The 114,736-nt window shown below is 66.0% G+C and carries 98 protein-coding genes and 1 tRNA gene (1 of these 99 cut by a window edge); 54 read left to right on the top strand and 45 right to left on the bottom strand.

Features of this window, described 5'->3' with window-relative positions:
* Positions 1-1,487, top strand: the 3' portion of a protein-coding gene (locus AC3WUM_RS22570) for a M3 family metallopeptidase (RefSeq protein ID WP_492413214.1). 574 nt of this gene lie to the left of the window's left edge; 1,487 of the gene's 2,061 nt are visible here — the last part of the coding sequence; its start codon lies off the left edge, out of view; it ends in the stop codon at positions 1,485-1,487.
* 106 nt (positions 1,488-1,593) lie between these two features.
* On the opposite strand, the gene AC3WUM_RS22565 is transcribed toward AC3WUM_RS22570, so the two are convergent.
* The gene (locus tag AC3WUM_RS22565; protein WP_492413212.1) at positions 1,594-2,424 is read right to left on the bottom strand and encodes a serine hydrolase; all 831 of its coding nucleotides are present in this window, start codon (positions 2,422-2,424) and stop codon (positions 1,594-1,596) included.
* Between AC3WUM_RS22565 and AC3WUM_RS22560 the strand changes: the two genes are divergently transcribed.
* Together AC3WUM_RS22560 and AC3WUM_RS22555 are read left to right on the top strand one after the other, a co-directional pair.
* Positions 2,423-2,641, top strand: a complete 219-nt coding sequence (locus tag AC3WUM_RS22560) for a hypothetical protein (protein WP_492413211.1) — start codon at positions 2,423-2,425, stop codon at positions 2,639-2,641. The genes AC3WUM_RS22565 and AC3WUM_RS22560 overlap by 2 nt on opposite strands.
* Before the next feature lie 239 nt (positions 2,642-2,880).
* The gene (locus AC3WUM_RS22555) at positions 2,881-3,582 is read left to right on the top strand and encodes a uracil-DNA glycosylase family protein (RefSeq protein WP_492413209.1); all 702 of its coding nucleotides are present in this window, start codon (positions 2,881-2,883) and stop codon (positions 3,580-3,582) included.
* On the opposite strand, the gene AC3WUM_RS22550 is transcribed toward AC3WUM_RS22555, so the two are convergent.
* Complete coding sequence (locus AC3WUM_RS22550; RefSeq protein WP_492413208.1) at positions 3,566-4,810, bottom strand: DUF1501 domain-containing protein; 1,245 nt, start codon at positions 4,808-4,810, stop codon at positions 3,566-3,568. The genes AC3WUM_RS22555 and AC3WUM_RS22550 overlap by 17 nt on opposite strands.
* Before the next feature lie 11 nt (positions 4,811-4,821).
* Positions 4,822-6,390 (bottom strand): DUF1800 domain-containing protein, encoded by a 1,569-nt coding sequence (locus AC3WUM_RS22545; protein ID WP_492413206.1) that lies wholly within the window; start codon positions 6,388-6,390, stop codon positions 4,822-4,824.
* 163 nt (positions 6,391-6,553) lie between these two features.
* On the opposite strand from AC3WUM_RS22545, the gene AC3WUM_RS22540 reads away from it, so the two are divergent.
* Positions 6,554-7,144, top strand: a complete 591-nt coding sequence (locus AC3WUM_RS22540) for an LON peptidase substrate-binding domain-containing protein (RefSeq protein ID WP_492413204.1) — start codon at positions 6,554-6,556, stop codon at positions 7,142-7,144.
* 44 nt (positions 7,145-7,188) lie between these two features.
* Positions 7,189-8,349, top strand: a complete 1,161-nt coding sequence (locus AC3WUM_RS22535) for a glycerophosphodiester phosphodiesterase family protein (RefSeq protein WP_492413202.1) — start codon at positions 7,189-7,191, stop codon at positions 8,347-8,349.
* A gap of 13 nt (positions 8,350-8,362) precedes the next feature.
* Here the strand turns inward: AC3WUM_RS22535 and AC3WUM_RS22530 are convergent, their stop codons facing one another.
* From AC3WUM_RS22530 to AC3WUM_RS22505, 6 genes are all read right to left on the bottom strand, one after another.
* Complete coding sequence (locus tag AC3WUM_RS22530; protein ID WP_492413200.1) at positions 8,363-9,094, bottom strand: siderophore-interacting protein; 732 nt, start codon at positions 9,092-9,094, stop codon at positions 8,363-8,365.
* The gene (locus AC3WUM_RS22525; RefSeq protein WP_492413198.1) at positions 9,091-9,744 is read right to left on the bottom strand and encodes a PadR family transcriptional regulator; all 654 of its coding nucleotides are present in this window, start codon (positions 9,742-9,744) and stop codon (positions 9,091-9,093) included. The genes AC3WUM_RS22530 and AC3WUM_RS22525 overlap by 4 nt, the downstream gene beginning before the upstream one ends.
* Positions 9,745-9,896: 152 nt before the next feature.
* Positions 9,897-11,378 (bottom strand): efflux transporter outer membrane subunit, encoded by a 1,482-nt coding sequence (locus AC3WUM_RS22520; RefSeq protein ID WP_492413196.1) that lies wholly within the window; start codon positions 11,376-11,378, stop codon positions 9,897-9,899.
* A 13-nt stretch (positions 11,379-11,391) separates the two neighbouring features.
* Positions 11,392-14,589, bottom strand: a complete 3,198-nt coding sequence (locus AC3WUM_RS22515) for an efflux RND transporter permease subunit (protein ID WP_492413195.1) — start codon at positions 14,587-14,589, stop codon at positions 11,392-11,394.
* A gap of 10 nt (positions 14,590-14,599) precedes the next feature.
* A complete protein-coding gene (locus tag AC3WUM_RS22510; protein WP_492413193.1) occupies positions 14,600-17,695 on the bottom strand; it encodes an efflux RND transporter permease subunit in 3,096 nt (1,031 codons plus the stop codon).
* Between the two features lie 28 nt (positions 17,696-17,723).
* Complete coding sequence (locus tag AC3WUM_RS22505; RefSeq protein WP_492413191.1) at positions 17,724-19,058, bottom strand: efflux RND transporter periplasmic adaptor subunit; 1,335 nt, start codon at positions 19,056-19,058, stop codon at positions 17,724-17,726.
* 194 nt (positions 19,059-19,252) lie between these two features.
* Between AC3WUM_RS22505 and AC3WUM_RS22500 the strand changes: the two genes are divergently transcribed.
* Positions 19,253-19,340, top strand: a tRNA-Ser gene (locus AC3WUM_RS22500).
* A gap of 220 nt (positions 19,341-19,560) precedes the next feature.
* On the top strand, positions 19,561-19,782 hold the full coding sequence (locus tag AC3WUM_RS22495) for a hypothetical protein (RefSeq protein ID WP_492413189.1): 222 nt from the start codon (positions 19,561-19,563) through the stop codon (positions 19,780-19,782).
* A 40-nt stretch (positions 19,783-19,822) separates the two neighbouring features.
* On the opposite strand, the gene AC3WUM_RS22490 is transcribed toward AC3WUM_RS22495, so the two are convergent.
* Together AC3WUM_RS22490 and AC3WUM_RS22485 are read right to left on the bottom strand one after the other, a co-directional pair.
* Complete coding sequence (locus AC3WUM_RS22490) at positions 19,823-20,650, bottom strand: DUF4145 domain-containing protein (RefSeq protein ID WP_492413187.1); 828 nt, start codon at positions 20,648-20,650, stop codon at positions 19,823-19,825.
* 10 nt (positions 20,651-20,660) lie between these two features.
* Positions 20,661-20,873, bottom strand: coding sequence for a hypothetical protein (locus AC3WUM_RS22485; protein WP_492413185.1), 213 nt, complete (start codon positions 20,871-20,873; stop codon positions 20,661-20,663).
* Positions 20,874-21,234: 361 nt separating this feature from the next.
* Here AC3WUM_RS22485 and AC3WUM_RS22480 point away from each other — a divergent pair, with 361 nt between their 5' ends.
* The 6 genes from AC3WUM_RS22480 to AC3WUM_RS22455 all read left to right on the top strand — a co-directional run bounded on the left by AC3WUM_RS22480 (position 21,235) and on the right by AC3WUM_RS22455 (position 25,153).
* A complete protein-coding gene (locus AC3WUM_RS22480) occupies positions 21,235-22,062 on the top strand; it encodes a hypothetical protein (RefSeq protein WP_492413183.1) in 828 nt (275 codons plus the stop codon).
* Positions 22,046-22,480 (top strand): hypothetical protein, encoded by a 435-nt coding sequence (locus AC3WUM_RS22475; RefSeq protein ID WP_492413182.1) that lies wholly within the window; start codon positions 22,046-22,048, stop codon positions 22,478-22,480. The genes AC3WUM_RS22480 and AC3WUM_RS22475 overlap by 17 nt, the downstream gene beginning before the upstream one ends.
* A gap of 100 nt (positions 22,481-22,580) precedes the next feature.
* The gene (locus tag AC3WUM_RS22470; protein ID WP_492413181.1) at positions 22,581-22,895 is read left to right on the top strand and encodes a transposase; all 315 of its coding nucleotides are present in this window, start codon (positions 22,581-22,583) and stop codon (positions 22,893-22,895) included.
* On the top strand, positions 22,892-23,713 hold the full coding sequence (locus tag AC3WUM_RS22465) for an IS3 family transposase (protein ID WP_492413179.1): 822 nt from the start codon (positions 22,892-22,894) through the stop codon (positions 23,711-23,713). Before AC3WUM_RS22470 ends, AC3WUM_RS22465 begins: the two co-directional genes overlap by 4 nt.
* Before the next feature lie 50 nt (positions 23,714-23,763).
* A complete protein-coding gene (locus AC3WUM_RS22460) occupies positions 23,764-24,288 on the top strand; it encodes a hypothetical protein (protein ID WP_492413177.1) in 525 nt (174 codons plus the stop codon).
* A gap of 10 nt (positions 24,289-24,298) precedes the next feature.
* Positions 24,299-25,153 (top strand): SEC-C domain-containing protein, encoded by an 855-nt coding sequence (locus tag AC3WUM_RS22455; RefSeq protein ID WP_492413176.1) that lies wholly within the window; start codon positions 24,299-24,301, stop codon positions 25,151-25,153.
* A gap of 538 nt (positions 25,154-25,691) precedes the next feature.
* On the opposite strand, the gene AC3WUM_RS22450 is transcribed toward AC3WUM_RS22455, so the two are convergent.
* The 3 genes from AC3WUM_RS22450 to AC3WUM_RS22440 form a co-directional block, all read right to left on the bottom strand.
* Complete coding sequence (locus tag AC3WUM_RS22450) at positions 25,692-26,726, bottom strand: SDR family oxidoreductase (RefSeq protein WP_492413175.1); 1,035 nt, start codon at positions 26,724-26,726, stop codon at positions 25,692-25,694.
* A 19-nt stretch (positions 26,727-26,745) separates the two neighbouring features.
* A complete protein-coding gene (locus tag AC3WUM_RS22445; protein WP_492413174.1) occupies positions 26,746-27,732 on the bottom strand; it encodes an AraC family transcriptional regulator in 987 nt (328 codons plus the stop codon).
* A gap of 253 nt (positions 27,733-27,985) precedes the next feature.
* Positions 27,986-28,198 carry a hypothetical protein gene (locus tag AC3WUM_RS22440; protein ID WP_492413173.1) on the bottom strand — a complete coding sequence of 71 codons (213 nt, stop codon included), beginning with the start codon at positions 28,196-28,198 and terminating at the stop codon, positions 27,986-27,988.
* A 112-nt stretch (positions 28,199-28,310) separates the two neighbouring features.
* Here AC3WUM_RS22440 and AC3WUM_RS22435 point away from each other — a divergent pair, with 112 nt between their 5' ends.
* Positions 28,311-28,592 (top strand): hypothetical protein, encoded by a 282-nt coding sequence (locus AC3WUM_RS22435; RefSeq protein ID WP_492413171.1) that lies wholly within the window; start codon positions 28,311-28,313, stop codon positions 28,590-28,592.
* A gap of 84 nt (positions 28,593-28,676) precedes the next feature.
* On the opposite strand, the gene acs is transcribed toward AC3WUM_RS22435, so the two are convergent.
* Complete coding sequence (acs, locus tag AC3WUM_RS22430; RefSeq protein ID WP_492413169.1) at positions 28,677-30,653, bottom strand: acetate--CoA ligase; 1,977 nt, start codon at positions 30,651-30,653, stop codon at positions 28,677-28,679.
* A gap of 317 nt (positions 30,654-30,970) precedes the next feature.
* Positions 30,971-31,759 carry an acyl-CoA thioesterase gene (locus tag AC3WUM_RS22425; protein WP_492413167.1) on the bottom strand — a complete coding sequence of 263 codons (789 nt, stop codon included), beginning with the start codon at positions 31,757-31,759 and terminating at the stop codon, positions 30,971-30,973.
* A 222-nt stretch (positions 31,760-31,981) separates the two neighbouring features.
* On the opposite strand from AC3WUM_RS22425, the gene AC3WUM_RS22420 reads away from it, so the two are divergent.
* From AC3WUM_RS22420 to AC3WUM_RS22410, 3 genes are all read left to right on the top strand, one after another.
* A complete protein-coding gene (locus tag AC3WUM_RS22420) occupies positions 31,982-33,202 on the top strand; it encodes an acetylornithine/succinyldiaminopimelate transaminase (protein WP_492413166.1) in 1,221 nt (406 codons plus the stop codon).
* A 91-nt stretch (positions 33,203-33,293) separates the two neighbouring features.
* Positions 33,294-36,152: an EAL domain-containing protein gene (locus AC3WUM_RS22415; RefSeq protein ID WP_492413164.1), complete on the top strand. Its 2,859-nt coding sequence runs from the start codon at positions 33,294-33,296 to the stop codon at positions 36,150-36,152.
* Positions 36,153-36,275: 123 nt separating this feature from the next.
* Entirely contained in the window at positions 36,276-37,622 is a 1,347-nt protein-coding gene (locus tag AC3WUM_RS22410) for an SPOR domain-containing protein (protein WP_492413162.1), read from the top strand.
* Positions 37,623-37,655: 33 nt separating this feature from the next.
* Here the strand turns inward: AC3WUM_RS22410 and AC3WUM_RS22405 are convergent, their stop codons facing one another.
* Together AC3WUM_RS22405 and ygfZ are read right to left on the bottom strand one after the other, a co-directional pair.
* Complete coding sequence (locus tag AC3WUM_RS22405) at positions 37,656-38,591, bottom strand: AEC family transporter (RefSeq protein ID WP_492413227.1); 936 nt, start codon at positions 38,589-38,591, stop codon at positions 37,656-37,658.
* 97 nt (positions 38,592-38,688) lie between these two features.
* The gene (gene ygfZ, locus AC3WUM_RS22400) at positions 38,689-39,606 is read right to left on the bottom strand and encodes a CAF17-like 4Fe-4S cluster assembly/insertion protein YgfZ (RefSeq protein WP_492413160.1); all 918 of its coding nucleotides are present in this window, start codon (positions 39,604-39,606) and stop codon (positions 38,689-38,691) included.
* 211 nt (positions 39,607-39,817) lie between these two features.
* Between ygfZ and AC3WUM_RS22395 the strand changes: the two genes are divergently transcribed.
* The 8 genes from AC3WUM_RS22395 to AC3WUM_RS22360 all read left to right on the top strand — a co-directional run bounded on the left by AC3WUM_RS22395 (position 39,818) and on the right by AC3WUM_RS22360 (position 45,197).
* On the top strand, positions 39,818-40,054 hold the full coding sequence (locus AC3WUM_RS22395) for a DUF1674 domain-containing protein (protein ID WP_492413158.1): 237 nt from the start codon (positions 39,818-39,820) through the stop codon (positions 40,052-40,054).
* Positions 40,055-40,210: 156 nt separating this feature from the next.
* Positions 40,211-40,615 (top strand): succinate dehydrogenase, cytochrome b556 subunit, encoded by a 405-nt coding sequence (gene sdhC / locus AC3WUM_RS22390; protein ID WP_492413157.1) that lies wholly within the window; start codon positions 40,211-40,213, stop codon positions 40,613-40,615.
* Between the two features lie 13 nt (positions 40,616-40,628).
* Positions 40,629-41,006, top strand: a complete 378-nt coding sequence (gene sdhD / locus AC3WUM_RS22385) for a succinate dehydrogenase, hydrophobic membrane anchor protein (protein WP_492413155.1) — start codon at positions 40,629-40,631, stop codon at positions 41,004-41,006.
* Between the two features lie 34 nt (positions 41,007-41,040).
* A complete protein-coding gene (gene sdhA, locus AC3WUM_RS22380; RefSeq protein WP_492413154.1) occupies positions 41,041-42,861 on the top strand; it encodes a succinate dehydrogenase flavoprotein subunit in 1,821 nt (606 codons plus the stop codon).
* Between the two features lie 73 nt (positions 42,862-42,934).
* Positions 42,935-43,720: a succinate dehydrogenase iron-sulfur subunit gene (locus tag AC3WUM_RS22375; protein WP_007183531.1), complete on the top strand. Its 786-nt coding sequence runs from the start codon at positions 42,935-42,937 to the stop codon at positions 43,718-43,720.
* A 185-nt stretch (positions 43,721-43,905) separates the two neighbouring features.
* Positions 43,906-44,145, top strand: coding sequence for an FAD assembly factor SdhE (locus AC3WUM_RS22370; protein ID WP_492413152.1), 240 nt, complete (start codon positions 43,906-43,908; stop codon positions 44,143-44,145).
* A complete protein-coding gene (locus AC3WUM_RS22365; protein WP_492413150.1) occupies positions 44,114-44,590 on the top strand; it encodes a protein YgfX in 477 nt (158 codons plus the stop codon). The genes AC3WUM_RS22370 and AC3WUM_RS22365 overlap by 32 nt, the downstream gene beginning before the upstream one ends.
* Before the next feature lie 43 nt (positions 44,591-44,633).
* Positions 44,634-45,197 carry a lipocalin family protein gene (locus tag AC3WUM_RS22360; protein WP_492413148.1) on the top strand — a complete coding sequence of 188 codons (564 nt, stop codon included), beginning with the start codon at positions 44,634-44,636 and terminating at the stop codon, positions 45,195-45,197.
* A gap of 4 nt (positions 45,198-45,201) precedes the next feature.
* Here AC3WUM_RS22360 and AC3WUM_RS22355 read toward each other — a convergent pair whose 3' ends face one another.
* Positions 45,202-46,200, bottom strand: a complete 999-nt coding sequence (locus tag AC3WUM_RS22355; RefSeq protein WP_492413147.1) for an aldo/keto reductase — start codon at positions 46,198-46,200, stop codon at positions 45,202-45,204.
* A gap of 175 nt (positions 46,201-46,375) precedes the next feature.
* Between AC3WUM_RS22355 and AC3WUM_RS22350 the strand changes: the two genes are divergently transcribed.
* Positions 46,376-47,305, top strand: coding sequence for an AraC family transcriptional regulator (locus tag AC3WUM_RS22350; protein WP_492413146.1), 930 nt, complete (start codon positions 46,376-46,378; stop codon positions 47,303-47,305).
* 61 nt (positions 47,306-47,366) lie between these two features.
* Here AC3WUM_RS22350 and nadB read toward each other — a convergent pair whose 3' ends face one another.
* Complete coding sequence (gene nadB / locus AC3WUM_RS22345; RefSeq protein ID WP_492413145.1) at positions 47,367-48,965, bottom strand: L-aspartate oxidase; 1,599 nt, start codon at positions 48,963-48,965, stop codon at positions 47,367-47,369.
* Positions 48,966-49,241: 276 nt separating this feature from the next.
* On the opposite strand from nadB, the gene rpoE reads away from it, so the two are divergent.
* The 13 genes from rpoE (at position 49,242) to acpS (ending at position 60,254) form a co-directional block, all read left to right on the top strand.
* The gene (rpoE, locus tag AC3WUM_RS22340) at positions 49,242-49,814 is read left to right on the top strand and encodes an RNA polymerase sigma factor RpoE (RefSeq protein WP_492413143.1); all 573 of its coding nucleotides are present in this window, start codon (positions 49,242-49,244) and stop codon (positions 49,812-49,814) included.
* 131 nt (positions 49,815-49,945) lie between these two features.
* Positions 49,946-50,575 carry a sigma-E factor negative regulatory protein gene (locus AC3WUM_RS22335; protein ID WP_492413142.1) on the top strand — a complete coding sequence of 210 codons (630 nt, stop codon included), beginning with the start codon at positions 49,946-49,948 and terminating at the stop codon, positions 50,573-50,575.
* 175 nt (positions 50,576-50,750) lie between these two features.
* Entirely contained in the window at positions 50,751-52,244 is a 1,494-nt protein-coding gene (locus AC3WUM_RS22330) for a Do family serine endopeptidase (RefSeq protein WP_492413140.1), read from the top strand.
* On the top strand, positions 52,244-52,507 hold the full coding sequence (locus tag AC3WUM_RS22325; RefSeq protein WP_492413139.1) for a glutaredoxin family protein: 264 nt from the start codon (positions 52,244-52,246) through the stop codon (positions 52,505-52,507). Before AC3WUM_RS22330 ends, AC3WUM_RS22325 begins: the two co-directional genes overlap by 1 nt.
* Positions 52,508-52,619: 112 nt before the next feature.
* The gene (lepA, locus tag AC3WUM_RS22320; protein WP_492413137.1) at positions 52,620-54,434 is read left to right on the top strand and encodes a translation elongation factor 4; all 1,815 of its coding nucleotides are present in this window, start codon (positions 52,620-52,622) and stop codon (positions 54,432-54,434) included.
* A gap of 54 nt (positions 54,435-54,488) precedes the next feature.
* The gene (gene lepB, locus AC3WUM_RS22315; protein WP_492413135.1) at positions 54,489-55,337 is read left to right on the top strand and encodes a signal peptidase I; all 849 of its coding nucleotides are present in this window, start codon (positions 54,489-54,491) and stop codon (positions 55,335-55,337) included.
* 10 nt (positions 55,338-55,347) lie between these two features.
* Positions 55,348-55,737, top strand: coding sequence for a DUF4845 domain-containing protein (locus AC3WUM_RS22310; protein ID WP_492413133.1), 390 nt, complete (start codon positions 55,348-55,350; stop codon positions 55,735-55,737).
* A 9-nt stretch (positions 55,738-55,746) separates the two neighbouring features.
* Entirely contained in the window at positions 55,747-56,433 is a 687-nt protein-coding gene (gene rnc, locus AC3WUM_RS22305) for a ribonuclease III (protein ID WP_492413131.1), read from the top strand.
* An 11-nt stretch (positions 56,434-56,444) separates the two neighbouring features.
* A complete protein-coding gene (gene era, locus AC3WUM_RS22300) occupies positions 56,445-57,347 on the top strand; it encodes a GTPase Era (RefSeq protein ID WP_492413225.1) in 903 nt (300 codons plus the stop codon).
* 10 nt (positions 57,348-57,357) lie between these two features.
* On the top strand, positions 57,358-58,068 hold the full coding sequence (recO, locus tag AC3WUM_RS22295; RefSeq protein ID WP_492413129.1) for a DNA repair protein RecO: 711 nt from the start codon (positions 57,358-57,360) through the stop codon (positions 58,066-58,068).
* Between the two features lie 139 nt (positions 58,069-58,207).
* Complete coding sequence (locus tag AC3WUM_RS22290) at positions 58,208-58,948, top strand: hypothetical protein (RefSeq protein WP_492413128.1); 741 nt, start codon at positions 58,208-58,210, stop codon at positions 58,946-58,948.
* 99 nt (positions 58,949-59,047) lie between these two features.
* On the top strand, positions 59,048-59,782 hold the full coding sequence (locus tag AC3WUM_RS22285; protein WP_492413126.1) for a pyridoxine 5'-phosphate synthase: 735 nt from the start codon (positions 59,048-59,050) through the stop codon (positions 59,780-59,782).
* 7 nt (positions 59,783-59,789) lie between these two features.
* Positions 59,790-60,254: a holo-ACP synthase gene (acpS, locus tag AC3WUM_RS22280; RefSeq protein ID WP_492413124.1), complete on the top strand. Its 465-nt coding sequence runs from the start codon at positions 59,790-59,792 to the stop codon at positions 60,252-60,254.
* A 4-nt stretch (positions 60,255-60,258) separates the two neighbouring features.
* Here acpS and AC3WUM_RS22275 read toward each other — a convergent pair whose 3' ends face one another.
* Complete coding sequence (locus AC3WUM_RS22275) at positions 60,259-62,634, bottom strand: ATP-binding protein (protein ID WP_492413122.1); 2,376 nt, start codon at positions 62,632-62,634, stop codon at positions 60,259-60,261.
* A gap of 19 nt (positions 62,635-62,653) precedes the next feature.
* On the opposite strand from AC3WUM_RS22275, the gene cysM reads away from it, so the two are divergent.
* The 5 genes from cysM to AC3WUM_RS22250 all read left to right on the top strand — a co-directional run bounded on the left by cysM (position 62,654) and on the right by AC3WUM_RS22250 (position 69,967).
* Positions 62,654-63,544 carry a cysteine synthase CysM gene (gene cysM, locus AC3WUM_RS22270; protein WP_492413121.1) on the top strand — a complete coding sequence of 297 codons (891 nt, stop codon included), beginning with the start codon at positions 62,654-62,656 and terminating at the stop codon, positions 63,542-63,544.
* 14 nt (positions 63,545-63,558) lie between these two features.
* The gene (locus tag AC3WUM_RS22265) at positions 63,559-64,344 is read left to right on the top strand and encodes a 3'-5' exonuclease (protein WP_492413119.1); all 786 of its coding nucleotides are present in this window, start codon (positions 63,559-63,561) and stop codon (positions 64,342-64,344) included.
* A gap of 37 nt (positions 64,345-64,381) precedes the next feature.
* Positions 64,382-65,701, top strand: coding sequence for a 23S rRNA (uracil(1939)-C(5))-methyltransferase RlmD (rlmD, locus tag AC3WUM_RS22260; protein ID WP_492413117.1), 1,320 nt, complete (start codon positions 64,382-64,384; stop codon positions 65,699-65,701).
* Between the two features lie 108 nt (positions 65,702-65,809).
* Positions 65,810-67,750 carry a metallophosphoesterase gene (locus AC3WUM_RS22255; RefSeq protein WP_492413116.1) on the top strand — a complete coding sequence of 647 codons (1,941 nt, stop codon included), beginning with the start codon at positions 65,810-65,812 and terminating at the stop codon, positions 67,748-67,750.
* A gap of 267 nt (positions 67,751-68,017) precedes the next feature.
* Positions 68,018-69,967, top strand: coding sequence for a sigma-54-dependent Fis family transcriptional regulator (locus AC3WUM_RS22250; protein WP_492413115.1), 1,950 nt, complete (start codon positions 68,018-68,020; stop codon positions 69,965-69,967).
* 75 nt (positions 69,968-70,042) lie between these two features.
* Here AC3WUM_RS22250 and AC3WUM_RS22245 read toward each other — a convergent pair whose 3' ends face one another.
* Together AC3WUM_RS22245 and AC3WUM_RS22240 are read right to left on the bottom strand one after the other, a co-directional pair.
* Positions 70,043-70,822 carry an acetoin reductase gene (locus tag AC3WUM_RS22245; RefSeq protein WP_492413114.1) on the bottom strand — a complete coding sequence of 260 codons (780 nt, stop codon included), beginning with the start codon at positions 70,820-70,822 and terminating at the stop codon, positions 70,043-70,045.
* 28 nt (positions 70,823-70,850) lie between these two features.
* Entirely contained in the window at positions 70,851-72,644 is a 1,794-nt protein-coding gene (locus AC3WUM_RS22240) for an NAD(P)-binding domain-containing protein (RefSeq protein ID WP_492413112.1), read from the bottom strand.
* A gap of 278 nt (positions 72,645-72,922) precedes the next feature.
* Here AC3WUM_RS22240 and AC3WUM_RS22235 point away from each other — a divergent pair, with 278 nt between their 5' ends.
* The 5 genes from AC3WUM_RS22235 to AC3WUM_RS22215 all read left to right on the top strand — a co-directional run bounded on the left by AC3WUM_RS22235 (position 72,923) and on the right by AC3WUM_RS22215 (position 76,265).
* Entirely contained in the window at positions 72,923-73,408 is a 486-nt protein-coding gene (locus AC3WUM_RS22235; RefSeq protein WP_492413223.1) for a CYTH domain-containing protein, read from the top strand.
* Positions 73,398-73,871 carry a L,D-transpeptidase family protein gene (locus AC3WUM_RS22230; RefSeq protein ID WP_492413111.1) on the top strand — a complete coding sequence of 158 codons (474 nt, stop codon included), beginning with the start codon at positions 73,398-73,400 and terminating at the stop codon, positions 73,869-73,871. Before AC3WUM_RS22235 ends, AC3WUM_RS22230 begins: the two co-directional genes overlap by 11 nt.
* A 33-nt stretch (positions 73,872-73,904) precedes the next feature.
* Positions 73,905-74,882, top strand: coding sequence for a beta-N-acetylhexosaminidase (gene nagZ / locus AC3WUM_RS22225; protein WP_492413109.1), 978 nt, complete (start codon positions 73,905-73,907; stop codon positions 74,880-74,882).
* Positions 74,879-75,445 carry a hypoxanthine-guanine phosphoribosyltransferase gene (locus AC3WUM_RS22220; protein WP_492413107.1) on the top strand — a complete coding sequence of 189 codons (567 nt, stop codon included), beginning with the start codon at positions 74,879-74,881 and terminating at the stop codon, positions 75,443-75,445. Before nagZ ends, AC3WUM_RS22220 begins: the two co-directional genes overlap by 4 nt.
* A 61-nt stretch (positions 75,446-75,506) precedes the next feature.
* Complete coding sequence (locus tag AC3WUM_RS22215) at positions 75,507-76,265, top strand: S-methyl-5'-thioinosine phosphorylase (RefSeq protein ID WP_492413106.1); 759 nt, start codon at positions 75,507-75,509, stop codon at positions 76,263-76,265.
* Positions 76,266-76,319: 54 nt separating this feature from the next.
* Here the strand turns inward: AC3WUM_RS22215 and AC3WUM_RS22210 are convergent, their stop codons facing one another.
* The 5 genes from AC3WUM_RS22210 to AC3WUM_RS22190 are packed head-to-tail and all read right to left on the bottom strand — an operon-like array spanning position 76,320 to position 81,800.
* Complete coding sequence (locus AC3WUM_RS22210; protein WP_492413104.1) at positions 76,320-77,162, bottom strand: general secretion pathway protein GspB; 843 nt, start codon at positions 77,160-77,162, stop codon at positions 76,320-76,322.
* On the bottom strand, positions 77,159-79,000 hold the full coding sequence (locus AC3WUM_RS22205; protein WP_492413103.1) for an ExeA family protein: 1,842 nt from the start codon (positions 78,998-79,000) through the stop codon (positions 77,159-77,161). The genes AC3WUM_RS22210 and AC3WUM_RS22205 overlap by 4 nt, the downstream gene beginning before the upstream one ends.
* 25 nt (positions 79,001-79,025) lie before the next feature.
* Complete coding sequence (locus tag AC3WUM_RS22200; RefSeq protein WP_492413101.1) at positions 79,026-79,520, bottom strand: GNAT family N-acetyltransferase; 495 nt, start codon at positions 79,518-79,520, stop codon at positions 79,026-79,028.
* Positions 79,521-79,538: 18 nt separating this feature from the next.
* Positions 79,539-80,903, bottom strand: a complete 1,365-nt coding sequence (gene astB, locus AC3WUM_RS22195; protein WP_492413099.1) for an N-succinylarginine dihydrolase — start codon at positions 80,901-80,903, stop codon at positions 79,539-79,541.
* A gap of 51 nt (positions 80,904-80,954) precedes the next feature.
* Positions 80,955-81,800, bottom strand: a complete 846-nt coding sequence (locus tag AC3WUM_RS22190) for a DNA ligase (RefSeq protein WP_492413097.1) — start codon at positions 81,798-81,800, stop codon at positions 80,955-80,957.
* A 322-nt stretch (positions 81,801-82,122) separates the two neighbouring features.
* Between AC3WUM_RS22190 and AC3WUM_RS22185 the strand changes: the two genes are divergently transcribed.
* Entirely contained in the window at positions 82,123-83,856 is a 1,734-nt protein-coding gene (locus AC3WUM_RS22185; RefSeq protein ID WP_492413095.1) for a hypothetical protein, read from the top strand.
* Positions 83,857-84,068: 212 nt separating this feature from the next.
* On the opposite strand, the gene AC3WUM_RS22180 is transcribed toward AC3WUM_RS22185, so the two are convergent.
* Positions 84,069-87,011, bottom strand: coding sequence for a ribonucleoside-diphosphate reductase subunit alpha (locus AC3WUM_RS22180; RefSeq protein ID WP_492413094.1), 2,943 nt, complete (start codon positions 87,009-87,011; stop codon positions 84,069-84,071).
* A gap of 369 nt (positions 87,012-87,380) precedes the next feature.
* On the opposite strand from AC3WUM_RS22180, the gene AC3WUM_RS22175 reads away from it, so the two are divergent.
* Positions 87,381-88,808 carry a mannose-1-phosphate guanylyltransferase/mannose-6-phosphate isomerase gene (locus AC3WUM_RS22175; protein ID WP_492413092.1) on the top strand — a complete coding sequence of 476 codons (1,428 nt, stop codon included), beginning with the start codon at positions 87,381-87,383 and terminating at the stop codon, positions 88,806-88,808.
* A gap of 36 nt (positions 88,809-88,844) precedes the next feature.
* Here the strand turns inward: AC3WUM_RS22175 and AC3WUM_RS22170 are convergent, their stop codons facing one another.
* Positions 88,845-89,843 carry a 2-oxoadipate dioxygenase/decarboxylase family protein gene (locus AC3WUM_RS22170; protein WP_492413090.1) on the bottom strand — a complete coding sequence of 333 codons (999 nt, stop codon included), beginning with the start codon at positions 89,841-89,843 and terminating at the stop codon, positions 88,845-88,847.
* A 142-nt stretch (positions 89,844-89,985) separates the two neighbouring features.
* On the opposite strand from AC3WUM_RS22170, the gene AC3WUM_RS22165 reads away from it, so the two are divergent.
* Complete coding sequence (locus AC3WUM_RS22165) at positions 89,986-92,388, top strand: SUMF1/EgtB/PvdO family nonheme iron enzyme (RefSeq protein ID WP_492413088.1); 2,403 nt, start codon at positions 89,986-89,988, stop codon at positions 92,386-92,388.
* A complete protein-coding gene (locus AC3WUM_RS22160) occupies positions 92,385-93,341 on the top strand; it encodes a formylglycine-generating enzyme family protein (protein ID WP_492413086.1) in 957 nt (318 codons plus the stop codon). The genes AC3WUM_RS22165 and AC3WUM_RS22160 overlap by 4 nt, the downstream gene beginning before the upstream one ends.
* A 39-nt stretch (positions 93,342-93,380) precedes the next feature.
* Here the strand turns inward: AC3WUM_RS22160 and AC3WUM_RS22155 are convergent, their stop codons facing one another.
* The 11 genes from AC3WUM_RS22155 to AC3WUM_RS22105 all read right to left on the bottom strand — a co-directional run bounded on the left by AC3WUM_RS22155 (position 93,381) and on the right by AC3WUM_RS22105 (position 108,376).
* Entirely contained in the window at positions 93,381-95,858 is a 2,478-nt protein-coding gene (locus AC3WUM_RS22155; RefSeq protein ID WP_492413084.1) for a sensor domain-containing protein, read from the bottom strand.
* A 196-nt stretch (positions 95,859-96,054) separates the two neighbouring features.
* On the bottom strand, positions 96,055-97,233 hold the full coding sequence (locus tag AC3WUM_RS22150; protein WP_492413082.1) for an ABC transporter permease: 1,179 nt from the start codon (positions 97,231-97,233) through the stop codon (positions 96,055-96,057).
* Between the two features lie 4 nt (positions 97,234-97,237).
* On the bottom strand, positions 97,238-98,389 hold the full coding sequence (locus AC3WUM_RS22145) for an ABC transporter permease (RefSeq protein WP_492413080.1): 1,152 nt from the start codon (positions 98,387-98,389) through the stop codon (positions 97,238-97,240).
* A 31-nt stretch (positions 98,390-98,420) separates the two neighbouring features.
* Positions 98,421-99,107, bottom strand: a complete 687-nt coding sequence (locus AC3WUM_RS22140) for an ABC transporter ATP-binding protein (protein WP_492413079.1) — start codon at positions 99,105-99,107, stop codon at positions 98,421-98,423.
* A gap of 74 nt (positions 99,108-99,181) precedes the next feature.
* The gene (locus AC3WUM_RS22135) at positions 99,182-100,420 is read right to left on the bottom strand and encodes an efflux RND transporter periplasmic adaptor subunit (protein ID WP_492413078.1); all 1,239 of its coding nucleotides are present in this window, start codon (positions 100,418-100,420) and stop codon (positions 99,182-99,184) included.
* A gap of 127 nt (positions 100,421-100,547) precedes the next feature.
* Entirely contained in the window at positions 100,548-101,441 is an 894-nt protein-coding gene (locus tag AC3WUM_RS22130; protein WP_492413076.1) for a DUF4382 domain-containing protein, read from the bottom strand.
* 49 nt (positions 101,442-101,490) lie between these two features.
* A complete protein-coding gene (gene hisD / locus AC3WUM_RS22125; RefSeq protein ID WP_492413074.1) occupies positions 101,491-102,786 on the bottom strand; it encodes a histidinol dehydrogenase in 1,296 nt (431 codons plus the stop codon).
* Complete coding sequence (hisG, locus tag AC3WUM_RS22120; RefSeq protein WP_492413073.1) at positions 102,779-103,414, bottom strand: ATP phosphoribosyltransferase; 636 nt, start codon at positions 103,412-103,414, stop codon at positions 102,779-102,781. The genes hisD and hisG overlap by 8 nt, the downstream gene beginning before the upstream one ends.
* Before the next feature lie 442 nt (positions 103,415-103,856).
* Entirely contained in the window at positions 103,857-105,581 is a 1,725-nt protein-coding gene (locus AC3WUM_RS22115) for a M28 family metallopeptidase (protein WP_492413071.1), read from the bottom strand.
* Positions 105,582-105,654: 73 nt separating this feature from the next.
* Positions 105,655-106,302, bottom strand: a complete 648-nt coding sequence (fsa, locus tag AC3WUM_RS22110; protein WP_492413069.1) for a fructose-6-phosphate aldolase — start codon at positions 106,300-106,302, stop codon at positions 105,655-105,657.
* 43 nt (positions 106,303-106,345) lie between these two features.
* Complete coding sequence (locus AC3WUM_RS22105) at positions 106,346-108,376, bottom strand: S9 family peptidase (protein ID WP_492413067.1); 2,031 nt, start codon at positions 108,374-108,376, stop codon at positions 106,346-106,348.
* Positions 108,377-108,596: 220 nt separating this feature from the next.
* On the opposite strand from AC3WUM_RS22105, the gene AC3WUM_RS22100 reads away from it, so the two are divergent.
* The gene (locus AC3WUM_RS22100; protein WP_492413065.1) at positions 108,597-110,354 is read left to right on the top strand and encodes a peptide MFS transporter; all 1,758 of its coding nucleotides are present in this window, start codon (positions 108,597-108,599) and stop codon (positions 110,352-110,354) included.
* Here the strand turns inward: AC3WUM_RS22100 and AC3WUM_RS22095 are convergent.
* From AC3WUM_RS22095 to AC3WUM_RS22080, 4 genes are all read right to left on the bottom strand, one after another.
* Positions 110,326-111,777 carry a trypsin-like serine peptidase gene (locus AC3WUM_RS22095; protein WP_492413063.1) on the bottom strand — a complete coding sequence of 484 codons (1,452 nt, stop codon included), beginning with the start codon at positions 111,775-111,777 and terminating at the stop codon, positions 110,326-110,328. The two genes, AC3WUM_RS22100 and AC3WUM_RS22095, sit on opposite strands and share 29 nt — an antisense overlap.
* A 70-nt stretch (positions 111,778-111,847) precedes the next feature.
* On the bottom strand, positions 111,848-113,032 hold the full coding sequence (locus AC3WUM_RS22090) for a BaiN/RdsA family NAD(P)/FAD-dependent oxidoreductase (RefSeq protein WP_492413061.1): 1,185 nt from the start codon (positions 113,030-113,032) through the stop codon (positions 111,848-111,850).
* Positions 113,032-113,814, bottom strand: coding sequence for a metallophosphoesterase family protein (locus AC3WUM_RS22085; RefSeq protein ID WP_492413059.1), 783 nt, complete (start codon positions 113,812-113,814; stop codon positions 113,032-113,034). Before AC3WUM_RS22085 ends, AC3WUM_RS22090 begins: the two co-directional genes overlap by 1 nt.
* A complete protein-coding gene (locus tag AC3WUM_RS22080; RefSeq protein WP_007183471.1) occupies positions 113,814-114,467 on the bottom strand; it encodes an MBL fold metallo-hydrolase in 654 nt (217 codons plus the stop codon). Before AC3WUM_RS22080 ends, AC3WUM_RS22085 begins: the two co-directional genes overlap by 1 nt.
* Positions 114,468-114,736: the final 269 nt, after the last annotated feature.

The following is a 114,736-nucleotide window of genomic DNA, read 5'->3' as shown; positions in this document are numbered from 1 at the left end:
AACTCGCCGGCATGACCGACGCCGCCAGGCAGCAGGCGCGCGAGAAGGCCAAGGCCAAGGGCCAGGACGGCTGGCTGCTGACGCTCGATTTCCCGAGCTACGACGCGGTGATCACCTACACCACGAATCGCGAGCTGCGCCGCGAGATCTACACCGCCTACAGCACGCGCGCCTCCGACCAGGGGCCGCAGGCCGGTCAGTTCGACAACGGGCCGATCGCCGAAGAAATTCTCAAGCTGCGCCACGAGGAGGCGCTGCTGCTGGGCTTCAACAACTACGCCGAGCTTTCGCTGGCGACCAAGATGGCCGACTCGCCCGACGAGGTCGAAAGCTTCTTGCGCGATCTCGCGCGCCGCGCCAAGCCACGCGCCGCTGCCGAGCTCGACGAACTGCGCGCCTACGCCAGGCAGCTCGACGGCCTCGACGACCTGCAGCCCTGGGACATGGCCTTCTACGCCGAGAAGTTCAAGGAAAGCAGCCTGGGCCTGTCCGACGAGGAGCTGCGTCCGTATTTCGCGCTGCCGGCCGTGCTCGACGGCCTGTTCAAGCTGCTCGGCCGGCTCTACGGCCTGCGCTGCGAGCGGCTGCCCGATGCGCCGGTCTGGCACCAGGACGTGCAGGCGTATCAGCTGCTCGATGCCAATGGCCTGGTCGGCCGCTTCTATCTGGACCCGTTCGCGCGCGACGAGAAGCGCGGCGGCGCCTGGATGGACGAATGCCACAACCGCCACCGCACGAGCGCGGGCGTGCAGACGCCGGTCGCCTACCTGGTCTGCAACTTCCGGCCCGCGGTCGGCGATCAGCCGGCCCTGCTCACTCACGACGAGGTCGTGACCCTGTTCCACGAGTTCGGCCACGGCCTGCACCTGCTGCTCACGCAGGTCGACGAGGCTGCGGTGGCCGGCATCCACGGTGTCGAGTGGGACGCGGTCGAGCTGCCGAGCCAGTTCATGGAGAACTGGTGCTACGACGAGACCACGCTCAACGGCTTCGCGCGCCATTACCAGACCGGCGAGGCCATTCCGGCCGCGCTGCTCGACAAGCTCAAGGGCAGCCGCGTGTTCCAGAGTGGGCTGGCCACCGTGCGGCAGATCGAGTTCGCGCTGTTCGATCTGCGGCTGCACCGTGACTACGAGCCGGCCGCCGGTGGCCGTGTGCTCGAAACCCTCAAGCGCACGCGCGACGAGGTGGCGGTGATGCAGCCGCCGGCCTTCAACCGCATGCCGATGAGCTTCTCGCACATCTTCGCGGGCGGTTACGCGGCGGGTTACTACAGCTACAAGTGGGCCGAGGTGCTGTCGGCCGATGCGTTCGCGGCGTTCGAAGAGAGCGATTTCGCGGCTGAAACCGGCCAACGCTTCCGCGCCACGATCCTCGCCAACGGCGGCTCGCGCGAGGCGCGCGAACTGTTCCGCGAATTCCGCGGACGCGATCCGGAGATCGCCGCGCTGCTGCGGCACAACGGCCTGGAAGTCGAGGCGGCGTAGTCGCGCCGGCGGGCGCCGGGGCTCGTACGTACGGCACCGGCCAACGGAAGCCGGCTGTGGGCTTCCGTGGCCGGTGTGCTCGCGTGAACGAGCTTGGGGCGGGGGGCTAGAGCGCCGGGCTGGCGATCGCGACGTTGCGCTTCTTGGCGGTGTCGAACACGGCGCTGTCGAGGCCCACGATCAGCGACTTGAGCCAGTCGCCGCCGCGCGCGTCGTCCGACAGGCCCACCGCGATGTAGCGGCGGCCATCGTGCTCGACGATCGCGCTGTCGGCGTGGAAGTTGCGCCAGGTGCCGGACTTGCGGAACAGCTTGGCGCCCGGGTACAGGTCCTGCAGCCCGGCGACGAACTTATGGTGGATGGCCGGCTCGCCCATGATCGCCTTCATCTGCTTGCTCGCCTCGGGCGAGACGAGCTGGCCGGTTTCGAGCATGTAGTAGAAGCGCGCGACCTGGAACGTCGTCGCGCCGTGCGAGAGGTTGTGCAGCGGGTCGCGCCTGGTGGCGTTGCCGGTCGCGTAGGGCTTGCCGACCCACAGGCCGCCGTTGAGCTTGGAGTCGTAGAGCCGGTAGCGGCTCGACTGCAGCACCGTGGCCAGGTAGTCGGTGCCGACCTTCTGCAGCATGTCGGAGGCGGCGATGTTCGACGAATGGCGAATCATCTGCTGCAGCTCGGCGATGGTTTCCGCGTCCATCTTGAGCTTGCCGGCGGCGGCTTTTTCGAAAGCGCCGAGCAGGATCGCGATCTTCGGCAGGCTGGCGGCGTAGAACATCTGGTTGCCGTTGACCTGCGCCATCATCGGCGCGGCGGTGTTGGTGATGTCGACGAGCGACACGGCCAGGTGGCCGCTGCGCACCGCGTCCTTGAGCTTGAGCTGGGCCAGGCAGTTCTCGAGCGAAGCCTGCAGCGACTGGTCGACCTTCGGCGACAGCTCCATGAGCATCGAATCGAGCTCGGCCGACGGCGGTTTGATCATCGCGGGGACGATGGTCGCGCTGGCGCTGGCGCTGGCGCTGGCGCTGGCGCTGGCGCTCGCGGCGAAGCCGGTGGCTTCGGGGCTCGCGGCGGGCAGCGGGGCCGCGAACAGGACCGCGGCGATCGAAAACGGAAGTGCGGCGCGGCGACCCCAAAAGGTCGTCCGGCTCCAGGAGTGAGTGGCGATCACGGAGCGATGGGTTCCTAAACGAGCGATAACGAAAACCGCGCTTCCGGGTTCTGTAGCGCCCGGGGCACGCGCCATTGGCTGGCACCTTAACCCGTGTTGAATGCTGAATGCCAGCTTCACGGGACGAGCGGAAGCCGATGTCGAACTTTCTCGAGCCTTGTTCAGGTTTGCGTGTCTTGCCCTATGATTCGGCTCGAATTTTTACCATCCAAACAGTCAGGAGCGCGCATGGGCCCGAGCCCGCGGCAGAACCAGGTTTTCCGCGATCTGGCGGCCGACACGGCCGGCATCGACGTCGAGGTCTACGAGCGCTTCGGCAAGGACCCGCTGGAGCCCATCGTCGGCCTCGGGCCCGACGATGCGCGCGTGGGCTTTTTCGGCCGCGATCCGGGCCGCGACGAGGTGCAGCACGGCGAGCCCTTCATCGGCGCCGGCGGGCAGCTCGTGCGCAAGGCCCTGTACCGGCGTCTGCACGGCGGCGCGGCGCTGCCGAACTTCGAGGCGTCGCGCGAGATCGGGCGCGACTTCTTCTGGGCCAACACGGTTCCGTACAAGCCGGTCGGCAACAAGGCCTGGTCGACCAGGGTCAAGCAGCGCTTCCAGCCGCCGATGGCGCAGTTGCTGGTCGAGCAATGGCGCGGCGAGGCGCTCATCACGCTCGGCCGCGAGGCTTTCCTGTGGTTCGGCCTGCTGCAACCGCGCGAGACGCGGGATCGGCTCGATGCGTTCTGGCTGCGCGAGGACCGCTTCACGAGTTCGATCGCGATCACGCTCGCCGCGCCGTCGGGCAAGTCGCGCGAGCTGCAGCTGTATCCGCTGCCGCATCCGTCGCCGCTCAACGCGACTTGGTACGGGCGCTTCCCGGGGCTGCTCGACGCGCGGCTCGAGCAACTCCAGGTCGGCGCGAAGACGCTCAGGATGCGAGCGTGAAGTTGCGCCAGTTCGAACGCTGCGCGTAGCCGCCCGGAAAGATCTCGTCGAGCAGCGATTCGGAAATGCCCGAATGCTGCACGAGCAGCTCGCCGAGCACCGCGCGGAAGTCGGTGGTCGGTTCGAGGTCTTCGCCCTGGTATAGCGCGCTCGCGTGCAGGCCTGGCCACTGGCCGTAGACCTGCGCACCAGCGACGCGCTTGCCCATCACGATCATCGACGAGGCGGTGCCGTGGTCGGTGCCGCCGAAGTTCTCGCGCGCCTTGCGGCCGAACTCGGTCATCGTCACGAGCGTGACGTTCTGCATGAGCTCGCCGAGGTCGTCGTGGAAGGCGCGCAGTGCGCCGGCGAAACGCGGCAGCGAGGTCGCGTGGCGGCTCGCCTGGTTGACGTGCGTGTCCCAGTCGTCGTCCGAGCTCACGGTGACCACGCGTGGCGCGTAGCCGGCGCGGATCGCCTGCGCGGCGACCTTGAGTCCCTGGCCCAGCGTTGTCGTCGGGTAGACGACTTCGCTGACCGTCGGCGGTTCGTCGGCGAGCGTGCTCATCGCCTGCGCGAGGCGCAGCGTGGTGAAGCCCGGATCGCCCGCGATCGTCGACAGCGTTTCGAGCAGCGCGGTGGCGCTCGCGCCGGCGATCGAGCCGTGATTGAAATCGGCGAAGTCGCGCACCGCGACCGCATTGGCGAAACCCTGCAGGCTCGCGGGCACCGAGGTCTCGGCCGCGATCGCGGACCACAGCGCTTCGTTGTGGCCGGTGTCGCGCGCCATCACGCGGCCGAGCCAGCCGCCCGTCACGCCGCTGCGCGCGCCGGATTCGGCGAGCGATTGCGCATAGAAGTGCGAGCGGTCGCGGCTGTCGGTCGGAATCCAGCCCGTCGCGGTGACGAAGCCGAGATCGCCGGTCTGATAGAGATGCTGCAGATCGGCCAGCGCCGGATTCAGGCCGAAGTAGCCGTCGAGCGCGAGCGGATTGGAGACCGCCAGATTCGGGCGCAAATCGGCGTAGGCGGAATCGCCAGCCGGAACCAGCATGTTGATCCAGTCGGCCGCGAAACGCTGGAACACCACGACGAGCGTGCCGGGCTCGCCGGTGCCTTTGCCGGGCGGCGGCGTGACGCCGCCGCTGCCGCCGTCGGGATTCGATGCGCTGTCGGACGAAGAACCGCCGCAAGCGGCGCTGGTGGCGGCGGCGATGAGCGGAAGCAGCAGTCGGCGTGAGATCGGCATGGTGCGCTCGCTCAGCGGGTCAGGAACCACGGGGAAGACAGCAGCACGAACACCAGGCCCTTGATGCGAGGCTCGAGTGTTTCGGCCGGCATGACGGCATCCGGATCGGCGCCTTGCGCGACGAAGTTCAGCAAGGCCTCGGTCGCTGTGGCCGGCAACGGTGTGAACAGAAGGTTGGCGATCGCGTTGTCGACGGCCTTGCGCGGCGTCTGCGCATCGACCACGCCGACCGCGACCGAAGTGCCCGACAGCACCTGCAGCGGATTGGCGAGGATGCGGCCGAAGGCCAGGCCTTCGACGAGCCCGACCAGGAATTTCTGCAGGTACAGCATCGAATTGGTGTTGGCCCAGAAACTCGCGCGATCCGGATAGCCGTCGGGCGGCACCCAGGCGAAGGGCTCGTGACCGGCCTGCTTGAGTCCGGTGAACAGGCTGCCGTTCGGCGCCGCCACCGGCAGGCCGAACAGCGTGGTGTTGAGCACGTCGAAAGGGTTCGCGCCGCAGGCGCGCATCGCCCCGATCATCGCCTCGAGCGGGCGCTTGAACTTGGCGCCGTTGCTCGCGGCGAATTCACTCGAATTGAAGATCAGCCGCAGCATCGTCTTGATGTCGCCGCCGCTGCTCGTGAACGCCGCGGCGACGCGATCGACGAGCGCGACCGGCGGCTCGTCGGCGACGAAGCGCACGCAGAGCTTGTGCGCGATGTGCTGCGCAGTGCCCGGATGATCGAGGATCAGGTCGAGCGCGCGGTCGATTTCTTCTTCGCCGCCGCCGGCCGCGAAGCGCTGGCCGAGGAAGGTCTTTTCGCTCGCATCGTGCTGCGTGGCGTCGAACTGCACGCTGCCGTAGGCAACCGCCGCGAGCGGCAGATCGCGAATGAAGCCGAGTCCCGAGAGGATCAGCGCGAGCGCCTTCATGTCGGCTTCCGTATAGCCGCCGTTCTTGCCGAGCGTGTGGAGTTCCAGCAGCTCTCGCGCGTAGTTCTCGTTGATCGCGCCCTTGCGGTTCATCCAGTTGTCGAGGAAGAACAGCATCTCGGCCGAACGCACGCTCGCGCGTAGCAGCGTCTTGAAGTTGCCGAGCGCGTTGGCGCGGATCACATTGCGATCGAAATCGATCTTGAGCGGGATCGGGTTCTTGCGGATGTAGGTGTTGAAGTGGTCGTTCCAGAAATCGACCATCACTTCATGCAGCTGCGCTTTCGAGAACAGCGCGCGATACAGCATCGCGCTCTGCAGATTCAGAACGTGCAGATCGATCGTGAAGCCCGCCGCGGTGCTCGCGAAGATCGCCGGCCCGGTCGTGGCGATCAGCGGATAGAGCGCGGTGGCACCGAGCTCGGCGCTGAGGTCGCTGGCCTTGAGCTGCTCCTCGACATAGGCCGCGCGCCCGATGCTGCGGACGCGCGTGAGCTCGGCGCTCGTCGGACCGAAGCTGAGGCGTCGAAGCAGGTGCAGATCCGGGTCGGAGCCGGCGATTTCGGCGGTGCTGAGCGCCCTGGCGCTCTTGGCGAGATCGCCGATCAGCCCGGCCCACAAAACCGCCTGCCCGCCGGCGGCGAGAAAAGTTCGTCTTTGCACTGATGGCCCCCCAAATGAGCCTCGACACGATCTGCCCTGCGGCAGGTGAATCCTGTGGACGCACTGTGGCATAAGCTTCGAGACCCGCCCGCGCGACCTGATTTGCGGTTCACTATGGCCGAAGTCTGGTCGGGCGGCACTAGAAAAATCGCAGGAGTGCGCCGTGAAAGACACCGCCGAAATCCCGATCTTTCCGCTCGGCACGGTGCTCTATCCACAGGGCATGCTGCCGCTGCGCATCTTCGAAGCGCGCTACGTGGACATGACCAAGGCCTGCATCGGGGACGACGAGGTGTTCGGCGTGTGCCTGATTCACGAAGGCCGCGAAGTCGGCGCTCCAGCGACGCCCGAGGCCTGGGGTTGCACGGCGCGCATTCGGCATTGGGAGGTGCCGACGCCGGGCCTGTTCTCGCTGCTGACGCAGGGTGAACGCATCTTTTGCATCCGCGAGCGCTACACCACGCCGAGCGGCATGACGCGTGCGCTCGTGCAGTACGCCGCGCACCCGGATCCGCAGCCGGTTCCGGCGCGTTACCAGCCGCTCGCGCAACTGATCGAAGACGTATCGGGCCAGATCGATCCGCGCCTGCTGCCGACGCCGATGCAACTCGACGACGCGGCCTGGGTGGCCTGGAGACTCGCGGAGCTGTTGCCGCTGCCGGCCGAGGACCGGTTGCGCCTGCTGCAGTTGCGCGACGGGGCGGCGATGCTCGCGCTGATCGAGCGGCACATCGGTTCGGCGCATGCGCCGTAAAACCTGGCGGTAGCGTCACGCGGTTTTCATGGGCGGCCGCTAGCGTGGCGGCTTTCCCGACCGCCAAAACTCGCGTGCGCCAGCTGCTGCCGATGTTGCTGTGTCTGTGTTCGCTGCCCGTGCAGGCGCAGCAGATCGCCATCGCCCATCGCGGCGCCTCGGCGTATGCGCCGGAACACACGTTTCACGCCTACGACCTGGCGCTCAAGATGGACGCCGACATGCTCGAATGCGATGTCTTCCTGACGCGCGACGAAGTGCCGGTCTGCATTCACGACGAAACCGTCGACCGCACCACCGGCGGCAGTGCCAGCGGCGCGGTGTCGGGTTTCACGCTCGCCGAACTGCGCGCGATGGATTTCGGCAGCTGGTTCAACGCCGCCAATCCAGCGCAGGCGAAAGCGGAATACGTGGGCGCGCGCATCGTGCCGTTCGAAGAGCAGCTCGATTGCTATCTGCGCCATAACGGCCGCATGCGCTTCCACGTCGAGACCAAGGATTCGGCCGAAGGCCGCGCCGAGCAGGTGCTCGTCGAGCTGCTCCGGCGCAAGGGACTGATCGCGACGGGCGACGTCGCCAACGGCAACGTGCGCAGTTCGACGATCCTCATGCAGAGCTTCGATGCAGCGAGCCTGGAGCGCATCAAATCGCTCGCGCCGGGCTTGCCGACGGCGTTCCTGTTCGCCGCTCCGAACGCGACCACGCTGCCCTGGTTTTTGAGCGGCGATGGCCCCGATTACATCGATGCGTTCGCTCCGAACTCGGCCCTGCTGCTGCTCGATCCGCTCGCGATCCAGCGCTTCCACAACGCCGGCCACGACGTGCACGCCTGGACCGTCAACGACGCCCGGCAGATGGAGACGCTGCTCGCTCGGAGTGTCGACGGCATCTTCACCAACAACCCCGATCTGCTGCGCAGCGCGATTGAAGCGCGTGGCAGCGGCACCACGGCGGCCGAGCGCGGCAACCCGGCGGAATTCGCGGCTGGCTGCGCCGGCATCGCGGGTCGCGTGACTTCGAAGGACGGACCCGGCGATGTCTGGCGCCCGACCGCCAGCCGTGGCGTCGAGCGCGTCGACAGCGGCCCAGAGCCGGAACAGCCCGATGATTCCTCGTCGGGCGGTGGCGCGCTGTCGCCGGCCTGGCTGCTGTTGCTCGGTTCGGCCGGAGCATTTTTGATGCTCGCGCGCCGCAGGCGCGCCTGAGGTCGCGGCGTGCTCAGCGCTGCCAGTAGCCGACGGCCTTGATCGAATCTTCGGCGTGGCCGCGCCGTTCGACGAACAGTGCGCGTATCGCCTGCGCACGCTGGCTTTCGGTGGCGACCCAGACGTAGCAGTCGTCGGCCGGCAGCGGTGTGTTGCTCAGTGCGGCCTGCAGGCGTTCGCCGGGTTCGGCCGCGCCGCGCTGCACCCAGTGCACGTCGGCAGGGCGCGAGCGTTCGGGCAGCGTCTGCTGCTCGGCGGCGTCGGCGATCTCGACGACCACCGTCACCGGCAGATCACCTGGCAATTCCTCGAGCCGGCGCGCGATCGAGGGCAGGGCGGTTTCGTCGCCCGCGAGCAGATAGCCGGCGAAATCGTCGGGCGGAATCATCGAGCCGCGCGGGCCGCCGACGTCGATCGCCTGGCCGATTTCGACCTGCGTCGCCCAGCGCGCGGCCGGGCCATCGCCGTGCAGCACGAAATCGATGTCGAGTTCGCCGGTTCCCGCATCGAAGCGGCGCGGCGTGTAGTCGCGCATCGGCACCGGTTCGGCGCCGTCCGGCTGCGGGAAGAACAGCTTCACGTGATCGTCCGGCGCGGCGCTGATGAAGCCGACGAGGTCTTCGCCGACCAGCGTGATGCGGCGCATCTTCGGCGTGATGTCGACGATGCGGCGCACCTGCAACTGCCGGCGCTTAAGTTCGTGGCGCACGCGGCGGAAGACGTGGCGCTCGACGGGCGCGTTCATTGGCGTTCTCCGTCGGAAATCGACGCAGCCGCCTGATCGATCAGCGCGATCACGCGCTGGATCTCCTCGTCGCTCCAGTGGCGGTCATGGCCGAGCAGCACGTGCTTGAGCCGATGCACGGATTCGCGCACGGCTTCGGGCACCGCGAGCTTGGCCATCATGCGCGACGACAGCTTGAGACGCTGCATCACCGCCGCCACTTCGACGCGATGCTGATCGAGATGCGCACAGCCTTCGGCGGTGATGCCGTACTTCTTCTTGCCGCTGTCGTCCTGCGGCTCGATCGCGGCCTGGCCGGATTCTTCGAGGAAGTTCAGCGTCGGGTAAATCGCTCCCGGGCTCGGCGTGTAGAGGCCGCCGCAGAGCTCCTCGATGGCGCGGATCAGCTCGTAGCCGTGGCGCGGCTGCTGTTCGATCAGCGCCAGCAGCAGCAGCTTGAGATCGCCCTGGCCGAACATGCGGCCCGGACGCCCGCCGCCGCCGAAGCGGCCGCGGCCTTCGCGGCCCAAAGCGCCGGCGAAATCATCGTCGCCGCCGAAGAAACCGCCGCCACGATGGCGGCCGATGAAGTCGTGATGGGGATGTGGGTGGTGATGATGAGAATGCGGTTGGTGGCCGCGGCGAAAGAAGGACTCAAAAGGGTTTTGCATGTGAAGCTCCAGCGGGATGATCGTTCGTAGCGATCACAAGATGTAGTCTTACGATATATCGTAAATGTGGGCAGAGCAAGCCCGCGAGGGTCTCGAAAAGCAGAAAAGTATCGGTCTGCTCCACGGAGCCTCGGGCGAGGCTCCGGCCTGACTCAGCGCCGTTCCGGCTCCGCCGACCAGCCGCCGCCGAGCGCCTGGATCAGCGCCACGGCCGTGGTCTGGCGCTGCAACGCCGACTGCACGAGCGAGCGGCGCGAGGACAGCGCCGAGGCCTGGGCGGTGACGACTTCGCTGTAGGCGACCTGGCCCGCGCGGTACTGGTTGACCATGAGCTGCTCGTTGCGGTCGGCGACTTCGGAGGCCTGCTGGCGCAGGCCGTACTGGCGCTCGAGCACGCGGGTTCCGCTGAGCTGGTCCTCGACGTTCTGGAACGCGGTCAGCACGGTCTGGCGATAGGTGGCGACCGACTGGTCGTAGGCCGCCCGCACCTGGTCCATGCGCGCGCCGCGAGCGCCGAAATCGAACAGCGTCTGCGATATCGAGGCGCCGATCGACCACAGCAGCGTTGACGCGTCGAACAGATCGCTGACCTTCTGCGAGGAGCTGCCGTACGAGGCCGACAGCGACAGGCTCGGGAAGTAGGCCGAGCGCTGGATGCCGATCTGCTCGTTGGCCATCGCCACCTGGCGCTCGGCCGCGGCGATGTCCGGGCGGCGTTGCATGAGCGTCGACGGCAGGCTTAGCGGAACCTGCGGCACCACGCCGTTCCACTCGGCCGGCTGCAACCTGAAGCTCGCCGGCGTCTTGCCGAGCAGCACCGCGATGGCGTGCTCGAGCTGATCGCGCTGCAAGGCCATGCCGGCCAGGTCGGCTTGCGTGCCGTAGAGCTGCGTCTGCGCCGACAGCACGTCGGACAGCGCGGCGACGCCGACCGAATGGCGATTCTTTGCGATCTGCAGCGAGCGCTCATAGCCTTCGAGCGTGGCTTTCAGCAGCTCGATCTCGGCGTCGGTCTCGCGCAGCGACAGGTAGTTGGTGACGAGTTCGCCCTGCGCCGACAGCGTCGCGCTCGCGAGATCGGCCGCGCTGGCCTGGGCCGAAGCGTTCGCGTTGTTGAGCGTGCGGCGCAGCCGCCCCCAGACATCGGGTTCCCAGCTTGCACCGATGCTCGCGCGAAAGCTGTTGCGAATGGTGTCGCCGCCCGCGATCACCGAGGTTCCGCCGTTCTGGTCGGTGACGATGCGGCTGCTGCCCGAGCCGCCGCTGTCCGCGCGCGTGGCGTTGCCGGTCAGCGACAGTGTCGGGAACAGGCCGGCGCGCTGCTCGCGCACGACCGCGCGCGCCTGCTCGTAGGCCGCCTGCGCGGCCGCGATGTTCTGGTTCGACACCTTGAGCTGCGCGGCGAGATCGTCGAGTACCGGATCGTTGAACAGCTTCCACCAGCCGTCGCGATCGATCGCATCGTTGGGCTGGGCCGCGACCCAGCCTTCGGCTTCCTTGTAGTTCTCGGGCGTCTTGAATTCGGGGCGCACGTAATCGGGGCCGACGGCGCAGCCGGCCAGCGCCGCCGCGAGCGCGGCCGCGCCGCCATGCAGCGCGAACTTCGACGTCGACGATCCCCATCTCTTCAGCATTCTGGTGCCTCCATCAAACCGCATTCGTCGACTGCTCGCCGTGGCGCGCGAGCCGGCTTTCGTCCGGGCGCTTGCGGCGCAGTCGATCCATGTAAACGTAGACCACGGGCGTGGTCAGCAAGGTGAGCAGCTGGCTCGCCACGAGCCCGCCGATGATCGCCACGCCGAGCGGCTGGCGCAGCTCCGAGCCTTCGCCGATGCCGACCGCCAGCGGCAGCGCGCCGAGCGCGGCGGCCAGCGTGGTCATGATGATGGGTCTGAAGCGCAGCAGGCAGGCTTCGCGTACCGCCTCGATCGCGCTGATGCCACGCGAGCGCTCGGCCTCGAGCGCGAAATCGATGATCAGGATCGCGTTCTTCTTGACGATGCCGATCAGCAGGAACAGGCCGATCAGCGCGATCAGCGAGAACTCCATGTTCAGCAGCATCAGCGCGAGCACCGCGCCGACGCCGGCCGATGGCAGCGTCGACAGCACCGTGATCGGATGCACGTAGCTCTCGTAGAGCACGCCGAGCACGATGTAGATGACGACGATGGCCGCGAGGATCAGCATCGGCTGGCGGCGGTTGGATTCCTCGAACGCGCGCGCCGTGCCCTGGAAGCTGCCGGCGACGCGCGTCGGCATGCCGATGCTCGCTTCGGACTGCTTGACCGCGTTCTTGGCGTCGGACAGCGAAGCGCCTTCGCCGAGGTTGAACGAGATCGTCGTCGCCAGCGTGGCGTCCTGGTGGCGCACCGAAGTCGCGGCCGCGCGTTCGCTGACCGTCGAGATCGCCGCGAGCGGCACCATCGTCGCGGTCGTCGTGTTGAGCGCGCTGCCGGTGGAAGGGTCGCGCAGCGCCGGGTTGGTGACCGCCGCCGTCTGCGTGTTCGCGCTCGTGTCGGTGATCCTCGCGGGCACGTAGACGTCGTTGAGCGCCTCGGGCCCCTGGCGATAGCGCTGGGCGAGCGCGAGCACCACGCTGTACTGGTTGATGTCCTCGTAGATCGTCGCGGCCGAGCGCTGGCCGAAGGCGTTGTAGAGCGCGTTGTCGACCGCGCGCGGCGTGATGCCGAAGCGCGAGGCGGTGTCGCGGTCGATGGTCACGAAGGTCTCGACCGCATTCTCCTCGAGATCGGTGTTGACGTCTTCCATGCCCGGATAGACCTTGAGCGCGTCGGCGAGCTTGCCGGCCCAGAGCTTGAGTTCGGCGGCGTCGTCGCCCTTGAGCGTGTACTGGTAGCTCGCGTTGCTCGATCGCCCGCCCATGCGCAGATCCTGCACCGGATTCAGGAAGGTGTTGACGCCCGCGACCTGCGCGAGCTGCGGACGCAGGCGCGCGATCACCGCCTGGCCGGATTCGTGATTGCGCTCGGCCTGCGGCTTCAGGTCGATGAACATGAAGCCGCCGCCGGCCCGGCGGCCGCCTGTGAAACCCACCACCGTCGATACCGCCGGATCCTTGCGGATGATGTCGACGATCTGCCGGAGCTTGTCGCGCATGAGCGTGAACGAAATGCTCTGGTCGGCACGCAGCCCGCCCATGATCTGCCCGGAGTCCTGCTGCGGGAAAAAGCCCTTCGGCGCGATCATGAACAGGTAGACGTTGAGCGCGACCACCGCCGCGAGCAGCAGCATCACGAGCGCGCGCTGGTCGAGTGCCCAGTCGAGCGATTTCTCGTAGACGCGCAGGGTCTTGTCGAAGCCCGATTCGGCCCAGCGCGCGAGACGGCCCGGCGATTTCTGCTTGTCTTCGCTGCGCAGAAAGTGCGCGCAGAGCATCGGCGTGGTGGTCAGCGAAATGACCAGCGAGATCATCACCGCCACCGATAGCGTGATCGCGAATTCGCGGAACAGGCGGCCCGGCTGGCCGCCCATGAACAGCAGCGGGATGAACACCGCGACCAGCGACAGGCTGATCGACAGCACCGTGAAGCCCACTTCGCGCGCGCCGAGCAGTGCGGCCTGCACGCGGCTCATGCCGGCTTCGATGTGCCGGCTGGTGTTCTCGAGCACGACGATGGCGTCGTCGACGACGAAGCCGGTCGCCACCGTGAGCGCCATCAGCGACAGGTTGTTGAGCGAGAAATCGAGCAGCACCATGACGCCGAAGGTGCCCATCAGCGAAGCCACGGTCGCAACGGCCGGAATCACGGTCGCGCGGAAATTGCGCAGGAACACGCTGACGACGAGCACGACGAGGATCACCGAGATGATCATCGTGAGCTCGATCTCGTGCAGCGAGGCGCGGATGGAGTTGGTGCGGTCGGAGGCGACCTGCAGCGTGATCTCGTCCGGAATCTGCTCCTGCAGCTGCGGCAGCTGCGCGCGCACCGCATCGACCGCCGCGATCACGTTGGCGCCGGGCTTCTTCCTGAGCAGCACGATCACGGCTTCCTGGCCGTTGAACAGGCCGATGGTGCGCTCGTCGTTCGGCCCACTCGTCACCGTGGCGACGTCGGACAGGCGCACCGGGGCGCCGTTCTTCCAGGCCACGACCATGTTCTGGTACTCGGCGGCGTCGCGACCGAGCGTGTTCGTGTAGATCTGGAAATGCTGGCCGTCGCCTTCGATGGCGCCCTTGGGCCGGTTGGCGTTGGCCGATTCGATCGCCGCGCGCACGTCCTCGAGGCTCACGCCGAACTGGTTCAGCGCGAACGGCACGAGGTCGACGCGCACGGCCGGCAGCGAACTGCCGCCGATCTCGATTTCGCCGATGCCGGGCACCTGCGCGAGCTTCTGCTGCAGCACGTTGCTGACGACGTCGTAGATCTCGCCGGTGCTCTTGGTCCCGGACGTGAGCGCGAGCACCATGATCGGCGAATCCGACGGATTGGCCTTGGTGTACGAGGGGTTGCTGCGCAAGGTGGCGGGCAGATCCGCGCGCGTCGCGCTGATCGCGGCCTGCACTTCGCGCGCGGCGCTGTCGATGTTGCGGTCGAGATCGAACTGCAGCGTCACTTCGGTGCTGCCGGTGCCGCTGCGCGAGGTCAGCTCGTTGACGCCCGCGATGGTGCCGAGCCGGCGTTCGAGCGGCGTGGCGACGCTCGTCGCCATCGTCTCCGGGCTCGCGCCCGACAGCGAGGCCTGCACGTTGATGACCGGAAAATCCACCTGCGGCAGCGGCGCGACCGGCAGCACGAAGAAGCCGACGACGCCCGACAGCGCGACGCCGATCGTCAGCAGCACGGTGGCGATCGGCCGGCGGATGAAAGGCGCGGAGAGATTCATCGCGGCGCGATCAGTGCGAGGCGGCCGGCTCGGCCGCGCGACGACGGTCGCGGAAGCGCTGGCCGAGACGATCGAAGGCCAGGTAGATCACCGGCGTCGTGAACAGCGTGAGCGCCTGGCTGACGACCAGGCCACCGAAGATCGCGATGCCGAGCGGACGCCGCAGCTCCGAGCCTTCGCCCATGCCGAACATCAGCGGCACCGCGGCGAACAGCGCGGCGAGCGTGGTCATGATGATCGGACGGAAACGCAGCAGCGCGGCCTGGTGGATCGCATCACGCGGAGCCAGGCCCTGGTCGCGTTCGGCCTCGATCGCGAAGTCGATCATCATGATCGCGTTCTTCTTGACGATGCCGATCAGCAGAATGATGCCGATGATGCCGATCACGCCGAGATCGCTGCCGGTGATCATGAGCATCAGCAGCGCGCCGACACCGGCCGACGGCAGCGTCGACAGGATCGTCAGCGGATGCACGTAGCTCTCGTAGAGCACGCCGAGCACGATGTAGACGCAGACGATCGCCGCGAGGATCAGCCAGAGCTGGTTGCTGAGCGACTTTTCATACGCGCTCGAGGCGCCGAGGAAAGTCAGGCCGACGCTGCCGGGCATCTTGATGTCCTGCGCGGTCTTGCGGATCGCCGCCACCGCATCGCCGAGTGCGACGCCGTCGGCCGTGTCGAAGCCGATCGTGGTCGCCGGATACTGCGCGACGTGCGTGACCTGCAGCGGCGATTCGCGCTCGGAGACCTTGGCGAAGGCCGACAGCGGCACCGGGCCGCCCGGTGACTGCAGGTGCAGCAGGTTCAGCGATTCGGGCCGCGTGAGCAGGTCGGGCTTGGCCTCGAGAATCACGCGGTACTGGTTGGTCTCGGTGAAGATCGTCGAGATGATGCGCTGACCGAAGGCGCTGTAGAGCGCGTCGTCGACGGCCGACGCGGTGATCGACAGCCGCGCCGCGGTATCGCGGTCGATGTCGATGTAGGCCGCGCGGCCCTTGGCGCCCGCATCGGTGATCGCGGTGCGCAGCTCGGGCACGTTCTGCAGCGCCTGCGTGAGCTTTTGCGCCCATTCCGTCACCGTCGCGGTGTCCGAGCCTTCGAGCGACACGCGGTACTGCGTCGGCCCGGTTTCGGCGTCGATGGTCAGGTCCTGCGTCGGCTGCAGGAACAGCTGCATGCCCGCGACCTTGCTCACGCGTTCGCGCAGGCGATCCATGATCTCGTCCTGCGAGTCGCTGCGGTCGGCCTTCAGATTGATCAGCATGCGGCCGGTGTGCAGCATCGCGTTGTTGGCGCCGTCGACGCCGATGAACGAGGCGAGGTTGGCCACGGCCTCGTCTTCGAGGATCGCGCGCGCGGCGGCCTGCTGCAGCTGCGCCATGCGCGCGTACGACACCGATTCGTCGGCCTGCGTGCGCGCCTGCAGCTGGCCGGTGTCCTGGGTCGGGAACAGGCCCTTCGGAATCACGATGTAGAGCAGCGCGGTCAGTACGAGCGTGGCCAGCGCGACGAGCAGCGTGAGCCGCTGATGCGCGAGCACCCAGCTCAGCCAGCCGTCGTAGCGCTGCACGATGCGATCGAAGCCATGCTGCACCCTGGCGCCGATGCCCTTGGTTGGATGCAGGCTCGTCGGCTTTAGCCAGCGCGCCGCGAGCATCGGCACGAGCGTCAGCGAGACGATCGCCGAGATCAGGATCGTGATCGCGAGCGTGACCGCGAATTCGCGGAACAGGCGGCCGACGACGTCGCCCATGAACAGCAGCGGGATCAGCACCGCGACCAGCGAGATCGTCAGCGAGATGATCGTGAAGCCGATTTCGCTCGCGCCCTTGAGCGCGGCTTCGAACGGCTTGGCTCCGCGTTCGAGATGGCGCGCGATGTTCTCGATCACCACGATTGCATCGTCGACGACGAAGCCGGTCGCGATCGTCAGCGCCATCAGGCTCAGGTTGTTGAGGCTGTAGCCGAGCAGGTACATGAGACCGCAGGTGCCGATCAGCGAAATCGGCACCGACAGGCTCGCGATCAGCGTCGCCTGCGGGCTGTGCAAAAAGAAGAAGATCACGAGCACCACCATCACCACGGCGAGCACGAGCTCGATCTGCACGTGGTGCACCGAGGCGCGGATGCCGGTCGTGCGGTCGGCGAGGATGTTGAGCTCGACGCTGGCCGGCAGCGTGTCCTGCAGATCGCCGAGGCGCGCCTTGATCGCGTCGACCGTGTTGATCACGTTGGCGCCCGGCTGGCGCTGCACGTTGATGATGATGGCCGGCTGCAGGCCGGCCCAGGCGCCGAGCTTCACGTTCTCGGCCGCCTCGACCACGTCGGCGACCTCGTGCAGCCGCACGGGCGCGTTGTTGGTGTAGGCGACGACGAGGTTCTGATAGTCGTCGACGGTCAGCAGCTGGTCGTTGGCGTTGATCGTGTACGCGCGCGCTGGACCGTCGAAACTGCCCTTGGCGCTGTTGGCATTGGCCGCGTTGATCGCCGATTCGAGCGTGGCGAGCGTGATGCCGTACGAGGCCAGCGCCTGCGTATCGGCCTGGATGCGCACCGACGGCCGCTGGCCGCCCGACATCGTGACCAGCCCGACACCCGAGACCTGGCTGACCTTGAGCGCGAGCCGCGTGTCGGCGAGGTTGCGCACCTCGGTCAGCGGCAAGGTCTTGCTCGTCAGCGCGAGCGTGAGCACCGGCGCGTCGGCCGGATTGACCTTGGCGTAGACGGGCGGGGCGGGCAGATCGGCCGGCAGCAGGTTGTTGGCGCCGTTGATCGCGGCCTGCACTTCCTGCTCGGCCACGTCGAGCGCCTCGGTGAGCCCGAACTGCAGCGTGATGATCGAGGCGCCCGCCGTGCTGACCGAGCTCATTCGCTGCAGGCCGGCCACTTCGCCGAGCTCGCGCTCGAGCGGGGCGGTGACGGTCTGGCTCATGACTTCCGGGCTCGCGCCCGGATACAGCGTCTGCACCTGGATGGTCGGGTAGTCGACTTCGGGCAGCGCCGACAGCGGCAGCAGCTTGAAGGCGACGAGCCCGGCCAGCACGATGCCGAGCATGAGCAGGGCGGTGGCGACCGGCCGCTCGATGAAGGGACGCGAGGGATTCATGGCTGGGGCGACGATCCGGCCGCGGCGCTCACGGAGCGCCCGGCGGACCGCCGGCACCCGGGCCACCGGGGCCTGCTTCACCATTGTTGCGGCGACGGCGGCGCTCGCCGTTGGGCCCTTGGCCCTGGTTCGGGCGCTGGCCCGGCGTGAATTGCCGCGGCTTGTCGCCCGGCAGCGTCACCTGCGCGCCTTCCTTGAGGCGGTCGCCGCCCTCGGTGACGATGCGGTCGCCCGGCGACAGGCCTTCGAGCACTTGCACCTTGTCGGTGGTGACCTGGCCGCGCTTGATGTTGCGCTGGGTCACGGTCTGGTCGGCCTGGATCAGCCAGACGAAATCGCCGTCGCTGCCGTTGCGCACGGCCGCGGCCGGCACCACCACCGCATCCTTGATCGTGCGCAGCGTGAGCCGCAGGTTCACGAACTGGCTCGGAAACAGCGTGTTCTCGGCGTTCTGGAAGCGCGCCTTGGCGCGCACCGTGCCGGTATCGATGTTGGCGACGTTGTCGAGGGTCAGGAATTCGCCCTGCGCGAGCGTGTTGGTGCGCGTGCGGTCGAGCGCGGCCGCGGCGAGCTTCTCGCCGCGGCCGACGGGTTCGAAAATTTCGTTCGCGCGGTCCTGCGGCACCGTGAAGGCGACATCGGTCGGCGCGATTTGCGTCACCACCGCGATGCCGTTCGCATCGCCGGCGCCGATGTAGTTGCCGATGTCGATCACGCGCAGGCCCACGCGGCCCGCGACGGGCGACTTGACCTCGGAGAAATCGAGATCGAGCCGGGCGGAGCCGACCGCTGCGCGATCGGCCGCGACGGTGCCTTCGAGCTGCTTGACGGTGGCCGCCTGTGCATCGACCTCCTGCTCGGCGATCGAATCCTGTCCCAGCAGCGTGCGGAAGCGTTCGAGCTGCAGCCTGGCGTTCTGCAGCTGCGCCTCGTCGCGCTGCAGCGCGCCTTCGGCCTGGGCCAGCGCCATCTGGAACGGCCGGCGGTCGATCACCGCGAGCACCTGGCCCTTGGTGACGAGCTGGCCTTCGGTGAAGCGGATCTCGGTGATCACGCCCGACACCTGCGGACGCACGGTGACGGTCGCGATCGGAGTGACCGTGCCGAGCGCCTCGAGCACCACCGGAATGTCCTGCGTGCTGGTTTCGGCGACGCCCACGGTGGTCGAAAAACCGCCCCCCGGAAAGCCCATGCCGCCCATGCCGCGCGGACCGTTGCTGTTGCGCTGGCCCAGATACCAGGCCAGGCCGGCGAGCCCCGCGATCACCAGCAGTACCACCACCAGACTGACGAGTCTGACCTTGCCCGATGTGCGCGTGAACGCGCGCGCCGCATGCACCGTCGTCGCCGAATTTCTTAGCATTGATTTTTCTCAGGGGAAGCTCGCACAAGGCCGTCCGCCTTGGCGACGCGCATCGTAGGCCGCAACTGTGCAGGAAATTTGCACCCGTCACGGGCACAATAGCGTGCCGACGCGTTACGACAGCTTGCCCGTCGGTAAAGTTTTGCAAACGTGCGCTTCACGAATCCTTACGAAGGCATGCTGCGGTTCACCGCGGAGAGATGGCAGAGTGGTCTATTGCGGCGGTCTTGAAAACCGCTGAACCGCAAGGTTCCGGGGGTTCGAATCCCTCTCTCTCCGCCATTTAGTTAATAAATCCTTTTAATTTCAGGTGGTTGTTTTAGCGACATTTCATCGTCCCATACTCTATCCCATATTCGTGGCGGTGCTATCTGTGGCCTTCTGGCGGGCGGCCACCAGGCTCTCAATCTCGCGGCGCACGAAGTCATCCACCTCAGTTGAAACCCAGAGTGCGGTTCCACCGCGATGCACTGGGGCCGGCGCTTTGCCGCGCGCAATGGCCTTGTACCAGCCAGCCTTGCTGTGGGTGGTGCGCCTCAGAACTTCGGGCATCGGCGGCAAGCTCGATGAGCAAGCGCAAGCCATAGAGGGTCAGGGCAAACAGCTCGACCGACTATCCGGTGATGTTGCAGGGCTCAAGAAGACGCAGGACGAGGCAGGGCGGCGGCTTGATGCGTTGAGCATGCAACAGAAGGCGCTGCAGCAGCGGTTGGAGAAGCGGTAAGCGTTACGGCTCGCGCGTGGTAGCGACAGCTGCTATCGATCTAATTCTTGTCGGAGGTTTGCTCGTTGGCCGCTTTTTGCTTCGCTTTGTTGTTTCTCTTTTCGATGGCTTCGCGCTTCGATTGAGGCAAGCTTTCGTAGAGGCCGTTTACTTTCCTGGGAATCGTGATCATCTGTTCGCAGATTAGATTGATCAAGCCAAAAAGCTGCAGCGCGATATCGCGGTTGTCATCGAAGTTAATCTCGCCTGGATGAACGGCCTCGTTGCCAATGACGCGCACGACATCAAGGGCTTGCTGAACGATTGGACTCAGCCCTTTGCTCACGAGGCTGGCGATATCGCTCTCGATATGCTTGCCGCTTTCTCCTAGGGATTTGCACAGATGCTGAACCGAAAGTCTTAGGAGGGCTGCGGCTCCTTTCGGGGAGACGCCAACAATCTCTCGCGCTTCTTCAAAGAGCGAGAGAACTTCTTCGGGTAGATCGGGATTTGGGTCAATCTCAATTTTCGTATTTGGATAGGCGATCGAGTTTCCGACCCAAATGGTGGGCTTGCCGCAGTTGAAGCACACCGAGGCATTGCAGTTGTGAATGGCTGCATGTGTGGTGACTTCGATCCCTTCGAAGAAGGGGGCTTCAGTGAGCATCTTTCGGGCCCACGTAGTTAGCGACTTGCGCACCTCCTCCTGGAGGTCGCGGGCGGTCGAGTATTCGTTTAAATCCCTGGCGGTTGGTCTCGTCGGTATTGGTGTTTCGCCGGAAATTCTGCGGCTATAGACCTGATGCCAACTCTGTGAGGCGTAAGCCCGGCAGTGCGGGCAGGCAAAGGCAGTTTTAGAGATAGATGGATTTGTGTCTGCGCTACTCATTTCGATCTGCCTAAGTGCTCGCCTGGTTGGTATCGCTTGCCTTGCTGCGTGACTCTGGGGTTGAGCGTTTCCTTGCGGTATCCATGCCGCGCGGGCGCGCACAGCGACGACCGGCAAAATAGTCATGCCGCCATTCGTCGTGTCTCGCTCTGGTGGCGTCAAAGCCCTCCGCGCCAAATTGCTGCTCGATGCCACTGAGCATGTAGTGCGCCGTCTCGATCATTTGATTTGCCCACTCCCTGCGCTCCTCTGGGCTTAGCGGCTTCTTCGGCGCGTCTCGGGGATGGTTAACGCTGTATCAGCACGCGAAAGTCATCCGCTAGGCAGCGGATTCCCCATTCATTCATGTGGTTGAACGTGCGTTTAAGTGGCATGCGCTGAAACTAACAAAATTGTTAGATTTTCAGCAACGCCGCCGTCTATAGAGCGCGTGGATCATTTGTTCCACGCGCATGGAGCTTTCAAAATTTGCGACTTGTGACTAACTAAATTGTTATTGATTTGACGATTGAATCGCTTGAAGTTGACAATCGCGAGTCCTGCCTGGGCAAAGCCCGGGCCCTCTTTGAGTCAGCGAATTTCGAATGATTCAGCCAAAAACAAAGGGCGACGATCTGTTCGACGAAGTTGCTCGCTATCAGGCGGGCTTTGAGCGCTCTGATATCGCGCTCATGAAATTGAAACAGAAAGTAGACAATGTGCTTAGGACCATGCCTGCTGATGGCAACGCCATCCTTGCGGGTTTAATGGTCGCCATTATGCGCAAGAAGAGGGCCGAATTCGACGCATTCGTTGACAGGCTTGAGCGCAACCCAGCCATTGCTAGCGTCGAGTGCGCCCTAAATGTTGTGATCGGGCTACAGGCCTTTGGCGAGTTCGCGAAGGCCCGGGAGCGGCTGGCATCGATGCTGGCTGTGTTTCCTCATAATCCTGCTTTGCTAGAGGCAGCGACTCTCGACGCGGTGAGAATTGGCCGTGCACATCTCGCGTTTGATTTTCACGAGCGTTACGTTCGTGCAACTGGCTCTCCGTCCAAGTCCTTTGAGAACAGTGGGATTGAACCCGTTCGGGACTTCCTCGACGAGCACGGGCTATCAGACGACGATGCCGCATCGGTGATTGAGCCATTCTTTGAGGTGCTTTCTGGAGTCTCGGATCGGCCATTCGATGGCCGTGCCGCGTGGCACATCATCTCGGAAACAGTGGATGGCTCGCCATTGTTGAACATGAGAATAAGTCCAGTGCTTGCGGAGGATGCGGTTTCTGCTGTTATTGATAGATATGGCGATCTGCTGGCTGAGCGAGATGTTTCGTTTGATACCCTGGCGCTAATAAATGTTGAAATCAGCGGACTTGCCGTTGAGCAAGATTTCCTAAATTTCACGGGGAGCTCCGATGCCGTGCACGCCTGAAGATTTTTTGGGTGTGGCAAAGTTTGTTGGTGCGAGCGCTAACGGCGAAGTGGGTGCGCTCCAAGTAAATCTTCGGAGGGCTGCTGTTAGCCGTTCCTACTATTCGTGCTTTCACGCAGCGCAGGCGCTTATAGCTGCGCGCAATCTGTCTGATTTATCGGAAGGCGGCGTTCATGCAAGAGTCATTGCGGCAATAAAAAACCTCCAAGACTCTGATCCTAAATTCAAGGCGCTTGCCTATAAGATTTTTGCGAATCTACAGTCTTTAAAAGCCAAGCGTGTAACTGCCGATTACGAATTGCACGGAGTGATCGATGGCTTGATTTGCATGCAAAGTATCGATATGAGCCAGCGGACTCTGGATTTAATTTCGAAGTGCATGCCTGTTTCGGCAGCTGATGCCGCTTCAACTGCCTAATAGGTCGTTGGCGTTGAGTCTCAGGACTGCAAGTAATTAGCCCACGCCTGTAATGACCCACTAAAAACCTGCTCAGGCGACACTTTGAAAGGAGTAAGCCATGAGCGTTGTGATGGAAGGCGAAATCAAGCGGTGGACGGCCAAGCGCAAGGGTGCGCTGGTGCTGGAGATCATCCAGGGGAAGAAGACAGTGGCGGAGGCGTCTCGGCAGTTCGACCTGCCGCCGTCTGAGCTGGAAGACTGGGTTGACCAGGCCAAGGCCGGGATGGAAAACGCGCTGAGAGCCAAACCTGAAGACGTTCGCGAGCAGTACGAGCGCAAGCTCAAGGATCTGCAGGAAGCGTACGGCGAGGCGATGCTGGAGCTGCGTGCTCGAAAAAAATTGCAGTCCCTGCTGGGCGAGGACGAGAAGTGATCGAAGCGATCCGCCAGGGACTCAAAGCTGATGGCTTCGAGGTATCAATCAGTCAGCTGTGTCGCTGGTTCGGGTTCTCACGGCGAACGATCTACTACCGATCGCAAAAGGCGGCGCCGAAGGTGGAGGCGCGCTTCGCCGAGCCAGTCAAAGCCTTGATCGAGCAGGAGCCGTCCTTCGGCTACCGCACGGTGGCCGCGCTGCTGGGCTTCGACAAGAACACCGTGCAGCGGCTGTTTCAGATCCAGGGCTGGCAAGTGAAGAAACGGCCGGTCGGTCGTCGGCCGCGAGTTGAAGCTTTGCCGTCGAAGGCACAAGCGCCGAATCAGCGCTGGGCAACCGACTTGTGCCGCGTCTGGGCAGGCCGGGATAGCTGGGCGAGCCTGGCGGTGGTCATCGATTGCCACACGCGCGAGTTGCTGGGCTGGCATCTGTCCCGCACCGGTCGGGCCACGACCGCCAATGCAGCGCTGGAACAGGCTTTGATCGCCCGATTCGGTACGCTGGGGCATGTTCCGGTGCCGTTTCTGCTTCGATCCGACAACGGTTTGGTTTTCACGAGTCGGAACTACACGGCGCTGTTTCGCAGCTACGGTCTGCAGCAGGAATTCATCACGCCGCACTGCCCGCAGCAGAACGGCATGGTGGAGCGCGCGATCCGATCGCTGAAGGAGCAATGCGTGCACCGGCATCGCTTCGAAACCTTGCAGCATGCCAGCCGCGTGATCAGCGACTGGATTGCCTTCTACAACCACCGGCGCCCCCATCAAGCGCTGAAGATGAAAACACCCGCCGAGGCATTCGCCTTAGCGGCCTGACATGTGCAGATTTCGGTGGGTCATTACAATTCAGCCATAAGAGCGCAACAGTGAACGACATCGTATCGATTGCTGAAACCAACGAAGCCAGAAGCTTCTGGATGACTCAAGGAATTGGCCAGCGGCATTTGGCCGAGATTCAAAGCGCTGATGTGCTGATCGTTCCGTTTAAGCGTGGCGATGAAGAATCTCGGTACCTGTTTCATCAAGACACCAGCGATTTCTACGAGTTTCTGACCTCCGCGCTGGAGGGACGGGCCAAAGTAGAGATTTGCGTAGACGACGATGAATATATTGAGATCGCGCTTCACTCAAAGACCATTCGTCTTAGCAAAGTTGTGGTATCCCATCTCATTGCCCCTGTCGTTGTTGGGCTTTTGACTAGTTACGTATACGACAAGTTGAAAGCTGCGCCTGAGGATCAGATTGAAGCTTCAATCGTGGTCGAGGATCACGAGTGCAAGGCCTTTGAGTTCAACTACAAAGGCGACGCAAAGGACTTCAGCCTTCTGGCGGACAAAGTGGGCGAACTAGCCCGCAACTGCGAAGACAGCAAGAAGAAGCACAAAAAGTAGAGGCCCGCCGATGGAAACATCGAGTGATTTTCTGAAACTGCTCGAGAATCCTGTCTATCCGGAGCCGATAGGATCAACCGCCGATTTCAAGCAGCAGGTAGCTGAAGCCAAGAGGCTGGCAGCTGAGGCTGGCGATGAAGTTGAAGCGACATTGCTATGGCAGTGCGAGACTATCGCATTGGTTCAGAGTCAGTTCGTGGCCGCGTTTACCGACTTGAAGCAGGGAAAATACTACGAAGCGTGGTGTATATTTGAGCGCTGCGAGATTGATCTTTCCAACTTGCTGGAACACTACTCAATCGAGGAATCCGATCTGCATTGGATCGGATACATTCAAGAAATGACTGCGCGGTGGCAGAAGATATTTCCTTACAAGGTTTTCTTTAGTCCGGAAATTGTCAAGAACAAGATCGTTTGCAGTGTGTGTGGATCACGCGTAACGCCTCGGCAACGCTGCGTGCATCGCAAGGGACAAGTCTACGGCGGTAGCATGTGCTACCACATCGTTGAGGATGCTGAATTCCTGAGCATCTCTATCGTCGACAAACCTGTTCAGAAGTATTCTGTCGCGCTGCATGCCGAAGAGAACGGTCAGAAGCGGGAGCTTTACAGGTATTCCGAAGTCAAGTTCGTCGTGGACAGGCTTGAGTCCCCATTTCATGGGTGGGCCTCCTGCATGACGACGCGGCTGGCAGTTCGGGCAGAAGTGAGTCATTTGAGTAGCTCGGACACATGCCCTTGCGTGAGTGGAAAGAAGTTCGGGGAATGCTGCTGGGAGAAGGAAACGCTGACGGTTCCGCATCTGCATATCGATTTCGCAGTGCCTCCAAGGCCTGATCTACCCTTGTTCCAGTCGGGTTTCTGATCGCTGACGGGTTCGCATTCCCCGTTCTGGTCCGCGCGTTGGTGTGCGATGACGGGTTCGGGTGTCGTCGTGGGCTCTGCCGTTACGTTGTTCCCGCAACTCCTTCAGGCACGAGGTAAGGGCTTCGTTCTGGATGATCTGCTGGTGCGCGATGTCCTGCTTGATATCTTGTGTCTGGCTCCGTTGTTCCTGCCGTGCAAGAACAATCTGTCGCTGTAGCACCCTACGTTCTTCGAGCGTCCTTCTCGATGCGATCACGGACTTGGGCTTGATGCGTCTCCTGTAAGCCTTCCCATAGTCTTGTCGATGCTTGTCACGGCTCGCTGCCGTGCGGCGCAGGGCGCTCAATTTCTCGCTTCACGAACCGCTCATCTCGATCGAATATCGAAGCGGATTCCCCGTCAGTGTCGACCAGCCACGTGCAACCTGGATTCCGGAAACCATGCACGCTTATGACGTGCAGCCTGTCGGCCTGAAAGCTGTGCCGGCGTCGCCCATGAGCTGCTCTCTCGAACAGGGAGTGCCCGCCATTTCGACGTCACGTTTTGATCAGGCCTTTGGCCACCATGCTCGTTGCGGCTGCTCTGATCGCCTCGTGCGGATCACGAGGGGTCCAATCGAGGAGACGCCGCGCCTTGCTGTTGGACGTTCTCTTGGCGTAGCCCAGGTCCGGCAGGATGGCGCGGATCTGGGGGTTGAAAAGTCCCATGGCGCGCAGCACGAAACTGGGGATCGATCGGCCGGGCACCCGCTTTGCGGCTTCCCCGAGTTCCGCTTTTATGGTGGCGCCGATCTCCTTCATCGACAACGCCCGACCGTTCGAAAGCAGCAAGCGTTCGCCCGCAGTCGCTGGATGGGTGAGCGCCAGGACGTGTGCACTCGCGACGTCACGGACGTCGACGATCGGGATGAACAGATCGGGAAAGGCGGGCATTCCGCCGTCCAGCATGCGCTGGACAAGATGGTTGGAGCCGGACACGTCCTGGCCCATCACCGGCCCCATGACCGCCACCGGAAGCAGGGCGGTCAGTTCGAGCGCGCCACCTTCGGCGGCAATGAAGTCCCAGGCCGCGCGCTCGGCAATCGTCTTGCTCTTGCCGTATGCGTCGACGCCGGGACCATCGAGGATCGTCCAGTTGGCCTCGGTGAAGACGTGGTCGCTATGCGGATGCCCCCAGCTTACCGCGTGAAACGCCGACGTCAGGATGACGCGCTTCACCCCCGCGTCGCGCGCCGCACGCAGTACGCGCAAGGTTCCCTCACGCGCCGGGACGATCACGTCGTCCTCGTTCTTCACATGTCCAGGCTGCACGGGGGACGCGACATGCAGCACGAAATCGATACCGGCGGTCGCGGGCGCCCAGCCGTCGTCGTGCAAAAGATCGGCCGCGACGAAGCTCAGGCGGTCTTCATGCGCCAGACCGGCGTCCCTCAGCACACGTCGCGCGGCCGGCTCTTTGGCGAGCGACCGGATGGTGGTGCGGACCGCGTAGCCCTGCTGGAGCAGCTGGAGAATGCAATGCCCGGCGATGAAGCCGGACCCGCCGGTGACGAGAACCTGCTGCTGACTCATCGCGTTCATTCCTGGTCGATCATGCGTGAGGCTCGGCTTGACGCGCGCGCCAGCGCGATGGGCTCGTCTGCTCCCAACCGCGAAAGGCACGAGCGAACGAGTTGGGCTCGGTAAAACCGAGCAGCATTGCGATCGCCACCGGATCGAGTTCGGTCGTGGCGAGCAGCCGGCTCGCCGTCGTGCGCCGCACGCTTGCGAGTTGCTCCTGGAAGCTCGTACTGCATTCATCGAGACGGCGCTGGAGCGTGCGAGTGCTGAATCCAATCCGTCGTGCCACAGCCGCGAGGCTGGGCCGGCGACCTTCGCTGAGCTGCCGCGCGATCGCCACACGCAATTTGCCGACGAGTGCCGAATATCCATCGCCGCGGGCGATCCGGCGCTCCAGCCCATCGAGCACATGGGCAAACGCACCGCCATCCGCAGTGACGAAAGGCATGTCGAGCGCGGCCTTGCCGAACACCATCGCATCGTGCTCCGCGCCGAGTACGACGGGGCAATCGAAATGGCTGCGCAACAGCGCGTGATCGGCCGCAGTGCGGGTCAGCTCCACGCGAACAGGTGCGATCCGACCGCCGGAGCCCCGCCGCGCCAGTTCGTTCAATGAGGCGAGGGTCAAATCGACGAGCAAACGCGGCACGGCACCCGTCGCCTGAAGCCAGCGATAGCGTACGACCGCCTCATCGCCGGCGATCTCGACCTCGACGAATTCGGGGCAGGTCAGGCTTTTGTATCGCGAGAGCGCGACCAGCGCTCCGCGGAAGTCGGGCGCGTGCAGTGCGACGATCGAAGCGACGCCATAGCCCTGGGCGATGCCGTCGGCGCCAAAGCGCAGGCCTGCAGCGGGATCGCTGAACTCGCTCTCGGCAGCCGCCCAGAGAGCGAAAAAGTCGCTCGTGACCCAAGCGTTGGATGGCGCCAGGCCCGCGCGATCGCATAGTCGCTCGAACTGCGCGCCGAACTTCGCCAAGACGTTTGGCGAGAACGAAAATGTGTTGGGGATCGGCATGGGCAGACCATAGGCTGGCTGCGCAACACCTACAAATCCGATCACGCCAAACGATTACTCGTCCGCGATCCTTCTTCTGCGATCCGCGGCGTGAGATTCCGACGCAGCGGATGGCATGGCTTGATCGCTGTCGCGGGGTCACAAGCGTAGGGCCGGTGCTCGGCTTCATCGGGCATGCCCCGCCACTTCACTCGCCGCCAAGTGAATCCGAAGTAATGGCCGCAGCCATCACCTTGTATCGGAGACTTGAAGCCTACGCGCGCATCTTGAATTCCGGATCGTCGCCGCGAGCCGCGACCGTCGTGTCCGGCTTCTTGCTTTGGACCGACACCGGCTTGATGCGCTGGCTGCAACTGGTGGCGGAATCGTCGGCCAGGCAATCGATGAAAGCCTGGGCCGATTGCTCGTCGGCGAAGTGATAAATCTTGTTGCCGTCCTCGACGGCGATTCCCTTGCGTACGGCCATGTCGCTCTCCCTGGTATGTGATCCCGCGCCGGCATCATAAACCCTGCAGTTCAGGGTTCAGTTATGGCTTTTGGCGTAGACCGGGGCCTACACCTGCCGTGAGGAGACCACCATGAAAATCACCACGACGATGCTCGCGGCAGTGCTTGCGAGCATGAGCTCCGGCGCCTGGGCTCAAGCCGGCGCGCCCGCGGAAGATCCCACCACCGCACCGAGCCCCGAGATGCTCAAGCTCGACAAGGATGGCGACGGCGTCGTCAGCAGGAAGGAGGCGGACGCCAAGCTCGCGAAGAACTGGGACCGGTGGGATGCGAACCAGGACGGCGTCATCGATGCGGCCGAGTTCGCGGCCAAGGGCATGCCGTCGCAGCCGCACGATGGCATGAAGCACTGAACCCTCCGCTGACAGCGCAAAGAAAAAGCCTCGCGATCGCGAGGCTTTTTCTTTGCGGCTCCAGGCGTGGCGCGAAACCGAAGCTCAGTCGCCCTGCAGCTGTTGCAGGATCGCCGGATTCTCGAGCGTGGAGGTGTCCTGCGTGATCGTCTCGCCCTTGGCGATCGAGCGCAGCAGGCGGCGCATGATCTTGCCCGAGCGCGTCTTCGGCAGGTTGTCGGCGAAGCGGATGTCCTTGGGCTTGGCGATCGGGCCGATCTCCTTGCCGATCCAGTCGCGCAGGCTCGCGGCGGTCTTCTTGGCTTCGTCGCCGGTCGGACGCGCGCCCTTGAGCACGACGTAGGCGCAGATCGCCTCGCCGGTGGTGTCGTCCGGGCGTCCGACCACGGCCGCCTCGGCGACCAGCGGGTTGGCGACCAGCGCCGATTCGATCTCCATCGTGCCGAGGCGGTGACCCGAGACGTTCAGCACGTCGTCGATGCGGCCCATGATCGTGAAGTAGCCGGACTTCTCGTCGCGGATCGCGCCGTCGCCGGCCAGATACAGGCGGCCGCCGAGTTCGGCCGGGAAGTAGGCCTTGGCGAAGCGGTCCGGATCGTTCCAGATCGTGCGGATCATCGACGGCCACGGGCGCTTGACCACGAGCACGCCGCCCTGGCCGTTCGGCAGGTCGTGGCCGGTCTCGTCGACGATGGCGGCCATGATGCCGGGCAGCGGCAGCGTGCAGGAGCCTGGAACGAGCGGCGTCGCGCCGGGCAGCGGGGTGATCATCTGGCCGCCGGTTTCGGTCTGCCAGAAGGTGTCGACGATCGGGCAGCGCTCGTGTCCGACCTCGCGGTGGTACCACATCCAGGCTTCGGGGTTGATCGGCTCGCCGACCGAGCCGAGCAGTCGCAGCGACGACAGGTCGAAGCTCTTGGGATGCACCTTGGCGTCGGATTCGCTGGCCTTGATCAGCGAGCGGATCGCGGTCGGCGCGGTGTAGAAGATGGTCGCCTTGTGGCGCTGGATCATCTCCCAGAAGCGGCCGGCGTTCGGGTAGGTCGGCACGCCTTCGAACACGATCTGCGTTGCGCCGGCCGCGAGCGGGCCGTAGGCGATGTAGGTGTGGCCGGTGATCCAGCCGATGTCGGCCGTGCACCAGAACACGTCGCTGGGCTTCAGATCGAAAGTCCAGTGCATGGTCAGCTTGGCCCACAGCAGATAGCCCGCGGTGGCGTGCTGCACGCCCTTGGGCTTGCCCGTGGAGCCCGAGGTGTAGAGCACGAACAGCGGGTGCTCGGCCTCGACGGGCACGGCCTCGCACTGTTCGGGCTGGTTCTGCACGAGTTCGTGCAGCCAGCGGTCCTTCGCGTTCCAGGCGATCTCGCCGCCGGTGCGCTTGTAGACAAGCACGTGCTCCACGGCCTCGCAGCCGCCGAGGGCGAGCGCTTCGTCGGCGATGCTCTTGAGCGGCAACGACTTGCCGCCGCGCATCTGGCCGTCGGCGGTGATCAGCAGTTTGGCGCCGATGTCGACGAGGCGCTCCTGCAGCGACTTGGCCGAAAACCCGCCGAACACCACCGAATGCGTCACGCCGAGGCGCGCGCAGGCCTGCATCGCGACCACGCCTTCGATCGACATCGGCATGTAGATGACCGCGCGATCGCCCTTGACGAGGCCCAGCGATTTGAGGCCGTTGGCGAACTTGCAGACGCGCACGAGCAGGTCGGCGTAGCTGACGTGCGTCACTTCGCCGCCGTCGGCCTCGAAGATGATCGCGGTGCGATCGCCGCGGCCGGCTTCGACGTGGCGATCGAGGCAGTTGTACGAGGCGTTGAGCTTGCCGTCGTCGAACCAGCGGTAGAACGGCGCCTGGCTCTCGTCGAGCGTGCGCGTGAACGGCTGGCTCCAGGCCAGCTGCTCGCGGGCGAGGCGAGCCCAGAAGCCGGTGTAATCGGCCTCGGCTTCAGCGCACAGGGCCTGGTAGCCCTCCATGCCGCGAATATTGGCCTGGGCGACGAAATCGGCCGGAGGCGGAATCAAGCGGGTTTCGTTGAGGACCGAGGTGATTTGACTCATGCAGCTTCTCCACAGGGCTGGCGGGCGCGGCGCGGACTCTCTATCTGGAGTCGCTGATCGCGGGGTTCTCTGGCGGCACTGCCGGCGCTCCGGCGTAAACCGGGCGCCGCGAGGGAAAGCTTACTACCCGATGGCGGACATATCGGCTGAATACGACTAACGACTAAGGAGGTCTACGGAGCCATTCTTCTGTCTAAGGCGTAGCGAGCGAAGGTAGATCGCGTCAGGACGGAGCGCAGGAAGCGGAGCGTACGAGTAGTACGTGAGCATTCCGAGCACCGCCCTGACGCGATCTGCCGAGCGCAGTAGCCTAAGGTTTACCCGAAGACCACCATGCTCTGCCGGCTCAACATCGCCGGGCTGCCGTCCGGAGCCCAGATCATCGCGGTCTGGCTCGTGTAGCCGTCGGCGGCCGACAGCACTTCGGCGTCGAAGCGCCAGCCCTGCAGCGGCAGGTGGTCGTAGCGGTCGGCGAGCAGCTCGAGCATCCAGGTCATCGAGCTGCCTGGCGCGGGTTTCCTGAGCAGCGTGATCGCCAGCGGCGGAATCACGTCGGCGATCGCGGGCAGGTGCAGTTCGTTGACCGTGCCGCCGTGCTTGAAGCCCACTTCGATGATCGCCTTGGCCTCGCTCGCGCCCGAATACGGCAGGCCTCCGTGCAGCCAGCGCAGGTCGAAATGCTGCAGAAAATCCGGCGTCACGCCCTTGATCTGCGGCAGCGTGATGCTCTTGCCGGCCGGCACCGGGGGGTGCACCGGGCGAATGCGGACGGCCGATTCGCGCGTGGCCCCGAACACGCCGACGACCAGGCACAGCAGCTGCTCGCCGAGCTTGAGACGGCCTTCGATGTGCGTGGCGTTCTTGCCGGCGCGCAGGATGTTCGCGCTCGCGCGCAGGTCTTCGTTGGCCGGCACCGGGGCCAGGAAGGTCACCTGCACGGTGCGCAGCGGGGCGCCGTCCGGAATCAGCGCGCGCATGGCCTTGAGCACGATCGAGACCTGCAGACCGCCGTAGGCGCTGCGGCCCTGTAGCCAGTCTTCGGTCAGGCGCAAGCCCCAGCCGCCGTCCACGGGGTGAATGCTCTGCATCAGGCTTTCGAAATCCATTTGGAAATTCCGGTTCATGGGGATGAGCCGCACGCTAGTGCAGTGGCCGAGGCGGCGGATTGGCCCCTCGGACAGCGGTTGCTATGATCGCTCCCGCATTTGATGGCCCGCCGACGCGGGCCATTGTCGTTTGTGGCGGTTGCCGCCGGGTAGTACGTTCTATTGGCTTGTTTCCGGGCGCTGACGTGCGCCTAAAGTGTCGGACGAGATCAAGAGGTTGTCATGCAGGTAACGCGCAAGACCTTCGATGAGGTCATGGTTCCCAATTACGCACCGTCGGACATCATTCCGGTCCGCGGCCAGGGCTCCCGCTTGTGGGATCAGCAGGGGCGCGAGTTCCTCGACCTGGCCTGCGGCATCGCGGTAACCGGGCTGGGCCATTGCCATCCCAGGCTGGTCGATGCGCTGACCGAGCAGGCCAACAAGCTCTGGCATCTGTCCAACGTGATGACCAACGAGCCCGCGCTCAAGCTCGCGAGCCGGCTCGTCGAGCTCACCTTCGCGGACCGTGTGTTCTTCTGCAATTCGGGCGCCGAGGCCAACGAGGCGGCGTTCAAGCTCGCGCGCAAGCACGCTTCGTCCAAGTACGGCGCGCACAAGAACCAGATCATCAGCTTCTTCAACGCCTTCCACGGCCGCACGCTGTTCACCGTCAGCGTCGGCGGGCAGGCCAAGTACACGCAGGGCTTCGAGCCGCTGCCGGGCGGCATCACGCACCTGCCGTACAACGACGCCGAGGCCCTGCGCGCCGCGGTCGGCGAGCAGACCTGCGCGATCGTGCTCGAGCCGATGCAGGGCGAGGGCGGCCTGACGCCGGCGACACCCGAGTTCATCAAGACCGCTCGCGAGCTCTGCGACCGCTTCAACGCGCTGCTGATCTTCGACGAGGTGCAGACCGGCAACGGCCGCACCGGCACGCTCTACGCCTACGAACAGTTCGGCGTGGTGCCGGACGTGCTGACCACGGCCAAGGGCATCGGCGGCGGCTTCCCGCTCGGCGCGATGCTCGCCAAGGCCGAGGTCGCCGCGAGCCTCGCGTTCGGCACGCACGGCTCGACCTACGGCGGCAACGCGCTGGCCTGCGCGGTAGGGCTCGCCTCGATCGACGAAATCGCCTCGCCCGCGCTGCTCGCCAACGTCAGCGCGCGCAGCGAGCAACTGCGCGAGGGTGTTCTCGCGAGCGCCCGCAAGCACGGCCTGTTCAGCGGCGTGCGCGGCATGGGTCTGCTGCTCGGCGCGCCGCTGGTCGACGCCTGGAAGGGCCGCGCCAAGGACATCGTCAACGCCGGCATGCGCCACGGCGTGTGGACGCTGGTCGCCGGCCCGGACGTGCTGCGCCTGGCGCCGCCGCTCAACATCACCGAGGCCGATCTGGCCGAAGGCCTGCGTCGTCTCGATCTGGCGGTCGCCGAACTCGCGGCGGCTGGCCCCGGCGGAGACTGATGCGGCCGGCCACGCCCATCGCGATCTCACCCGGGCGCCCCGACGCGTCCGGGCTTTCGACGTCATGCGGCTTGGCCAATAGCGAGGCAGCGTGAGCGCCGACGTCACCCACGATGGGGCGTCGGTTTCCGCCGAGTTGTCCCAGCGGCTCGCCGAGGCCTTGCGCAGCGTCTCGTCGCTGCGCCTGTCCGAATACCGGACCTCGACCCTGCTGCGCCATCTGAAGGCCCGCATGCGCCGGCTCGAACTGGCCTCGCTCGAAAACTACGTCGAGCGCCTCGTCGCCGATCGCGAGGAATGCGTCGCCCTCGTGCACGACCTGCTCGAATCGACGACGGTGTTCTTCCGCGATCCCGAGGCCTACGCGGGCCTCGCGCGCACGCTGCCGCACCTGCTGCTCGCCGCGCCGGTGCCGCATATCTGGGTGCCGGCCTGCGCGGCCGGCGAGGACGTCTATTCGATCGCGATGCTGGTCTCCGAAGCCCAGCTCGGCAGCGAAATCCCGGCCGATTTCTTCGTGCTCGGCACCGATATCGATCTCGAACTGCTGCTCGAGGCCCAGCGCGGCGGCTTCGGCTCGATCTCGGCGGCGCTGGTGCCGGCGCATCTGCGCGAGGCCTACCTGGAGTTCGACGACGGCGAATGCCGCGTCTCGCGCTCGCTGATGTCGTTCTGCTCGTTCGCCCTGCACGACGTGCTGACTTCGCCGGCGATCCAGGCTTTCGATCTGGTCGACTGCCGCAACCTGCTCGGCTCGCTGCAGCTGCATGCGCAGCGCCGGGCGGTCGAGCAGTTCGCCGCCGCGCTGCGTCCGGGCGGCCTGCTGCTGGTCGGTCGCAACGACGTCATGAGCGCGCACAGCGATCTGTTCGAGCGCAGCACGCTCGCCAATGGCCTGTTCGTGCGCCGCGAGCTGCTGCCGTCGATGTCGCAGGCCGACACGCTGCCGTACACGAGCTATCGCGAAGCGCTCGAAGTGTCGGCCACGCTCGGCGCGGTGCTCGACGAGCACGGCGGCCTGCTCGAAGTGAATCCGACGCTGCTCACCTTTCTCGGCAGCCAGGTCGACTGGACGGGCCGCAACGCCGAATCGCTGCTCGCCGCCGGCGAATGGGCGCGGCTGCTGCGCGCGCTCGGGCAGTCGGCGCGCGCCGAAATGGACCTGCATCTGCTCATCGACGGCCGCGCCTCGCCGGCGCGCGTCTCGCTGAGCCGCTGGCAGACTGCTCAAGGCCCGCGGCTGATCGTCGAATGGAGGCTCGAGCCGGAGCCCGGCGACGAACGCCTGCCGGGCGATCACCTGCATCTGCTGCGCACCAGCCTGCGCATCATGGGCGAGGGCGTCATCGCCACCGACGCGCTCGGCTGCATCGAGCTGATCAACCCGGCCGCTGAACGCCTGACCGGCTGGTCGCAGGCCGAGGCGCTCGGGCTCGGGCACGACAGCGTGCTCAAGTTCGTCCAGGGCCTTGCGGCCGGGACCAGCCCGGTCTGGCGCTGCCTGCGCCGGGACGGCGAGTCGCTGATCCGCGAGGAGCGCCAGCTGCTCGGCCGCGATGGCCGCCGGCTGCGCGTGCGACTGACCTGCGCGCGGCTCGTCGAGGACGGCGCCGTGCTCGGCGCCTTGCTGCTGTTGCAGGACATCACCGAGCAGAGCCTGCTGGTCGCCGAGCTCGCCTATCGCAGTGCGCACGACAGCCTCACGGGCCTCTACAACCGCGGCGAGTTCGAGCGCCGGCTGTCGACCGCGCTGAGCCAGGCCAAGGACGGCGCAGTGACGCACTGGCTCGCGCTGATCGACATCGACCAGTTCAAGGTCATCAACGACACGCTCGGCCATTACGCGGGCGACGAGCTGCTGCGCCGGCTTGCGCCGGTGCTGCGTTCGCAATTGCGCTCGGACGATGCGGTCGCCCGGCTCGGCGGCGACGAGTTCGGCGTGCTGATCTGCGCGACCGAGGCGGCCGAGGCGCGGCGCATCGTCGATCTGCTGCTCGACGCGGTGCGCGGCTATCGCTTCGCCTGGGACGAGCGCAGCTACAGCGTCACCGTGAGCGTCGGCGTGGCCGAGATCAGCGCCCAGAGCGAGGACATGGCGCGCGTGTTCGCCAATGCCGATGCGGCCTGCTTCGCGGCCAAGGACGCCGGCCGCGATCGCTCGCGCTGGGTGTTGCACGGCGACGCCGACATCCGCCAGCGCCACGCCGAAATGACCATGGTCGGGCGCATCGGCAAGGCGCTCGACGAGCAGCAGTTCCTGCTCTATTACGAGGACGTGATCGCCGCGAGCGGCTCCGCCCAGGTGCATTACCGCGAGCTGCTCGTGCGCATGCTCGACGACGACGGCACGCTGGTGCAGCCGGCCGCCTTCATCGCCGCGGCCGAGCGCTACTACCTGATGACCGCGCTCGATCGCTGGATCGTCGACCACGCCTGCGCGGGCATCGCGCGGCTGCCGGCCGACGGGGTGATCTACGCGATCAACGTCTCGGGCATGTCGCTGTCGGACGATCAGTTCCTGGCCTTCGTGATCGGCTGCATCGAGCGCTACGGCGTGGCGCCCGAACGCATCTGCTTCGAGATCACCGAGACCGCCGCGATTTCGCACCTGTCCGAAGCGATGCGCTTCATCAACCGGCTCGCCGAACTCGGCTGCCGCTTCGCGCTCGACGATTTCGGCGTCGGCATGGCCTCGTTCTCATACCTGAAGACGCTGCCCGTGCAGTTCGTGAAGATCGACGGCAGCTTCGTGCGCGCCATGCACGGCAGCGCGGTCGATCGCAGCATGGTCGAGGCGATCAACCGGCTCGGCCACGACATGGGCCTGCGCACGATCGCCGAGCACGTCGAGGACGCGCAGACCTTGTGCGCGCTCGACGCGATCGGCGTGGACTGGGTGCAGGGCAAGGCGATCGCGCCGGGTCGGCCGTTCAACGAACTGCTGGCTTGATGCGGCTTGCACGTGAGGCGTGAAGTGTGCGGAGTCGAAGCACCGGGTCGCCGTTGCGCCTCATGCCTCACTCCCCGCGCCGTGCAACTACACTGTCGGCTGACCACCGCCCGCCGCCTGCGCATGAAATCAGCCGTTGCCTGCTGCCTCGCCGCCGTCACCGCCTTCGCGCTCATGCCTGCCACGGCTCACGCCCAGGGCCAGCTGCTGCGCATCCAGGAACTGCAAGGCAAGGCCGAGCTGCAGCGCGGCGGGCGTTCGCAGGCCGCCGCCGAAGGCGCTGTGCTGCAGGCCGACGACACCCTCGTGCTCGTCGGCACGCGCGCGCGCGCCGCGCTCAAGCTCGGCCGCCACGGCCTGGTCGAACTCGGGCCGGGCAGTTCGGTGCAGATCGAGCGCCTGCCGTTCGCCACCTACGCGACCGACCTGCGCACCGTGCTGCGCCTGCAGAACGGCTATCTGCGCGTGATCTGGAAGCAGCCGCCGCTCGACATCAACTGGCCGCTGTTCGTCTACGTCGACACCGATAGCGCGAACCTGATCACCGGCGAGTATTTCTTCGAGAAGTCCGCCGAGCGCCGGGCGCTGTGCTCGGCCGAAGGCGATCTGACGCTGACCGGCTCCGGGCATGCCGACGGCACCAAGGTCGAGGCCGACAACTGCTGGATCGTCGCCCGGGGTTCGGCCGGGCTGCGCAAGGCGGTCGACATGGACGACTGGATCGCGGTCCGCCAGGCTCGGGCGCTCGGGCGCCTGGCCGATGCGCCGAAGACGGCCGTGGCCGCCGCGCCGGCGCCCGCTCCGGCGACTGCGAGCCCGGCGACGCCGCAGGTCGCGGAGCCCGCCGAAAAGCCCGCTGAACCGTCGCAAACTCCTGCGGCTCCGGCCGAGGCCACGGGCCCGACTTCGGTCCCGAGTCCAGGCGCGAGTTCCAACGCGCTCGCCGCCGCGCAGCCGACGTATACGCCCAAGCCGGCCACCGAGCCACCGAAGCCGGCGACGAGCGCTCCTGCGCCCGCGCCGTTGCCGGCGTACAAGCCCGCTCCAGCTCCGAGCGCCCAGGCCGTGAATCCGGATCCGCGCCCGCTGCCGTCGTATCAGCCCTCGTCGGCCGCCACGACGCCGCGCAATGCCCCGGCGACGAATCCGCCTGCGGCCCCGCTGCCGGCCTACAGACCGGCGACGCCGGCGCCGGCCGCCGTAGCCGAAGCGCCCAGGCCGGCTGCATCGAATGGCGGCGGTCGCTGGGCGGTCAACATCGCCTCGTTGCCCGATCGCGCCAGCGCGCAGAAGGAGCTCGTCAGGCTCGGCAAATCCGGCTTCGCCGGCGCGATCGCCGAGGCCGAAGTCAAGGGCAAGACCTGGTATCGCATCCAGATCCAGGGCCTGCAGAACCGCGAAGAGGCCAACGACATCGCCGAGCAGCTCAAGTCGGCCGGCTATGCCGCGCCGTGGGTGATCAAGCCCTGACGGCGGCGGTGCTGCGGCGAGTCGCCTGAGCGCTCAGGTCGCCAGCGCCAGATAGGCCGAGACGGTGGCGAGCGAGACCACGGTGGAGACCAGGATCACGCGCGACGTCACCTGGGCTTCGCGCCGGTACAGCTCGGCGAGCATGAACGGCCCGGTGCCGGTCGGCAGCGCGGCGAGCAGCACGGCCAGGTGGGTGAGCGTCGCGTCGAGATCGAACACGTAGTGCGCGAGCAGCCAGGCCACCAGCGGCTGCAGCAGCAGCTTGAAGCCCACCAGCAGCGCCGCGCCATCCTGCCGCGCCGCGCCGCGCGGGCGTTCGCCGGCCAGGAACAGCCCGAGCGCGATCAGCGCGCACGGCGAGGCGGCGCCTCCTAGCAGCTTCAGGAAGCTGTCGATGGCGGTCGGCGGCTGCCATCCGGCGATCGGGAACAGCGCGGCGACCAGCGGCGCGACGAGCAGCGGATTGCGCGCCAGCGAGCCGCCGACCTTGAGCGCGAGCCGGCCGCGGCTTGGCTGGGCCTGCAGGCTGATCTCGATCAGCACGATGGCGATCGCGAACACGCCGCAGACGACGATGATCGAGGCGATCAGCGTCGGTGCCAGTCCCTCGCGGCCGAAGCAGACGAGCACGAGCGGAAAGCCCATGAAGCCGGTGTTCGAATAGGACGCGTTGAGCGCATCGATGGCCGCGTCGGCCAGGTGCCGTCCGCGTCGCCGGCGCAGCCACAGCGTGAGCGCGAACATCAGCAGGCAGCTGATGCCGAACACGGCGATGAAATCCGGCAGCCAGATTTCGGCCCAGCGCACGTGGGCGACGATGTCGAACAGCAGGGCCGGCAGCGCCAGATAGACGACGAAGCGGTTGAGTTCGGTGGTGGCCTGGGCCCCGAGCACGCCGAAGCGACTCGCGAGCCAGCCGGCGAGGATCAGCGCAAAGATCGGCGCAACGACCGTGAGAATCGAAAGGATGGACAACGGCGGATTCGCAGCGAGCGGGGCGCGCCAGTGTAGAGGGGCCGCTCGCGGCCCTGGCAAAGGTCCGACCAGTGCGGGGCTCGGCCCGTGCTCAGTCGATGAAGTAGGCCTGCGGCCGGCTCAGCGCGGTCTCGCCGACGTGCAGGCCATCGGCCTCGGCCTGCGCCAGTTGCAGCACCACGCTCGCAACGAAACCGCCCTCGGCACCCGGCGCCGACTGCACCACCTCGCCGACGGACTGCTCCTGCGCGCCGAGGTGGATCGAAGCGCCGGCCTCGGGCGCCACGCCGGTGCCGCTGCACAGGAACATGCGCCGCTTGAGCTGGCCGAGGTAGTGCAGGCGGGCGACGATTTCCTGGCCCGTGTAGCAGCCCTTGTCGAAGCTGATGCCGCCGAGCCGGTCGAGATTGGCCATCTGGGCGACGAAACGATCCTGCGTCTGCGCGCCGACCACCGGTTCGCCGGCGAGGATCTGGGCGCGCGTCCAGGCTTCGAAGCCGGCGGCCTGCGCCGCATCAAGGCGCGAAGCCAGCGCCTCGATCGCGGCGGCCGGGCCGTGAATGCTGTAGCGCGGCGTTTCGCCGAAACGGCGCAGCACGCGCAACTCGCCGGCGACTGTATATCCGAGCGCGTCGGCGGGCGAGGGCAGGCCGGCCGCTGCGAGCGCGGCCGGCGCGTCCGCGCCGATCAGGCCGAGACTCGCCTCATCCTCCGCGATCGTCAGCGTGACCTTGGAACGCAGCACGAACATGCGCAGGCGTCTGGCGACCGGCTCGACGATGCTGCGCGGCAGCTCGAGATCGATGCCGCCCTCGCGACGCATCAGCGTGAGCACCGCGAGCATGCGGCCCTTGGGACTGTTGTAGGTCGACAGCTGCGCTTCGTCGCGCGAAAGCTTTGATACGTCGTTGCTGAGCTGGCCTTGCAGGAAACTGTCGACATCGGTTCCACGGGCCTGCAACAGAGCCGTGTCCGCATCGAGCCGGATGAGCGCCAAGTGTTTGTTCATGAAGCGTGATTCGTTTCGTGATGAGTCTTGATCCGGAATCGCGATGAGGCTGCGAGTACGGTTTCATTGCGACAGGTGTGGCAACTTTGTCACACTATGGCGGTTAAGGTATCCCGTTTAATCCAGTTCAATCGAAGACCGATTCAAGCGAACCGCAATGCATCCCGTGTCGAGCAGCACCTTGTCTCCCGCTGGTGAAAATGAGGCAACGGTGCGTCGCTTCAAGCCCGCCAGCGAAGCTGCGGCGACGGAAACCATCGTTCGCTTCGCGGGAAAGACCAAGTCCAGGACGGCTGCGCCAGGGGAGGCCGGAACATCGGTCGTCGCTCCGGCAACGACCGCAGAATGCGCGCCGGGAACGGTGCGTGAGATCGGGGGGCGCAAAGACGGGCCCGAACCGACACGTTATGGCGACTGGGAGAAGAACGGTCGCTGCATCGATTTTTGAACCCATGCTTCACGGCCCTGCGCCATCGGGCCGGCTGTAGCCGTACGCGACAAGCAAAGCTGCAAAACGCTGCAAGAACCGCTGTCACAACACAAGCCAAGCGCAAGTCAAGAAAGCGGCTGGCACTTCACGTCCCAGACCTCAAAGGGAGTCGGAATGAGCACAAAAAAGGCGTCGGTCGTCAGCCGGCCGTTATCCCCCTTCATGATCGGCCCGTATTACAAGCCGCAGCTCACTTCGATGCTGTCGATCACGCATCGTCTGGCTGGCCTGATTCTCACGCTCGGCTCGCTGTTCATCACCGGCTGGCTCGTCGCGCTCGCCGCCGGCCCGGCCTGGTACGGCGCCTATGCGGGTCACATGCTCGCCTGGTATGGCCAGATCCTGCTGTTCGCCTGGAGCTGGTGCGCGCTCTACCACCTCTGCAACGGCATTCGTCACCTGGTCTGGGATACCGGTCGCGGGCTCGACATCAAGTCGGCCTACACGATGGGTTACTCGGTGATCTTCGTCTCGACCCTCCTGACGATCGCGGTCTGGATCGTCGCCTACGCCGTCTGATCGGGAGCCACCAATGAGCCTTCGTTCTCCGCTTTCCCGCGCTCGCGGCCTGGGTTCCGCCAAGTCCGGCGTGCATCACTTCTGGGTCCAGCGCCTGACCGCCATCGCGCTGATTCCGTTGACGCTGTGGTTCGTGTTCTCGGTCGCCAATCTCGCGGGCGGCGACTTCGACGCCGTGCGCTGGTGGGTGAGCTATCCGGCCGTCGCCGTCACGCTGGTGCTGTTCATTGCGGTGTCGTTCTATCACGCCGCATTGGGCGTGCAGGTCGTCATCGAAGACTACGTCGGCCACGAAGGCGCCAAGCTCGCCATGATCGTGCTCGCCAAGTTCGGCCTCGCCGTGCTCGGCGCGATCAGCATCTTCGCCGTCCTCAAGGTCGCGCTCTCGTAAGAGCCGCCACCCAGAAAAATAGTAGAGATCGAACATGGCGCATCAAGCCGACATCAAATTTCCCAAGGTCCGTCCCGGTTACGAAATCGTTCATCACGAGTACGACGTGGTCGTCGTCGGTGCCGGCGGCGCCGGCCTGCGCGCGACGCTCGGCCTGGCCGAGACCGGCCTCAAGACGGCCAACATCACCAAGGTGTTCCCGACGCGCTCGCACACGGTGGCCGCGCAGGGCGGCATCTCGGCCGCGCTCGGCAACATGGGCCAGGACGACTGGCGCTGGCACATGTACGACACCGTCAAGGGTTCCGACTGGCTCGGCGACCAGGACGCGATCCAGTACATGTGCCGTGAAGCCATTCCGGCGATCATCGAGCTCGAACACTACGGCCTGCCGTTCTCGCGCACGCCCGAAGGCAAGATCTACCAGCGTCCGTTCGGCGGCATGACGACGCACTGGGGCGAAGGCACCGCGCAGCGCACCTGCGCCGCAGCCGACCGCACCGGCCACGCGATGCTGCACACGCTCTATCAGCAGAGCCTCAAGTGCAAGGCGCAGTTCTACGTCGAATACTTCGCGCTCGACCTGATCATGGACAAGGGAGAGTGCAAGGGCGTCATCGCCATGGACATGGCGACCGGCATCCTGCACCGCTTCCGCGCCCACACCGTGATCCTCGCCACCGGTGGCTACGGCCGCGCCTACTTCTCGGCGACTTCGGCCCACACCTGCACGGGCGACGGCGGCGGCATGGCGCTGCGCGCGGGCGTTCCGCTGCAGGACATGGAGTTCGTGCAGTTCCACCCGACCGGCATCTACGGCTCGGGCTGCCTGATCACCGAAGGCGCGCGTGGTGAAGGTGGTTACCTGACCAACAGCAAGGGCGAGCGCTTCATGGAGCGCTATGCGCCGAACCGCAAGGATCTGGCTTCGCGCGACGTGGTGTCGCGCTCGATGACGATGGAAATCCGCGACGGCCGCGGCGTCGGCGCCGAAGGCGATCACATCCACCTGCATCTCGAGCACCTCGGCGGCGACGTGCTGCATGCGCGTCTGCCGGGCATCTCGGAGACCGCGAAGATCTTCGCGGGCGTCGACGTGACCAAGGAGCCGATCCCGGTCATTCCGACCGTGCACTACAACATGGGCGGCATTCCGACCAACTTCTACGGCGAAGTGGTCACCGTGCGCGACGGCAACCCGGACAGCGTGATCCCGGGCCTGATGGCCGTCGGCGAAGCAGCCTGCGTGTCGGTGCACGGCGCTAATCGTCTCGGCTCGAACTCGCTGCTCGATCTCGTGGTGTTCGGCCGCTCGGCCGCCATCCGCGCCGCGCAGGTGGTCAAGAAGGGCGCTCCGCACAGCACCATCTCGGACGAATCCGAAGATTTCTGCCTCGACCGTCTCGACAAGCTCCGCTACGCCAAGGGCAGCCGCAAGACCGCTGAAATCCGCCTCGAAATGCAGAAGACCATGCAGAAGCATGCAGCCGTCTTCCGCACGCAGGAATCGATGGAGGAAGGCCTGGTCAAGCTCAAGAAGACCATCGAAACCTTCAGGGACGTACAGGTTTCGGATCACTCGCTGATCTGGAACTCCGACCTGATCGAGACGCTCGAGCTCGAGAACCTCATGGGCCAGGCGCTCGTGACGCTGGAGTCGGCCGCGGCGCGCAAGGAATCGCGCGGCGCGCATGCGCACGAAGACTTCCCGGATCGCGACGACGTGAACTGGTTCAAGCACAGCCTGGCCTGGCGCACCGGCGAGACCACGGTGAAGCTCGGCGATCGCCCGGTTCACATGTACACGCTCGACGACGAGATGCAGGTCGTTGCCCCGCAGAAGCGCGTTTACTAAACGCGCCTTCTGCAAGCCAGCTCACATGCGCAACGCTTAAGTTGCCGATCGAACAGACGTAGGAGCAAGCCAGATGGCCCAGTTGACGCTTCCCAAGAATTCGACCATCGACAAGAAGGCCGGCAAACACTTCAAGGCACCGGCCGGTGCCAAGAAGGTTCGCAGCTTCAAGATCTATCGCTATGACCCGGATACCGGCGCCAACCCGCGCGTCGATACCTATGACATCGACATGGCCGCCTGTGGCCCGATGGTTCTCGACGCGCTGATCAAGATCAAGAACGAGATCGATCCGACGCTGACTTTCCGCCGCTCCTGCCGCGAAGGCATCTGCGGCAGCTGCGCGATGAACATCGACGGCACCAACACGCTGGCCTGCACCAAGGGCTGCGACGAGATCAGCGGCGACGTGAAGATCTATCCGCTGCCGCACATGCCGGTGGTCAAGGATCTGGTGCCCGATCTCACGCACTTCTACGCGCAGCTCGCGTCGGTCGAGCCCTGGCTCAAGACCGACAGCCCCGCGCCGACGCGCGAGCGCCTGCAGAGCGAAGAAGAGCGCGCCAAGCTCGACGGTCTCTACGAGTGCATCCTGTGCGCTTGCTGCTCGACCAGCTGCCCGAGCTACTGGTGGAACGGCGATCGCTACCTCGGGCCGGCGATCCTGCTGCAGGCTTACCGCTGGCTCGCCGATTCGCGCGACGAAGCCACTGGCGATCGTCTCGATGCGCTCGAAGATCCGTTCAAGCTCTATCGCTGCCACACGATCATGAACTGCACCAAGACCTGCCCGAAGGGTCTGAACCCGGCCAAGGCGATCGCCGAGACCAAGAAGATGCTCGTCGAGCGTCAGGGGTGAGGGATTTCCGGAGTGCCGTGAATGGCACTCCGGAAATTTCGAACGCCCGTCCATGGATGGCCGGGCCGGGGCCCGAGAAGAGAGCTGCGGTCGCGCCAGGGACGGCAAGCACGCCCGCAATTCAAGAAAGAGCCCGGCTTCGGCCGGGCTCTTTCGTTTCCGATGACGCTTACAATGCGCCCCCTATGAGCACCGCCAATCCCCGTGTCCGCTGGCTGCTGCGTCGAGGCATGAAGGAACTCGACGTCGTCGTTACGCGCTATTACGAGCAGCATTACCCGAATGTCTCCGAAGCCGAGCAGGCCACGTTCGTGCGCCTGCTCGAAACCGTCGAAGACCCCGATATCTGGTCCTGGGTGATGGATTATTCGCCCACGCCGGCCGAGTACGCCGATGTCATCGAACGACTTCGAGTCCACTCTTGATGTGACGTTGCGGCCTTCGCGGCGTGCGCTCGGCTGGATCTACCTGCTCCACTTCGTTCCGCTCGTGCTGCTCGCGGTTTCGATGCGCGCAGGCAACGCAATGGTGCTGCTCGCGGTAGCGTTCGCGCTGTCCTGGTGGTGGCTGCGCCGGCACCCGGTGTTCGGCTACGGACCTCGCGCGATCGTGCGCCTGGTCTGGCAGCCCGGCACGGGCTGGCAGATTCACGATGCGAGCGGCAAAACCCACCGCGCGGTGCTCGCCGGGAGCACGACGATCGGCCGCTCGCTCATCGTCATGAACTTCAAGCCCGAGGATGCGCCGATGCGCACGCGCGCCCTGTTTGGCGGCGAACTCGGCGAAGAGCCGCTGCGCAGGCTGCGCGCACGCTTGCTTTCAAGCCCATCGAAACCGGATAGCGAATCCGGTTCAGCTCAGGAGTCGTAATGCGCTTCTAGGCTGCGCCGATGATCTCCATTTGCGACCCGACATGCGCCCGTTCCTGCTCTGCTCGTTCATCCTGCTCGCAATCGCGGGTTGCAGTCTCATGAGCCCCAAGCGCGAGCCCATCGCGCTGGCACCGGCCATCGACCTGCCGCGCTTCATGGGCGACTGGTACGTGATTGCGACGATTCCGCTCTGGCCCGAGCGCAACGCCTACAACCCGATCGAAACCTACACGCTGCAGCCCGATGGCAGGATCGGCGTGCGCTATCGCATGCGCAAGGGCGGCTTCGACAAGCCGCTCAAGGTTTATCACCCGACCGGCTTCGTCGAGCCGGGCACCGGCAATGCGCTCTGGGGCATGCAGTTCGTCTGGCCGTTCAAGGGCGAGTACCGCATCGCCTACGTCGAGCCCGGCGCGAACGGTGACTATTCGGCGACGATCATCGCGCGCAGCAAGCGCGACTACGTCTGGCTCATGGCGCGCACGCCGACGATCGCCGAGGCCGACTATCAACGCTACGTGCAGCGCATCGCCGCGATGGGCTACGACGTCGCCAAGCTCCGGCGCGTGCCTCAGCAGTGGCCGGAGCCGGCGACGGCGCCGTAGTCGCTCAGAGATTGACCGCTGCCATGCCGGCATCCGGATAACGCCGGCCCGCGACCTCGTGGTTCGTGAGCAGCGTATCGAGCGTCTGCCGTTGCGCCTCACTGAGCTGCACCTGTACAGCGCCGAGGTTTTCGTCGAGCCGCTCGATGCGCCGCGTGCCCGGAATCGGCACGATGCCGGCCGGATGCTGCAGCAGCCAGGCCAGCGCCACCTGCGCGGGCGTGCAGCCGAGTTCGTGGGCAATGGCTTTCACGGGTTCGAGCAGGCGCAGGTTCTGCGCAAAATTCTCGCCGACGAAACGCGGTGAGGTCCGGCGATGGTCGCCGTCGCCGAGGGCAGCCGGGCTCTGGAACGCGCCGGTCAGAAAGCCGCGCCCGAGCGGGCTGTAGGCCACCAGGCCGATGCCGAGTTCGGCGCAGGCCGGCAGGATGTCGTCGTCGAGATCGCGCGACCACAGCGAATATTCGCTCTGCAGCGCGCTGATCGGATGCACGCTCGCGGCGCGGCGCAGGGTCTTGGCTCCGGCCTCCGACAAGCCGAGGTAACGCACTTTGCCGGCCTGCACGAGCTCGGCCATCGCCCCAACGGTTTCCTCGATCGGCACGTTCGGATCGACGCGATGCTGGTAGTAGAGGTCGATTTGCTCGACACCGAGCCGCGCCAAGCTCGCATCGCAGGCCGAGCGCACGTAGTCGGGCCGGCCGTTGACGCCGAGGCGCTCGCCGTTTGGGCCGCGCATGAAGCCGAACTTGGTCGCCAGCACGATTTCGCCGCGGCGTTCGCGCAGCGCCGAGGACAGCAGGCGTTCGTTCGCGCCGACGCCGTACATGTCGGCGGTGTCGAGGAAGTTCACGCCGCTGTCGATCGCGTGATGCAGCAGCTTGAGGTTGAGCGCCTCGTCGGCCGGCCCGTAGAACTCGGACATGCCCATGCAGCCGAGACCGAGGGCGGATACTTCGAGGCCCTGGCGGCCGAGCCTGCGGCGTGGAAGAACGGAAGTCATGATGAGCTCCTGGCGTTCGTTCGTGAGTGAGCCGCCAGCTTAGGAAGCGCGGCGCGGCGAACGGTAGACCGTTCCTGTGGTCTTCTTGCCTGATCCTGCCTGCGCCCTGGTACGCGGCAGCGGGCTCGCTATGATGAGTTGCGCTCGCAAGGGCCCGGTGCGAAACGGAGTTTTCATGCACACCAATATTTCGGAGCTGCACTCGCCTGCATCGCCGACCGACGCGCGGCACAAGGAACTCGCCGCGCGCCTGTCGCTGCTGGCCCGCGTCGACGGCCTCAACCAGACGCCGTTCGCTCCGCTGACGCTGAGCCGCGCGACGACGCCGACGCAGCGCATGCCGACGGTTTATCAGCCTGCGCTGTGCGTGGTCGTGCAGGGCAGCAAGCGGGCGACGCTCGGCGAAGAGGTGTTCAACTACGATCCGCTGAACTACCTCGTCGTCTCGGTGGCGCTGCCGATGATGAGCCAGATCGTGCAGGCCAGCCCCGAGCATCCGTACCTGTGCCTGCGGCTCGCGCTCGACGTCGAGCAGATCTCGACCTTGCTGCTCGAACGCGACAAGACCCAGACGCCGGTCGCCTCACGCGCGACGCGCGGGCTCTACGTGTCGCGGCTTGGTGATTCGCTACTCGACGCGGTGCTGCGGCTCGTGCGCCTGCTCGATACGCCGCAGGAACTGTCGGTGCTCGGCCCGCTCGCGGTGCGCGAGATTCACTATCGGCTGCTGATCGGCGAACTCGGGCACCGGCTCGTCGACCTCGTCGCGGGCGGCAACACGCAGCGCGTGTCGCGCGCGATCAACTGGATCTCGGAGCGCTACACGGAGCCGCTGCGCATCGAGCAGGTCGCCGAAGCCGTGCACATGAGTCCGTCGACCCTGCATCACCGCTTCAAGGCGCTGACGTCGATGTCGCCGCTGCAGTACCAGAAGCAGCTGCGCCTGCATGAGGCGCGCCGGCTCATGCTGACCGAGGACCTCGATTGCGCGGTCGCCGCGCACCGTGTCGGCTACGAAAGCCCTTCGCAGTTCAGCCGCGAATACCGGCGCCTGTTCGGCGCGCCGCCGAGGCTCGAGATCACGCGGCTGCGCAAGTCGGCCTGAGCGCTGTGCGGGGCGCTGGCGCAAAGCGCGTAAGCCACCATCGGTCGTGTGAACGCCGGCCTTACAGCTTGCGTCCCGGCAGGATCGTCGGGGCGACTTCCTCGTTCGTCTGCGGATAATCGAGCGTGTAATGCAGGCCGCGTGATTCCTGGCGCGCGAGCGCCGAGCGCACGATCAGGTCGGCGCAGGCGGCGAGGTTGCGCAGCTCGATCAGGTGATGGCTCACGCGGTAATTGCCGTAGAACTCCTGGATTTCCTTCTGCAGCAGCGCGATCCGGTGCTGGGCGCGCAACAGCCGCTTGGTGGTGCGCACGATGCCGACGTAGTCCCACATGAAGGTGCGCAGCTCGAGCCAGTTGTGCGAGACGACCACGTCTTCGTCGGAGTCCGATACGCGCGATTCGTCCCAGGGACGCACCGGCCCTGGCGCCGGCATGCTCGGCAGGCGCAGCGCGATGTCGTCGGCCACCGCTTCGCCGAACACCAGGCATTCGAGGATCGAGTTCGAGGCCAGTCGATTGGCTCCATGCAGGCCCGTGCACGCGGTTTCGCCGGCTGCGTAGAGGCCGCGCACATCAGTGCGGCCGGAGAGGTCGGTCATCACGCCGCCGCAGGTGAAATGCGCGGCCGGCACCACCGGAATCGGCTCGCGCGTGATGTCGATGCCGACGCTCATGCAATGCGCGTAGATGCTCGGGAAATGTTCCTTGATGAAGTCCGCGCTCTGGTGCGTGATGTCCAGATGCACGAACGACAGGCCGAGCCGCTTCATCTCGTGGTCGATCGCACGCGCGACGATGTCGCGCGGAGCAAGCTCCTCGCGCGCGTCGAAGCGCGGCATGAAGCGTTCGCCGGTGGTCGGCAGGCGCAGCACCGCGCCTTCGCCGCGCAGCGCTTCGGTGATCAGGAACGAGCGCGATCCCTTGCCCGAGCCCGGGCTGTAGAGAATCGTCGGATGGAACTGCATGAATTCCATGTTGGCGACGCGGCAGCCCGCACGCCAGGCCATCGCGATGCCGTCGCCCGAGGCGCCGTAGGGATTGCTCGAATACAGATAGACCTGGTTCGCGCCGCCGGTGGCGAGCACCACGCACTTGGCCGACACCGCTTCCACGCGCTTGCTGTTGCGGTCGTAGAGATAGGCGCCGATCACGCGCTCGCGCGGGGCATCGAGGATCAGGTCGAGCGTGACGAGACGCTCGCGCACGCTGATCAGCGGATTGGCGAGCACCACGCCGGCCAGCGTGGTCTCGACCGCGTGCCCGGTGGCGTCGGCCGCATGCACGACGCGGCGATGGCTGTGGCCGCCTTCGCGCGTCAGGTGCAGGCCTTCGGGATTGCCGGCGCCGGTATCGCGCGTGAAGGCCACGCCGAGTTCGTTGAGCCAGCGCACCACGCCAGGCCCGCGCTCGACGGTGAACTTCACCGCCTGGTCGTCACACAGATCGGCGCCCGCGATCAGGGTGTCGCGAACATGCGCGTCGAGCGAATCGTCCTCGTCGAACACCGCGGAGATGCCGCCCTGCGCCCACAGCGTGGCGCCCGATTCGAGCTGGGTCTTGGAGACGACGGTGGAGCGGATGCCCATCTGCGCGAGCTTCAGGGCGCAGGTCAGGCCGGCAGCACCGCTGCCGATGATCAGGACTTCGGATTCGTTCATGAGCCGGGTAGACTAATACGCTTGTCATGCCGCGCAGGGCGGGCGCGGTCGTCCGTGCACCGAAGTGTAGCGGCTTGTGCTGTCGAGGCGGCATCATAGGCTCAAACCCCGTTGCGCCGTCGTCGAGGCTGGCAGTTGAAAAGGGCGCTGGTCGCCTCAATAAGCCTGAGCAATGGCTGTTCATTGATACGGCGCACCTTGCGTGTTCCGCGACTCTAGAAGATCCATTTGCTTGTGCCGTATCAATAACCAAGGGCGAAGGCCACACGGCCGGCGATGAGCGAAGATCAAGTCGACGAACAACTCGTAACCCGCGCTCAGAACGGCGATCAACGCGCGTTCGAGCTGCTGGTCCGCAAGTACCAATACAAGATCATCCAGCTGGTCGGCCGCCTGGTCGGCGAGGCCGATGCGCCTGATGTCGCCCAGGAGACCTTCATCAAGGCCTACCGCGCGCTCAACGGCTTCCGCGGGCAGAGCGCGTTCTACACCTGGCTCTACCGCATCGGCATCAACACCGCCAAGAACTACATCGTCGCGCGGGGCCGCCGGCCGTCGACGCAGGACATCGATGTCGGCGACGCCGAGCAGTACGGCCACACCGAGCAGCTGTCGGACATGGAAACTCCGGAGTCGGTGCTGCTGTCCGAGGAGATCAAGCGCAAGGTCGGCGAAACCATCGCCAAGCTGCCGCCCGACCTGCGCCAGGCGATCACCTTGCGCGAGCTCGACGGGCTTTCGTACGAAGAGATCGCGGAGGTCATGAACTGCCCGATCGGAACGGTGCGCTCGCGCATCTTCCGGGCCCGCGAGGCGATCGACGCAGTAGTAAAGCCGCTGCTCGGCTGAGCGTCTGGGTGGCGTGGCGGCGAATTCAGAGCGGCGTCCGTACAATTTGTAACAAACCGGAACTTTCGCTGTGTATTGTGGTTTAGCCTGTACCAAGTCTGAACTCAGCGTATCCCGCTAAGGTGCGATCGATGTCCAACGAATCCCTCTCGGCTCTCTTCGACGGCGAATGTAGCGACGCCGAAATCGACCGCCTGCTCCGGCAGATGGATGCCAGCCCCGAGCTGGCGCAGCAATGGGGCCGCTGGCACCTGCAGCGTGACCTGGCCGAGGGCGCTTCGATCTCTTCGAAGACCTGCATCTGCGCCGGCGTGATGGCCGGGCTCGAAGAGCCGGTTTCGCGCGGCCGCGTGGTCGATCTGTCGGCCTGGCGTCGCCGCGTGGTCGAGTTGCCCTGGAAGCCAGCCGTCGGCTTCGCGGCCGCGGCCTCGATGGGCGCCGCAGCCGTCCTGTTCATGGGCCCGCAGCAGGGCATCGGCAGTGTCCAGCCGGCCGCGGACGGGCAGGAAGGCGAGGCCTACGGCGCCAATGTGCGCGTGAGCAACCCGGTGGTGGTGCGTCCGATGGGGCGTCTGCAATCGGTTTCGCTGACCGGCGACAACTACGGCACCACCTTCGCCGACGAGGAGTACGCCGCGCTGCTGCGCGACTACATCGCGAGCCGCAACGGCGCGCTGGCCGAGCAGACCGCCGACGCGGGATATCCGGCGGCTTACTCGACCCGTTACGTCCGCTTCGATGCGGCCAACGAGAAGCGCTGAGCCTCGAGTCCCGGGATTCCCCGTTTGACCAAAGCCGGGCGCTGCAGCGCCCGGCTTTTTGTTTTGCTTCACTTCATCCGGCACTCCCCTAGAATGTGCTGACATTTGATCCGGTTACGTCCGGATAATCGGGAGTTCTCACCTCATGATTGATGCCGCGCGTCTCCTACGGCGGATGCTGACCGCCGTTGTCGCGTCGACTTTGGTGTTCGCTGCCGCCTCGTGCTCGAAGCCTTCGACGACGGGCGGATACCCCGATTTCGCCGATCTGGTCGAGCGCGTGAGCCCGTCGGTCGTCAACATCAGCACCATCTCGGCCGTGCCGGCGCCGGGCGCGCTCGATGGCGGCGGCGGTGGCGAAGCACCCGAGAACGCGCCCGACTGGCTCAAGCGCTTCTTCGATCAGCACGGCCAGGATCAGGGCGATGCCGCGCCCGAGGACGACAGCAGCCAGGGCGAAGGCTCGGTCGACCCCGAAGAGGGCGCGCCGGGCGCTCCGCAGCCGCTCGGTTCGGGCTTCATCCTCTGGGACGACGGCTACATCCTGACCAATTACCACGTGATCCAGGACGCCAAGGAAGTGATCGTGCGCCTGCTCGACCGGCGCCAGTTCTCGGCGCAGGTGGTCGGCTCGGACGAGCGCAGCGACCTCGCCCTGCTCAAGATCGACGCCAAGGGCCTGCCGGCGGTCAAGACCGGCGCTTCGAACAAGCTGCGTCCGGGCCAATGGGTGCTCGCGATCGGCTCGCCGTTCGGCTTCGACTATTCGGTGACCGCGGGCATCGTCTCGGCCAAGGGCCGCAACCTGATCTCCGAACAGTACGTTCCGTTCCTGCAGTCCGACGTCGCGATCAACCCGGGTAACTCGGGCGGTCCGCTGTTCAACCTCGACGGCGAGGTGGTGGGTGTCAATTCGCAGATCTATTCGCAGTCGGGCGGCTACCAAGGCGTTTCGTTTTCGATCCCGATCGACGTCGCCGCCAAGGTCGCGCGCCAGCTCAAGGACAAGGGCCGCGTCACGCGCGGCTGGCTCGGCGTGGTGGTGCAGGAAGTCGATCGCAACCTCGCCCAGACCTTCGGCATGGAGCGTCCGGTCGGCGCGCTCGTGGCGCGCGTGATGGCCGGCAGCCCGGCCGAGCGTGCCGGACTCAAGGCCGGCGACGTGATCCTGACTTTCAACGGCGAGGAGCTGCCGATCTCGGCCGCCCTGCCGCCGATGGTCGGCAACGTCGACCCGGGCCAGGTCATTCCGCTCGAAGTCCAGCGCGACGGCCGCAAGATCACGATCAAGGTCGAGGTCGGCGAGCTCGAGAACCAGGACCGTGACGTCGAGGACAACGGCGACGCCTCGGTGCCCGAGGCACCAGCACCGGGCTCCGCCCAGTTCGGCCTGACCGTGAGCCCGCTGCCCGACGAGCTGCGCCGCCGCTGGCAGGTGGTCGGCAACGGCGTGCTCGTCGAATCGGTCGCTCCGGGGCCGGCCGCGCGCGCGGGTATCCGGCGCGGGGACATCGTCCAGTCGATCGCGGGGCAGGAAGTCAGCTCGCCGCAGCGGCTCGGCGAGATCGTCGCGCTGCTGACGCCCGGCGTGACCGTGCCGGTGCTCGTCAATCGCGGCGGCACGCCGTCGTTCCTGCCGCTCGAAGTGCCCGGAGCGGCGGAGCGCTGATGCGGCTGCGGCTGATCGGGCGGCCGGGCTGCCATCTCTGCGAGGAGCTGCTCGAAGCCCTGCTGACCGGGTTTCCGGACCAGGCCTGGACCATCGAGCAGGCCGACGTCGACAGCCGCGAAGACTGGCAGCGTCGCTACGGACTCAAGATTCCGGTGCTGCTCGACGACGATGGCAGCGTGATCTGCACCACCTTCTTCGACGCCGAGGCCGTCGGCGACTGGCTGGCCCAGCAACGCAGGCGCTCCGCGCCGCCGGCCTGAGCACCGTCGCGGCGCCATCGGGGCCCGCCCCGAAGCCGGCTATACTGCGCCACTTCTCCTTTCCCCGAGGCCAGCGCGGCAGCTGCGCAGCCGCGGGCTTCGTCAGCGGTTTATGAAACAAGCGAACATCCGCAACTTCTGCATCATCGCGCACATCGACCACGGCAAATCGACGCTGGCCGATCGCTTCATCCAGCTCTGCGGCGGCCTGGAGGAGCGCGAGATGCAGGCCCAGGTGCTCGACAACAACCCGATCGAGCGCGAGCGCGGCATCACCATCAAGGCGCAGGCGGTTTCGCTCGATTACAAGGCGAAGAACGGCGAGACCTATCAGCTCAACCTGATCGACACGCCCGGCCACGTCGACTTCAGCTACGAAGTCAGCCGCTCGCTGGCCTCCTGCGAAGGCGCGCTGCTGGTCGTCGATGCCAGCCAGGGCGTCGAGGCGCAGTCGGTGGCCAATTGCTACACCGCGCTCGAGCAGAACCTCGAAGTGCTGCCGGTGCTCAACAAGGTCGACCTCAACAACGCCGAACCCGAGCGCGTGGCCAAGGAGATCGAGGACGTCATCGGCATTCCGGCCAACGATGCACTGCGCATTTCGGCCAAGACCGGCCTCAACGTCGGCGACGTGCTCGAAGCCGTGGTCGCGACCTTGCCGCCTCCGAACGGCAATCCGGACGGCAAGCTGCAGGCGCTGATCGTCGACTCCTGGTTCGACAACTATCTGGGCGTGGTCTCGCTCGTTCGCGTCATCAACGGCCGCATCCGCAAGGGCCAGAAGATGCGCGTGATGTCGACCGGCAAGGATCACGAAATCACCATGCTGGGCGTGCATACGCCCAAGCGCGTGGTCAAGGATGCGCTCGAGACCGGCGAAGTCGGCTTCGTCATCGCCGGCATCAAGGACATCTTCGGCGCGCCGGTCGGTGACACGCTGACCGATCCGTCGAACCCCTGCACCGAGCAGCTGCCGGGCTTCAAGACCGTGCAGCCGCGCGTATTCGCGGGCATGTTCCCGATCGACGCCGACGATTTCGAAGACTTTCGCGAATCGCTCTCCAAGCTGCGCCTGAACGATTCCGCGCTGCAGTACGAGCCCGAGAATTCCACCGCGCTGGGCTTCGGTTTCCGCATCGGCTTTTTGGGCATGCTGCACATGGAAATCGTGCAGGAGCGCCTCGAGCGCGAGTACAACCTCAACCTGATCACCACCGCGCCATCGGTGATCTACGAGATCACCGACAAGCTCGGCGAGACGCGCAAGATCGACAACCCGGCCGAACTGCCCGAAGGCAGCGAGTTCGAGGACATTCGCGAGCCGATCATCAACTGTCGCGTGCTGATGCCGCCCGATTACGTTGGCCCGGTGATGCAGCTGTGCATGGAAAAGCGCGGCATCCAGCGCAACCTCAAGTACCTCGGCAACACCGTGCAGATGGAAGTCGAGATGCCGATGGCCGAAGTGGTGCTCGATTTCTTCGACCGCCTCAAGAGCGTCTCTCGCGGCTACGCGAGCTTCGAGTACGAGTTCCTGCGCTTCCAGGAAGCCCCGCTGGTCAAGCTCGACGTGCTCGTCAACGGCGACAAGGTCGATGCGCTGGCGTCGATCGTGCATCGCGATGCGGCGTATGCGCGCGGCCGCGACCTCTGCGAGCGCATGCAGGACCTGATTCCGCGGCAGATGTTCGACGTGGCGATCCAGGCCGCCATCGGCGCCAAGATCATCGCGCGCTCGACGGTCAAGGCGCTGCGCAAGAACGTGATCGCCAAGTGCTACGGCGGCGATATCAGCCGCAAGAAAAAGTTGCTCGAAAAGCAGAAAGAGGGCAAGAAGCGCATGAAGCAGGTCGGCTCGGTGGAAATTCCGCAGGAAGCCTTCCTGGCCGTGCTCGGCGTGGAACGCAAGGCCGAGCGCAAGGACTAGGCCGGCGGCGGCAGTCGAAAAACAGGATCAGGATCGAAGGAGCAGGGCGAGAAGATGTCGGACGTCCATTTTGATTTCGCGGTGTTGCTGACCATCCTCACGATCGTGACGGGTATCGGCTGGTTTATCGACACGCTGTGGCTCGCGCGCCGTCGCCGCGGGATCATCGGCGGCGAGGACAAGCCGGGCTTGATCATCGACTTCTGCCGCTCGTTCTTTCCGGTGATCTTCGTCGTGCTGATCCTGCGCTCGTTCATCGCCGAGCCGTTCCGCATTCCGTCCGAGTCGATGCTGCCGACGCTGATCAAGGGCGATTTCATCCTCGTCAACAAGTTCACCTACGGCCTGCGCGACCCGGTGTTCCATCACCGCTTCTTCGGCAGCAACGAGCCCAAGCGCGGCGACGTGGTGGTGTTCCGCTGGCCCGGCGATCCGAGCCAGGACTACATCAAGCGCATCGTCGGCGTGCCGGGCGACAAGCTCGCGTATCGCGACAAGACGCTTTACGTGAACGGCGAAGTCGCCAAGCTCGAGGCCGACGGCGTCTATGCCTCGGGCGGCGAGGCGAGCAGCACCGCGGTGCGCTATCGCATGGTCGAGCACCTCGGCGACGTGGCGCATCACATCCTGGTCGATCCGAACCGCATGTCCGACGGACTCTGCGGCCCGACCATCGTCGGCGGCCCGAACGTGAACCTGCGCCTGTGCTCGGGGGACGAAATCGTGCTGCCGCCCGGCGAATACTTCGGCATGGGCGACAACCGCGACGGCAGCTCCGACAGCCGTTTCTGGGGCACGATCCCGGAGAAGAACCTGGTCGGCCGCGCCTTCTTCATCTGGATGAGCTGGGACGCGCAGAGCAAGCGGCCGCTGTTCTCGCGCATCTTCTCGTCGATCAACTAGGGACTGGCGCATGCGCACTCCGAACACACAGCGAGGGCTCGGCGGCATCGGTCTGCTGTTCGTGTTCGGCCTGATCGCGCTCGTGACGCTGATCGTCATCAAGTGCCTGCCGCTGTACCTGAACCAGATGAAAGTGGCGCGCGTGCTGCATTCGGTCAGCGAGGATCCGGAGCTGTCGGCGTCGGACTCGATGGCGATTCGCGAGCACCTGCAGCGCCGCTGGATGATCGAGGACATCGACGGGCTCAAGCCCACCGACGTCAAGATCAAGCGCAACGACCAGGGTCGCCGCATGAGCTACGACTACGAGGCGCGCGCGCACCTGTTCTACAACATCTCCGTGGTCGTGGATTTCAGCGACGACCTGCCGCTGCGCAGCGGGACCGGCAGCGGCGACTGAGTCTTCGTCTTGGCGAGCAAGACCCACAAGCCGCTGCAGAAGGCGCTCGGCTACGAGTTCCAGGATCTGGCCCTGCTCGACCGGGCGATCACGCATCGCTCGCACGCGGCCGCCAACAACGAGCGGCTCGAGTTCCTCGGCGACGCGCTGATCAATTTCGTGATCGGCGAATACCTGTTCCGCATGCGTCCGACCGCCGAGGAGGGCGCGCTGTCGCGCCTGCGCGCGAGCTTGGTGCGCGAGCCTTCGCTGGCCGTGCTCGCGCGCGATCTGAAGCTCGGCGATGCGATCAAGCTCGGCGAAGGCGAGCTCAAGAGCGGCGGCTGGCGGCGCGATTCGGTGCTCGCCGATACCTTCGAGGCGGTGCTCGGGGCGATCTACCTCGACGGCGGTTTCGAGGTCGCCAAGGACGTCTGCCTGCGCTGCTTCGACAAGCTGCTGCAGCAGTTGCCCGATCCCGAAACGCTCAAGGATCCGAAGACGCGCTTGCAGGAATGGCTGCAGGCGCGCTCGCGTCCGCTGCCGATCTACGAAGTGCTCTCCGAGGCGGGCCCGCCGCACCGGCGCCAGTTCGTCGTCCGCGCCCGCCTGCTCGACATGGAGCACACGGCCGAAGCATTCTCCAACAGCCGGCGTAGCGCCGAGCAGAAGGCCGCGGAGCTGCTGCTGCAGCGCCTGCAGGTTCCGACCACCTAGTTGCACCATCGATTTTCGAGCAGAACAGCATGCAAAGCGGCATCGTCACCATCATCGGCCGGCCCAACGTGGGCAAGTCCTCGCTGCTCAACGCACTGATCGGCCGCAAGGTCAGCATCGTGTCGCATAAGCCGCAGACCACGCGCCACCGCATCCAGGGCGTGCTGCACGAGGAGCGCGGGCAGATCGTCTTCGTCGATACGCCGGGCCTGCACCGCGGCGAGAAGAAGGCGCTCAACAAGCTCATGAACCAGGCCGCGGCCGGGGCGATCCACGACGTCGATCTCGTGCTGTTCGTGGTCGAGGCCGGCAGCTTCCGCGACGAGGACCAGGCCGTGCTCGATCGGCTCAAGGACGTGACGGTTCCGGTCGGCCTGCTCGTCAACAAGGTCGATCGCGTCGACAACAAGGAAGACCTGTTTCCGCAGCTCGAAAAGCTCGGTGCGCTGCGCGATTTCGCCTTCGTGGTGCCGATCTCGGCGACGCGCGGCAGCAACCTCAAGCCGCTCGTGAAGGAGCTGTTCGACCGCCTGCCGGAAGGTCCGCCGCTGTATCCGGAAGACATGATCGTCGGCTACGACAACGCCTTCGAAGCCTCCGAGATCGTGCGCGAGAAGCTCGTGCGCACACTGCATCAGGAGCTGCCGTACGCGCTCACGGTGTCGATCGATCGCTACCAGATCGAAGGCAAGCTGCGCCGCATCGCGGCGACCATCTGGGTCGAGCGCGACGGGCAGAAGAAGATCGTGATCGGCGAGGAAGGCACCACGCTCAAGCGCGTCGGCACCGCCGCGCGCAAGGAACTCGAATACCTCACCGGCGACAAGGTGTTCCTGCAGCTCTGGTGCAAGGTCAAGGAAAACTGGAGCGACGATCCGAAGGCGCTGCGCCAGTTCGGCTACGAGTCCGAATAACGTCTGATCCATGGCGCGGGCTCGCATCGAACTCGCGCTGGCGCACGTGCTGCGGACGCAGCCGTTTCGCGACACCAGCCTGCTCGTCGAAGCCTTCAGTCAGGATTACGGTCGCATCGGGCTCGTCGCGCGCGGGGCGCGTGCGCCCAAGTCGCGCTTGCGTGCCTTGCTGCAACCGTTCCAACCCCTGCTGCTGTCGTGGACCGAGCAGGGCGACCTCGGCTCCCTGACGGGCGCGGAGGCTGCCGCGCCTCCGGTGACGCTCGCCGGCGAGGCGGTGTTCTGCGGCTGGTATCTCAACGAGCTGCTGCTCACGCTCGTGCAGCGGCACGACCCGCATGCGCAGCTCTACGCCGATTACGCCGAGGCGATCGCGCAGCTGCCACAGGCGATCGAGCCCGCGTTGCGACGCTTCGAGCTGCGCCTGCTCAACGAACTCGGCTACGGCCTCGATCTGCCCGGCGATCTCGACGCCACGCTGCATTACCGTTTCGACGCCGAAGAAGGCGCGATTCCGGTGCCGGCCGTCGCTCCGCAGGTCTTGCACGTGTACTCGGGCGCGAGCCTGATCGCGCTGCGCGACGAGCGCTTCGACGATGCGGCGGCCCTGCGCGACATGCGCCGCCTGCTGAATCGCCAGCTCAAGCCGCTGCTTGGCACCCGCGAGCTCGAAAGCGCGCGCCTGCTGCGGGCCCTGCGGGCACGCTCATCGGCACAGTAAGCCGCTGATTTCAAGGCAGTGATGCGGGTTTGAGGCCGTGTTATCTTCGCGCCGCTCGCGGAGCCGTGGGGACGGTTTCGCAGGTTCGGGCAGTGTCCATTGGCCCTTCCTCGGGCCGTACTCTTTGGGGGATTCATCAATGCGCAAGAGCTTTCTAGCGCTGGCCGCCGTGGCCAGTGCCGCCGCTTTCGTTTCGGGGCCTTCGCAGGCCGCCGCCGTTGCGGTCGGCGCCAAGGTCAGCACGCTCGGCCTCGGTGCCGAGGCCACGATCGGGATCAACGATTACCTGAACCTGCGCGTGCCGTTCAACACCTTCAGCTACGACTACGACGACAAGGACGGCGGCGACGTCGCCTACGAGGGCAAGCTCAAGCTCAACAGCTTCGGCGCCCAGCTCGACGTGCATCCGTTCAAGGGCAGCTTCTATCTGAGCGGCGGTCTGTTCGCCAACAGCAACAAGATCAACGCGCAGGCGCGCAGCACCGACGCGAGCGAGGCCTACGAAGTCGGAGACGAGGATTACTACACCGACCCGAACGATCCGCTCGCGCTCGACGGCCGCATCGATTTCAAGAAGACGGTTCCGTATCTGGGCCTGGGCTGGGGCAACGCGATCCAGGGCGATTCGAACTTCTACTTCCGCTTCGAGCTCGGCGCCTACTTCCAGGGCGCGCCGAAGATCGAGCTGACGCCGAGCGGCTCGGCGACCACCGGCCCGAACGGAACCGGCGACAGCTTCACCGTCGGCGACGGCAGTGCGGTGGACCAGCAGTTCCAGGCGGAGGTCGAGCAGGAGCGCGCCGACCTCGAAGATGACACCAAGGATTACAAGATCTACCCGGTGGTCGGTCTGGCGCTCGGCTGGCGCTTCAAGCTCTGAGCCGGCGCGCAGCGCCCGCGCTGCGGTGAGTGAATCGGGGCGGTCATGGCCTCGGATGCGAAGGCTCTACAATGCGCAGCCTTCGCAAACCGAGCCGCCATGACCGCCCTTCCTCTTCGCCTCGGCGTCAACGTCGATCACGTCGCCACCGTGCGCCAGGCGCGCGGCGTGAACTACCCTGATCCGGTCGAAGCCGCGCTGATCTGCGCGCAGGCCGGCGCCGATTCGATCACCGTGCACTTGCGCGAAGACCGCCGGCACATCCAGGACCACGACGTCAGCCGGCTGCTCGCGGTCTCGAAGATCCCGACCAATCTCGAAATGGCGGTCACCGACGAAATGGTCGGTATCGCCTGCACGCTCAAGCCGCGCTACGTCTGCCTGGTGCCCGAGAAACGCGAAGAGCGCACCACCGAAGGCGGGCTCGATGTCGCCGGCCAGCTGCCGCGCGTGCGTGAAGTCTGCGCGCGCCTCGCCGCCGCCGGCATCGAAGTGAGCCTATTCGTCGATCCCGACCTGCATCAGCTCGAAGCCTGCATCGCGAGCGGTGCTCCGCATCTCGAGATCCACACCGGGCGCTACGCCGAAGTCGAGGGCGATGCGTGCGCCGAAGAAGTTGCAGTGATCGCAGGCTTCGCCAGGGCCGCGCATGCGGCCGGCATCGAAGTGCACGCCGGCCACGGGCTCACGCTAGCCAACGTCGGGGCTATCGCGCGCATCGCCGAGATCGTCGAGCTCAACATCGGGCATGCGCTGGTCGGTCGTGCGCTGATGGTCGGCATGGCCGAAGCCACGCGCGAGATGATCGCGGCGATGCGCTCGGCGCGCGCCTGATCCGGCCATGATCCGACGCCGCGGCGGCGCGTATTCGGCGGGCTCCAGCGCCCCGCGTGTCGTCACGCCCGCAAACCGCGCCGCGCTCTACGGCGTCGGCGTCGACCTGCTGCAGATCTCGCGGCTCGCGCAGGTGCAGGCCCGGCATCCCGAGCGTTTCGCCCGGCGCCTGCTGCATCCGCTCGAAATGCAAAGGCTCGAATCGCTGCGCGAGGCTCAGCGCGATCCGGTGAATTTCCTCGCCAAGTGCTTCGCGGTGAAGGAAGCCTTCGTCAAGGCGCTGGGCACCGGATTTCGCGGCATCGCGCACGACGAAGTGGGCTGGGTGCGTGGCGCGCTCGGCAAGCCCGAGCTCGTGTTCTCGCCGAAAGTGGAGGCGGTGTTGCGCGCGCGCGGCATCGGCGCGCGGCACGTGTCGATCACCGACGAAATCGACTTCGTCTGCGTGGTGGTGACCTTGGAGCGTTGCTGAGGCTTCAGCCCGCCCGTCGCGCCTGCGCGCGCCGCGATTCCAGATCGACGACCACGGCGCTCTCGGCCGAATCCGCCGCCGAACTCTCGGCCGCGATGGTTCCGAGCGTGTCGTGCAGGGCCGTGCGCAGGCGCGCGAGCCCGCCGACGCCGACGCCCGCGAAGGCCGATGCGGCGAGCTGTTCTTCCATGTCGCGCGCCGCGGCCTTGAGTTCGTGCAGCTGGTAGAACGCGGCGGTGCCGTTGAGCGTGTGCGCGGCCGCGCGCGCCGCGATCGCATCGCCGCGGCTGAAGGCGTCTTCGAGCTCCTTGAACTGCAGCGGCAGCTCCTCGCGCAGCAGGCGCAGCAGCTCGGCGTCCTGCGCGAGGCGCGAGGCGCGCGCCGGGCTCGGCACTTCGTGCGCGAGCTCGGGCGTCAGCGCGCGCAGCAGCTGGTTTTCGTCGAAGGGTTTGATGAGCACCTGGTCGGCGCCCGCCGAACGCAGGCTGGCGCGCTCGTCCGGGCTCAGATGCGCCGAGGTCGCGACGAGCCGTGCGGGGCGCTTGCCGGGGATTTTCGCGGCGACTTCGTCGGCGCGGATCGCCCGGATCACCCCAAGCCCGTCGAGGCCCGGCATGCGGTAGTCGATCAGCGCGAAGTCGCAATCGTGTTCGCGCCAGCGCTGCAAGGCGGTGTCGCCGTCGTCGGCCTCGACGACCTGCGCGCCGAGCTCGTGGCCGAGCGCGACCAGATACCGCCGGTTGGCCGGATTATTGTCCGCGATCAGCAGCTTGCGGCCATCGAGCAGCGGCACCGAATGACCGCTGCGGACCAGTTCGCAAAGCTCGCGGTAGAGCTGCAGGCGGCTCACGGCCTTGGGCAGCGCGCGCGCGGCGCCGATGTCGATGGCCTGCTGCTGGTCGACCGGCGAGGCCGAGGACAGCAGCGCGAGCATCGGCGGCTGCGCTTCCATGCAGAGGGCGCCGAGCGCCTCGACGGCCGGGTCGGAGAGCTCGGCCGGCTTGAGTCCGACGATGACCACGTCGGGCCGGCTCTTCGGGGCGCTGTGGCGCAGGCGTGCGGCGAGCTGGGTGACGTCGTCGAACGGCAGCACCTCGATGCCCCAGAACTGCAGCGAATGGCTCAGCGCGAGCGAGGCCGTCGGATGCGTGTCGATGACCCAGATGCGGCGCCCGCGCAGATGTTCCCAGGCCGGCGATGCCTCGGTCAGCGAGCGCAGCTCGAGCAGCACGCTGAAGGTCGATCCGCGCCCGGGTTCGCTCTCGACCGAGACGCTGCCCGCCATCAGTTCGGCCAGGCGCTTGACGATGGTCAGGCCCAGGCCGCTGCCGGGTTGCACGCTGCGCCCGCCGGCCTGCTCGAACGGTTGGAAGATGCGCTCGCGCTGCGCCGCGCTGATGCCGACGCCGCTGTCGGTCACCGAGGCGCGCAGCCAGAAGCGGTGCCCCTGGCGGCGTTCCTTCATCACCCGCAGCACCACTTCGCCGCTCTCGGTGAACTTGATCGCGTTCGACAGCAGGTTGGTGAGGATCTGGCGCAGCCGCTGCGGATCGCCGTCGAGCTGCAGCGGAACGTCGTGATAGATGATGTGGACGAGCTCGAGGTTCTTCTCGTAGGCCAGCGGGGCGAGCAGGGCGACCACGTCCTCGACCGCGTCGGCGAGGTCGAAGCGCTCGACGTTGAGCGTGAGCCGGCCGGCCTCGATGCGGCTCCAGTCGAGCACGTCGTTGAGCATCGACAGCAGGCCGCGCGCCGAGCGGTCGAGCGTGGCGAGATAGTCGCCCTGCTCCTGGTCGAGCCGGGTTTTGCGCAGCAGGTCGGCGAAGCCGAGGATGCCCGTGAGCGGCGTGCGCAGCTCGTGCGTGAGCCCAGAGAACAGTTCGGATTGCTGGCGCAGCTCGCGCTGGGCCTCGGCCAGATGGCTCTGCGCCACGCGCAGGTCGGTGTTGGCGTGCTCGAGGTCGCGGCGCAGGCGGTTCACCGCGGCGCGCATGCGCTGCTCGAGCTGGTCGCGATAGCCGAGCATTTGCTGGCTGATCGCGTTCATCTGCGCCCCGAGGCGCGCAAACGCGGGCGGCAGGTCGGACGGCGCGCGCGCTTCGAGGCGGCCCGAGGCCAGGCCGCGCAGGGCCGTTTCGAGCCGGCTGATGATGTCGGCCCACAGGCGCATCTGGCGCAGGCCCATCGCGAGGCTCGCGAACGCGAGCACCAGCGCCGAGGTCCGGATCCACAGCGGAGTGGTCGTCGCCAGGCTGAAGAACAGCACCGCGATGAGGGCCGCGAGCATCGACGGGCTCAGCCAGAGCAGGGCGTAGAACAGCCGGCGGCCGCGCTCGCGCAGCGTCGGCGGTGCCTGAGTGCCCTGTCGCTCGATCGCCATCGGCTAAACTTCCCGCACCATGAATGCACCCTCCCTGGCCGATTTTATCGGCAACACGCCGCTTGCCCAGCTCAGACGCCTGCCGGGCGTCGGTTCCAACCGCCTGTTCGCCAAGCTAGAAGGCAACAATCCGGCCGGATCGGTCAAGGACAGGCCCGCGTATTCGATGATCCGGCGCGCCGAGGAACGCAGCGAGATCAAGCCCGGCGACACGCTCGTCGAGGCCACTTCGGGCAACACCGGCATCGCGCTCGCGATGGCCGCGGCGATGAAGGGCTACCGCATGGTGCTGATCATGCCCGCGCACATGAGCGCCGAGCGTCGCGCGATGATGAAGGCCTTCGGCGCCGAGATCATTCTCGTCACCAAGGAAGAGGGCATGGAAGGCGCTCGCGACCTCGCCATGAAGATGCAGCGCGAAGGCAAGGGCCGCGTGCTCGACCAGTTCTCCAACCCGGACAATCCGCGCGCGCATTACGAAGGCACCGGCCCCGAAATCTGGCGCGACACGCAGGGCACGATCACGCACTTCGTCGCGACGATGGGCACCACCGGCACCATCATGGGCACCGGGCGCTTCCTGAAGGAACAGAACCCGGACATCCAGATCGTCGGCGTGTATCCCAAGGGCGAATCGTCGATTCCAGGCATCCGCAAATGGCCCGAGCAATACCAGCCCGGCATCTTCAACCGCTCGCGCATCGATCGCATCATCGAAGCCTCGGCCGAAGACGCCGAAGCCACCATGCGCCTGCTCGCCAAACGCGAAGGCCTGTTCTGCGGCCCGTCGTCGGGCGGCTCGGTGTGGGCCGCGCTGCAGCTCTGCAAGGAACTCGAGAACGCGACGATCGCCTGCATCATTTGCGATCGCGGCGATCGGTATATCTCGACGGGCGTTTTTCCGGATTGAGGCGCGAACCGATCGTGGCTTTTCCGACCGAACCCGTACTGGTCTTCGACATCGAGACGATTCCCGATCTCGAGGGCGGGCGCCGTCTTCACGGACTCGACAACGCAAGCGACGATCAGGTCTGGACCGCGATGCAGGCGCTGCGCGTGGCCGCGCGCGGCAGCGATTTCCAGCCCGCGCATCTGCAGCGCATCGTCGCGATCTCCTGCGTGCTGCGTGCGGGCAACGATTTGAGAGTCTGGTCGCTCGGCGACGAGACCACCGGCGAAGCCGAACTGGTGCAACGCTTCTTCGACGGCATCGAGCGCTACCGGCCGACCATCGTGAGCTGGAACGGCGGCGGCTTCGACTTGCCGGTGCTGCACTATCGCGGGCTCATCCACGGTGTGCAGGCGCGCGCGTATTGGGACAACGGCATCTTCGATCGCGATGCCAAGTGGAACAACTATCTCAAGCGCTACGAGTTCAAGCACACCGATCTGATGGACGTGCTCGCGCTCTACAGCGGGCGCAACAATGCGCCGATGCACGAGATCGCGGTACTGCTCGGCTTTCCGGGCAAGCTCGGCATGGACGGCTCGCAGGTGTTCGGTGCGTACAAGCGCGGCGGCATTGCTGAGATTCGTGCGTACTGCGAAACCGACGTGCTGAATACCTGGCTGATCTATCTGCGCTTCCTGCGCATGCGCGGCATTCTCACGGCCGAAGAACTCGCCGACGAACTCGATCTGGCGCGCAACTTTTTGAGCGCATCGAGCGCATCGCACTGGATCGAATACGCGGCGAGCTGGGCTCGCTGACGCCTCCTTTTCACGCTGTCTTCTCAAGCTGCATTCAATGCCTTCCCGAAAAAGAAAACTGCCGCCCGCAGGAGAATTCCTTGCTGAAGTGACCGATCTGGCCGACGACGGCCGCGGCATCGCGCGCATCAACGGCAAGGTGACCTTCATCGCCGATGCACTGCCCGGTGAGCGCGTGCAGTTTCGCTACGTGCGTACCGGGCGTGACATCGATGAAGGGCAGACGCTGAGCGTCGAACAAGCCTCGCCCGATCGCGTGCAGCCCAAGTGCGAGCACTTCGGTTTGTGCGGCGGCTGCGCGCTGCAGCATCTGGCACCCGAGGCGCAGATTCGCTTCAAGCAGAAGCAGCTGTTCGAAGGTTTTGCGCGCATCGGAAAAGTGAAGGCCGATGAAGTGGCGCCGCCGATCACCGGCCCGGTCTGGGGTTATCGGCGTCGTGCTCGCCTCGGCGTGAAGTACGTCTTCAAGCGCGAGACCGTGCTAGTCGGTTTTCGTGAGCGCGAAAGCTCGTTTCTCGCTGCGCTCGAACGCTGCGTGGTGCTCGATCCGCGTGTCGGTGAAAAGCTGCGCGCCTTCGGTGAACTCATCGCATCCTTGAGCCTGCGGTCTCAGCTGCCGCAGATCGAAGTCGCGACCGCTGAACCCGTTGCACTCGTGCTGCGCGTGCTCGCGCCGCCGACCGAAGACGATCTGGCCAAGCTGCTAGCGTTCGCGAGTGAGCACGACGTCGACTTTTATCTGCAGCCTTCGGGCCCTGACTCGATCACGCCGCTAGGCGAAGTGCGCGAACTCAGCTACGCGCCGCTGGTCGAGCCCGATCGCCTGCGTTTTCGCCCGACCGATTTCATTCAGATCAACGCTGCGATCAGCAAACAAGCGGTCGCGCAGGCACTCGATTGGCTGCAGCTCAAGCCCGGCGAACGCGTGCTCGAACTGTTCAGCGGGCTCGGCAATTTTTCGATTCCGCTCGCGCGCACCGGCGCACACGTCGTCACCGTCGAAGGCGAAGCCTCGCTGGTGCAGCGGGCGCGCGACAACGTGCAGCGCTTGGGCCTCGACATCGAGGCGCACAAGGGCGATCTGTTCCAGCCGCAGAACGACGCGCCGTGGGCAAAAGCCGCTTACGACGCGGTGCTGATCGATCCGCCGCGTGCCGGTGCGCAGGAAATTCTGCCGCTGCTCGGCAAGATCGGGGCGAAGCGCATTCTCTACGTGTCCTGCCATCCGGGCACGCTCGCGCGCGATGCGGGGCTGCTCGTGCACGAGCATGGCTATCGGCTCGTGCGTGCCGGCGTGATGGACATGTTCCCGCACACCGCGCACGTTGAGAGCATGGCGCTGTTCGTGAAGGGCTGAGCGCGCTCGGTCTATCCATTCCGTTGCAATGTTTTTCTAATCGTAACGATAAAGAAACATCGATTACCCATCATCGCCCTTCACTCAAGGGAATGATGGAGTTGCAGCATGGGCAAGTTTGCTTTGACGTTGGTGGCCTCGATGATCGCGATGGGGCTCGGTGCCTGTTCGGGCGATGATGGTCGCGATGGCGCGCAGGGACCGGTGGGACCTGCCGGACCGGAAGGTCCGTCTGCTCCGGTTTCTGATCTGCCGACGCTGCTGTTCAAGGACGATCGCACCGTGCTCTCCGAGCCGATGCTGCAAAACCCCACGGCCGATTCGGTGAAAGTGGTCTGGTTCACCGAGTACCAAGGCGAGCAGCATCGCGTGCGCTACGGTGACAACTACGCCCAGAGCGCCGATGCGACGACGATGAAGATGTCGCGCATGTACGAGGACGCGAGCTCGGTGGTTTCGGGCCGCACCTATGCGGGCGTGCTCGAGCGCGATGTCTGGCGTCACGAGGCCACCATCAGCGGGCTCAGCGCGGGCCAGAAGCGGCCTTACGTCGCGGTCAGCGTGCACAACGGCGAAACGCGTCGCAGCGGCGAATACGAGTTGCAGCCGCTGCCCGCCGTGGGCCAGACCACGCGCTTTCTGCTGACCTCCGATCTGCAGCTCAAGAAGATGGCCGGCGCCAATTATCAGCAGGTGGCTGAGCGCTTCGGACCGATCGATGGCGTGCTGTTCGCGGGCGATCTGATCAACGTGCCGAACCGTGCTTCGGAGTGGTTCGATTCCGCGGGCGCCAACGCGCCGTCGTTCTTCGCTTCGCTGCAAGGTCAGCTCGGCAAGTGGCAGCCGACCGCGCAGTATCCGGGCGGCGAACTGCTGCAGAACGCCTGGCTGTTCCCGATCATCGGCAACCATGAAGTGATGGGCCGCAATCTGCCGGAGTCGGGCAACCTCAATGCGCGCTTCAACGATTCGCAGCCGCGCTGGTACGCCGAGATTGCGTACGAGAAGCAGAAGGCCGAAGTCAATCCGGGCAACGACGCGGCCGTGCGCGAGCAGTGGATCGCCGATCACTCGTACGAAACGGTGTCGTACGAAGAAATGTTCACGCTGCCGGAAGGCCCCGATGGCGAGCGCTATTACGCGCAGCGCATTGGCGATACCTTCCTGATCGCACTCGACGGCAATCGCATCTGGCGCAGCTGGAGCCCGAACATCAAGGGCAAGTTCACCGAGGCGCTCGCCGATCTCAACAAGCCGGAAAACTGGGGCTTTGGTGATCATCACTTCTGGCCGTTCGGCGCTGGCTCCACGCAGCATGACTGGCTCAAGACCGTGCTCGCGAGCGATGACTTCAAGAGCGCCAAGTACAAGGTGGTGATGGTGCATCAGTCGATCTTCGGCCTCGGTGACAACGCCACGCCGGTGATGGCGCAGAACGTCATGAGCCTCGATGTGGCCAACGAAGATGGCTCGCGCAGCATCGTCGGCCCGTTTACTTTTCCGATCGCGCCCGATGTGTGGAATGCGCAGATTCAGCCGCTGATCGATGGGGGCCGCATTCGCTACGTGAAGTACGACTATCCGCTCGAACAGGATTTGTGGAAGCGCGATGTCGAGCCGCTGCTGGTCGATGCGGGCGTGCAGCTGGTGCACGTGGGGCATTCGCATCTGTGGAATCGCGCCAAGGTTGGCAACCTGCACTACATCGAGACTTCGAACGTCGGCAACAGCTACGGCGCGGCCTGGGAAGGCTTCTACTCGCGCGCGCAGCCGAGCTGGGTCGAGAGCACTGCGGCGCACACGAGCTTCACCTGGGATCTGCTGAACTACCCGGCGCTCGGCGATCCGCAGGGCCGCGAGATCATCGGGCCGACGATCGCCAACCCGATGGCCGATCTGCTCGGCACCCAGCCGTATCCGTTCGTGTCGAGCAACGACGTTACTGCATTCAGCATTCTCGATACCTCGACCGGGGTGGTGTCGAGCTACGCCTTCGACACGCGTTATCCGGGACGTGAGGCCTACAAGTTCGACGAGTTCTCGCTGTAGCCGCCGGTAGCCGCGGCGACGAATCTGTAAGACCGCTGCTGCACCGTTGATTCAGCGAAGCGCCGGCCGAGAGGTCGGCGCTTTTTTTGTGCTGCGCGCCGGGTTCTCGAACGGCGATGAATCGGGCACCATGATCCGACACACTTCGTCAGAGATCGCGGCCATGAGCTGCGTCCGGCGTCATCGAGAGCCTGGAACCAGCGGCGCCGGCTGGGGTCAAGCTCAGGAAGCTTTCAGGGCTTCCGCATTGAAGTGCAGGAGCGAGACATGGACGAGACGCACAAGCACATTCGCGAGGTGCTCGAAGTTGTCGGCGGAGCGCCGAGCTTGCGTGATAGCGCGGTGCGAGCGAGCTGGCAGCGTTGCGTGGGCCAATACGGGCTCGATCCGTCGCGCATGCGCGACGCCTACGTGGTGCCAGACAATCGCCTGCGCGAGCATCGCGAACGGCTCGATGCGCTGATCCGCACGGCGCGCTTCGGGCTCGAAGGTTTGTATGGCCAGGTCAGCGGACAAGGTTACGTGGTGCTGCTGTCGGACGATCGCGGCGTGACGGTCGATCACATCGGTGATCGCAGCCAGGCGCAGGCGTTGCACGAGGCTGGGCTTACGCTCGGTTCGGACTGGTCGGAATCGCAGGCCGGCACCAATGCGGTTGGCGCCTGCCTGGCTTCGGGCGAGCCGGTGATCATTCATCAGGGCGATCACTTCGATGCGACGCATATTCCGCTGACCTGCACGGCCGCGCCGATCTACGACGCGCGTGGAGCGCTCGCTGCGGTGCTCGATGTTTCGGCGCTGCGTTCACCCGAATCCAAGCACAGCCAGGCGCTGGCGATGCAGCTCGTGCGATCGAGCACGCTGCGCATCGAGATGGCGCATCTGATGGCGAGTTTTCGCAGCAACTGGATCGTGCGCTTCAGCCGCTCGCAGGCCTTCGTCGATGTCGATCCCGAAGCGGCGATCGCGATCGACGACAGCGGTTGCGTGGTCGGCATGACGCACGCGGGCCGCAAGCTCATGGCGCATGCGCTCGGACTCGACTGGAGACGGGCGCCCTCGCTGCTCGGTCGGCGTTTCAACGAGGCTTTCGACGTCGAACTCGACGAACTGCCGAGCCTTACGCGCGCACTGCCGACGCAGGAGCGGCGCATCCAATTGCGCAATGGCGGGCTCATCTACGCGAACGCGGCGGCTCCGCAGCCGGTGCCGATGCGCAGCCGGCGCAACGGCGGTGAACCTGCAGAATCCCCAGCTCGAATCTCCGCGCCGCTGCAACAGCTCACCGGCGGTGATGCGGCAATGCAGCGGCTGCTGACGATGGCGACCAAGCTTGCCGACAAGCCGATTTCGATTCTGTTGCAAGGCGAAACCGGCAGTGGCAAGGAAGTGCTCGCGCGGGCCATTCACAACAGCGTCCACGACAGCGGCGGACGCGAGCGTCCCTTCGTCGCGGTCAATTGCGCTGCGCTGCCCGAGTCGCTGATCGAGAGCGAGCTGTTCGGTTACGCGCCCGGCGCCTTCACCGGCGCGCGTGCCAAGGGCAGGCGAGGGCTGATCGTCGAAGCCGATGGCGGCACGCTGTTTCTCGATGAAATCGGTGATATGCCGTTGGCGCTGCAGGCACGACTGCTGCGCGTGCTCGCCGAGCGCGAGGTGCAGCCGCTCGGTGGCTCGCGGCCGATATCGGTGAACGTGCGGGTGATCTCGGCCTCGCATCGCGATCTGTCCACGCTCGTGCGTGATGGGCAGTTCCGCGAAGACCTGTTCTTCCGCCTGTCCGCCGCAAGGCTCGCGATTCCGCCCTTGCGCGAGCGCTCGGACTTGGGATGGCTCATCGACGAGTTGCTGCGTCGCGGTACCAGCGACGGCCATGCCGCGAGCGTCCGACTGAGCGTTGCGGCGCGTGCAGTCATCGAGGCGCACGATTGGCCCGGTAACATCCGCGAACTCGTCAACGTGCTCGAACTCGCGCGCGTGCTGTGCAGCGATGGTGTCATCGAGATCGATGATCTGCCGGCGTTTTCATCGCCGACCATCGATATCGTTCCGGCGATGAAGTCCGAGCAATCTTCGGTGACGCAACTGCTCGCCGCGCTGCGCGAATATGGCTGGAACGTTTCGGCCGTTGCACGCAAGCTCGGTGTCGATCGCACCACGGTGCATCGGCGCATGCGCAAGCATGGCCTGGTGCCGCCGAATCGCCGGCATCACTGAGCGATCAGGCGCGCAAAAAAAGACGCCGCAGCCGAGTGCGAATCGGACTGCGGCGTTCAAGGCCACGAGAAGCTTTCAGCGATACACGAGTCCGCCGTCGATCATCGGCGCCTGTCCGGTCATGTAATCCGAGTCCGGGCCCGCGAGATACGAAACGAAGCTGGCGACGTCATCGGGTGTTTCGGCGCGTCCGAGTGCGATGCCGCCGACGAACTTCTCGTAAGTCGCACCGATCGCAGCGCCGGTGACTTCGGCCATGCGCTTGTCGATCTCGACCCACATGTCGGTGCCGACCACGCCCGGGCAATAGGCGTTGACGGTGATGCCATCGCTCGCGAGTTCCTTCGCCGCAGCCTGCGTGAGTGCGCGCACCGCGAACTTGGTCGCCGAATAAACACCGAGCAGCGCATAGCCTTCGTGGCCAGCGATCGAACAGGCGTTGATGATCTTGCCGCGACGCTTGCGCGACTTGAGTTGCGTGGCCGCGGCTTGAATGCCCCAGAGCACGCCTTGCACGTTGATGCGCAGGATGCGATCGACCTGCTCGGGCCTGACATCGAGCAGCGGTGCCACCTGCGCGATGCCGGCGTTGTTGACCATCACGTCGAAGCTGCCGAGCTTGTCTTCGGCATAAGCCACCGCATCGAACACCTGCTCGCGCTTGGCGACATCGGCGACGAACACCGTAGCGCGGCGTCCGAGCGCGGCTACTTCCTTGGCGACGGCATCGATCTGATCTTTCTTGATATCGACGAGTGCGATGTCGGCACCGTCGCGTGCGAGGCGCAATGCGATGCCACGACCGATGCCTTGTCCGGCGCCGGTGACGAGCGCGACTTTTCCTTGAATGCTCATGAGTTCTCCTGATGAGAGCGTGGATGATTCAGCTCAGGTGATGAACCGGCTGCAGGCCATAAACCGGCGTCTCGATGCCTTCCTTGCGCGCCTTGATCTGTAGCGAGAGATACAGCGAATAGTGCCGCGACTGATGCAGGTTGCCGCCGTGAAACCACAGCGCTTCCTGCTGCGTGGGCTTCCACATATTGCGAAGCTCGCCTTCCCACGGGCCGGGATCTTTGGTGGTGCTGCTGCCGAGGCCCCAGCACTTGCCGACCTTGTCGGCGACCTCTTGCGAAATGATCTTCGCGGCCCAGCCGTTCATCGAGCCGTAGCCAGTGGCGTAGATGATCAGATCGGCCGGCAGCTTGGTTCCATCGGACAGAATCACCGCGTCTTCGGTGATCTCCTGGATATCGACGCGAGATTTGAGCTTGATGTCGCCATTGGCGATGAGTTCGGAAGCGCCGACATCGATGTAATAACCCGAGCCGCGACGCAGATACTTGAGGAACAGGCCCGAGCCATCGTCGCCGAAATCGAGCATGAAGCCGGCCGATTCGAGACGCTGATAAAAGTCCTTGTCGCGCTCGGCCATCTCATCGAACGCAGGCTTCTGGAATTGCGGCAGGATCTTGTACGGAATCGATGCAAACGTCAGATCGGCCTTCGACGTGGTGACGCCGTTGCGCAGCGCTTCTTCCGAATACAGCGGCTTGAACACCAGATCCATCAGCGTTTCCGAGCGCGTGATGTGAGTGGACGAGCGCTGCACCATCGTCACGTCCGCATCGTGCGCCCACAGATCAGCGCTGATGTCGTGTGCCGAATTGTTCGCGCCGATCACCACGCACTTCTTGCCCGCGTAGGCTTCGCCGCCCGGATGGCGCGAGGAATGATGCTGCTGGCCCTTGAAGCGCTCGGCGCCCTTGAATTTCGGAATGTTCGGCATGCCCGACATGCCGGTGGCGAGCACCAGCTGCTTGGGCCGCAGCGTGATCGCCTCGTCGCCACGCTGCACGATCACTTCCCATTCCTGCCGGGTTTCGTCGTAGCGCGCCTGCGTGGCCTCGGTGCTGCCCCAGTAATTCACCTCCATGAGCTTTACGTACATCTCGAGCCAGTCGCCGACCTTGTCCTTGGGCGCGAACACCGGCCAGTGCTCGGGAAAATTCAGGTAGGGCAGATGGTCGTACCAGACCGGATCGTGCAGGCACAGCGAGCGATATCGATTACGCCAGGCATCGCCCGGACGCGGATTGCGATCGATCACCAGCGTCGGCACATCGAGCTGGCGCAGGCGCGCGGCGAGCGCGATGCCGCCTTGTCCGCCGCCGATGACGAGGCAGTACGGCTGCACGCTGTGGCCTAGCGAGGCTTCTTCCTCGCGACGCTTGTCGAGCCAGCTGCGCGGATGTTTTTCGATGCCGTGATGCGCACCGAGCGGTCGCGTGTCTCCGCGCTTTTCCTCATGGCCCTTGAGTTCGCGCATCGTCGTCAGCAGCGTCCAGGCGCGGCCATCGCGCAGGCGCAACTGGCCGTAGCCGCGTGCGAGCCGCGTTTCGAAGCTGAGCCAGCAGGAGATCACGCCGCCGTCTTCGCTGGCTTCACCGTCGAGCTTCCAGTTGGTCGGGGCCACGTCGTCGAGACGGGCGCGCAGCATGTCGCCGATCTGTGCGTGGCCTTCGCTGGTCTTGAGGTTCCAGGTGAAGGCGACCAGATCGCGCCAGAAGCCGTCCTCGGCGAACAGCTGCGTCACCGCATCGACATCGCGTGCCTGCAGCCTGGAATCGAAATCGGACAGCCAGCGCTGGGCTGTTTGGGTTGCATCAAGGCTCATCTGCTTCTCCTCATGGTTATGGATCGGGCGTTACCTGCGCCACGTCGCCGAACGACGCGGTGCGTGCTGGCGCGATCAATAGGGCGAAACCCGGGCCAGGCATGGGATTGCAGAAGATTCAAGGGCTTGCGTGTGGTGCCGCGGCGTGTCACGGGCGCATTCGAGGCGAAACTGTGGCGGGCTCCACCACAGGTGTGGCGCTGGCCTTGGCGCTCGCCTGGCCGCGACGACGGACTCAAGGGCTTACAATGAGCGCCGTTTCCAACCAAACCCTCCGCATGCCGCTCGAAATCGAACGCAAGTTCCTCGTCTCCGGCAGTGCCTGGCGTGAGCAGGCGCATGAGCGCATCGCGATGCGCCACGGCTATCTGACGGCGCTCGGTGCGCCTGCATCGGTGCGCGTTCGCGTCGAAGGCGATGTCGGCAAGCTCAACGTCAAGCAGGCCGTGGTCGGCAGCACGCGCGCCGAGTACGAGTACACGATTCCGGCCGACGAGGCCGACGAGATGATCCGCACGCTGTGCCGCGGGCTCATTCTCAAGACGCGCCACTATGTGAACCACCAAGGCCACTTGTGGGAAGTCGACGAGTTCGAAGGCGACAACGCCGGACTCGTGGTCGCCGAGATCGAGCTGAGCAGCGAGGACGAGGCTTTTGCGCTGCCGTCCTGGCTCGGCGAAGAAGTCACGCAGGAACAGCGCTATTACAACAACGCGCTCGCGAGTCACCCGTATTCACGCTGGTCCAAAGACGATGCAGCTTGAGGTCGATCTGCAGCGGCAGCGCATGCGCTTGATCGAAGGCGAACACACGCTGCGCGAGTTCATCGTATCGACGGCCGCCAATGGCGCTGGCGAAATCAACGGCTCGGGCTGCACACCGCGCGGGGCGCACATCGTGCGCGCCAAGATCGGCGGCGATCAGCCGCTTGCGGCGGTGTTTCGCGCACGTCGTCCGACCGGCGAAATCTGGACGCCCGAGCTGCACGCGCAACAGCCCGGCCGCGACTGGATCCTCACGCGCATCCTGTGGCTGTCGGGCACCGAGCCCGGACGCAATCGGCTCGGCCTCGTCGATACCTTTCGCCGCTACATCTACATCCACGGCACGCCGTATGCGACGCAGCTTGGACTTCCAGGCTCCAAGGGCTGCGTGCGCATGGACAATGCCGACATCATCGAGCTTTACGATCGCGTGCCGGTCGGCACCGTCGTTCACATCCATTAAAACAACTCGCGCCAGACTCAGGTTCTCACACCCATGCCCTCGAGCACCCCGTTGATCGGCCCGATCATGGCCGACATTCCCGGCCAGGAAGTCACCGCGGAAGATCGCGAACTGCTGAGTCATCCGCTGGTCGGCGGCGTGATTCTGTTCACGCGCAATTATCACGACCCCGCGCAGCTCGCGGCGCTGTGCAAGGACATTCTCGCGATCAAGAGCGCGCCGCGCCTGCTGCTCGCGGTGGATCACGAAGGCGGGCGCGTGCAGCGCTTTCGCGTCGGCTTCACGCGCGTTCCGGCGATGGCGACGCTCGGTCGGCTGTATCTCGAAGATGCGGCGCGTGCGCGCAGCGAAGCGCAGGGCTGGGGCGCGACCATCGGCCGCGAGCTCGCGAGCTACGGCATCGACCTGCCGTTCGCACCGGTGCTCGATGTCGATGCCGGCATGAGCCAAATCATCGGCGATCGCGCGTTTTCGGGTGACCCGGAGATCGTCATCGAACTCGCGCGCGCCGTTGCGGCAGGCCTGCGCAGCCAGGGCATCGCCTCGACCGGCAAGCATTTTCCGGGGCACGGCAACGTGGTCGCCGATTCGCATCTCGAACTGCCGATCGACCGGCGTCCGTTGCAGGATCTCGCGGCACTCGATCTGCTGCCGTTCAAGCAGCTCATCGAAGACGGTATCGAGTCGCTGATGATGGCGCACGTGCGCTACAGCGCCTTCGATAGCACGCCAGCGTCGCTGTCGCGCAAGTGGATCATGACGTTCCTGCGTCGCAAGCTCGGTTTTCGCGGCGCGGTGATCTGCGACGACCTGTCGATGAACGGCGCGGCCGTCGTCGGCGGGCTCGAGGATCGCGCGCGTCTGGCGCTCTCGGCGGGCTGCGACATGCTGCCGGTCTGCAACGATCGGCCGGGTTGCGCGGCCTTGCTCGACGCGCTCAAGGACATCAAGCCGCGACGGAGCAGCTCGCAACGGCTGCGCAAGCTCTATCGCAAGGAGATCGCCTCATGACGCAGGATCTGTCACGGCTCGCGCATGCGCGCGAAGTGCTCGCCGAAGCCGATTGCCTGCACAGCGCGGCGGCCGTGCAGGCCGCCTACGACAGGCTCGCGAAGGACATCACCGCGCGCTACGCCGAACTCAATCCGCTGATCCTCACGGTCATGAACGGCGGGCTGATTCCGACCGCCGAGATCGTCGGTCGCCTGAGCTTCGGTTTCGAACAGGATTACCTGCACGCGACGCGTTATCGCGGCGCGACGAGCGGCGGCGGCCTGACCTGGAAGCGCCAGCCCGATCCGGCGCTGATTAGTGGCCGTCACGTGCTCGTGATCGACGACATTCTCGACGAGGGCTATACGCTCGTCGCGATCCGTCGCGCACTGATGGAGTTCGCACCGACGAGCCTCGCGGTCGCCGTGCTCGCCGAAAAGCTGCACGATCGCCGCGCTGCGGGCGCGCATGCGGAATATATCGGCCTGTCGGTCGAGGACCGCTACGTGTTCGGCTGCGGCATGGACTACAAGGAATACTGGCGCCAGCTGCCCGCGATCTATGCCGTGAAGGGCCTGTGACATCGCGCGGTCATCGCGCTTTGAGACAACATCAGACAACGCATCGAGTGAAGAAGAGCGCATGAGCAACGCAGCACGTCCGAAGATCGCCGTCATCGGTGGCACCGGCATGAACAGCTGGCCGGGCCTGGTCATCGAAGAGCGCGTCGAGACGATGACGCCCTATGGCGCGGCCAGCGCGCCGCTGCTGTTCGGCAGCGTCTACGGCGTGCGCGCCTGCTTTCTCGCGCGCCATGGCGAAGGCCACAAGATTCCGCCGCACCTGATCAACTATCGCGCGAACCTCTGGGCGCTCAAGCAGGCCGGCATCGAAAGAGTTATCGCGATCGCCGCGGTCGGCGGCATCACCGAAGGCTATGCGCCCGCTCAGGTCGGCATTCCGCACGACGCGATCGACTACACCTACGGCCGCGATCACACCTATTCCGACGGCACCGATCGCTGGTCGCTGCACCACGTCGAAATGGCCGAGCCCTACAGCCAGTCGCTGCGTCGCGTGCTGCTCGATTCGGCGAATAGTGCCGGCGTGGCGATCACCGATGGTGGCGTCATGGCGATCACGCAGGGCCCGCGTCTCGAAACCCCGGCCGAGATCCGCAAGCTCAAGCAGGACGGCTGCGACCTCGTCGGCATGACGAGCTTCCCCGAAGCGCCGCTCGCACGCGAACTCGGGCTCGACTACGCCTGCCTCGCGGTCTCGGTGAACTGGGGCGCGGGCATCGGCAGCGGCGGCATCCACGACGAGATCGAGCAGTCGGTCGAGCAGGGCATGGCGAAGGTGCGCGCGGTGCTCGGCAAGGCGCTGCCGGCGCTGTCGTAGGGATGCGACTTTGGGCGCCGCCGCCAAGCGCGGCGCCTTTGAACTCGATGCGCGCTACTGCGCGATCGAATACAGCACGCGCTCGCCGTTGAAGTCGAGGATGAGACCCTGCTGGGCGATCTCGACGAGCCGGGGCCCCGCGGCGAGCGTGTCGCCTTCGCGGTAGCGGCGGCCGCCGACGAGCACGAAGCGCTTCTGCGGGTTCGAATCCCAGACGTGGACGTCGACCGACAGGGTCGGGAAGGCGGCCTGATAGGACTGCGGCATCGATTCGAGCGCGTTTGCGCTCATTGGCGCCGCCTCCGGCGCTGGCGACGACGAGGGCGGCGTGTCGTATGAGGACAGCCGGTTCGGGGCAGCGGTTTCCGGACTGGCCGGAGCGGACGGAATCGGCGTCTCGGGCGTGAAGTTCGCGGCGGCCGGCGGGTCCGGGCGGACGACGAAATCGGGGTGCGGCGTGGGCTCGGGTTCCGCGGCGGGCGGCTCCGGGGCGATGGCTGGCGGCGGGTTCGCTCCGGTGAGGTCGTCGAAGCTCGCGAGGTTGGCCGATTCGTCGATCGCCGGCGCCAGCGCTTCCGGCGACGCCGCAGGCTGCTCGGGCTCCGCGCCGACCGCGGCGGGCGAGGGCGCCGGGCCGCGCACGGTCGCGGTGATCTTGCCGGGCGGCAGCGCCGGCCGCTGCGGTGTGGCTTCGCGCTGCGGCTTGAAGATCATGTACAGGCCCAGGCAGACCAGCAGCACGAGCCCGGCGAGCACGAGCAGGCGCGGGGCGGCCTGGCGTGGTTCGCTGGTCCGCCGCGCCTCATCCGAGGCCAGCGCCACGTCCTGCAGGTTCGGCGCCTGGCCGAGGTTGCGGTCACGCTCGGCCTTGCGCAGGGCGTCGAGGATGAAGCTCATGGAGCGGTGCTCGTGGCGGGCGTCGCCAACATCGGCGTGTCGCTCGCATGGTCGCCGAGCGCGATCAGCGTGCGGATGCCGAGCACGCCGTCGGCCTCGAGCTCGTGCGCGCTCTGGAATTTCTTGAGCTGCTGGGCGAGGTCGGCGTCGAAACGGTCGGAGACCGGCGAGTTCGGCGCGCCACCGGCGAGTTCGGCCAGACGCGTGCGCAGCCAGACCACCGAGGGGCCGCGACTGCCCTGGGTCAGATAGGTGTCGGCCACTTCGCGGCGCCAGAGCAGCAGGAATTCGCCGGTCCAGAGCGCATCGATCTGGTCGAGTGGCACGCTGATCGTCCCGCGACCGGTCTCGATGCTCGCGAAATTGGCGGTGAGCCCGCGCAGCAGCACATGCTGCTGTTCGCCGCGGCCCGTGGTCAGCGACAGCAGGGCCGGGCGGTTCATCGTGCGCAGGTCGGCCCATTCGCCGGTGCCCTTGTAGCACTCGAGCTTGCGCTGCGAGAGCTCGCGGCAGACGTTGGCGCCCGAGGGCAGAACGATGTCGCGATCCCAGAGCCGGATCAGCCGGCTCATGACCACCGGCAGCGACTGCGACGATTGCAGCAGCGTGGTCAGGTCGGCTCCGGCCGGGGCGCTCGCGACGCCGAGCGCGTCCGGGGCCGGTGCTGCGTTGGTGGCCGCTGCAGTTTTCGCGGAGCCTTTTGCAGGATCGTTCGCCGAAGTTGCCGGCTTTTGTGCCGCTTCGGCACCGGACGGTTTGGCCTCCGTTTGGACGGATGCCGCGGCTGGCCCGGACGGTTCGGGGGGCGTCGCGCCTCCTTCGTCGGCCTGCGTGGCGGCCGCCGGATCGTGCGCCGCGGGCCGTGCCGAGCGTTCGGAGAAAAACGTCTGGTAGACCAGCGCGATCGAAATGATCACCGCGATGCAGGTCAGCACGGCCTCGATCCAGCGCAGGCGCGATTGCGGCAGCTGCAGCCAGCCGGGCTTGCCGAGCGACCAGCGCTCCGGTTGCGACGCGTTCGGCATCGCTCCGATCGATTCGCCGGCCGCCCGGCGCACGGTGTCGGGCTGCACCCGGCGCAGGCCCTGGCTGTAGGCCCCGAGCAGGGCGCGGTCGCAGAGGATGTTGACGAGCCTCGGCACCCCGCGCGTGGCCTTGTGGATCTCGTGGATCGCGGCGGTCGGGAACAGCTCCTCGGTGGTACCGGCGACGCGCAGCCGGTGGCGGATGTACTCGGCCGTTTCGGCTTCGGAGAGCGGCATCAGGTGGTAGCGCGCGGTGATGCGGCTCGCGAGCTGGCGCAAGTCCGGGCGCGACAGCAGGTCGACCAGCTCGGGCTGGCCGATCAGCATGATGCGCAGCAGCTTTTCCTTGTGCGTCTCGAGGTTGGTCAGCAGGCGCACCTGTTCGAGCACGTCGCGCGGCAGGTTCTGCGCCTCGTCGATGATCACCACGGTGCGCTTGCCGGCCGCGTGCGAGGCCAGCAGATGCACATTGAGCGCGTCGCCGAGCTGCTTGAGCGTCGGCGTGGCGCCAGCCTTGCTGTAATCGACGCCGAGCTCGTCGCAGATCGACTGCACGAACTCGATCTCGTTCTGGCTCGGGTTGTGGATCATCGCCACGTCGACGCCGTCGAGCTTCTGCTCGAGCAGCGTGCGCACGATGGTGGTCTTGCCGGTGCCGACTTCGCCGGTCAGCTGGACGAAGCCGCCGTACTGGCCGGTGCCGTACAGCAGGTGCCCGAGCGCCTCCTGATGCCGCGGCGACAGGTACAGATAGGCCGGGTCCGGGGTGATCGTGAACGGCATCTCCCGGAGATTGAAGAAGGAAAGGTACACGCAGCGCGGTCGCTAAGTCGGTGGGCTAGGGCGATGAGCTTTCGAGTATAGCCGGGCGCCGCATGTCGACATGGGCGATGCCGTCTTCAAGATACGGATCGCTGCAGCGCGAAAAACCGAGCGAGGCGTAGAAGGCTTCGAGATGCTGCTGCCCGGACAGGAACACGGTCTGGCCCGCGTAGCGCCGATCGCAATGGGCCAGCGCCTGTTGCATGAGCCGCCGGCCGAGGCCGGTGCCGCGCTCGGCGAGCGAAACCACGACGCGCCCGATCGCCGGCCCGGCTGGTGGCGGCGACAGGCTGTGCGGCCGGGCGACGCCGGGCGGCACCAGCCGCAGATAGGCCAGCAGCCGGCCGCCCGCGTCGGTCGAGCAGAGGTGTTCGCAGAGCGGGTCGATGCCGTCCATTTCCGAGAACACGCAGTTCTGCTCGACCACGAAGATGTCGCTGCGCAGCTTCAGGAAGGCGTAGAGCGTGTCGGGCGTCAGATCGCGCCAGTGGTGCCAGGTCCAATCGGTCATGGTCTGATCAGCGGCCGATCATCGTTGAAAGTCGTACACGCTGCCGATGCCGAGGATCTGCGTCAGCACGTCGAGCGCGGTGCGGGTTTCGTCGAGCAGCGCCGCATCGGCGAGGTCGGCGAGCACGAGGCGATCGCGGTAGTAGCGCATCACCCAGGCCGTGAGCGCGTCGTAGCGCTCGGGCGTGATCCAGCTCGAGGCGTTGACGGCCCCGCGCTCGGCGTCGCTCAGCACCACGCGCAGGCGCAGGCAGGCCGGGCCGCCGCCGTTGCGCATCGATTGGCGCAGGTCGAACACCCGCACCTGCGTGAGCGGGTTGCCGGCGTCCTCGACGATGCGCTGAATCTGCTGCCAGACGCGCGGGTTCTCCTGGCATTCGGATGAGACGATCAGCTGCATGCCCCCGTCGGGCGGACAGACGAGCTGGCTGTTGAACAGATAAGAGTTCACCGCGTCTTCGACGCTGACCGCGCTGCGCGGCACTTCGATGAAGACCGGCTTTCTGGACGGTTCGCGCGCGCTGGGCCAGTTCTGCGTGATCCACTGCCTGAGCGTGGCGGCGTCGGCGAACGCGTCTTCGTGATGCAGCAGCACTTCGCGGTTGCCGACCGCTATGACGTCGTTGTGGAACACGCCCTGATCGATCACGGTCGGATTCTGCAGCTGATGCCGCGTGCGCCCGGCTTGCAGTCCGTGCAGGCGGGCGAGCGCCTCGCAGGCGGCGCGTGTCTGTCGCGCCGGGAATTTTTGCGGGGCCGGCTCGTCGGCATTGCCCTTGCCGTAGACGAACAGTTCGAGCCCGGGCTCGCCGTAGTCCGCGCAGAGCCGCGTGTGGTTCGCCGCGCCTTCGTCGCCGAGCGCGGGTGTCGCGGGCAGGGGTTCGTGATGTTCGAAATGGTGCGCGTCCGGGAACGTGGCGCGCAGCACGCGGCCGCTGGTTTCGGGCTCGAACGAACGATGCAGGTTGCTGCACAGGTTCGCGGGCGTGAAGTGCACGCGTCCGTCGGCCGTATCGGCGCTCGGGGACACCGTGCCGGCGTTGGCCGTCCACATGCTCGAGGCTGAGCTGACCGCCGCGAGCAGGCCCGGCGCTTCGCGCGCCACCTTGGCGAGGATGTCGCGGTCGCGGCCCGAATAGCCGAGCCGTCGCAGGGCCGGCAGGTTCGGGCGCTCCTGCGGAGGCAGCACGCCCTGGGCGAGCCCGAGCTGCTGCAGGGCGCGCATCTTGGCGAGCCCTTGCAGCGCCGCTTCGCGCGGATTCGACGGTAGCTCGGCGTTCTTGGCCGCCGCGAGATTGCCATGCGCGAGGCCCGCGTAGTTGTGCGTGGGACCGACGAGGCCGTCGAAGTTCGCTTCGACGGCGGGGACTTGGGGAGTGCTCATGCGTCGCAGCCTATCATCGCGTCGAGCGCATCGAATCCGGGTTTTTCCGGGCTAGGGCAGGTCGGTCCGAACGCGCAGAAAGCGCGCGAAGCGCGGCAAGCCGTCGCGGGTCAGGCCGGTGTAGGCGTAGGTGATCGTGCTGCCGATCGCGGGCGGCTGTTTGCGATCGAGATCGCGCAGGCCGCTGCCGACGCGGAACTCGCGGCCGGCGGCGTCGCGCACGATCAGCGAGCCGACCTGGTTCTCGTACTTGCCCTTGCCGGGCACGTAGCCGATCACCACGGCCTCGGCATCGTCGTAGGGCTTGTACTTGAGCAGGTCGGCGCTGCGCCCGGCCTGATACGCCGAGGCGCCGCGCTTGAGCATGAGCCCTTCGCCGCCTTCCATGATCACGGAGTCGAACAGCTTGCGCAGCGCATGCATCGAGTCGATGCGGCGCTGCTCGACGACCTGTACCCACGGCTGCCCAAGCGCAGTCACCACCGTCGCGAGCTTCGAATTGCGGGCATCGAAATCACCGGCTTGCGCGGGCAGATCGAACACCAGATAACGCACGCGCTTCCATTCGGAGTCGACCGGCTGCTGTCGCCGAACCGTGCCCGAGACGAGTTCGAACTGTCCGCGCGCGATCCACAGTTCGCCGTCGAGCACGGTTTCGGGCCAGCCGGCCGTGAACCACGTCGGCGCCGCGATGACGTGGCCGTTGCGCGTGAGCAGGCGCTGGCCGTCCCACCAGGCGCGCACGCCATCGAACTTCTCGCTGACGCGCCAGGCGCGCAGATCGATCGCATCGCCCTCGTGATAGACCTCGGCGAGCATGACGGGTGGAGGCTCGTCGGCACTAGCCGCGGCCGGCATCAGTGCGAGGAGTCCGACGACGAGTAGCAGGGCGCGCATGAGGGAATCGATGAGGGAAAGCCTGAGCATGGGCGAGAATCACCCGGATGTCTGAGACCTGCTGCCCAGCCCGCTGCGAGCTTGTCGTGATTTTTGCTTCGACGAGCTTGTTTGCCCATCGATTACCGCATTAAATGGCCGATAGCCGACCAGGGGGCCGCAGGCTGCGGAGCAGGATCGGCCACGTTTGACGGGTGTTTTGCGTCTATTGGCATTCACGGGGAATTTCATGCGCGGAATCAGTAAGGCTGCCCTCATCGGGCTGGCTTCGATGTGGCTTGCAGCTTGTGGCGGCGGAGGGGGTGGCAGTAGCGAACCCGCCTTGCACCTGAGTCAGAAATCGATCGCGGTTTCTGCGACGACCGATGACTCGGCGCCGACCGCTGAGATCGGCATCGAGCTCGACAATATCGATGAAGAAACACCGGTCTATATCAGCTATGGCTACGACGGCGGCGCGATTTCGGCGCTCGATCTGTATGCCACCGACGTCGACTCCGGCGTGATGTTGCTGTACCTGTTGCCGCCGTCGGGCTTGACTCCCGGGACCTATCGGGATCGGGTGCAAGTGCAGTTCTGCAGTGACGAGGAATGCAGCAAACCGTTCAAAGGCAGCCCTGCCACCGTCAACGTCACCTATACCGTGACGCAAGGCACCCGACCCTCAGCGAGCATTTCGGTGCCGGCTTCGGCCTCGTCTTCGTCGGAGGTCGGCACGGGCCCATCGACATTGCGAGTTCCGATCACGATCGCCAACTCGCCGTCGGGCGGCCTGAGCTTCACGGCTTCGATCACGTCCGGCACGTCGACCATCAGCAACGCCTACATTTCCGCCGTCAACGCCAATACAGCCGAGCTGGCGATCGATTTCAATTACGGCCTGGCCGAAGGCATCTATCAGGGAACCGTCAGCATCACCGCCTGCTACACCTACGACTGCTCGCGCTACGCACAGGGCAGCCCGGCCACGGTCACCATCAACTACACCGTCACTCCCGATCTTCCGGCCCAGCCCGATCGCCCAGTGCTGCCGACGTCCAGCGTGCAGTCTCTTGGGCACGATGTGATCGATGCCGAATACAGCGCTGCCCTGGATGCGGTGGTGATGGTGTCGAGCTACCCGCGTAACCAGCTCTTTCTCTATAGCCTGGCCTCCGGTACCGAGCAGGCGCTGCCGCTCGACAAGGTGCCGACCTCCGTTTCGGTCGCTCCCAATGGTCTCACTGCGGCGGTCGGTCACGATGCGCTGATCACGCATGTCGACCTGACCAGGATCACCACACCGATTGCGGCCAAGAAGCTGCTCAATGTCAGCACCGGCGTGCTCGACATCGTGCTCGACGGCAAGGGCTGGGTGCATGCCTTCCCGCTGCAGGATCAGTGGGAGTCGATCTACTCCGTCGAGGTCGCCACGAACAAGGAAACGCCGAGCGCCTACGCGACGATCTACGCCGGCACGCGCGCCAAGCTGCATCCGTCTGGAAATGCAATCTATGGTGCGAACAATGGTCTCTCGCCCGATGACATCGAGCGCTACGACATTTCGACCGGCCCGGTGACGAGTTCCTACGACTCCCCTTACCACGGCACCTATCCGATGTGCGGCGACCTCTGGATGTCGGAGGATGGCGTGCATATCTATACGGCTTGCGGACGTACATTCCGCTCGTCGAACGTGCAGTCTCAAGACATGGTTTACAACGGCAGCCTGACGCTCTCCAGCGGCGATTATTACGGCTATCGAATCCGCTCGCTGAGCCAGACCGCCGAGAAGAAGGAGATTGCACTGGTCGAGTACGACATGTCCTGCGAGAGGGGCTTCGGCAGCTCCAGCATCTCGGACTGCCGCAACTACTACAACCTGTACGAAAGCCAGTTCTTCAATCGCACCGCCAGCTATTCGATCGCGCCGATGACCATCGCCGGCCGCAGCTACGCGCAGTTCGGGCAGTTCGTGTTCCACAGCAGCGATGGCAGCAAGCGCGTGCTCATCAGCAGACTCGTCTCGATGCCGGACCCCGCGTCGGAGTTCTACCTGAGCATCGTCGCGCCCTGAGCAATGTGAAAACCACGCCCGCGATCAGCTCTCGAAGATTGCGGGCGGGGTGGATCTTCGCGAGTCGCCAGAATCAAGGTCGTCAGCCGCATCGAGAAAGGCTGGGCGGCTGGATGCACTTGCAGGAATAGGGATCGGATAAAGACCGGTTTCCCAAACGAAGAACCCGGCTGGCGCCGGGTTCTTCGTTTGCAGCAGTGAAGATCGAAGGCCTACTGACAAGCCTCGCAATCCGGATCGAGGATCGAGCAGACCTTGGCGCTGCCGACATCGGTGGCGGCGTAGCTATCGACCGGAGCCGGCGCTGCGACGGCCGCCGCTGTCGCCGCGGTGCTGCTGCCCGAGGTGTTGCCGACCTTGTTGAGGCGCGTGTCGGTGATCGTCGTCTTCTCGGTGTGCGTCGCGCCCATCGTGCGCAGGTAGTAGGTGGTCTTGAGGCCCGACAGCCAGGCGTGCTTGTAGAGCTCGTCGAGCTTCTTGCCGCTCGGCTGCGCCATGTAGAGGTTCAGCGACTGCGCCTGGTCGATCCACTTCTGGCGGCGGCTGCCCGCATCGACGAGACGCTTCGGGTCGATTTCGAAGGCGCACTTGTAGAGGGCCTTGAGGTCTTCCGGAACGCGGTCGATCTTCTGCACGCTGCCGTCGTAGTACTTGAGGTCGTGGGCCATGACTTCGTCCCAGAGCTCGAGCTTCTTGAGATCGTTGACGAGGTACTCGTTGACCACCGTGAACTCGCCCGACAGGTTCGATTTCACGTAGAGGTTCTGGTACGTCGGTTCGATCGACTGCGACACGCCGGTGATGTTGGCGATGGTCGCGGTCGGGGCGATCGCCATCGTGTTGCTGTTGCGGATGCCGGTGGTCTTGATCTGCGTACGCAGGCTGTCCCAGTCGAAAGCGCCCGAGGCCTTGGTGTCCTGCTGCAAGTACTGATCGCCACGCGCTTCGGCGAGCAGGCGGATCGAGTCGATCGGCAGGATGCCCTGGTCCCACAGCGAGCCCTTGAAGCTGCTGTAGGCGCCACGCTCGACCGCCAGATCGGCCGAAGCCTTCAGCGCGTAGTAGCTGATCGCTTCCATCGAATAGTCGGCGAACGAGATCGCGCGGTCCGACTCGTAGGGCAGGCGCAGCTTGTAGAGCGCGTCGTTGAAGCCCATCACGCCGAGGCCGACCGGACGGTGGCGCAGGTTGGAGTTACGCGCGGTCGGCACCGAGTAGTAGTTGTACTCGATGACGTTGTCGAGCATGCGCATCGCGGTCGTGATGGTCTTCTCGAGCTTGGCCTTGTCGAGCTTGCCTTCGGCGGTGATGTGCGCGGGCAGGTTCACCGAACCGAGGTTGCAGACCGCGATTTCCTGGTTGGCCTTGGTGTTGAGCGTGATCTCGGTGCACAGGTTGGAGCTGTGCACGACGCCCACGTGCTGCTGCGGCGAGCGCAGGTTGCACGGGTCCTTGAACGTGATCCACGGATGGCCGGTCTCGAACAGCATCGACAGCATCTTGCGCCAGAGGCCGAGCGCCTGGATGCGCTTGAAGTTCTTGATGCGGCCTTCGTCGGCGAGCTTTTCGTACTCGAGATACTTCTTCTCGAAGGCCTCGCCGACGAGTTCGTGCAGGTCCGGCGTCTCGTCGGGCGAGAACAGCGTCCACGGCGCGTCTTCCATCACGCGCTTCATGAACAGGTCCGGCACCCAGTTGGCCGTGTTCATGTCGTGCGTGCGGCGGCGGTCGTCGCCGGTGTTCTTGCGCAGCTCGAGAAACTCCTCGATGTCGCGGTGCCAGGTCTCGAGATAGGCACACAGCGCGCCCTTGCGCTTGCCGCCCTGGTTCACGGCGACGCAGGTGTCGTTCGCGACTTTCAGGAACGGCACGACGCCGTTGGACTTGCCGTTGGTGCCCTTGATCCAGCCGCCCATGCCGCGCACCGGCGTCCAGTCGTTGCCGAGGCCACCCGCGAACTTGCTGAGCATCGCGTTATCGTGGATCGCGCCGAAGATGCCGTGCAGGTCGTCCGGCACTTGCGTGAGGTAGCACGACGACAGCTGCGGACGCGGCGTGCCGCTGTTGAACAGCGTCGGCGTCGAGCTCATGAAGTCGAACGAGGACAGCAGCGTGTAGAACTCGATCGCGCGCGTTTCGCGGTCGATTTCGTTCATCGCCAGGCCCATCGCCACGCGCATGAAGAAGGCCTGCGGCAGCTCGAAGCGGGTCTTGTTGCTGTGGATGAAGTAGCGGTCGTAGAGCGTCTGCAGGCCCAGGTAGTCGAACTTGGCGTCGCGATCGGCCAGCAGCGCCTTGCCGAGCGCGTCGAGGTCGAACAGCGCGAGCTTGGGATCGAGCAGTTCGAGTTCGATGGCGCGGTGGATGTACTCGCGGAAGTAGTCCGGGTAGATCGCCTTCATTTCCTCGAAGGTCGGACGCGTCTCGGACATGCGCAGGAACTTGAGCGCCTCGTGGCGCAGGCCGTCCATGAGCAGGCGCGCGGAAACGTAGGTGTAGTTCGGCTCCTTCTCGATGCGCGCGCGCGCGGCGAGCGTCACGGCCTGGGAGAGTTCGGCCTCCGGAATGCCGTCGTAGAGATCACGCAGGGCCGAGGACACCACTTCTTCGACGCTGATGCCGGTCAGGCCTTCGGCCGCTTCGGTGACCACGCGCTGGATGCGCGCGACGTCGAGCGCATGCAGGCTGCCGTCGTCGAACTTGACGTTGATTACCGGGCCGGCGGGCAGGTTGGGCTCGCTCTTGGCGGCTTCGGCGGCGCGCTCGCGGGCGCGCTCGGCGCGGTAGATCACATAGGCGCGGGCGACCTTGTGTTCGCCGGCGCGCATCAGGGCCAGTTCGACCTGGTCCTGGATGTCTTCGATATGGACGGTGCCGCCGCCCGACAGGTGGCGCGTCAGCGCGGCGACGACCTGGGCGGTCAGCGTCTGCACGGTCTCGCGCACGCGGGCGCTCGCCGCGGCCTGGCCGCCTTCGACGGCGAGGAAGGCCTTGGTCAGCGCGATGGCGATCTTGGACTGATCGAAGCCCGTGACCTTGCCGTTGCGGCGAATAACCTTGACGCCGCCCGGAGCAACCGCGGTGAGCTCGGCAGTGGAGGCAGGGCCCGCAGGAATGCGGCGCGATTCAGTGTTTTCAGTGACTTGTGTTTGCATGGCGCCCCTAAGGATTGAGTCGGTTCCGTCCGAGACGGTGGCGAACCGTCGAGAAACAATATCTAGTGGTTCGCCAGTGCGTCAACCCCAATATCCTGTGCCAGAAACGGTGAATAGCCTGTGCAAAAAGTGTGAACTGATCGCTGCAGAGGCCGTCGTTATTGGGTTTTTCGCCGACTCGGAAGCCGGCTTGCGGTGTGTCTGGGGAAATTCACACAATGTCAGCTGACGAACGGCAAAATGATTGGGCTAGTTTTGCTAAATCAGCGTGTACAGCCGGCAGTCAGCTTTCACCGCCAATTTGTATGGAAATCCGGATTGCGAGTCCGGCGAGTGTCCCGTCCTGCTAGCCCGAGAGACTTTAAACGCATGATCGTCCCTGTCCTGATGGCCGGCGGCTCCGGCACCCGCCTGTGGCCGCTGTCGCGCGAGCAGTACCCCAAGCAGTTTCTGAAGCTCCTGAACGAGCGCAGCCTGCTGCAGAACACCGCCCTGCGCGTCTCCCAGCTCGAGGATTCCGCCCCGCCGCTGGTCATCGGCGGTGATGCGCACCGCTTCGTCATCGCCGAGCAGATGCGCGAGATCGGCTTCGACCAGGCCACCGTCATGCTCGAGCCCGAGGGCCGCAATACCGCCCCGGCCGCCGCGGTCGCCGCGCACTACGCGAGCACGCATTTCGGCCCGCAGGCGCTGGTCTTCCTGCTCGCCGCCGACCAGGCCGTCGAGAACACCCCGGCCTTCGTCGCAGCCGTCGAAGCCGCCGCCAAGGTCGCCGCCACCGGCAAGATCGTCACCTTCGGCATCCAGCCCACGCATCCGGAAACCGGCTTCGGCTACATCAAGGCCGGCTCGGCCGCCGAGCACGGCGCCTTCGAAGTCGCGGCGTTCGTCGAGAAGCCGGTGCTCGAAAAGGCCCAGGCCTTCCTCGACGAAGGCGGCTACTACTGGAACGGCGGCATGTTCCTGTTCCGCGCCGATGTCTTCCTCGACGAATTGAAGCGCCTGGAACCCGAGATGTACGCGGCCAGCCTGCAGAGCTGGAACAACGCCGTGAAGGACATCGACTTCGTGCGCCTGGAACCGACCGCGTTCAAGAAGTGCCGCAACGAGTCGATCGACTACGCGGTGATGGAGAAGACCGCCAACATCGCCCTGGTGCCGCTCGATGCGGGCTGGGACGACGTCGGCTCCTGGACCTTCCTCGGCAAGCTGCCGGCCACCGACGCATCCGGCAACCGCGTGCGCGGCGACGTGATCGTCGAAGATTCCCAGGACAACCTCGTGCATGCGAGCACGCGCCTGGTGAGCCTGGTCGGCATGAAGGACACGGTGGTCGTCGAGACCGAAGACGCCGTGCTGGTGGCCCCGCGCGAGCGCGTGCAGGAGGTCAAGAAGATCGTGCAGCGGCTCAAGAAGGCCAAGCGCACCGAGGCCGAGACGAGCCCGCGCGTCTACCGGCCCTGGGGCAGCTACGAGACGGTGGCGCTGGGGGATCGATTCCAGGTCAAGCGCATCGTCGTCAAGCCGGGCCAGAAGCTGAGCCTGCAGATGCACCATCACCGCGCCGAGCACTGGATCGTGGTCTCGGGCACCGCGCGCGTGTACTGCGGCGAGAAGAACTTCCTGCTGACCGAAGACCAGTCCACCTACATCCCGCTCGGCCACACGCACCGGCTCGAGAACCCCGGCAAGGTGCCGCTCGAACTCATCGAGGTGCAGTCGGGGGCTTATCTGGGGGAGGACGACATCGTGCGCTTCGACGACGTCTATGGGCGCACACCAGCGGCGAAGGCCTGAGAAGCCGGGAGACGCTGGAAGCGCGGTGTTTCGGCTTCAGCAGGTCTGCGGATCGTCTCCCGCCTCTCGTCTCCCGTTCCCCGGCAGCTTCGTCGACGCTGCAGCAAAAATCTGCTCGGCGTTCGCGGCGAGGAAGTTGCGGAAGATCAGCGGGCTGCCGTCCTGCGCCCAGAGCTTGCCGCCCCAGGCGTTCACGGCCTGGTTGCGTTCGATGATCTCGACGAACTGCTTTTCGGTGCGCGCGCTGCCGAGCGAGCCGTCGGCTTCGAGCACCGGCGTCTCCATCGTCGCGGCGAGCGTCGCGGTCTGGCGCAGCAAGGTTCCGGGCGCCCCCTGGATCGCCGGCAGCATGCGAAAGCCGCGCCGGGTCATCGCCTCGGCCATCGCCTCGATGCTCGCGTAGGCCGCGGCGTAGACGTCGATCGTCACGTGGTTGAAGTCCGGGCCCAGCGCGAGCGCGCTCGCGGCTTCGCCCGAGACGGCGGCGACCGCTTCGAGCGTCGAGCGCTTCATCGGCGGACCGTTGCGGTGCATGAGTCGGTGGACGAAGTGCTCGACGAAGGCGTCGGCCTCGCGCTCGCTCAATCCGCCTTCGGCCTCGGCGCGCTCGATCAGGCCGAGGAACTCGCGATGATCGACGGCCCGGGCCTGCTCGGCGCAATCGGCCTGCACAAGCGCGGCGACTTCGGGCGGAAACGCGGCGAGGTCGACCTGCGAGACGAAGATCTTGAACTGCCGGCTGTCTTCACCGATGGCTTGCAGGTCGAAGCTCACGAGCTTCTTGGCCGGGAAGCGGTAGTCGAGCTCCTTGCGCAGCCCGAGCACGCCGGCGGCACGCGCGAACAGGGCGGTCACGGCCGGATCGGCCGTGCGGATCGCGCCGTGGTCATTGAGGAAAGTGCCGCCGTTGTCGGCGACGAGCTTCTGCAGGGCGACGAAATCGGGCACCTGGCTCGCGAACTTGGCGGTGGCGGCGGCGACGAAGCGTTCGCGCAGCTGCGCGGGCGTGAGTCTGGACGGCATCGGCTTGGACATGATCGGCCGGCTCGGATGGCGAATGGACGGCCAGACTAGGTGCTCCAAGCCAATGAAAAAAGAGTAGTTGTCCGCATGCCGGGGCGAGCGGACCGCGCTTACAATCGACCGATCATCCTTCGCGCGCGCCCGATCGTCTGGAATGAGCTTCCAAAAGCATTGTCCCGGTTGCTTCGCCGATAAGGGCGGCGTCGCGGTCTGTCCTGTCTGCCAGTACGACGAATCGGCTCCACGTTCGCCGCTGTTCCTGCCGCACGGCATCATCATCGGCGGCCAGTTCCGTGTCGGCCGCGTGCTCGGACAGCCGGGCGGTTTCGGCATCACCTACCTGGGCTGGGACATTCACCTGCAGCAGCGCGTGGCGATCAAGGAGTTTCTGCCGCGCGACATCGTCACTCGCCATCCGGGCGCGCTCGACGTCTCCACGCACACGCAGGAGACGCGCTCGGCGTTCGAGTTCGGCAAGGAACAGTTCCTGCGCGAGGCGCGCATCGTCGCCCGGCTCGACCATCCGAACGTGGTGCGCGTGCGCAGCTTCTTCAACGCCAACGACACCGCCTACCTCGTGATGGATTACTACGAGGGCCTGTCGCTCGGCGATTACCTGTCACGCGTGCGCAGCGTGATCGAGCCGGCGCTCGCGGTGCCGCTGATCCGCCCGGTGCTCGATGCCCTGCAGTACGTGCACGAGCACGGCGTCGTTCATCGCGACCTGAAGCCGCACAACATCTATCTGGCCACCGTCGGCAAGCCCATCGTGCTCGACTTCGGCGCCGCCCGGCAGGCCGCGGGCGAGCGCGTGCAGAGCATGTCGGTGGTGCTCACCGACGGCTACGCTCCGCTGGAGCAGTACCAGCGCCGGGCCACGCAAGGCCCCTGGACCGATGTCTACGGTGCCGCCGCCACGCTTTACCGCATGCTCGCCGGCGTGGCTCCGCCGACCGCCCTCGATCGCCTGACCGACGATCCACTCGAGCGCGGGGGCTGGGACAAGGTGCCCGAATCGCTGCGCGGGGCGCTCAGGAAGGCGCTGGCGCTGAAGCCCGAGCATCGTTTCCAGAGTGCGGGCGAATTCATCGCCGCGCTGTCGGACTACAGCCCGTTCCAGCTGGCCGCCGAGCCGCCGGTCGCCGCATCTCCAGCGGCGCCGGAGCCCGCGACCACGCGCCCGGTTCCGCCTCCGCCGACCACCGGGCCGGCCGCGCCGCCGCCCGAATCCGCAGTGGCCGCGACCAGCGTTCCGCCGCTGGTCGTTCCGACCCGGCCGGTGCCGCCGCCGACCGCCGAGAGACCTGCGGCGCCCGTCCCGGCCGCCGCCGCGCCCGCAGAGTCCGTCGCGCCAGCCGTCAAGCCGGTCGCTGCGCCGACCGCCGCGCCAACCGTCGCGGCGCCAGCGCCGGCTTCACCGATCCCGCCGATTCCGGCCGTGGTCCCCGAGGAGCCGGTCACGCGTAGCGAAAAGCCCGCGCTGACGCGCCGCCAGCCGCCGCTGCTGCCGCCCAAGGCTCCCGGCGAAGTGCCGCCGCAGGAGACGCAGAAGCCGCTTGCGCCCGCTCCGCGCGATGGCCTGGCGCTCGAGGGCAAGCGCTACAACGCGCTCGTGCTCGGGCTGCCGATCCTGCTGTTCGCGGCATTGCTGGCGGTGCTCGTCAGCAACTGGAACTGGGACCGCACGCCCAAGCGCAAGCCCTTGTCGCTGCGATCCAGCGACACGCCGCTGGTGACGGGCACGCCGACCGCTGCGAGCCCGATCACCGCATTGCCGGCGGTGCCGGCCGATGCCCCGTCCGCGCTGCCTCCGCTGCTGCCGGACATGATGCCGATCGATGGCGGCGAGTTCCGCATCGGCGAGGACGCCCAGGGCTCGGCCGCCGCGCCCGCGCACACGGTGAAGGTCGCCGCCTATTCGATCTCGACCACCGAGGTTACGGTCGAGCAGTTCGCCCAGTTCGTCAGCCAGACCGGCTACAGCAACCCGCGCTGGAAGAATTACCCCTGCGAAAGCGCGGGCAGCCGCTCGCCGAGCTGGGAGGAACCCGGTTTCCCGAACGGCAACTCGCGGCCGGTGGTCTGCGTGAGCTGGGTCGATGCCAATGCCTACGCCGAATGGCTCGGCCGTCAGACCCGCCTCTCGTTCCGCCTGCCGACCGAGGCCGAATGGGAATACGCGGCGCGCGGACGCAGCAGCGGCCGGTTCTGGTGGGGCGATCGCTATGACGATGGCAAGGCCACCTGCACGGGTTGCCCGGTGGTGCGCGTCGGTCCGCAGCCGGTCAGAAGCTGGCCGCCCAACGCCTTCGGGCTCTACGACACCGCCGGCAACGTGCGCGAGTGGACCTGCTCGAGCGGCGAGCCTTATGGCCGTGGGGCCGAAACGCGCTGCGTCGCCGTCGACGCGGGCGGCACCCGGGCGGTGCGCGGGGGCTCCTGGCTGCAGGGCGTCGATGCGCTGCGCTCGGCCCAGCGCGATGCGCTCGAAGGCGATCGCCGCGACGTACAGACCGGATTCCGCCTCGTGCAGGACGCACGCGGTCCAGCGCCTTGAGACGTCCTTCGGAACCGTCGTCGGCGCCGGAGCAAGCGGCCGACGAGCCGCGCATCCGGCCGCTCGACCTCGATGCGAACCCCGAGCCGCCACCGAGCGAGGCGATGCGCTGGGTGCTGTTCGCGGTGGCGGTGGTTTCGGTGGTCGCGGCTGTCTGGCTGACCTCGCTGCCGACGCCCGCGGGCGGGGATCGGCCCTGGGCGTCGCTGGGCTCGAGCCAGACGACGAACCTGCCGACGACCCTCGCGGTGCCGGCCGGCGTGCTGCCGTTCGCCGACGCCAAGGACGGCGGCTACGCGGTCGAGGACTTCGCGATCGGCCGCACCGAAGTGACCGTCGAGCAGTTCCGCCTGTTCGTGCAGCGCTCGGGGTATCAGAACAAGAGCTGGGCCGCGTTCCCGTGCCTGGGCACCGCCGTCGGCCTGTCCTGGCAGCAGCCCGGCTACGGGCAATCCGACACGTTTCCGGTGGTCTGCGTGTCCGCCGTCGATGCGACCGCCTATGCCGACTGGCTCAGTGCCGAGACCGGACGCTCGTTCCGTCTGCCCACCGAAATCGAATGGGAATACGCGGCGCGCGCCGGTGCGCAGACGCGCTTCTGGTGGGGCGATGCCTACGACGAGCGGATGGCCGACTGCAACGGCTGCGCCCCGAACTCACGCGCCCGGCCGACCTTCGTCGGCTCCTGGCCGGCCAACGCCTGGGGGCTGCACGATGTCTCCGGCAACGTGCGCGAATGGACCTGCTCGGTGTTCCTGGTGCCGATGCGCTCCGAATCGCAGCGCTGCGAGCGGACACTCGACGAAACCGTGAACCTGACCGTGCGCGGTGGCTCCTGGCAGGAGTCGGTCGACGCCCTCGCGCTGCGCGACCGCCGGCCCTACGGCGCATTCCAGCGCAACGTGTGGACGGGGTTCCGGGTGGTGGAGACGGCGCTGGCCTCTTCGAAATGAGCCGCGACGGAATCTCTGTGCAGGCTTAGCGAGCGACCGTCACCAGCTCCAGGGCAGCGGTTCCGCCTTCTGGAACAGCCAGCCCTGGAAGCGTGAGACGCCGAGCTCCTTGAGCGCCGCGAGTTCCTCGCGCGTTTCGACGCCTTCGGCGATCAGGGTGACGCCGAGGTGGCCGCCGAGTTCGCAGAGGTTGCGCACGATGAGCTGGTTGGTCGGGTCGCGGTCGAGTGCGCGGATGTAGGCGCGGTCGATCTTCACGGCCGAGAACGGAATCGCCTTGAGGTACGAGAACGAGGCGAAGCCGCTGCCGAAGTCGTCGAGCGCGAACACGCAGCCGAGCTCGCGCAGGCGCGAGACGAAGGCGCCGACCAGGTTCAGGTCGCCGACCGCCGCGGTTTCGGTGACTTCGAGCGTGAGGCGGCTCGCGGCTTCCGGATGGTCGCGGAAGAAGCTCGTCACGGTATCGCGGAACTCGGCGTCGGCCAGGCTGCGGCCGCTGATGTTGACGGCCAGATGCACCTGCTCGGGTATCTGGCCCGACAGCATGAGCCGGCTCGCCACGCCGAACACGAAGCCGTCGATGCGCGTCGACCAGCCGAGGCGCTCGGCCGCGTCGATGATGCGCTCCGGCGTGTTGATCCGGCCGCCCGCGTCGACCCAGCGCAGCAGCATTTCGTAGCCGAGCAGCTCGCCGTCGACACCGACGATCTTCTGGCCGTACGGAATCAGTCGGCCTTCCTTGAGCGACTGCAGGATCTCGCTGCGCCACTCGAACAGGCTGCGACGCTCCTCGATCTGCGCACGAATGTCCTCGAAGCGCTGGATGCCGCCGCCGCCGCGGCCCTTGGCGATCGAGGCCGCGAGGTCCGCGTTGTTGACCACCGACATACAGCTCGCGTCGCTCGCGCTCATGCAGGCGATGCCGATGCTGCCGCTGATGCCCGAGTAATCGCTCAGGCGGACCTGCGAGGTCGTCAGCTCCACCTCGATGCGCTTGGCGACCTCGAAGGCGCGCTCGGCATCGCAATTGATCAGCAGCACCGCGAACTCGTCGCCGCCCCAGCGCGCCGGCACGTCGCGCTTGAACACGGCCTGGCGGATCACGCTCGCGACCCAGACCAGCACGTCGTCACCGGCCTGGTGCCCGTGCCGGTCGTTGACGGCCTTGAAGCCATCGAGATCGATGAACAGCACCGCGCTCGGCGTGCCGTGCTCGACCAGTGCCGCGTGCGATTTCTCGAGGGCGGACTGGAATTGCCGGCGATTGCACAGGCCCGTGAGCATGTCGTGGCTGGCCTGGTAGGCCAGCTCCTGGGCCAGCGTGTTCGATTCGGTGGTGTCGTGAAATACGAACACCGCCTCGCGCACGTGGCCGAGCGCATCCTTGATCGGCGCGGCCGAGCATTCCGCCGCGATCTCGCGGCCGCGCAGGAAGCGCAGCAGCGTTCCGCTCGGAAACTGCAGCGTCTGGCCGCCATCGAAGACCTCGGCGAGCACGTCGTCGCGCAAGGCGGTGCCTTCGGGCGATTCACCGACGATGCGGACGTACTCCGCGAACGGGCGGTGACGCAGCTCGTCGAGATCGAGCCCGACCATCTGGCAGGCGGCCGGATTGGCGTAGGTGATGCGGCGGCTTTCGTCGATGCGGACGACGCCGTCGGCGATCGACGACAGCGTGATCTGCGCGAGCTCGCGCTGCTTGGTCAGCATCTGCAGCTGCAGGCGCTCTTCGGTGCGATCGCTGATCGCGGCGATGAAGTGCAGTGGCGCACCGTCGCTGTCGCGCATCAGCGTCAGATCGAGCTGGGCGTAGATGACGCTGCGGTCCTTGGCAATGAAGCGGCGTTCCGAGCGGAAGCGCTCGCGCGTGCTCGCGAGGCCCGCCTCGAGCAGCTCGGCATCGTCGAGGTCGTGCCGGTGCGTGATCGCGCGGAAGTTGAGCTCCATGAGCTCGGTCTGCGAGTAGCCGAGCAGATCGCAGAGCGCGTCGTTGACCATGAGCAGGCGGCTGTCGAGCCCCACGATCGCGAGTCCGACCGGCACGGTGCTAAAGATCGCCTGGTCCTGTGCCGCGGCGAGCATCGCCGACAGCTGGGCCTGCTTGACGTCGTCGATGCTTTGCAGCGTGCCGACCACGCGTGTCGGCTCGCCGTTCTCATCGCACGAGATCACCGCGAGCGATGAACGCACCCAGCGATAGCGGCCGTCGGCGTGCAGGACGCGGTGTTCGAACTGCACGTTGGGCGTGCGCCGCAGCAGATGCGCCTGGAACCGTTGCGCCAGGGCCTCGCGCTCGTCGGCGTGGATCAGGTTCGTCCAGTACTCCATCGGATACTCGGCGGCCTCGCTGCCGGTGCCGATGATCTGCACGAGTTCGGACGAGCAATACAGCATGCGGCGCTGGAAATCGCAGTCCCAGACGCCGACGGGCGCGCTCTCGACGGCGTGGCGCCAGCGGTCGCTCCGCAGCGGATCACGGTCTCCCTCGCTCGCGTAAACCGTGGGAGATTCGGTCATGGGTGAAGCAACGGTCATCGGCAGATCAGATCGTGGGGCGGCTTGAGCGAGGCGTCTTGCGCACGCGTGACGAAAATTCCGGGGTGAACGATGCGCTTTCTGACGGCCCTGTCACAGTCGTAAAGACATACGGGGGGAGCCGGGTTTTCGATGCGCCCGGTTTGAAAAAAAGACCGTTGCCCGGCAGCGGCCCGCCTCAGGCGCCGCGCAGCGCCGTCGCGATCGGCTGGCGCGCGGCGCGCACGGCTGGAAACAGCCCGCCGACCAGGCCGATCACGCAGGCCCAGACGATGCCGTTGACCAGCAGCGCCGGTGTCACGGTGAGATTGAAAACCACTTGCGTGAAATTCGCGCCGAGCGTGTTGACGGTGCTGCCGTTGAAGAACACCCAGGCCAGTGCCGCGCCCACGCTGCCGCCGATCAGCGCGAGCACGAGTGATTCGACGAATACCGAAATCACCACGGGCAGCGCGCCGAAGCCGATCGCACGCAAGGTCGCGATCTCGACCTGGCGTGCGGAGACCGCGGTGTACATGGTGTTGAGCGTGCCGAAGATCGCCCCGAGCGCCATGATGCCGCCGACCCAGATGGCGATGAAATCGAGCAGCTTGCTCAAGTCCTTGGACTGTTCGGCGTAGTACTCGGGCTCGCGCTTGACGCTGACGCTGAGCGTCGGATCGGTGGTGAGCTTGTCCTTGAACGCGTCGAAGGCCGCGGGCGATTCGAGCATCACCGTGACCGACTGGAACAGGTTGCGGCGAAACGCCGACAGCACGGTTTCGATTTCGCCGAACAGCTCGGATTCGTGCGCATCGCCGCCGCTTTCGAAAACGCCGACGACGGTCCACTCGGTGTCGCGAATCTTGATGCGCGAGCCGAGATCGAGCCCGGTGAACTGCTTGGTCGCCGAGCGGCCGACGATGAGCTCGCGCACGGCCGTCTCGAACATGCGGCCTTCGACGATGTGCACTTCGGGCCGCAGCTGCGCGGCCTGCGGGCTGATGCCGCGCAAGGTCACGTTCGCATCCGAGCCGGTCGACCGCAGCGGCAGGTTGACGACCGCGACCATGTCGGCCGAGACGATCGGCTTGCCGCTCTCGTCGCGCTTGATGCCAGGCGCGTCGGCGATGGTCTGGGTGTTCTCGCGCGAGAGCGTGCTGCCGAGTTCGCTGTTGGAGCCGCCGCGCAGCACGATCGCGCGATCGGCGCGGCCGGTGTTCGACAGCGTCTTCTGGAAGCCTACCGACATCGCCATCACCGACACGAGCACCGCCACGGTGACCGTGATGCCGATGACGATGACGAGCGAGATGCCGCTGCGCTGCGGCAGGTTGCGCAGGTTCATGCCGGTGACCGCGGAGATCTGTTTGAGCATGTCCTTATCTCCCCGCCAACGCGTCGACGATATTGAGGCTGCGCGCACGCAGCGCCGGCGGCAGGCCGGTGACGAGCGCGAGCAGCACCGCCGCGACGAAGCCGCCGACGATCACGTCGGTGGGCAGCTTGACGATGCCGAGCATGTCCTTGAACGCCGGGAACATCAGTGTCGCCAGGCCCAGGCCGATCGCGGCCGACAGCACGCAGAGCAGCACCGATTCGGACAGCACCAGCACGAGCACGCGCGTGTCGGAGAAGCCCAGCGTCTTGAGCACCGCGAGCTCCGGAATGCGCTCGCGCACCGATTGCATCATCGTGCTGCCGGTCGCGAACAGCAGCGCCACGAACACCGCGACCAGGATGCGCGTGACGATGTAGTTGATGTCGGCGATCTGCTTCATGAAGCCCATCTGGAATTCCTTCTCGGACTGGGCCTTGGTTTCGTCGAGCGAATTGGCGAACAGCTTGTCGATCGCCGCGCCGACCTGCGCGGCCTGGCTCGGATCGCTGATGCGCACGGTGAACCAGCCGATCGTGCCGCGGCCGAAGGCGCGCGCCTCGTCGAAATACTCGTGCTGGAACAGCAGCTGGTTCTCCTGCATCGCGTCGCCGCTGTCGTGCGTGAAGATGCCGACGAGATCGAAGGTCCAGTCGCTCTGGCCGTCGGCCTTGCGCGTCCAGATCTCGGAATGCAGCGGAATGCGATCGCCGATCTTCCAGCCGTACTTGTCGGCCGCGGCCTTGCCGACCACCGCGCCCGAACGCGTGTTGCGGAAGGCCTCGAGCTGCTCGGGCGGCAGCTTCAGCTCGGGGAACATGTCGAAGTGGCGCGTCGGGTCGACCGGATACGAGAAGATCGGATTCTTCGGGTCCTGGTACCAGCCGCCGAACCAGCTCGCATAGCTCACGCCGCTGACGCCCGGCACCGCTTCGATCTGCTGCGTGTACGAGAACGGCAGCGATTCGGTCAGCGCGATCTTGCTGATGACGACCAGGCGATTGACGTTGGCGAGCTCGATGGTGCGGTTGAACGCCGAGTTCACGCCCTGCAGCATGCCGAACAGCAGAAACGCCATCACGATCGCGAGCAGCGTGAAGATCGTGCGCGCCTTCTTGCGCCAAAGCGTCGACCACAGCAACGGAAAATATTTCATCGTTCGCTCCCGAGGCTCGTACCGGGCGAGGTCAAGCCGCGACCGCGCCGACCAGCTGGCCCTTGTCGAGATGCAGCTGATGGCTCGCGTACTCGGCGGCCTTCGGATCGTGCGTGACCATGACGATGGTCTTGCCGTGCTCCCGGTTGAGCATCTGCAGCAGGTTGAGAATCTCGTCGGCCGTCGCGCGATCGAGATCGCCGGTGGGTTCGTCGCAGACCAGCAGGGTCGGATCGGCGACGAGCGCGCGTGCGATGGCGACGCGCTGGGCCTGGCCGCCCGACAGCTCGCTGGGCTTGTGCTTTCCGCGCTCGGCGAGGCCGACGACGGACAAGGCCACCTCCGCGTTCCTGCGCCGCTGGCTCGCCGACAGCGAGGTCAGCAGCAGCGGCAGCTCGACGTTGCGCTGCGCGCTCAGCATCGGCATGAGGTTGTAGAACTGGAACACGAAGCCGATGTGCCGCGCGCGCCACTTGGCGAGCCGCGCACCCGACAGGCCGTCGATGCGCTCGCCGGCCACCGCGACGCTGCCCGTGCTCGGCTGGTCTAGGCCGCCGATCAGGTTCAGCAGCGTGGTCTTGCCGGAGCCCGAAGGCCCCATGAGCGCGACGAAATCGCCCTGCTCGATCGAGAGGTTGATGTCGTGCAGCACCTCCACCGTCTGCTTGCCGCGCGTGTAGCGCTTGGTCACGTTCTGCAGGCTCACGATTGCGTTCATGGTGCTGTCCCCGTTGCTCTGTTACGGCGGCTGGCTGTGCCGCGCGGATTCGATGCGATCCTGCGATGAAGCGTCTACGGCTCGACGACGACGGCGAGTCCGTCGGCGAATCGGCTGTTGTCTCCGATCGCCACGCGATCGCCGGCCGCAAGGCCGCTCAGCACGATCTGATTGTCTCCCGACTTGGCGCCGAGCTTCACCGCGCGGCGCTCGAGCCTGTCGTCGCGGATCACGAAGACCACGCCTTGCGCGCCCTGCGCCTGCACGGCGCGCGACGGAATCTGCACGCCGGGCTTCTGCTGCTCCGCGCCGGCCTTCGGCGCTTCGTTCAGGAACGACACGCGTACGCCCATGTCGGGCAGGATGCGTGCATCGCGCTGCAGAAAGCCCACGCGCACTTTCACCGTGGCCTTGGCGCGATCCGCGGTCGGAATGATCGCGATGACCTTGCTCGGGATTTCCCAATCCGGATACGCATTGAGCTTGGCGCTCGCCGGCTGGTCCGGATGCACGCGGTTGATGAAGCTTTCGTTGACGTCGACTTCGATCTCGAGCGAATCCATGTCGACGATGGTGCCGATGCCGGTGCGCGTGAAGCCGCCGCCGGCCGACAGCGGCGAAACGATTTCGCCGGTCTGCGCGGCCTTTACCGTCACCACGCCCGAGAACGGGGCGCGCACCACGGTGTCGTCGAGGCTCTTCTGCGCGACGTCGAGGCCTTCGCGCGCGACATCGACGTTGCGCGCCGCGGTTTCGAGCTGCGCCTTGAGATCGTCGAGCGTGGTCTGCGCGTTGTCGATCTCGGCCTGGCTCACGTAGTTCTGCGCGCGCAGCTGCTGCTTGCGTTTGAGATCGCGCTCGGCATTGGCGAGCTGCACCTTCACCTGCGAATGACTGGCCTTGGCGAAACCGAGCTGTGCCTGCGCCTGATTGAATTGGGCGCGGATGTTGGTGTCGTCGAGCCGGCCGACGATCTCGCCTTCGCGCACCGACTGGCCTTCCTCGATGAGCACCTCGGTGACCTTGCCGGTGATCTTGGCCGACACCGTCGCTGCTCGGCGCGCCACCACATAGCCGCTCGCGTCGAGCAGCGAAGCCGGGCCGCTCGCGGTAGCTCCCGCGTTCTGCGCGACCGCGGCCTGAACCCGCAGGCCGGAAGGTTTCGAGAACCACCAGATCGCGGCACCGATCAGCAGCAGAAGCAGCAATCCGATCGCGATCCACTTGCCCGGGCCGCCGCCGCCGTCGCCGCGATCGCGTTCGGGCTCGCGGTCGATCTTGAGCTGGTTCAGCAGTGCGGATTTGTCGTTCATGAGCCCAGCGCATCCCCAGCGCGAAACCGCTAGCTTTGGCAGCTTGACGCCAACCGTCAAGCGAAAAACGCGGCTGGCCTCGAGTCCGCCCGGGCCTGCGCGGAGCCGCGTGATCGGCTGCCGCGGATCAGTTGAAGTTTTCGGTCTCGCTGTCGCCGGAACCGAGGCTCACGTTGCGGGTGCCATTAACAAAGCTCAGCGAACTGTTGCCGCTGCTGTCGTCGCGGAACGGGTCTTCGCGATCGCCGAAGCAGGTCAGCGCCACCGTGTAGTCGCCGGGCGGCAGCGTGCCGAGCGTGTAGCGCCAGTTGCCCGACGAGCCGGTGACCGGAGCGCTCGCGACCGGGTCCGGATCGGCGCCGTCGAAATCGTCGGGAGTCACGTCGCGGCCATCGAAGGCATAGACGGCAATGCCGCTGTTGTTGCGGTTGCAGTTGTCGACGATGGAATTGCGCACCGTGCCGCTGACGCTGGCCGCGCGCGAATCGCGTGCGGCGCGCAGCGTGGGGCGCAGCCGCAGCCGGCTGGTCGAGCTGCTGTTGTTCTCGAGCGAGAACCGCAGGTCCATGCGCAGCTGCAGCAGGTAGCTCCTGCCGTTGTCACTGACCCTGAAATCGAGCGGGGAGAAAGTGTCGGCGCCTTCGATAGTCAACGGAATCTGGCCGTTGGTGTTGGTGACGGCGCAGTTGCCGCCGTTGCAGTTCTGCACGTCGCGGAAGTCGATGCGAATGCCGTCGTACCTGCCTTCGTCGAGCGATTCGTTGCTGATCAGCGTGTAGTCCGAGCCGTTGTAGCGCAGCAGGTCCACGCGCTGCTGCTGATCGAGCCGGATGCGCTCCTCGCTGCCGTCGTCGCGGCGCAGGGTGACGCCGTCGATCACCACGAACAGGTTCTGCAGGTTCTGCGCAGGCGCATCGGCCGACAGCGTCATGTCGACGCGACCGTCATCGCAGCCGCCGAGCAGGGCGCCGAGCGCGAACAGCGAGCAGAGTCGGATCAGGCGGCGAGGGGTGTTCGTCATGGCGTTGCGCTCTGGTTCGTGTGTGCGTCGTGCGGAACTGCGTTGGGCCTCAGCCGCGATCGCGCGCCGAAGCCGCGTGCGCCTGCAGCCCTTCGGCATCGGCGATGCGCCCGGCGATCGCCGCGAGCGGCCTGGCGCCCTCGGGCGTGCAGTCGATCAGGCTGCTGCGCTTCTGGAATTCGTAGACACCGAGCGGGTTCGAAAAGCGCGCCGCGCGCGAAGTCGGCAGCACGTGGTTCGGGCCCGCACAGTAGTCGCCGAAGGCTTCGGGCGCGTGACGGCCCAGGAACACCGCGCCGGCATGGCGGATCAGCTCGAGCAGTTCGCGCGGCTGTTCCACCGACAGCTCCAGATGCTCGGGCGCGATGCGGTTCGATACCTCGGCTGCCTGCGCGAGATCGCGCACGAGGATCAGCGCGCCGCGCGCCTGCAGCGAGGCGCGCACGATCTTTTCGCGCGGCAGCTCGGCAATGCGCTCGTCCATCGCAGCCGCGACGGCGTCGAGATACGCGGCGTCCGGGCTGATCAGGATCGACTGCGCGTCCTCGTCGTGCTCGGCCTGACTGAACAGATCCATCGCGATCCAGCGCGGGTCGGTGAGCCCGTCGCCGATCACCACGATCTCCGACGGTCCGGCGATCGAATCGATGCCGACGCGGCCGAACACGGCGCGCTTGGCCGCGGCGACGTAGGCATTGCCCGGGCCGACGATCTTGTCGACGGCCGGAACCGTCGCGGTGCCGTAGGCCAGCGCGGCAACGGCCTGCGCGCCGCCGATCGAGAACACGCGATCGGCGCCGGCCAGGTGCGCGGCCCCGAGCACGGCGTCGTTGAGCTCGCCGTCCGGGCACGGCACGGCCATGATCACCTCGGGGACGCCGGCGACCTTGGCCGGAATCACGTTCATGAGCACCGACGACGGATACGCCGCCTTGCCGCCTGGCACGTAGACGCCGACGCGGTCCATCGGCGTGACCTTCTGGCCCAGGCGGTTGCCGTATTCGTCGGTGAACTCCCAGCCTTCGAGCTTCTGCTGGCGCGCGTAGGCACGGATGCGCGCCGCCGCGGTTTCGAGCGCGGCGCGCAGATCGTCGGGCAGGCGCTTCCAGGCGCTCGCGAGCGCGGAAGCCGGAATTTCGAGATCGGCTGCGACGCTGACCTCACGGCGATCGAAGCGGTTGGTGTACTCGAGTAGGGCTGCGTCACCGCGCTGGCGGATGCCCGCGACGATGCCGTCGACGGCCTGCGTGACCGAAGCGCTCTGCTCGGGCGCGCGGTCGAGCAGCTCGCCGAGGCGGGCGTCGAAATCCGCGCTGCTCGCGTCGAGGCGCAGCATCTCAGGCATTGGTGGTCGCTCCGTTGCTCGCGAAGGCATCGAGCAACTCGCGCAGGGCCGCATGCTTCATCTTCATCGAGGCCTTGTTGACGACCAGGCGCGAGGACACGTCGCAGATCTTCTCGATCTCGACCAGGCCGTTCGCGCGCAGCGTATTGCCGGTGGCGACGAGATCGACGATCTGGTCGGCCAGGCCGACCAGCGGGGCGAGTTCCATCGATCCGTAAAGCTTGATGATCTCCACCTGCTGGCCCTTGGCCGCGTAGTGGCGGCGCGCGATCTCGGGGTACTTGGTGGCGATGCGCAGCCGGCGGTTGCGCGGCGGCGTGTGGCCCTTGACCACCGCGACCGACAGCCGGCATTTGGCGATGTCGATGTCGAGCGGTTCGTAGAGCCCGGTGCCGCCGTGCTCCATGAGAATGTCCTTGCCGACGATGCCGATGTCGGCCGCACCGTATTCGACGTAGGGCGGCACGTCGGTCGGGCGGATGATCAGCAGCGAGACATCCGGATTCTGCGAAGGCACGCGCAGCAGGCGATCGATGTCGCCGGCCGGGGCCAGGCCGATGCGCTCCAGTAGCGGAAGGCTTTCTTCGAGGATGCGGCCCTTGGAGAGGGCGAGGGTGAGACCGGTCATGAGGGGGCTGCGCGTCGGCCGGGTGGCCAAAAGGGTGTGGATTTTAGCGTTTGTGGGGGGAAGGGTGCTGGGGGGCTCGTTGGGGCTTTGCGCTGATGCAGCTATGCGCTGAGGTTTTTGGCCAATGGCCTACGCCTCGCCGCAGACTCTTTAGAGTTGAGCTGCCTTGCTGTTCCTCTCTCCCGCTTGCGGGAGAGAGTCCCGCCGGAGGCGGGGAGAGAGGGTTCCTCCGAAAAGTGGGCGCATTTTCCAAGCTTTCCCTCTCCCGGTCCTTAGGACCACCCTCTCCCACCAGTGGGAGAGGGGACCAGCAGCGCAGCGCGCGAGGGCACCCGCGCCGCGGTGGTCCCGTGTGTACTTTCTAGCTCGACCGGCTAGGTCAAGAACGCTCAGCGCGTAGCTGCGCTAGCGCGAAGCCAGCGCAAAGCTCCGACGGCAACCATTACCGCCCCGCAGCCCGCAAACTCTCCTCTCGCTTCGCCTTGAACTCCGACCCCGGCTTCCAGGTCGGCCAGATCGCGTCGTTCGCGACCTTGTCGCCGAGGTCGAACAAGGCCTGGGTGTCGGCGACGGTGCCGGATAGATCCCAGTCGCTGTGAATCTCGTCCGAGGGCTTGTGGTAGTCGGTCGCCGTGTAGGCCTGGCGCTTCTGCTCGCCGTAGCCGGGCTTGCCGATCACGTCGGTGCCGTCGTCGGCGTAGAGCGAGGGCACGCCCTGCTTGGCGAAGTTGAACTGGTCCGAGCGGAAGTACGAGCCCTTCTCGGGATGCTCGTCGGCGACGGTGACGCGGCCATAGCGTTCGAGCACTTTGGCGAGGTCGTCCTCGAGCGTGTTCTGGCCCATGCCGATCACCTGCAGCTCGCGTGTGCGGCCCCAGACGTTCATCGCGTCGATGTTGATCGTGGCGACCGTGCGCTGCAGCGGATAGAGCGGGTTCTCGGCGTAGAACTGCGAGCCGAGCAGGCCTTGTTCTTCGGCGGTCACGGCCAGAAACAGCAGCGAGCGACGTGGTTTGACCGGCAGCGACTGGAAGGCCTGCGCGATCTCGAGCACGGCCGCGGTGCCGCTCGCGTTGTCGACCGCACCGTTGTAGATCTGGTCGCCCTGCAGGGCCGTGTCCTTGCCGAGGTGATCCCAGTGCGCGGTGTAGATCACATATTCGTCGGCGAGTTCGGGATCGGAGCCGGTGATCCTGGCGATGACGTTCTGCGACTGCACCTGGCGGATCTTGTTCTTGATCGCGAAGCTGGCCTTGGCCGGCAGCGCCACCGGCGCGAATTCGCGCTTGAGCGACTGGCGCTTGAGCTCGTCGAAATCCTGTCCCGCGGCGGTGAACAGCTCGCGCGCCTTGTCGGCCGTGATCCACGACTGCACCGGCACGCGGCTCATGTTCTGGTCGGGATTGGCGAGCGAGAACTGTTCGCCGCCCCAGGAGCTTTCGACCACCGCCCACGGATACGCGGCGGGTTCGGTTTCGTGGACGATGATCGCGCCCGCGGCGCCGAGCTTCGAGGCGATCTCGAACTTGTAGGTCCAGCGGCCGTAGTAGGTCATCGCGCGGCCCTTGAACATCGCTTCGTCGAGATGTTCGGGATCGTCGGCCCTTGCGATCGGCGGATCGTTGATGAGCATGACGAGCGTCTTGCCCTTGACGTCGAGGCCCTTGTAATCGTCCCAGTCGTATTCGGGTGCCTGGATGCCGTAGCCGACGAACACGAGCTCGGAGTCGTCGACCTTCACCTCGGGCACGAAGCGCGTGGTGGCGGCGACGAAGTCGCGATTCGGCTGCATCTCGATGGTCTTGCCGCCGACGCTGAGCTTGAACGTGGCCTTGCCCTGGATGCCGACGAGCGGCACTTTCTGCACGTAGCTGCCGTCCGGATTGCCGGGCGCCAGGCCCATCTTCTCGAACTGCCTGCTCAGGTATTCGACGGTCCTGGTTTCGCCCGCCGTGCCCGGCAGGCGGCCTTCGAAGGCATCCGAGGACAGCGTGCGGATATGGCCGAGCAGGCCGGCGGTGTCGATCTGCGCGCGTGCCTGGTCGATCGAGTTGAGCGCCTCCGCGCCGGCCGACGGCGGTGGCGTGGGCGCAGCCTCGTGCTTGCCGCAGGCGGCCGCAGCGAGCGAAGTGACGAGCAGCAACAGCGAGGCGCGGAGCTGGGGCATGGGCATTCGAGTGTGAAGCCGCCTCGTGCGCCGTTCATGCGGCGCGCGAGGCGAGGGTGAACGACGGCGTCGGTCAGGCCGACGGCACCTTCTTCCAGTCGGCGAGGAACTTGGCCAGGCCGATGTCGGTGAGCGGGTGATCGTAGAGCTGCTGGAACACCTTGTATGGCAGCGTGCCGACGTGGGCGCCGGCCTTGGCGGCTTCGAGCACGTGGATCGGATGGCGCAGGCTGGCGGCGAGCACTTCGGTCGTGAAGTCGTAGTTCTGGTAGATCAGGCAGATGTCGCGGATCAGCGTCATGCCGTCCTGGCCGACGTCGTCGAGACGGCCCACGAACGGCGAGATGTAGGCCGCGCCGGCCTTGGCCGCGAGCAGGGCCTGCAGCGCCGAGAAGCACAGCGTGACGTTGACCTTGGCACCTTCGCTCGCGAGCGCCTTGGTGGCCTTGAGGCCTTCGCGCGTGAGCGGGGCCTTGACCACGATGTTCTTGTGAATCTTCACGAACTCCAGGCCTTCCTTGATCATGCCCGGCGCATCGGTGCTGATGGTCTCGACGCTGATCGGGCCGTCGACGATCTCGACGATCTCGCGCACCACGTCGTTGAGCTTGCGGCCGGTCTTGGCGATCAGCGAAGGGTTGGTGGTGACGCCGTCGACGAGGCCTGAGGCCGCGGCTTCGCGCAGTTCGCCGACGTCGGCGGTATCGAGGAAGAATTTCATCGCTGGAGTCCGTTCTGGTTTCGGGGGAGGAGTCTTTCGAAAATCACTTGAGATGCTTGCCGAGCCAGGCCTGCACGGTGTCGTACCACTGCACGCTGTTGTTCGGCTTGACGACCCAGTGATTCTCGTCGGGGAAATACAGCAGCTGGCTGTCGATGCCGCGACGCTGCAGTGCGGTGAATGCGCCAAGGCCCTGCTCGACCGGAATGCGGTAATCGAGCTGGCCCTGCACGACGAGCATCGGCGCCTTCCACTTCTCGACGAAGCGCGCCGGATTGAAGTGCTCGACGTTCTGCGGCTTCTCCCACGGCGTGCCGCCGTTCTCCCATTCGGAGAACCAGAGCTCTTCGGTGGAGTAGGCCATCATGCGGGTATCGAACACGCCGTCGTGGTTGACGAGGCACTTGAACGGCTCGTTCCAGTTGCCGGCGATCCAGTTGACCATGTAGCCGCCGTAGCTCGCGCCGAGCGCGCAGGACTTGTCTGCGTCGAGCCAGTCGTAGCTCTTGAGCGCGTGCGCATAGCCCTTCTTGAGATCCTCGAGCGGCTTGCCGCCCCAGTCGCCCGAGATGCTGTCGGTGAAGGCTTGGCCGTAGCCCGTCGAGCCGTGGAAGTCGATGAACACCACGCCGAAGCCCATGCCGGCGAAGACTTCCGGGTTCCAGCGGTAATGGAACAGGTTGCCCATGCTGCCCTGCGGGCCGCCGTGGATGATGAAGGCCACCGGATACTTCTTGCCGGGCTGGTAGCCCGCGGGCTTCATCGCATAGCCGTAGACGGTCTCGCCGTTCCAGCCTTCGAAGCTGAACTGCTCGTACGGCGCCATCTCGATGCCCGCGAGGCGCGTCGCGTTGTGGCGCGTGAGCTGGGTGGTGCCGCCGGTCCAGCCGATGCGGTAGAGATCGTCGGGTTTGTCGAGCGTGTTGTAGGTGTAGACGATGCCGTCGGGCGACAGGTCGAAGCCGCCCACGCTGCCGGCTTCGGTGAGCTTCTTGATCAGGCCGTTGCCGAGGTTGATCGCGAACAGCGGGTGCTGGCCGGTGTCGTCGGCGGTCGCGTAGAGCGTGCTGCCGTTGTCCGACAGCGCGATCTTCGAGGGCGAGCGATCCCACTTGGGCGCGAGTTCGCGGGTTTTGCCGCTGCGCAGGTCGCGCACCATGATGTGGAAGCGGTCGGCTTCGAAACCCGGACGCTTCATCGCCAGATACACCAGCGTGCGGCCATTGGGCGTGACCAGCGGCTGGGTGTCCCAGGCCGGATTGTCGGCGGTCAGGTTCTTCGGCTTGCCGGAGCCATCGATGTTGGCCTGGAACAGGTCGAAATTGGTGCTCCAGGCTTCGGTCTTGCCGGCGATGCGGGCCGAGAAGATCACCGTCTTGCCGTCCGGCGTGATCGTGTAGTCGGCGGCGTCGCCGAAGGGCTTGGACGGCACGTCGCCGTCGATCTTGGCGATCTGCTTGGCCTTGGTGCCGTCGCCGGCCAGATCGAGCGAGAACAGCTGCGAGCGCGCGCCGGTGGCCCAGGTGTCCCAGTGGCGCACGAACAGCTTGTCGTAGACCACGCCGCTGGCCTTGGGCTTGTCCTCGCCGCGCTTCTTGCTGCACTCGAGCGTGTCGCAGTCCGGGAAGACGTCCATCGACACCACCAGCTTGCCGCCCTTGGGCGCGACCGCGTAGCTGCCGACGTCGAGCGGCAGCTTGGTGACCTGCCTGGCCTCGGCGCCGACCGCGGACTGCTGCCAGACCTGCTGGCTGCCCGAGCGCGTCGACAAAAAGTAGAGCGTCTTGCCGTCGGCCGACCAGCGCGGGGTGTCGGAATTGCCGGCGCCGTCGCTGAACTTGCGCTGGGTCTTGGCCGACAGGTCGAGCAGCCAGATCGAGCGCACGCCCTTGTTGGCTTCGAGATCGGTGGCGCGCAGCACGTAGGCCACGAGCTTGCCGTCCGGCGAGACCTGCGGGTCGGAGACGCGCTCGAAGGCGACGACGTCGCGGATGTTGAGCGGCTTCTTGTCGCCCTGCGCCCAGGCGGGCGAGACGGCGAGGGCGAGCAGAGCCGAGATGATCAGGCGGGTCATGGTGGGTTCCAGGGCCTGGGAATCCCCGCAGGACCGCGCGCGTGCTCGCGCGGTCTTGGCGGGAAATCCCCGATGGGTCGGTCCGAAGCTCGTTCGGAAGCGGTCGTTTTCCAAAGACGGGATGGTAAGGAGTTTGCCAGGGCTTGGCACGCTTCGACGGTGTAGATTGCGCACACCCGGCCAGCGCCGGGGCCTGACAAACACGGGACAAATCAAGCTCATGCCCAGCACCCACGCTACGCCGGGGCCTGCCGGCCGTACGGCGGCAGACCCGGCCCACGGCCCGGCGAACCAGGATTTCCTCGGCCACCCGAAAGGGCTCTACGTCTGCTTCTTCACCGAGATGTGGGAGCGCTTTTCGTTCTACGGCATGAAGGCCCTGCTGCTGCTCTACGTGCTCAAGTACCACCTGTTCGGCGACGACGCCGGCTACGACCTGCTCGGGGCCTACGGCGGGCTGGTCTACGCGGTGCCGGTGATCGGCGGCCTCGTGGCGGACCGCTGGCTCGGCATGCGCAAGGCGGTGGTGTTCGGCGGCAGCCTGCTCGTGCTGGGCCACCTCGGCATGGCCTACGAGGGCCACGCGGCCAAGGTCGTCGACGGTGTGACCGTGCGCGACGACTTCGCGCTGCAGGTGTTCTACCTGTCGCTCGCGCTGATCATCATGGGCGTGGGCTTTCTGAAGCCGAACATCTCGACCATCGTCGGCCGGCTCTACCCCGAGAACGATCCGCGCCGCGACTCCGGCTTCACGCTGTTCGCGGCCGGCATTAACGTCGGCGCGATGTTCGCGAGCCTGATCTGCGCGTATCTGGGCGAAACCTTCGGCTGGAAGTACGGCTTCGGCGCTGCCGGTGTCGGCATGCTCGCGGGCCTGGCGATGTTCCTGTGGGGCCAGAAGTATCTGCTTGGGCATGCAGAACCGGCCAACCCGGCGCTGCTGCGCGAAAAGGTGGGACCGATCACGCGCGAAGCCGCGATCTACCTCGGCGGCATCGCCGGCGTGCTGGTGGTCTGGCAGCTGATCCAGCGCACCGCAACCGTGCACGGGGCCATGCACATCATCGCGGCCGGCTTCGCGGCCTGGTTCGTCTGGTTCCTGGTCCGCCACTGCGACCGCGTGCAGCGCCTGCAGATGCTCACGCTGGTGGCGCTGATCGTCGGCGTGCTGCTGTTCTACTCGCTCTACGAGCAGACCTACGGCGCCTGGATCACCTACACGGATCGGCTGTCGACGAAGAATTTCTTCGGCCAGCCCGGCGAGCACGGCGGCCTGCCGTGGGCGTTCTGGTCACTCGTGCTGTCGCCTCCGCTCATGATCATGGCGCTCAAGGCCAGTGACCGCGGACACAAGCCGCTCGCGGTCGCGATGGTCGTCGCGCTCTGCGCGGGCATCGTCGTCGCGATCGCGCACGACGTGGTGCTGGTGCCGCAGACGGCCGGCTCGCTGACCTTCCTCGGCGCGTTCTTCCTCGTCGTGCTCGCCCCGCTGTTCTCGTGGCTGTGGCCGTTTCTCGATCGCCACAAGCTCAACCCGAGCAAGCCCGCGAAGATGGCCTTCGCCCTGATCGCCTCGGGCCTGTCGTTCTGGCCGCTGCTGATGGGCGCCAACGCGGCCGCGGGCGGCGAACTCGCGAGCGTCTGGTGGCTGGTGCTGGCCTACCTGATCCTCGAGATCGGCGAAATCTGCCTGCTGCCGATCGGCATGTCGGCCGTTACCCAGCTATCGGTCGGGCGCGTGGTCGGGCTCATGATGGGCGCATTCTGGCTCGCGACCGCGTACTCCGAAGTGCTCGCCGCCCAGTTCAGCAAGCTCGCCTCGCTGAAGGTTCCCGAAGGCGAGGCGCTGAACTTCGCCGAGGCTTCGGTCCGCTACGGCGAACTGTTCGGCCAGATGATCGGAGTCGGCCTGGCGACCGGCCTCGTCGCGCTGCTGCTCGTGCCGCTGCTCAAGCGCGGCATGCACGGCGTGAAGTGAGGCGGCGCAGCCCGCCGAGCGCCGCGAGCGCGGCGAGCAGGCCGCCACCGAGGCTGCCGCCGCCGCTGCCGTCCTCCTCGTCGTCGGGGCCGGTGACCTCCCTGGAGTCGAGCCCGGCCAGGCTGGTGATGCCGCTGTTGTCCGGATCGAGCCAGGCCTTGAGCTGGCCGCTGCTCGCGCTGTTGGCCTGGTAAGCCGCGTTGAGGCGGGCGAAGTAATCGCTACCGCCCGTATTGGCGCACGAGGCATTGCCGCCCGACAGCACGCCGACGAGCCGATGGTCCTGGTTCCAGAGCCCGCCACCCGACGAGCCCTGCTCGGTGGTTCCGCGCGCCCAGTTGACCTGCCAGGCGCGCACGCGCCGCGTGCAGGCCTCGCCGTCGATGCAGACGGTTTGCGCGCTCGCCGACGAGGTATAGGTGCTGATGCGCTTCTCGTCGCCGGCCGGATGGTGGACGGCGACGCCCGAGCGCGGCGTCGCGCTGCCGGCGTCCCAGCCTGCGTAATAGACGTTGTACGCGGCAGGCGGCGTCGAGCTCAGGCGCACGAGCGTGAAGTCGCTGCCGACGTCGCCGGCCAGCAGGCTCGCACCGCTGATGGACTGGCTCAGGCTGCCGTTCGGCACTGCCCGGTTGCAGGTGCTGGTCTGGTAGTTCCAGTAAGTGACCACCGAAGAAGCCGGATAGGCCTGCCCGATCTCGCAATGGTTCGCGGTCAGCAGCAGCGGGCTGCGATCCCGCCGCGCATTGTTGACGAGCTGGCCCGAGCAGACGTACTCGTTGCCGATGCTCAGCAGGGCCACCGAGCGGATTTCGTTTCGCCAGTTGTCGCCGTCGCTGCAGATGACATCGACGTTGCAGGAGCCCGATTTGGCCGGTGCGTCGACGGCGGCCTTGCTGATGTCGAGATAGGCGTGGCTGAGCTTGCCGAGCTGCAGCCCCACGGCGGACTTCTGCGCCTCTGGAACACGCAGCTCGATCACCGCCTCGTCGCCCGGAACCAGCGCGGTCCAGAGCTTGCCCTCGGGCGTCTGGTCGCGCCGCGAGTACGGGCCCTGCACGAGTTCGCCCCTGGCGTCGTAGAGCCACAGCTCGGCGCCGGCCGGCAAGGAGAAGCGCGAGAACTCCAGCGCGATGGCGAGCGCTCCGGCCGAACTCACGCGCGCGCGCCAGCGGGCGCGGTCGTCGGGCGCGCGGTCCCACAGCCCGCCGTCGAGCGCGACCGGAAGATCGGCGAGCACCGCGAAGCGCAGCGGCCGGCTCTTGTCCGAGACCTGCGCGAGCGCCTTGGCGACGGTGGAGGCTGCGACCGCGTGGCGCGGCACGGCGTTGAGGCTGGACAGGTCGGGCTGCATCGCGGCCTGTACGTGCAGCGAGCAGGTCAGGGCGAAGCCGAATGCGAGCAGGCGGAGCTTGAGTTTCATGAGCTTGCGCTTGGACGGTGGGGAGCCTGGCGGCGATCCTACGCTGTCGGCCGCGATCGCGTTTCGGGCGTCACAAAGCCTGCGCGGCGGCCTTGCCCGATGCCCAGGCCCACTGGAAGTTGTAGCCGCCGAGCCAGCCGGTCACGTCGACGACCTCGCCGATGAAGTACAGGCCCGGCTGCAGCTTCGATTCCATCGTCGACGACGACAGCTCGTCGGTATCGACGCCGCCGAGCGTGACTTCGGCCGTGCGGTAGCCCTCGGTGCCGTTCGGCGTGATCGGCCAGTTCGACAGCTGCGCCGCAATCTGCGCCAGGTCCGAATCGCGCAGCTGTCGCAGCGGCTTGCCATCGAACGCAGGGAACAGCGTTTCGACGAGCTTCTGTGCGAGCCGCTTCGGCAGATGCGTGCCGAGCGCCGTGCGCAGCTCGATGTTCGGACGATCGCGCCGCTCGGCCTGCAGCAGCGCGAGCGCGTCTTCGCCGGGCAGCAGATCAATTCGCAGCGGCTTGCCGGGCTCCCAGTACGAGGAGATTTGCAGCAGTGCCGGGCCCGACAGCCCACGATGCGTGAACAGCATCTGGTTGCTGAAGCTCGCGTTGCCGCAGCTCGCCTCGATGGGCAGCGATAGCCCCGACAGTTCCTGGTGCGCCTCGAGCGGCTTGCCCGACAGCGTCAGCGGCACCAGTCCGGCGCGCGTCGGCTTGATCCGGTGGCCGAACTGGCGCGCGAGATCGAAGCCGAAGCCGCTCGCGCCCATCGACGGAATCGACAGCCCGCCGGTGGCGACGACGAGCTTGGCGCAATGCACGGGGCCGAGCCCGGTATTGAGCGCAAAGCCGCCGTCGCGATGCTGCACGCGCAGCACCGGCGTCTCGGTTTCGATGCGCACGTTCGCGGCTTCGCATTCGGCCAGCAGCATGCGCACGATGAGCTTGGACGAGTCGTCGCAGAACAACTGCCCGAGCTCCTTCTCGTGCCAGGCGATGCCGTGCTTGTCGACGAGCGCGATGAAGGCTTCCGGCCTGTAGCGCGCGAGCGCCGATTTGCAGAAGTGCGGGTTCGCCGACAGATAGCGATCGGGCCGCACGTCGAGATTGGTGAAATTGCAGCGCCCGCCGCCCGACATGAGAATCTTCTTGCCGACCTTGTTCGCATGTTCGAGCACCAGCACGCTCAAGCCGCGCGCACCGGCATTCGCGGCGCAGAACAGGCCGGCGGCGCCACCGCCGATGACGACGACATCGAAGTCCATCAGGCCGCCTTCGGCAGATCGGCCAGCCCGGTGCGCAGCCAGCCGGCCCAGTCCACTCGCCCGTTGCGTTCGGCCTGCTGCGCGGCGGATTCGAAGTCGTACTCGACGCTGAGCAGCTCGGCGGTCCAGCGGCCCGTTTCGTCACGTTCGATCAGCGCGTAGCGTGTGGTCGGCGAGCCGGTCTGCATGCGGTGCGGAACCGGCAGCAGATCGTCGTAGGCAGGCAGGCCGACGCTGCCCGGGTTCACGATGAGCTGGCCGCTGGCGAGCTTCAGGTTGCGCGGCGTATGCGTGTGCCCGCAGACGATCACGGCCTCGCTGCGCGAGGACAGCAGCTGCTGCAACTCGAGCTCTGAACGCAGCTGCGCATCGCCGCTGCTCACGTCTTCGAGCAGATAGATCAGGTCGCTGTCGGGCGTGCCGTGGCAGGCGTAGACCTCATCGAGGCTCAGCGTCTTCGGCAGGCCGCGCAGCCACGCGAGCCCGCCTGCGCCGAGCGCCTCGACGTTGTCGCGCAGCGTCGGACGCGTGGGCAGCAGGCTGGGATCGTGATCGTGGATGTCGCGATCCTGGTTGCCTTGAATCGTCAGCGTCGGCAGGGCCAGCGTCTGCAAGCGCTGCCAGGTTTCGCGTGGCCATAGCGGGCCGTAGCAGATGTCACCGAGGTTGAAGAGGCGATCGACCTTGCGCCGGTCGATGTCAGTGAGCACCGCTTCGAGCGCCGGCAGGTTGCCATGAACGTCCGAGATCAGCGCGATGCGCATCGCAGCGGGCGACCGCATCAGCGGGCGACGCGATCGCTCACGTACGGATTGCTCTGGCGCTCACGGCCGAAGGTCGACAGCGGGCCGTGGCCCGGCACGAAGGTGATGTCGTCTCCGAGCGGGAACAGCTTGCTGCGGATCGAGCGGATCAGATCGTCGTGGTTGCCGCGCGGAAAGTCGGTGCGCCCGATCGAGCCTTCGAACAGCACATCGCCGACGAAAGCCGCCTTCGACGGCGCGTGATAGAACACTACGTGTCCCGGCGTGTGGCCCGGGCAGTGGAGCACGTCGAGCGTCATCGTGCCGATGGTCACGGTGTCGCCGTCGGAGAGCCAGCGGTCCGGCGTGAAGCTGCGCAGCGGCGGAAAACCATAGCGACGGCCCGCCTCGGGCATGCCTTCGATCCAGAATTCGTCGTCGCGGTGCGGCCCTTCGATCGGCAGCGACAACTGCTCGGCCAGATCGGCCACCGCACCCGCATGATCGAGATGCCCATGCGTCACGAGCAGCTTTTCGAGCGTCACCCCGTGATGCTTCACGCGCTCGAGCAGCTGCGCGATGTCACCGCCCGCATCGACGAGCGCCCCGCGCATCGTCGTCGGATCCCAGACCAGCGAGCAGTTCTGCTGGAAGGCAGTGACGGGAATGATTTCGCACTTCAACGCGGACATGGCGGCTGCTATGTGGCAAATGTGCGGAAAGCATAGCGCAGCTCGGCACAGCGCTCGGGGCCGGGCCCGTGTCGCCCCTGTCCCGCGTGCCAACCCAGCCCGCGGCGCTATCAGCTCTCCGGTCTCACAATCAGCCGACGGTCTCGACACCCTCAGTTCGATGGCACCAAGCTGCTTACCCCTCTCCCGCTCGCGGGAGAGCAACTGTGTTTCAGGTCAAGATGCCTGAGGCTGGTTGGAGTTCGAAAGCTTTGCCGTCTCGGGCCATG

It is taken from the genome of Hydrocarboniphaga sp. FW305-C-57 (assembly GCF_058783045.1).
The sequence above is the reverse complement of the archived record's forward strand: the minus strand, read 5'-3'. Positions and strand labels throughout refer to the sequence as shown.

Coding starts and splice junctions, on each gene's coding strand:
- AC3WUM_RS22510 (WP_492413193.1), bottom strand. CDS start 17,695: ATGAATCCCTCGCGTCCCTTCATCGAGCGGCCGGTCGCCACCGCCCTG.
- acpS (WP_492413124.1), top strand. CDS start 59,790: ATGATCCGACGCCGCGGCGGCGCGTATTCGGCGGGCTCCAGCGCCCCG.
- AC3WUM_RS22145 (WP_492413080.1), bottom strand. CDS start 98,389: ATGAAATATTTTCCGTTGCTGTGGTCGACGCTTTGGCGCAAGAAGGCG.
- AC3WUM_RS22560 (WP_492413211.1), top strand. CDS start 2,423: ATGAGCATCGAATCGAGCTCGGCCGACGGCGGTTTGATCATCGCGGGG.
- AC3WUM_RS22445 (WP_492413174.1), bottom strand. CDS start 27,732: ATGCCGATCCCCAACACATTTTCGTTCTCGCCAAACGTCTTGGCGAAG.
- AC3WUM_RS22550 (WP_492413208.1), bottom strand. CDS start 4,810: ATGCCGATCTCACGCCGACTGCTGCTTCCGCTCATCGCCGCCGCCACC.
- AC3WUM_RS22505 (WP_492413191.1), bottom strand. CDS start 19,058: ATGCTAAGAAATTCGGCGACGACGGTGCATGCGGCGCGCGCGTTCACG.
- AC3WUM_RS22210 (WP_492413104.1), bottom strand. CDS start 77,162: ATGAGCTTCATCCTCGACGCCCTGCGCAAGGCCGAGCGTGACCGCAAC.
- cysM (WP_492413121.1), top strand. CDS start 62,654: ATGAATGCACCCTCCCTGGCCGATTTTATCGGCAACACGCCGCTTGCC.
- AC3WUM_RS22455 (WP_492413176.1), top strand. CDS start 24,299: ATGGAAACATCGAGTGATTTTCTGAAACTGCTCGAGAATCCTGTCTAT.
- ygfZ (WP_492413160.1), bottom strand. CDS start 39,606: ATGAACAAACACTTGGCGCTCATCCGGCTCGATGCGGACACGGCTCTG.
- AC3WUM_RS22440 (WP_492413173.1), bottom strand. CDS start 28,198: ATGGCCGTACGCAAGGGAATCGCCGTCGAGGACGGCAACAAGATTTAT.
- AC3WUM_RS22355 (WP_492413147.1), bottom strand. CDS start 46,200: ATGACTTCCGTTCTTCCACGCCGCAGGCTCGGCCGCCAGGGCCTCGAA.
- AC3WUM_RS22410 (WP_492413162.1), top strand. CDS start 36,276: ATGAAATCAGCCGTTGCCTGCTGCCTCGCCGCCGTCACCGCCTTCGCG.
- fsa (WP_492413069.1), bottom strand. CDS start 106,302: ATGAAATTCTTCCTCGATACCGCCGACGTCGGCGAACTGCGCGAAGCC.
- AC3WUM_RS22255 (WP_492413116.1), top strand. CDS start 65,810: ATGGGCAAGTTTGCTTTGACGTTGGTGGCCTCGATGATCGCGATGGGG.
- AC3WUM_RS22565 (WP_492413212.1), bottom strand. CDS start 2,424: ATGGAGCTGTCGCCGAAGGTCGACCAGTCGCTGCAGGCTTCGCTCGAG.
- AC3WUM_RS22470 (WP_492413181.1), top strand. CDS start 22,581: ATGAGCGTTGTGATGGAAGGCGAAATCAAGCGGTGGACGGCCAAGCGC.
- AC3WUM_RS22330 (WP_492413140.1), top strand. CDS start 50,751: ATGCTGACCGCCGTTGTCGCGTCGACTTTGGTGTTCGCTGCCGCCTCG.
- AC3WUM_RS22140 (WP_492413079.1), bottom strand. CDS start 99,107: ATGAACGCAATCGTGAGCCTGCAGAACGTGACCAAGCGCTACACGCGC.
- AC3WUM_RS22165 (WP_492413088.1), top strand. CDS start 89,986: ATGAGCTTCCAAAAGCATTGTCCCGGTTGCTTCGCCGATAAGGGCGGC.
- acs (WP_492413169.1), bottom strand. CDS start 30,653: ATGAGTCAAATCACCTCGGTCCTCAACGAAACCCGCTTGATTCCGCCT.
- AC3WUM_RS22525 (WP_492413198.1), bottom strand. CDS start 9,744: ATGCAAAACCCTTTTGAGTCCTTCTTTCGCCGCGGCCACCAACCGCAT.
- AC3WUM_RS22240 (WP_492413112.1), bottom strand. CDS start 72,644: ATGAGCCTTGATGCAACCCAAACAGCCCAGCGCTGGCTGTCCGATTTC.
- AC3WUM_RS22115 (WP_492413071.1), bottom strand. CDS start 105,581: ATGCCCCAGCTCCGCGCCTCGCTGTTGCTGCTCGTCACTTCGCTCGCT.
- AC3WUM_RS22105 (WP_492413067.1), bottom strand. CDS start 108,376: ATGACCCGCCTGATCATCTCGGCTCTGCTCGCCCTCGCCGTCTCGCCC.
- AC3WUM_RS22095 (WP_492413063.1), bottom strand. CDS start 111,777: ATGAAACTCAAGCTCCGCCTGCTCGCATTCGGCTTCGCCCTGACCTGC.
- AC3WUM_RS22150 (WP_492413082.1), bottom strand. CDS start 97,233: ATGCTCAAACAGATCTCCGCGGTCACCGGCATGAACCTGCGCAACCTG.
- AC3WUM_RS22365 (WP_492413150.1), top strand. CDS start 44,114: ATGTCATCGAACGACTTCGAGTCCACTCTTGATGTGACGTTGCGGCCT.
- AC3WUM_RS22230 (WP_492413111.1), top strand. CDS start 73,398: ATGCAGCTTGAGGTCGATCTGCAGCGGCAGCGCATGCGCTTGATCGAA.
- AC3WUM_RS22370 (WP_492413152.1), top strand. CDS start 43,906: ATGAGCACCGCCAATCCCCGTGTCCGCTGGCTGCTGCGTCGAGGCATG.
- AC3WUM_RS22350 (WP_492413146.1), top strand. CDS start 46,376: ATGCACACCAATATTTCGGAGCTGCACTCGCCTGCATCGCCGACCGAC.
- AC3WUM_RS22200 (WP_492413101.1), bottom strand. CDS start 79,520: ATGACCGATTGGACCTGGCACCACTGGCGCGATCTGACGCCCGACACG.
- rlmD (WP_492413117.1), top strand. CDS start 64,382: ATGCCTTCCCGAAAAAGAAAACTGCCGCCCGCAGGAGAATTCCTTGCT.
- AC3WUM_RS22285 (WP_492413126.1), top strand. CDS start 59,048: ATGACCGCCCTTCCTCTTCGCCTCGGCGTCAACGTCGATCACGTCGCC.
- AC3WUM_RS22180 (WP_492413094.1), bottom strand. CDS start 87,011: ATGCAAACACAAGTCACTGAAAACACTGAATCGCGCCGCATTCCTGCG.
- AC3WUM_RS22135 (WP_492413078.1), bottom strand. CDS start 100,420: ATGAACGACAAATCCGCACTGCTGAACCAGCTCAAGATCGACCGCGAG.
- AC3WUM_RS22515 (WP_492413195.1), bottom strand. CDS start 14,589: ATGAATCTCTCCGCGCCTTTCATCCGCCGGCCGATCGCCACCGTGCTG.
- recO (WP_492413129.1), top strand. CDS start 57,358: ATGGCGCGGGCTCGCATCGAACTCGCGCTGGCGCACGTGCTGCGGACG.
- AC3WUM_RS22435 (WP_492413171.1), top strand. CDS start 28,311: ATGAAAATCACCACGACGATGCTCGCGGCAGTGCTTGCGAGCATGAGC.
- AC3WUM_RS22275 (WP_492413122.1), bottom strand. CDS start 62,634: ATGGCGATCGAGCGACAGGGCACTCAGGCACCGCCGACGCTGCGCGAG.
- sdhD (WP_492413155.1), top strand. CDS start 40,629: ATGAGCCTTCGTTCTCCGCTTTCCCGCGCTCGCGGCCTGGGTTCCGCC.
- AC3WUM_RS22420 (WP_492413166.1), top strand. CDS start 31,982: ATGCAGGTAACGCGCAAGACCTTCGATGAGGTCATGGTTCCCAATTAC.
- AC3WUM_RS22090 (WP_492413061.1), bottom strand. CDS start 113,032: ATGGACTTCGATGTCGTCGTCATCGGCGGTGGCGCCGCCGGCCTGTTC.
- AC3WUM_RS22310 (WP_492413133.1), top strand. CDS start 55,348: ATGCGCACTCCGAACACACAGCGAGGGCTCGGCGGCATCGGTCTGCTG.
- AC3WUM_RS22335 (WP_492413142.1), top strand. CDS start 49,946: ATGTCCAACGAATCCCTCTCGGCTCTCTTCGACGGCGAATGTAGCGAC.
- AC3WUM_RS22245 (WP_492413114.1), bottom strand. CDS start 70,822: ATGAGCATTCAAGGAAAAGTCGCGCTCGTCACCGGCGCCGGACAAGGC.
- AC3WUM_RS22175 (WP_492413092.1), top strand. CDS start 87,381: ATGATCGTCCCTGTCCTGATGGCCGGCGGCTCCGGCACCCGCCTGTGG.
- AC3WUM_RS22100 (WP_492413065.1), top strand. CDS start 108,597: ATGCCCAGCACCCACGCTACGCCGGGGCCTGCCGGCCGTACGGCGGCA.
- hisD (WP_492413074.1), bottom strand. CDS start 102,786: ATGCCTGAGATGCTGCGCCTCGACGCGAGCAGCGCGGATTTCGACGCC.
- rpoE (WP_492413143.1), top strand. CDS start 49,242: ATGAGCGAAGATCAAGTCGACGAACAACTCGTAACCCGCGCTCAGAAC.
- AC3WUM_RS22425 (WP_492413167.1), bottom strand. CDS start 31,759: ATGGATTTCGAAAGCCTGATGCAGAGCATTCACCCCGTGGACGGCGGC.
- AC3WUM_RS22520 (WP_492413196.1), bottom strand. CDS start 11,378: ATGCTGAAGAGATGGGGATCGTCGACGTCGAAGTTCGCGCTGCATGGC.
- sdhA (WP_492413154.1), top strand. CDS start 41,041: ATGGCGCATCAAGCCGACATCAAATTTCCCAAGGTCCGTCCCGGTTAC.
- AC3WUM_RS22450 (WP_492413175.1), bottom strand. CDS start 26,726: ATGAGTCAGCAGCAGGTTCTCGTCACCGGCGGGTCCGGCTTCATCGCC.
- AC3WUM_RS22080 (WP_007183471.1), bottom strand. CDS start 114,467: ATGTCCGCGTTGAAGTGCGAAATCATTCCCGTCACTGCCTTCCAGCAG.
- AC3WUM_RS22170 (WP_492413090.1), bottom strand. CDS start 89,843: ATGTCCAAGCCGATGCCGTCCAGACTCACGCCCGCGCAGCTGCGCGAA.
- lepA (WP_492413137.1), top strand. CDS start 52,620: ATGAAACAAGCGAACATCCGCAACTTCTGCATCATCGCGCACATCGAC.
- AC3WUM_RS22360 (WP_492413148.1), top strand. CDS start 44,634: ATGCGCCCGTTCCTGCTCTGCTCGTTCATCCTGCTCGCAATCGCGGGT.
- nagZ (WP_492413109.1), top strand. CDS start 73,905: ATGCCCTCGAGCACCCCGTTGATCGGCCCGATCATGGCCGACATTCCC.
- hisG (WP_492413073.1), bottom strand. CDS start 103,414: ATGACCGGTCTCACCCTCGCCCTCTCCAAGGGCCGCATCCTCGAAGAA.
- AC3WUM_RS22215 (WP_492413106.1), top strand. CDS start 75,507: ATGAGCAACGCAGCACGTCCGAAGATCGCCGTCATCGGTGGCACCGGC.
- astB (WP_492413099.1), bottom strand. CDS start 80,903: ATGAGCACTCCCCAAGTCCCCGCCGTCGAAGCGAACTTCGACGGCCTC.
- AC3WUM_RS22530 (WP_492413200.1), bottom strand. CDS start 9,094: ATGAACGCGCCCGTCGAGCGCCACGTCTTCCGCCGCGTGCGCCACGAA.
- AC3WUM_RS22325 (WP_492413139.1), top strand. CDS start 52,244: ATGCGGCTGCGGCTGATCGGGCGGCCGGGCTGCCATCTCTGCGAGGAG.
- AC3WUM_RS22475 (WP_492413182.1), top strand. CDS start 22,046: ATGCCGTGCACGCCTGAAGATTTTTTGGGTGTGGCAAAGTTTGTTGGT.
- AC3WUM_RS22250 (WP_492413115.1), top strand. CDS start 68,018: ATGGACGAGACGCACAAGCACATTCGCGAGGTGCTCGAAGTTGTCGGC.
- AC3WUM_RS22235 (WP_492413223.1), top strand. CDS start 72,923: ATGCCGCTCGAAATCGAACGCAAGTTCCTCGTCTCCGGCAGTGCCTGG.
- AC3WUM_RS22480 (WP_492413183.1), top strand. CDS start 21,235: ATGATTCAGCCAAAAACAAAGGGCGACGATCTGTTCGACGAAGTTGCT.
- sdhC (WP_492413157.1), top strand. CDS start 40,211: ATGAGCACAAAAAAGGCGTCGGTCGTCAGCCGGCCGTTATCCCCCTTC.
- AC3WUM_RS22490 (WP_492413187.1), bottom strand. CDS start 20,650: ATGAGTAGCGCAGACACAAATCCATCTATCTCTAAAACTGCCTTTGCC.
- AC3WUM_RS22190 (WP_492413097.1), bottom strand. CDS start 81,800: ATGCGCGCCCTGCTACTCGTCGTCGGACTCCTCGCACTGATGCCGGCC.
- lepB (WP_492413135.1), top strand. CDS start 54,489: ATGTCGGACGTCCATTTTGATTTCGCGGTGTTGCTGACCATCCTCACG.
- AC3WUM_RS22155 (WP_492413084.1), bottom strand. CDS start 95,858: ATGACCGAATCTCCCACGGTTTACGCGAGCGAGGGAGACCGTGATCCG.
- AC3WUM_RS22130 (WP_492413076.1), bottom strand. CDS start 101,441: ATGACGAACACCCCTCGCCGCCTGATCCGACTCTGCTCGCTGTTCGCG.
- AC3WUM_RS22375 (WP_007183531.1), top strand. CDS start 42,935: ATGGCCCAGTTGACGCTTCCCAAGAATTCGACCATCGACAAGAAGGCC.
- AC3WUM_RS22220 (WP_492413107.1), top strand. CDS start 74,879: ATGACGCAGGATCTGTCACGGCTCGCGCATGCGCGCGAAGTGCTCGCC.
- AC3WUM_RS22085 (WP_492413059.1), bottom strand. CDS start 113,814: ATGCGGTCGCCCGCTGCGATGCGCATCGCGCTGATCTCGGACGTTCAT.
- AC3WUM_RS22555 (WP_492413209.1), top strand. CDS start 2,881: ATGGGCCCGAGCCCGCGGCAGAACCAGGTTTTCCGCGATCTGGCGGCC.
- nadB (WP_492413145.1), bottom strand. CDS start 48,965: ATGAACGAATCCGAAGTCCTGATCATCGGCAGCGGTGCTGCCGGCCTG.
- AC3WUM_RS22485 (WP_492413185.1), bottom strand. CDS start 20,873: ATGATCGAGACGGCGCACTACATGCTCAGTGGCATCGAGCAGCAATTT.
- AC3WUM_RS22290 (WP_492413128.1), top strand. CDS start 58,208: ATGCGCAAGAGCTTTCTAGCGCTGGCCGCCGTGGCCAGTGCCGCCGCT.